A 108720-nucleotide genomic window follows, 5' to 3' on the forward strand; every position below is an offset into this window, starting at 1 on the left:
TACATCGTCTGCCAGTGGTCCTCGATCGGCATCGGGTCCTCGCCGAGGAGATACGAGTCGAGGAGCTCCTCGACGGCCGTTTCGACGGTCCGCGCCCGACCCTCGACGACGGGCTCGCCCCAGCCGACGGTCCCGTCGCTGGTTTCGAGTCGGAGGAACAGCCACCGCGGCGGTACACGGAACAACTCGTAGTCGACGATTCGCATCCGTGTTACCTCCCGGGTACCATTCGCGACCGCCGTGCTGTCCCGCTCCGGTGCATGAACGTATGTGATCGTTTCACTACTGTGGCCTTCACCGTACCCACAGAAAACAGTTTCCCCGGATCGCCAATTTTCAGGCATTACAGGCCGCAACGCGTCTGTTTTCGGTTAGGAAACGAGTGGCGATCCCCGGGGTTCGTTCACTCATAGAGAACACGAACGCCGATCCGGTCTCGTCTCCCCACCCTGGGTTGCTCGCGGGCTAACTCGGCCGATAGCCGTGTTCCACGACACCGATTCACATGCGCCCGCGTCCGGTGTCCGTTCACTCATGAAGAACAATTAACCGCCCGGCGTGCGACCGTCACCACATGGGCGACTATCCGGTCGGCGCGACCGCGACGACGTTCCGCGTGATCGCGGCGCTCGACGAGGCGGGCACGGCCGGAGTCACGGAACTCGCCGACCGTCTCGACCTCTCGAAGAGCGCCGTCCACAACCACCTCGCCACCCTCGAACGCTTGGAGTACGCGATCAACGAGGACGGTCGCTATCGTCTCAGCCTGCGGTTTCTCGACCACGGCACGAGCGTCCGGGATTCGCTGCCGGTGGTGACCGCGGGGCGCGAGGAGGTCGACTCGCTCGCGAGCCAGTCCGGATGCACGGCGTTTCTGGCCGTTCCCGAGGGTGACGTAGCGGTGTACGCGTCTATCGCGGCCGGCGGCCGAGGCGACGACGTGACAGCGGGTATCCGTGCCGGCACTCGGATCCCATTACACGCCTGCGCGCCGGGGAAGGCCATCCTGGCTACCTGGACCGCCGAGGATGTCCAGGCGTATCTCGACCGCCAGCCGCGATCGGACCGGACGACCACGAGTCGCGACGAACTCCGGTCGGTCCGTGACCGCGGGATCGCCTTCGATCGTGGCGAGGCGATCGAGGGACTCAATTCCGTCGCGGCGCCGGTTACCGACGGCGAGTCGGCCGTCGCTGCTATGGGCGTCTCCGGCCCGGCCGCGCAGGTGACCGGGAAACGCTTACAAGAGGACCTTCCGGGCCTCGTCCTGAACCACGTGACTTCGCTGGAACTGGCCCTCCGTGGCTGACGGGCTCGCCTGATCCCGCCTTTCGTCGAGCCGCCGCCCGACTCTCGCACGCGAACCCGGTGTTCGGCGACGCTGCGTTCACGGTACCGCCCGCGTCGATACCGTCCGGCGCGGAACAGGACAGGTGTCGGACGACTTCTTTCCGACCACCGTCGGTCGGTAAGCCGGTGACGGCGGTCCGGCGATCGGGACCGCTGTTGGACTTGGAGTGGATCGCCGCATCGTATCGCTCCGCGCTACTCGGGCGACCACTCGCAGGCGTCGCCGTACGTCAGCTCGTTCTCGTCGATGTACGCCGACAGACACGCGTAGTTGCAGAAATACTCGGGGGAACCGCAGTCGGCGCTGCAGTCGCGGACGCAGATCGGGTCGTGGTCGAAGATGCGCGAGCCGCAGTACGCGCACGGTTCGGTCGCGTCGGGGGTGTCGACGGTCGTCGCCATACCCGCCGTTCGTGGCGGACCACACAAAGCGTTCCGGCACCGGCGACCGAGCGACGGCATCGCCAGGCGCGGTCGACGCTCCCCGAACCCGAGCCGTGTCGCTACCCCAGATCCCTCGCCGGGCAGGGCAATACACTTGTGATGGTCGCGTGAGGATCGGCCCGGACGATGCCCTCCACCTCCACTACGGGCCTGCGCTCCGACCTCGGCCTCGCGGCCGGAGCCGGGATCGCCGGCCTCGCTGGCTGTCGCGTCGGCGAGCACTCCGCTGCCTCGTCGACTCCCGAGAGAACGACGCCCGCGTACGCCCACGGATGGGTTCTCGCGCCCCTCGACACGTCCTTCGCCGGCTGTTCGAGGCTCCCCCTCGACGATACCGGTCCGACGCTCGCCGCCGCCGACCCCGAAGCGACCGTCTCGGAGTCGGCACCGTTGCTCCCCGACCGCCTCCCGATCGATCTCGCATGGTGAGCTTTCTGACCCGCCTCTCGGACGGATGGGATCGGGCGATGCGGGCGCCGCTTCTGGCGCTCGTCCCGATCGCCTTCGCGGTCATGAACACCGAGAAGATCCGCAGGGTTGCGACGTTCGACGGGGCTCACGTCGGCATGACGTTCGGATATCCCATGCCGGTGGTCACGACGTGGCAGTTCGTGAGCGTACCGAATACCGGCGTCAACGCCTACACCGGCGTCCCCATCGAAGCGCTCCCGTTCGCGCTCCTCACCGTCCCGCTGGTCGTGCTCGCGCAGACGCTGTTGACCGCCGGGTATTTCGGCAGCCTCCGTGACGTCCTGACCGGTAGCTCTCCGACCTTCTGGCGACACTGTCGGGCCTACTTCCTCCCGTTTCTCCTGTTGACCGTCGCTCCGCTCCTGGTGCTACTGCCGATCGGACTCGGGATGGTCGGGTCCGTCGCTGCCGGTAGCGGGGCGGGTGCCGCGGCGCTCTTTCTGGTACTCGTGCCCGTGTACCTCCTGCTGGGCTACCTGTTCTGGGCCACGCCGTACCTCGTCGTCCTGCGGGACAGCGGGCTACTGGAGGCCGCCCGGGCGTCGTACGACCTCGCGATGGACGTGGGGCCGTACGCCCGCTATACCGGCGGGTACGTCCTGTTCGTGGCCGGGCTCTCCGTCGTTGCCACCGCTCTCGTGGTCAACGTGCCGATAGTGGGGCTCGTGGCCGGCATCCTCGGTGGCGGACTGCTCGGCGTGACCGTGAACGTCGCGACGATGCGCTTCGTCGCCGAGATCGACCCGGAGACGAACCTCGGAGTCGACCGGGACACTGACGACTTGTCGTAGGCACCGATGAAAGACGGCGAGTACGGCTACGAATCTGGGAATCCACCCTCCTGTGTGACCGACGAGTTTCACGCATCGGACGACGCCGAACCGGGTTCCGGGGTGCCCGTCGCCGTCGCCCCTCTCTGAGAGCTCCCGTCGCCCGCATAGCTTTATGTCGGACAGGCGTCCGACATCGGGCATGAACGAGAAGCGCCTCGTCGTCGCCCTCTTCGGCCTGGTGGTCGCGGTCGTCATCGGCGCCCTCGCCTACCGCTTCATCGCCGCCTTCACCGTCTCCGTGTTCCTCTACTACTCGACGCGCCGGTACCACAAGTTCCTCAAGCGGTTCCACCTCCCCGCCCGCGTCCGCGCGGCCGTCGTGCTCGCGTCGCTCGCGATCCCGTTGGTCCTCCTCATCAGTTACGCGGCCGTCCTCCTGGTCATCGAGGCGCGTCGATTCGCCACCAACACCGCGCTCGTCAGCACCGCCGCCTCCGACATCGCGTGGTTCGAGGCGATCGAGCGCATCCCCGAGTTCACGATCGAGGGGCTCTACCAGGCGTACCAGTCGGGCGACCTGGAGCCGTTCATCGAGTTCGCGACCGAGAACGCCGCGTTCCTCACGACTGTCGTCTCGGAGTTCGCGCTCAACCTCTTCGTCGTCACCATCGTCACCTACTACCTGCTCGTGGACGGCCACCGGATCAGCGAGTGGCTGCTCCGCTTCGACGACGACGCGCTCATCCGGGAGTACCTCGAAGCGGTCGACGAGGAACTCGAGGCGGTTCTGTTCGGCAACCTCCTGAACGTCGTCGCTATCTCGCTGATCGCCATCGCGACGTTCAGCGCGTTCAACGCGCTCGTCCCGGCGCCGGTCCGGGTGCCGTACCCCGCGCTCGTGGGCGCGCTCACCGGGATCGCGAGCCTCGTCCCCGTCGTCGGCATGAAGATCGTCTACCTCCCGGTGACGGCGATCATGGCGATCCCCGTGCTGATGGGCGCCCCCCTGACGCAGTTCGTGTACGTCGCCGCCTTCCTCGCCGTCACGGTCGTCGTCGTCGACACCATCCCCGACGTCGTCCTCCGGCCCATCCTCAGCGGCGACGAGACCCACGTCGGCCTGCTCATGCTCGCGTACACGCTCGGGCCGGTCGTGCTCGGCTTCTACGGCCTGTTCTTCGCCCCGATCGTCCTCGTGATCGGCCTCACCTTCGCCAACACCGCCCTCCCGCGCCTGCTCGGCGCCGACGAGTCCCAGACGACGCTCGCCGAGTCCGAGCCCGAACCGGACGGCGTGAGCGACTCGGGCACCGCGAGCGACCCCGACCTACCGGGCGACCCCGACGGGACGCCCGAGTGATCCACCGCCTCGGCCGACGACGCCGTACACGATTCCGAACCCGCGCCCGCGAGGCGCTCGGCGCGGCCGAGTGAGGGGCGCCCGACTCGACACGCCCCCGAGTCAGAGGCGACGTCCGTTTCGACGTCGGCAGCGAACTCGGTCGGGAACGCGATCGACGCGGGGGGCCGAGAAACCCGACGGAGAGGGGGTTCCGCTGCGAGCGGCGGTCGATTTCCGGCCGCGGCGTCCTACATCCCGCCGTCGGTGTCCTGTGCGACGATCAGGTCGAAGGGCGTGTCGGCGGGTTCGTCGTCGGGCGTGAGATACCCGGCCGCGAAGGCCGTGTACACCTGTCCCCCCTCCAAACTCACGTCGAAGTCGGCGACCACGTCGCCGTCGTTGCTCCCGGTGTCGCCGCGGATCTCGACCGTGTAGTCGCCGCCGGGCACGGTCGTGTACCCCGAGTCGCCGTAGGCGACGCCGTCGAACAACGCGTCGCCGGTGGAGGCGACCGTCACGTCGACCGGGGGCGCGTCCGGCGACGCGTGGACGGCGCGGAGGCGCGCGGTGTCGTCGCCCGGATCGGAGTTGTCGTCGGTCAACACGAGCGGGGCGAACGGCTGGTCGGCGTCCTCGCCCACCTCGCCGGCGGCCGCGACCGTGTAGTCCGTCCCGGCCTCGACGGTCACCTCGCCCTCGAACACCGACGCGTCCGGGTCGCCGGCGGCGGTGATCTCGACGGTCCGTTCGCCCGCGGGGACCTCCAGATACTGGCTCACGGCGCCGAACGGGACGTCCTCGAGGACGGCCGGGCTGTCGACGTACACGTCGACGTTCGGCGCGTTCGGCGAGAGGTGGGCGACGCGAACGTTCGCCGTCTCCGTCTCGCCGCCGTCCATCCCGCCGGCGGTGTCCCGCGTGACGATCAGGTCGAAGGGCGTGTCGGCGGGCTCGTCGTCGGGCGTGAGGTACCCCGCGGCGAAGGCGGTGTACACCTGCCCGTCGGCGAGGCTCACGTCGAACTCGGCGACGACGTCGCCGTCGTTGCTCCCGGTGTCGCCGCGGATCTGGAGGGTGTACTCGCCCGCGGGGACGGACACGGAGCCGGACTCGCCGTAGGCGACCCCGTCGAAGACGGCGTCGCCGGAGGAGGCGAGCGTGATGTCGACCGGCGGCGCGTCCGGCGACGCGTGGACGGCACGCACGCGGGCCATCCCGTCGTCGGGGGTCGAGTTGTCGTCAGTGAGGACCAGCGGGGCGAACTCCCGGTCGGCGTCGTCGCCGAGTTCGCCCGTCGCCGCGACCGTGTAGTCCGTGTCGGCCTCGACGCCGAGGGGGCCCTCGAACACCGAGGTGTCCGGGTCGCCGGCGGCGGTGATCTCGACGGTTCGCTCGCCGGCGGGCACCGCGAGATACTCGCTGACCGCGCCGAAGGGCACGTCCTCCAGCACGGCCGAGCCGTCCACGTACACGTCGACGTTCGGGGCGTTCGGCGACAGGTGCGCCACCCGTACGTTCCCCTCCCCCTCGGGCGTCTCGGTCTCGGTGTCCGTCGGCGTGTCCATGCCCTCCGGGGTGGGGGAGTCGGTCTCCGTCTCCGACCCGCCACCGCCGCCGGCACACCCGGCGAGCCCGGCCGTCGTCCCGGCTCCTACCCCGACCAGTACGCGTCGGCGCGTCACGTCGGATCTGTCTGTCGTCATCCGTCCGGTGCAACGACGGAGACCGGAATAACTGGTTTCGTGGTTGTCACTAAACGCTCTCTAGAGTTCCCCGAAACTGTCTCCGAACTCCGTCCGAAATCCGTAGCAAGCGCCGCGATACGGTGGACGAAAGAGTTTTGCTGTCGATCCCCACACACCGACACGAGGACGACCGTGTCTCACGCTCCCTCCCTCGCTCTGTGTCCGTCGGCGCGGCGTGGACAGCCCCGCGGTCGCGTCGCAGGGCGTCCTCGGGTGCGTCCTGCCCGTGTCGGTGGATTCTTTTCGCGCCACCGAGACCGGACGGGTGATGGATTCGGTCCTCTGGCAGACGCTCGCCGGGACGCGCGGAGGGCCGAACCGGGCGCGGATCCTGCGGGCGCTGGACGACCGCCCCCGCAACGCCAACCGGCTCGCCGACGATCTGGACCTCGCGTACAACACCGTTCGCTACCACCTGGAGGTCCTCGAGGAGAACGGCGTGATCACGAAAAGCGAGGCCGACTACGGGACGGTGTACCTCCCCAGCGACCGGGCCCGGGCCAACTGGGACACCGTCGAGGAGATCGTCTCGCAGGTGGAGGAGTGACCATGCACGACACCCGACACAGACAGCGACGGCGCGTGGCCGAACCGGCAGGTGTGAACGAATGAGCCTCATGCTCGACGCCGCGCGGGTCGCCGCGGCCGCGAACGTCGTCCTGCTCGTCGGGCTGCTCGCCGTCTGGGGGCGCACCTACCGGGAGATCAAGGCCCCGATGACCCTCGGGTCGATCGCGTTCGCGGTGCTGCTGCTGGCGGAGAACCTCGTCGCGCTGTGGTTCTACTTCACCGCCCCGGCGATGCCCTCGATCGCGGTCCGGGTGATGATGCTCCTACAGATCCTCGAAACGGGCGCGCTCGCGATCCTCTTCTACTACACCTGGAAGTGACTGTAGGACCGGCGAGGTCCCACGACGGCGGTCAGTGCAGCGTTCCCTCGCGGTGGACGGCGTCGTACGCGAACAGCGCGTACCCGACCTCCGCGGGCGTGTGGCCTGTGTCGGCGGCGATCTCACGGATCGGTCCGACCATCGTCACGTAGTCGTCGGCGTCGAACGACTCCTTGCGGCCGTCGAGGTGGTCGAACCGCTCCAGCGTCGCCCACACCCGCGTGTCCACGACTGCGTGTCGGTCCGGGTCGAGCGCCGCGAGCACGCACGAGGCCGTCGGCGCCCGGAACCCGCTCAGTCCCGTGATCAGCCGGACCTTCGAGAAGTCGCCGTCGACCGCGCGGACGTTGCGCGTCACCTCGCGACACCGCTCCTCGGGGTTCGACTCGACGTGGTACGCGCTGCGCGTCGACGACAGGTACGCGATCTCGTGGAGCTGGTCGCGCGTGAGATACCCCTGCTCGCGGTACTGCTGGCCGAACGCTTCCAGTTTCTCGGGGAGGAGCCCCTGCGTCTCGTCGTAGCGATCGAGGTATTCGGCGACCGTCGACTCGTCCATGGGCGGCGGGTGGTCCGCCCGCGGGAAAGCGACTGTGTCCGATCACCGGGCCGGATTCTCCCGTTCGATTTCCCGACGACAAGATTCAAGTGGGTTCCCAGTTACTCACGAACTGAGTAACCATGACGGTCATCGTCACGGGCGCCGACGGCTACCTCGGCTGGCCCACGTCGCTGCGGATCGCCTCCCGAACGGACGAGCGCGTCGTGCTCGTCGACAACTTCGGTCGTCGAGAGTGGGTCTCGGAGGTCGGCTCCGTCTCCGCGACGCCCGTCGCGGACATGGAGACGCGCCTCGCGGCCGCCGAGGAGGTGCACGGCCTCACCAACCTCTCGTTCGTCGAGGGCGACCTGACGGACCGGTCGTTCGTCGACGAGCTGTTGCAGGTACACGAGCCGGACGCGGTCGTCCACACGGCGGCCCAGCCCTCGGCGCCGTACTCGCAGATCAACGGCGAGCGCGCCAACTTCACCCAGCACAACAACATGCAGGCCACGCGCAACCTCGCGTGGGGGCTCCACGAGAACGACCTCGCCGACACGCACCTCATCGAGACGACCACCACGGGCGTGTACGGCGCCCCCGAGTTCCCCATCCCCGAGGGCGGCGCCACGATGGAACACGGCGACGAGCGCGACGAGGTGCCGTTCCCCGCGATGGCCGGCAGCTGGTATCATCTCACGAAATCGCACGACGCGGCGAACCTCCGGCTCGCCCACTCGCAGTTCGACATCCCCGTCTCCGACGTCCGCACCGCGATCACCTACGGCGTCGAGACCGAGGAGACGGCCGCGGACGACCGTCTCGCCACGCGCTTCGACTTCGACTACTACTTCGGCGTCGTCGCGCACCGGTTCGTCGCGCAGGCCATCGCCGGCTACCCGATCACGGTGTACGGCAAGGGCGAGCAGCGCAAGCCGTTCGTCGCGCTCGAGGACGCCGTCGAGGGGCTGGCCCGCCTCGCCGTCGAGGACCCGGACGAGCGCCCCGACGACCACGTCGTCTACAACCAGGTCACCCGGCCCATCTCCATCGTCGAGATGGGGACGACCATCGCCGAGGTGGCCACGGAGTTCGGCTTCGACACCGACGTCGAGCACTTCGAGAACCCCCGCGACGAGGACGAGACCCACCAGATGGAGATCGACAACGACCGCTACGCCGACCTCATCGGCGGGCAGTCGGTCACCTTCGAGGAGGGGATCCGCGGCGTCTTCGAGGCGCTCTCGGAGCGCGCCGACCGCATCGGCGCCTACGAGGACCGCTTCCTCCCGGGCGTCCTCGAGGACCGCCTGGAGGGCGACGACGAGGCGTCCGCCGCGACGGCGGACGACTGACCCGCCGATACCTCGATCTCAGCCATGCACGTCCTCGTCACCGGCGGCTGCGGCTACATCGGCAGCGCGCTCGTCCCGATCCTTCGGGACGACGACCGCGTCGACGCCGTGACCGTCCTCGACGACCTCTCGATGTCCTCGCCGCGCAACCTCATGGGCAGCGGCCTCGCGGACGACCCGTCGGTCCGCTTCCGCCGCGGCGACATCACCGAGTACGGCGACGTGGAGTCGGCGATGCGCGGGTGCGACACGGTCGTCCACCTGGCGGCGATCACCGGCGCCGACAGCACCCACGACCGCCGCGAGGAGACGTTCCGCGTCAACTACGACGCCACCCAGAACGTCTTCCGCGCGGCGGGCAAGCTCGGCGTCTCGAACGTCGTGTTCGCCTCCTCGTGCAACATCTACGGCCGCGCGGCCGCCGAGGACATCGACGAGACGGTCGAGCCCGACCCGCTCAACCCCTACGCGGAGACGAAGTACGAGGCCGAGTCCCTGCTCGCGGACGCGACCGAGGACTACGGCTACGACGGCACCGCCCTCCGCATGAGCACGAACTACGGCTACTCGCCGGGCATGCGGTTCAACCTCGTCGTCAACCACTTCGTGTTCCGCGCGATCACCGACCGCCCGCTCACCGTCTACGGCGACGGCTCGAACTGGCGGCCGTTCGTCCACGTGCGCGACGCCGCCCGCGCGTACGCCGAGGCCGCGGTCGCGCCCGACGATTGGCCGGCTCTCGTGTACAACGTCGGCGACAACGACGCCAACTACCGGATCGAGGAGATCGCCGAGGCCGTCCGGGACGAGCTCGGCCGCGACCTCGACATCACGTACCTGGAGGACGAACACCCCGGCCCGTCCTACCACGTCAACTTCGACCGGGTCGCCGAGACCGGCTTCGAGACGCGCCACACGCTCCGGGAGGGGATCGCCGACCTCGCCGAGCGGTTCCGCACGGCCGACGTCGGGGGGTACCCGTGACGCGAGCGATCGGGGCGCCCGTGGCGACCGCCGCCGCACGCCGCCGCGAACCGAGGGGTATTTGCGCCGCCGCGGACGGTGACCGGGCATGAGTTCCGATCCCGACGCCGCGACCACCGACCCGTTCCACGTCGCCGTCACCGGCGCGGCGGGCTTCATCGGCAGCCGCGTCGTCACGCTGCTGAACGAGCACCACCCCGAGTGGGAGATCACAGCGATCGACAACTTCTACCTCGGGACCGTCCGACGGATCGGCGACGTCGAGGTCGAACACGTCGATGTCCGCGAGCGCGACCGGCTCGACTCGGCCCTCGACGGCGCCGACGCGGTGCTCCACCTCGCGGCGGTCAGCGGCGTCGACGACTGCGAGCAGAATCAGGATCTCGCGTACGACGTGAACGTCACGGGGACGAACAACGTCGCCTGGTTCTGTCGGCGGACCGGCGCGGGGCTGGTGTTCCCCTTCAGCATGGCCGTGCTCGGCGACCCCGAGTCGTTCCCCATCTCCGTCGACGACCCGCGCGACCCGATGAACTGGTACGGCCGCACGAAGGTGATCAACGAGCGGGCGATCGAGGACTTCGCCGCCGGCGCCTTCCCGGCGCACCTGTACCTCAAGTCGAACCTCTACGGCGAACACGTGGTCGGGGACACGCGCGTCTCGAAGGGCACCGTGATCAACTTCTTCGTGAACCGCGCGGTCGCGGGCGAGCCCCTCACCGTCTACGAGCCGGGGACGCAGGCCCGGAACTTCATCCACGTGAAGGACGTGGCCCGGGCGTACGTCCACAGCTGCGAGCGCCTGCGCGACCAGCTCGCGGCCGGCGAGACGGGCGTCGAGAAGTACGAGATCGCCTCCCGCGAGGACCCCGGCGTGATGGAGGTCGCCGAACTCGTCCGCGAGCACGCCGCCGACGTGCTCGGCGCGGCGGTGGACGTCGAACTGGTCGAGAACCCCCGCAGCGCCGAGACGATGGTCGACGCCTTCGCGGTCGACATCTCCGCCGCCGAGGAGACGCTCGGGTGGAGCCCCCGCGAGACGGTCGAGGGGTCGATCCGGAAGCTTCTGGAGGCGAAGGCGGACGAGCGGTAGGATCGCGGTCCGACACTGGCCGAGTGGGTACGGAAATCGAGGAGAAAGCCCCGCCTTTCAGGGTGGGGATGATGGCAGGAGATTGCAATATGTTTCTGACGTAGCGACGAACGCGTCTCGGCGAACGTGGAAGACGGCCTGCAATCCGGGGCGACGGAAGACTTTAGCTTGTAAGGATTGTAAATATTGTAAGCGAGGTAGGGCTCCCAGGTCCTATCGGACCGGATCATACCATCATGTCCAACGCCAACAAGCGGATTCCCGTAACCGAGGAGCGCTGGCAGGAACTCAACGAACTGAAAGACGCTGGGGAGACGTACGATGACCTATTAGCGGAACTGATCAAGGAGCACCAGCGTCACAAGCTCGCGGCGAAGGCGCGAGAGGTCAGGGAAGCCGACAGCGACGAACTGACTTCGCTGGATGAGCTATGAGGTACTCCTCGCGGATAGCGCCCGCGAGTACCTGGCCTCCCTCGACGAGAAGAGTACACGGATCGTGAAAGACAACCTCCGGAAGCTCGGGGACGACCCCCACCCTCGACCCGGTTCCGGATCCGGCGACAGGGAGAAGCTCGTCGTCGACGGCGAGGAGATCTATCGACTCCATATCGGGCGGACGCACACGGCCTTCTACGACATCATCGAGGGGAAGCAGGAAGTCCGTGTGATCGAGATCATGGATATCGACGAGGCACACAAGCGGTACGGGTACTGATCGTCCTACACCTCTCCCGATCGATCACTCGGTCCTCCCACTACTCACCCGCGTACGGGTCCTCGGCCAGCGTGTCGTGGTCCCAGGTCAACTCGAAGTAGCGGCCCAGCCCCGCGACGAACGAGTGGTTCTCCGTGACCGCGGCCTGCCGCTTGTGCAGGGGGACGTCCTCCTCCTCGACGAGCAGGACCGCCTCGCCGGAGTCGTAGTCCATGCTCGGGTCCGCGAGCGTCCCGCGCCACGGGAGCCGGGTCGCGCTGAACCGGAACTCCGCGTCGGGGTACTCCTCCCGGAGCCGCTCGACGGACTCGCGCTGGACCGGGCGGTTGCGCTCGGCCAGGAGCGTGGGATCCAGGAACAGCACCCGCAGGCGGCAGTCCCGGTCGTAGGCGTCCGCGAACGCCGGCTCGATCGCCTCGAAGTACTCGAAGCTCTTCGTGATGACGCGCACCTCGTCGGCGGCGTCGCTGTAGAGGCGGCGCGTCTCCCGCTCGCTGGGGTCGCCCACGTCGACCACGTGGAACAGCTCCTCGGTGGCGGAGATCTCCTCGCTCGCCTGCTCGTACAGCGGGCCGAACGCCGCGACGAACTCCTCGCGGACGGACTCGATCGCCGCCCGGTCGGTCTCGTACGCCTGCCGGCGGTTCTCGACGGCGCGGTCGAGGATCGCCTCCGGCGGCTTCGGCTGGTACTCCTTCGGGCGCCCGGGGATCACCTTCAGGTACCCCGCGTCGGCGAGCTCGTCGAGCACGCCGTAGATGCGGGCCTTGGGGATCCCGGTCGCCTCCGAGAGGTCCGGCGCCGTCGTCCGCCCCAGCTCGATGAGGCGTTCGAGCGCCCGCTCCTCGTACTCGGTGAGGTCGAGCGGGTCGAGGAGGTCGCCCGGGTCGTCGGTGGCCATGCCGGCCCGTAGACGCCCGGTCTGTTAAGCGCCGGCGGTCCGGGCCGGCGGCAGAACGGTCCCGATCGGCGACAGATTTATGATGCTGGCTTCTGCAGTTACTCGCAAGATGAGTAACCGAACGTCGGCCGACGATCACCTCCGCGACCTCGAGGACGGCGCCGGCTGCACCGAGATCTGGGAGAAGTTGAGCGAGCAGCGGGAGCCCGACGCGGCGGAGGCGGCCGACGGCGACGCGGCCGCCGAGGATCGGCCGACGACGGAGGCGCGGGCGGCCGACGCCGGCGAGTGATCCCGGACGTAGCCCGAGCGTAACAAACACCTAGTCCATCCCCAAGTCACAGCCATGTCTATCGACTCCGCCGTCGTCCTCGCCGCGGGCGAGGGCAAACGGCTCAGACCCCTCACGAAGTACCGCCCCAAGCCGATGCTCCCGGCGGCGAACCGCCCGATCCTCGAGTACGTCTTCGACGCGCTCATCGACGCCGGCATCGACGACCTCCACGTCGTCGTCGGCTACGAGGGCGAGCGCGTCCGGGACCACTTCGGCCCGACGTACCGCAACCGGACGATCACCTACCACACCCAGGAGAAGCAGCTCGGCAGCGGCCACGCGCTCCTCCAGGCCCGCGAGGCGCTCGACGGCGACTTCCTCGTCGTCAACGGCGACGAGGTCGTCGACGCGGGGCTGATCCGGGCGGTCGTCGACGACCACTCCGCCGGCGACGTCTGCACGCTCGCGGTCGTCGAGTCGACGGACGCGCCGATGTACGGCGCGGTCACCCTCGACGGGCGCACCGTCACCGCGCTCATCGAGAAGCCGGGGTCCGGCTCGTACCGCCTGCTCAACGCGGGGGTGTACGCGTTCGGGCCGTCGTTCTTCTCGGCGGTCGAGAACGTCGAGCGCGAGGACGGCGAGCTGGCGCTCACCCACGCCATCTCGGACGTGATCGACCGCGGCGGCCACGTCCGCGGGGTCAGGACCGAGGGGATGCACTCGGAGGTGACGTACCCCTGGGACCTCACCGAGCTCGCGGCGACGCTGCTCTCGGACGGCCGGGTGGACGAACCCGAGCGGGAGGCGGGCGTCCACGTCGCCGCCTCCGCGACGGTCGCCGACGGGGCGACGCTGTTCCCGCCGGTCGCCGTCGGCGGCGACGTCGTCGTCGAGCCCGGCGCGGTCGTCGGGCCGGACGCGGCCGTGGGGCGCAACTCGACGGTCGAGGCCGGCGCGGTCGTCCGCCGCTCGGTCCTCGACACGGACACGCGCGTCGGCGCGAACGCGACGGTCGTCGACTCGATCACCGGACAGGGCGTCGAGATCGGCGTCGGCGCGGCCGCGCCGGGCGGCCCCGCCGACGTCCGCGTCGGCGACCGCGTCCACGAGGACGAGCGCCTCGGCTGCGTGCTCGCCGACCGGGCGCGCCTCGGCGGCGGCGCCACGGCCTGTCCCGGCCTGCTCGTCGGCCCCGGCGCCGAGATCGCCGCGGGCGTCACGCTCCGTCGCAACGTCGGCGAGAACGCGGAGGTGCAGGGCTGATGTGCGGGATCATCGGCTGCGTCGGCCACGGGGACGGGACGCTGGACGTGATCCTCGACGGCCTGGAGACGCTGGAGTACCGCGGCTACGACTCCGCCGGCGTCGCGCTCGCGGGCGACGGGCTCGACGTGCGCAAGAAGGAGGGTCGCCTGGAGGTGCTGCGCGATCAGATCGAGGCGGACGGCGAGCGACCCAGCGGCGAGGTGGGGATCGGCCACACCCGCTGGAGCACGCACGGCCCGCCGACGGACGCGAACGCGCACCCCCACACCGACGAGGCGGGCCGGGTGGCGGTCGTCCACAACGGGATCATCGAGAACTACCAGACCCTCCGGGACGAACTGGAGGCCGACGGCGTCGACTTCTCCAGCGACACGGACACCGAGGTCGTCCCGCACCTCCTCGGGGCGTTCCTCGACGCCGGCATGGAGGTCGAGGAGGCGTTCCGCCGGACGCTCGACCGGATCGAGGGGAGCTTCGCCATCGCCGCGGTCGTCGCCGGCGAGGACCGCATCCTCGGGGCGCGCAACGACTCCCCGCTCGTGCTCGGCGTCGGCGAGGAGGGGCGCTACTACCTCGCGAGCGACGTGCCGGCGTTCCTCGAACAGACGCGAGACGTCGTGTACCTCGACGACGGCGAGACGGCGATCATCGACGCCGACGGCTGGCGCGTCACCGACCGCGACGGGGAACCCGTCGAGAAGGAGGTGTCCACGGTCACCTGGAGCGCCGAGCAGACCGGCAAGAGCGGCTACGACCACTACATGCTCAAGGAGATCCACGAGCAGCCCACCGCGCTCCGGCAGGGGCTCAGCGGCCGCCTCGACGAGCTCTCCGGCCGGGTCACCGTCGAGGAGTTGGACGACGTGGGTACCCCCGAGACGGTCCACTTCGTCGCCTGCGGCACCTCCTATCACGCCGCGCTGTACGGCGTCGAACTGTTCCGCGAGGCGGGGGTCCCGGCGCAGGCGTTCCTCGCCAGCGAGTACGCGACCGGCCCCGCGCCCGTCCCCGAGGACGGCCTCGTCGTCGGCGTCACCCAGAGCGGGGAGACGGCCGACACGCTCTCGGCCCTCCGGGAGGCGGAGGGGCGGGGCGCCGAGACGCTCGCGCTGACGAACGTCGTCGGCTCCACCGCCGCCCGCGAGTGCGACCACGCGCTGTACATCCGGTCGGGCCCGGAGATCGGCGTCGCCGCGACGAAGACGTTCTCCTCGCAGCTGACGGCGCTCAACCTCCTCGTCGAGTCGCTGGCGAACGGGTCGCCGGGCACGCGCGAGCTGATCGCGGCCCTGCGCGACCTTCCCGGCGACATCCAGCAGGTGCTCGACGAGACGGACGCAGAGGCGGTCGTCGACGAGTACGCCGACCGCGAGTCGTTCTTCTTCATCGGGCGGGGGCCGAGCTTCCCCGTCGCGCTGGAGGGGGCGCTGAAGTTCAAGGAGATCACCTACGAGCACGCCGAGGGGTTCGCCGCCGGCGAGCTGAAACACGGCCCGCTGGCGCTGGTCACCCGCGAGACGCCCGTGTTCGCGGTCGTCACCGGCGACGACGAGCGCGCCCGCAAGACCATCGGGAACGTGAAGGAGGTGGAGGCGCGCGACGCGCCGGTCGTCGCCGTCACGGACGGCCAGTCCGACGTGGAGCGGTACGCCGACCACGTGCTCGAGATCCCCGAGACGCACCCGCGGACGGCGCCGATGCTCGCGAACGTCCAGCTCCAGCTCGTCGCCTACCACATGGCCGACCGGCTGGGCCGGGCGATCGACAAGCCGCGCAACCTCGCGAAGAGCGTCACGGTCGAGTAATCCGGAACGCTTCCGTACGGCGGCCGCTCGCCGAAGCCGCAACCGCTTAGGAGCCCCCGACAGTCTCCCACTCCATGCAGACCGTCCTCCTCGCGGCCGGCCAGGGAACCCGGATGCGGCCGCTGACAGACCGACGCCCGAAGCCGATGCTGCCCGTCGCCGGCGAGCCGCTCGTCGGCCACACCGCCGCCGCGGCCGTCGCGGCCGGCGCCTCCCGGCTCGTCGTCGTCGTCGGCTACGAGTCCGCGGCCGTCCGCGAGTACTTCGGCGACGAGTTCGACGGCGTCCCCGTCGAGTTCGCCGACCAGCCCGAGCAGCGCGGCACCGCCGACGCCGTCCGGGCGGCCGCCCCGCACCTCGACGGCGGCCCGTTCGCTGTACTCAACGGCGACGCCCTGTACGACCACGACTCGCTGTCTACGCTGTACGATTCGGCTCCCGCCGTCGGGTCGTTCCGCGTCGACGACCCGAGCGCCTACGGCGTCCTCCACACCGAGGACTCGGACGACGGAACCGCACGCGCCACCGGTGTGACCGAGAAGCCCGCGGACCCGCCCTCGGACCTCATCAACGCCGGGGCGTACGTCTTCCCGGCGGACGCACAGGGCTGGCTCGACGTGGGCGAGAGCGAGCGCGGCGAGCTCGAACTGACGGACGTGCTGGAGCGGGCCTGCCGGGAGGCGACGGTCACGGTCGTCCCGTTCGACCGCTGGCTCGACGTGGGTCGGCCGTGGGAGCTGCTGGAGGCGAACGAGTGGAAGCTGGCGGACCTGGAGCGCCGGGTCGACGGCGACGTGCACGCGGACGCCGACCTCCGCGGCGCGGTCGTCGTCGAGGACGGCGCGGAGGTCGACGCGGGCGTCGTGATCGAGGGGCCCGCGCTGATCCGGTCGGGCGCGAGCGTCGGCCCGAACGCGTACGTGCGCGGGCGAACACTCATCGAAGCGGACGCGAAGGTGGGACACAGCGTCGAGGTGAAGAACAGCGTGCTGATGCGGGGCGCCACGGTCGGCCACCTCTCGTACGTCGGCGACAGCGTCCTCGGGCGGGACGTGAACTTCGGCGCGGGGACGACCGTCGCGAACCTCCGGCACGACGACGAGGCGATCACGACGCTCGTGAAGGGGGAGGTCGTCTCGACGGGGCGCCGGAAGTACGGCGTCGTCTGCGGCGACGGCGCCAAGACGGGCATCCAGACGAGCCTGAACGCCGGCGTGAAACTGGAGACGGACGCGCGGACGATCCCCGGCGAGCGGGTGTTGCGGGACCGGACGGAGGAGTAGGGCGGTCGGAACTGACCGATAAACTACCTGCTGCCAACGGCGTTAAGCGCGCTATTCAGTTCGAAGAGTTCCCGAACGACGTCACTGTCTGCGACCCGGTACCGGCGTGGAGACGTGTTCGGAACCTCCTCGATGAGGTCGACTTCGAGCAGGAGGTCGGTGTAGTTACCGACGGTCTGTCGCGTGACGCCGGCGTGCTCCGCGAGTTCGGTCTTGTTGAACTCACGACCGGGCGGGAGATCGAGAAGCGCATCGACGAGGATCGGAACGGCGTCGTGCCGGGTGAGGTAGAGCCATCCGCTGGGGTGCTCCAGTCGGAGTTCCTTCTTCTCCCCGCGGTCGGCCGCGTCCTCAATACTGCTCATACGGAGAACCATCGTCCGTATGTGTATAAGAGTTTCCACCACCGTTAATTCCCATTGACGGTATTTATATACTGGCGGTCGTATCTCTCCGACGATGGAGAAGCCGTCGGTGAAATGCGCCCTCTTGGCGACGATGATAGCGAAGCACAAGCGGGGAACGCCGATCGCGGAGGACGCCCTCCTGAATCTCTCAGCGATCGACGACGACTATCCCACTGCGCGTGAGGTCTACGCCGACCTCCGTAGTGAGCCCTACATCACGTATCGCGGAAACCGAGGTATCGAACTCGACGTGACCAACTTCGCCGAACTCGCCGACGTTCTCCACGACGAGTGTGGATGGGAAGCATGGGAGATCGACAGCCGGCTGAAACACTACGAGGGCATCGAAGACCACGACTGGGCGTAAATCTCCTCGGCGGTGTTCGTGCCAGACCGCTCGCTGACCGTTCTGACTCGTCGCAAACTCGCGGGTCGCCCGACACCGACGATCAGGCGTCGGCCAGTCGGTCGGGAACGCGGTCGAGTTCCCCCTTTCGGCGGGCGCGCCGTTCCTCGACTGCGTCTCGGAGGGCATTCGCCTCCTCGTCGCTCAGTATTCCGGCGAGCTCCGAGAGCGATCGCTCGCCCGCGAGCCTGAGAACGACGTCCGAGAACGTCTCGTCCTCACGTTTGTGGCTCACGAGCCGCTCGTAGGCGGCCTCGGAGAGGCGGATACTCTTCGACATGTGCATACAATTGTATGCACCGGAATAAAACGGTTCAGTCGACGGGACCAGGCGTCCCACGTCCGCGGGCCCGGTGTGAGCCCCACCACGTCACCGAGGTCGCGGTCAAACACGGACGTGACCCCGACTACACCAGCGCTGTCGGACCGCGCGCGAGCCGAGACGGGGTCGAGCACCCCGCAAGTAGTATAAGATTACCGACAAACTGTCCACAAAGTACTTATCCCCGATTCGGACGAGCGGGCCGCTACCCCCCGAATCCGGGTGTGTAACGCGTTGTCGCGCCCGCCGAATTACCACAAGACATTTATAAGGTCCGGTGTTGGCTTACACCGTACCCCTACCCATGGTGACAGCAGTAAGTATCCCTCGCCGAGTCCGCCTCGCGGGCGTTCTGAAGCAGGCGCGGGAGGACGGTGTTGTCGCCGATTGCAGTGCGACTCAGATCAAACCATGACAGACACAAACGACAAGATCCGCGCGCTGTTCCTGACAGCGCTGATGGTGTTCAGCGTCTTCGCTGGCACCGTCGCGTTCACAGGTGCGGCTGCTGCGGCCAATACCGAAGCCGGTGGGAGTTCTATCTCTCCGGACACGGTGCCGGAACAGTCCACGAACACACACACGGTGACACTCAACGCTACGGATGTTGACACCAGCGGTGACGGCAACCAGGTCTTCGCCGTCGATCTTCCTGACGCGCTGGGCACGTCCAGCACTCAGGTCACGAACATCGTGGTGAACGAGGGTGCAGTCACGGCCGGGTCGACGAATGTTGACTCGACCAACGACATCATCACGGTCACACTTGAGGACGCCACGAGCATGTCCGGCTCCTCCAGCAGTGACACGGTGAATGTCACGTTCGACATCACGAACGTTGTGGCCCCCGAAACGACTGGCAGTGACTTTACCGGTCAAGCTCAATTCGCTGTTGACGCGAATGCTGACGGCGACTACGCCGACAGTGATGATTCGAGCTTCGCGAACTTCCAGCAGCTGACTGTCAGTGAGACAACCACGAGCAGTGACGCCGACCGAACTTATCTCGGCGGCGACACCCTGTCCGACGGTGCAATCGTCTACCAGGGTCAGGAGATCATCTTCGACACTGGCAGTGACTCTGACGGAGACGGTCGGTACATCCTGTACTCGGGCAATCCGGGATCGGATGCTACGACTGAGACCGTCCTGACTGGAAGCAACCCGGCAGGCAACATTTCGGTCGACACGACGAACCTCGACTCGAGCACCGATTACTTCATCTCGAACAACGGCCGCTCGAGCGCGGACTTCAACTTCACCGTCATCGAGCAGTCGTTCTCCGTGAGCCTCGGTTCCGACACCGTCGGCAACCAGGGTACGGACGCCACGACGACGTTCGAGGTCTCCTCGGACAACCGTCCGAGCGAGAACTTCGACGTGTACGTGTCCGCTGACGGCATCTCGGACGAGGACCTCCGCGATGTCTTCGACGACTCCTACACCACGTCCGACGCGGACGTCGACGGTGACAGCGAGGACGACGACGACGGTATCCTCGTCTCCGGCGTTCAGGACGGCGACGAGGCGACGATCAACTTCACCGATGTCGAGGCCGGTTCCTACAACCTGACTGTCGACGTCGTCGACACGACGGCCGAGGACGAAGTCTCGGTGACGGTCGAAGACACGTCCGCGGGCGCCGCGGACCTGCCCCAGCGGACCGTTCAGGTCCAGCAGGGCGACATCGCGAGCATCAACGTCTCCGTCACGGGGGCGACTGACTCCGCCAAGCTCGTCGTCGGTAACTTCGACGACGACGGATACCAGGCCAACATCTCGGTGACGGACGGCGACGACGACGGCAACGTCGAAGTCGAGTTCAACACCTACACGGCCGGTATGACCGGTTCCTCGACGACGATCGTCTCCGCTGTCGACTCCGACGACAGCGCGACTCTCGAGAACAAGAACACTGGTGACTACCAGACCCTCGGCACGATCCTCGACACCGGTCAGTACCGGATGTTCGTCGGCACGTCGAGCCAGTTCTCGACTATCGTCGACACGCCGGATCAGGTCGGTACGCTCGTGATCAACGAGCGCTCCACCGACTCGATGCAGCTGTGGACCGCGCCGACCAACGCGGAATTCGATAGCGACGACAGCGGCACCACGATCGATGCGGACGAGGTCGCCTCCGCGGTCGAGTCCGGTACGGTCACTCAGGACTCCGACATCGCCCTGCAGGACTACGTCGTCCACCAGGTCAGTGCTTCGGGTCTGGAGGGTGCCCTCGCGTCCTACAAGACTTCGAGCAACAGCTGGTCCGACGCGCTTGCGAGCGCTATCGGTGCCGGCGTGGTCGACCTGACGGTCGTCCAGCAGAACCCCGGCGCCAACCGCGCGCCCAAGGTGCTCAACGTCTCCTCGTCCGGAACGAGCCTCACGGTCGTCCCGAACGCGAACGCTGACACCTACTACATCCTGGTCAAGGCGACGAACGATCAGGACTGGGAGCGCGCAGTCTCGCGCGACAACCTGACGGCCAGCGGGAATGACGTCGACGTTGCCGCCGACGAGTCCTACCAGGCCGAGCTGACGGTGACTGGTGCTCGCATCCTCGGTGGCGCTGAGGACACCGACGGTGACGGCGTCGCTGACGACAGCGACCTGTTCCAGTCGGTCAACGCGACCTTCGAGCTCAGCGAACGGACGCTCGAGTTCGATCAGGACGCATTCAGCGTGACTGCCGCGACGAACCAGTCCATCACTGGTACGTCCTCGGTCGCTCCCGGTACGGAGATCACTGTCCGCCTTAGCTCGGACAGCGGTGTGCAGCCTGCCTTCTTCAAGCAGTCCACCGTGACTGTGCAGGCAGACGGCAGCTTCACCGCGATGTTCGACATGACGTCGCCGGATGGTATCAGCGCCGGTGACACGTTCAGTGTCGACGCCTCCGGCCCCGGTGGCATCAGTGCCTCCGCCGACGGCAACGTCGTCGAGGCGACTCAGACGACTGAGCCGCCGGCGACGACGACGGCGCCTCCGGCGACGACGACGGCTCCGCCGGCGACGACGACGGCTCCGCCGGCGACGACGACGGCTCCGCCGACGACCATGGCCACGACCGAGCCGCCCGCGACCGAGACCGAGTCGCCGACCTCCACGTCGACGCCCGGCTTCGGCGCGGTCCTGGCAGTCATCGCCCTCATCGGCGCTGCGCTGCTGGCGGTCCGCCGCGACAACTAACTAACCACGACTGACCGGGCGTAACCCGGTCGCCACCCGCTTCACGCGGACCCATTCTTTCGACGCGCTCACGTCGGCCAGCGACGGCTCCGTCCCGCGGGCTCGCGTCGCGAGCACACGAGACGACAAGGGCTTTACCCGACAGCGCCGATCCACGAACGAATGGCGAGTCCCCTCACCGACCTGCTGGGCTGGGCGGTGATCGCGACGTTCCTCGCGAGCGCGGGGGTCGAGTACCTTCGTCGCCGTCGCGTCGGCGGCGACGCGGGCCCGCTCGCGTCGCTGCGCCGCCGGCTCGACGGCCTCGCGGTCGCGCCCGAGCGGGCGCTGTCGACCGCCGGCTGGGGGCTGTTCGCGGTCTTCTGGCTGGCGCTGTTCCCCCACTTCGCGTTCACGCAGAAGAGCTACGTCGAGGGCGTGCTCTCGCTGCTGGCCGTGCCGGCGTGTCTGTACGCCGGGTGGCTGCTGTGGAACGGCCGCGACTCGCTGCAGGTGCTCTCGCGGGCGGTCGCGGCGATGGGGATCGTCTACTTCCCGTTCGAGACGGTCGAGCCGCTCAAGCGCGGGCTGATCCTGATCGTCACCGACCAGACCGGCTGGGCGATGGCGCAGTTGGGCTACACGCCCGAGCGCGTCGCCGGCCCCATCCTCGGCTACTCCAACGCTTACCGGTTCGTCACGCCGGAGGGACACACCCTCCTGTTCGAGGTGGTGCTCGCGTGCACGGGGCTGGGGAGCATGGCCATCTTCGCGGGGCTCATCGCGGCGGTTCGGGCCCCCCTCGGACGCAAGCTCCGCGGGCTGGCCGTCTCGATCCCGCTCATCTGGGCGCTGAACATCGTCCGCACCACGTTCATCGGGATCACGTTCGGCAACCAGTACCTCCAGCTGTTCGTCGACGAGGTGCTGTTCCTGTTCGGCGCCTCGGACCCGTACATGGTGTCGTTCTTCCTGTCGGACCGGGTCATCTCCCAGGTGCTCGCGGTCGTCGCGCTCGTGGGGATCACCTACCTCGTCGTCCGGGAGCTCCCCGAGCTCGTCACCGTGATCGAGGACGTGCTGTACATGCTCACGAAGGAGGAGTACGACCTGCTGGAGTCGCTGGACCTGCCACGGGAGCCGATGAAGACCGACGGCGGGGTGCCGGACAGACGTGATGGGCCGGACGGGTAGCGGTCTCGACCGAACTCGACACTACGGTGGCCGGTCACCTCACCGGACGTACTGTTGCAACCTCTCCACGGCGTCGTCGACGAACGCCTCGGTGACGCGTCCCTGCCACGCAACGAGATCCTCGGTTCTGGGAGAGTGGACGGCCCACGGTGACACGTACGATTCCCGTGGAACGCCGCCCACCTCCCACACGTCCTCGGCGAGCGGGATCGAGTCCTCGTATCGCTTCGTCGAAACGGCGAGCGCGACGAACTGCTCGTCGTCGAACGGATGGGAGTCGTTGCTGACGATGATCCACGGTCGCTGGCGGTCGTCACCGAGCTTGAACGGATCGGAACTGCGGACGACGTCTCCGCGCTCGGGTTCCATCAGGTTCGTTCCTCCTCGCTGTCCGGTCCATCGGGATGATCCGGGTCGGGAGCGACGGCGTCCCACTCGTCCGGATCGATCCCGCCGTCGTCGGCGTCGAGTCGCTCGGTGACGGCATGGATGTCGTAGGCGGCCTCGATACGGCTCGTATCGTTCGTGATCGCCCAGTACTCCCCCTTGTGCCGAACCAGGTCGCGGTCCTTCAACCGGGACAAGGCCGTTCCGACCGTGTTCGGGTTCGCGTCGATCGCGGTGGCGATCTCGGCCCTCGTGAACGCGTGGTCGCGGTTCGAGAGGAGATATTGGACGACCCGCTCCGGAACGCTCGGTCCACTGGGGAGGTCCCCGGATTCGAACTCGTCGATGCTCACCGGCATGTCCCGTACTACGTGTACTCGTGTAATTAATGTACGGCAGTGCTCTTCACCGCCGGTACTCGCGAACTGTGGGGGCGAGTGGGACATTTCGTCACTGTGCTACACCCCCGCCGGCAACGCGTCCCGCGGACACCCGGCCAGCTCCGCCAGCGCCTCCGCCTCCAGGTGGTGCAACTCGCCGGGGATCACCAGCATGTGCAGCGGGTCGCCGAACTCCCGTTCGCCCAGCGCCGCGAGCGTGTCGGCGGCGACGACCGGCTCCGGGCTCCCCGCCCGGGCGACCGCCACCCCGACGGCCTCCCCGTCCCAGTCGCGCGCCAGCGCGGCGGCGGCGTGGTCGGCGGTCATGTACTCGTCGGGCTCGCCCTCGCTCGGGCCGGCGGGCGAGGAACCCGCGACCTTGATGTCGAGGTACACGAGCGTGTGGAGGCCGCGCTCGCGGTTCGCCTCGATCCCGTCGGTCACGCTCCCCGGGGTTCCGTCGGCGCCGTGGGCGTACTCGAACGGGAGCGTGACGGCCTTGCCGAAGCGGTAGTTCTGCAGCCCGGTCAGCGAGGAGGCGGCCGACTGGGCGGTGACGCCGTGGATCACGCGGGTGTCGATGCCGCGCTCGGACGCCCGCACCCGGAGGTCGACGTGCGTCGTCGAGATCATCGTATCGCCCGCGGTGCAGAAGGCGACGTCCCCCTCCTCGGCGGCATCCAGGATCGGCTCCGGGCGCTGCTCGACGCCCGCGCGGTCGCGGACCTCGACCTCGACGCCGTGGTGCGCCGCCAGGTCCTCGACGGTCGTCCCGGCGAGGCGGCTGGTGTAGAACTCGGCGAAGACCCGGTCGGCCGCCCGGAGCGCCTCCCGTCCCTCGACGGTGACCGAGCGCTCGTCCCACAGGCCGAGGCCGATGAAGGTGAGCATGGACGGACCGACGCCGGCGCGACCCTTCGCGGTTTCGCTCCGTCGGCGACGGCCCGGTCCCGCCCGTCGGCGGCCGCTCCCCGGCCGTTCAGCCGAGGATAACGCCGCGGGGACCCGGGATAGCCGTGTCATTACAAACTCGATATGCTCTCACTCCCGCGTATGTTCACGGTTCGACCGATCCAGCCCGGCTCCCCGGCCGCGGCGCGTCCGGCGGTCGTCCCGGGTCGGCGTCGCCGGTCCCGGCGCCCCGGCGGAGCCGCCGGAGCCCGCGGGGTGAGCTGACGTGGCGTCGGAACCGACACGGTCGACCCGCCTGCGGCGCCGCCTCGCGGTCGCCGTCCGTCACGAGCTGGCCGCGCCGGTCGCCGTGGTCGCGGTCGGGGCCGCGCTGCGCCTGTTCCAGTTGACCGACGAGAGCGTCTGGCTCGACGAGGGTATCGCCTACCACACGGCGACACGGCGGTCCGTCCCCGAGATCGTGTTCGGGCTGGCCGGGGGACCGAACCCGCCGTTGTACTTCCTGTTCCTCCACGGGTGGGTCGACCTCGCGGGCACCTCGCTGTTCGCCCTCCGCCTCCCGTCCGCGGTCGCCGGGGTCGCGTCGGTCGCGCTGACGTACCTGCTGGGGCGGCGGCTGTACGACCGGCGCGTCGGCCTGCTCGCGGCGGCGGTCCTCGCGCTCGCACAGTTCCACCTCGAGTACGCACAGATGGCGCGCATGTACGCGATACTGGTCGCGCTGACGCTCGGGTCGTTCCTGTGGTTCGTCCGCTACTGGGAGGACGGAACCCGACGCGCGGGGGCGGCCTACCTGCTCGTCACCGTCGCGATGGTGTACACGCACACGTTCGCGCTGTTCACTGTCATGGCCCAGGCGGCGTTCGTCGCCGCCGCGGCGCTGCGCGAGGGGACGGTCCGGTCGACCCTGCGGCGGTGGGCGCCGGTCGGGGTCGCCGGGACGCTCCTGACGGGGCCGTGGGTCGTCCATCTCGCCGCCCGGGTGCTCAGGCCCGTCATGCGTTCCGGAGGGGGACCCGACGGGGGCGGCGGCGTCGGCAGCGGCATCCACGTGACGCTGCCGCCGCCGCACTCGCTCGCGAGCGCGTACGTCGACTACCTGATGCCGCTGGAGCCGTTCGTGTCCGGGATGCGGCCGTGGGCGCTCCCGGCGCTGGCCGGGACGGTCGTCGCCCTCGGCGGCGCCGCGGCCGCGGGAGTGCGGCCGCTCGTGGCCGGGCGGCTCCTCGACCGGTCGGACGGACCCGCCCCGACGACCGACGGCGGGACGGCCGTCGCCGGTCACGCGACGGTCCCGCGGTCGCTCCGAGGCCGCCCGCGGACCCGGGCGCTCCTGCTCGGCTCGTGGGCGGTCGTCCCGGTCCCCGTCCCGTTCGTGCTGTCGTACCTCGTGACGCCGATCTTCCTGCACCGGTACACGATCGCCGCCTCCGTCGGCGTGTTCCTCCTCGCGGCCGCGGGACTCGCGAGGGTCCGGCGGCGCCACCTCCGGTACGCGCTGATCACGGTGCTGCTGGTCGGGCTCGCGGCGCCGCTCCCGTGGCACTACGGGGTCGACCAGAAGGAGCAGTGGCGGGAGGCGGCCGCGACCGTCGAGCACGGCGCCGACCCCGGCGACCTCGTCGTCGTCTCCGAGCGGACCGCCCGGTACTCGTTCGACTTCCACTTCGACGACGAGGGCGTGCGGGTCGTCGCCGTCGAGGAGGGCGCGCCCGCGTCGCGGCTGGCCGGGGCGACCGCGGGCCACGACGCCGTCTGGCACGTCACGTCGCACCTCTCGGAGGCACGGGAGCGGCGCCAGACCGCCGTCCTCTCGGACCTGTTCGAGCGCACGCGGACGGAGCGGTTCAACAACATCGTCGTCCGGCGGTACGAGCGGACCCCGAGCGACGCCGGGGCCGACCCCGATCCCGGCCTCGACCGCCGGCTGCGGCGGTGAGCCGGTCCACGATCGGCCGTCGGCGCCGTCGACCGTGACTCACTCCCCGGGGACGTCGACCGGGTCGCCGACCAGCCGGTCGAGGTCGATCCCCTCGACCAACTCCCCGGCGGCGACGTACGGCGACGTTCGGGTCTCGGCCGCGGCGGGGCGCGCGCGCCCCGCGCGGGCGAAGACGGCGTCGACGAACGCCTCGCGGACGGACTCGTTCTCGAAGGCGCCGTGGAGGTACGTCCCGAGCACGCGGTCGGTCGCGGCGCTCCCCGGCTCCAGCGGCGTGTCGAGGCCCGCGTCGTCGAGCCGCTCGGTCCGGCCCATGTGTATCTCGTAGCCCGAGACGGCCCCCGAGACGCCGGCGAGCGGGCCCGCGCCGTCGGCCTCGACGGTCACCTGCCGGACCCGCTTGTCCTCGGAGAAGCGCGTGGCGACCGGCAGGAGGCCGAGCCCCTCGACCGCGTCCGCGTCGCCGGTGCCCTCGATCGCGGCGTTCGTGATCCGCTCGCCGAGCTGCTGGTAGCCGCCGCAGATCCCGACGACCGGCCCGTCGAAGCCCGCGAGCGCGTCGTCGAAGCCCGCCTCCCGCAGCGCCAGCAGGTCGTCGACCGTGTTCTTCGTCCCCGGGAGCACGACCGCGTCGACGCCCGCGAGGTCCGTCGACAGCGGGAGGTACGCCACCCGGACGCCCGGCGTGCGCGCCAGCGGCTCGAGGTCCGTGAAGTTGGAGACGCGCGGGAGCCGGGGCACGCCGACGGTGACGGTCCGCTCGGGGGCGACGCCGTCGTCGTCGCCGAGGACGCCCCGCTCGCCTTCGGCGGGGAGGGAGACGCTGTCCTCCTCGGGGAGCCCGGGGTCGTCGTAGGGGAGGACGTCGAGCACCGGCACCCCGGTCCGCGCCTCGATGTCGTCGATGCCGGGCGCCAAGATCGCGGGGTCGCCGCGGAACTTCGTGATCGCCGCGCCGGCGACGCGCTCGCGGAGGTCAGCGGGCATCAGTTCGAGCGTGCCGTAGAGGCTGGCGAAGACGCCGCCGCGCTCGATGTCGCCCAGCAGGAGGATCGTCGCGTCCGCGAAGCGGGCGGTCTCGACGTTCGCGAGGTCGCGGTCGTGGAGGTTGATCTCGGCGATGCTGCCGGCGCCCTCGGCGACGATCACGTCGTACTCGGCGGCGAGCCGCCCGTGGGCGGCGACGGCGGCCTCGCGGGCGCGCTCGAAGTGCTCGTCGTAGTAGCGCCCGGGCTCGTAGTGGCCGACCGCCTCGCCGTCGATCACGAGCTGGCTCTCGCCGTCGCCGCGGGGCTTCAGGAGGACGGGGTTCGTGTCCGTCGTGGGGGTGATCCCGGCGGCGCGCGCCTGCACGAACTGCGAGACGCCGATCTCGCCGTAGCCGCCGTCGGGCGTCACGACCGCGCGGGCGTTGTTGCTCATGTTCTGGGCCTTGAACGGCGCGACCGACACGCCCGCGTCGGCGAGGCGCCGGCACAGCCCCGCGACGACCGTGCTCTTGCCGACGTGGCTCGCCGTGCCCGCGACGAGGAGGGTGCGCGCGCCGGCGCCGGCGTCCGCGTTCCCGGCGCCGGCGTCGACGGCGTCGCCGACGCGGTCCCCGTTCCCGTCGCCGGCCTCCCCGCCGTTCTCCTCCATCAGTACTCGGTGCCCTTCCGGGCGCGGTGGCCGTCGTCGAACGGGTGCTTCTCCTTGCGGACGTTCGTGACCAGGTCCGAGGCGTCCGTCAGGTACTCGGGGCGCTCGTGGCCGCCCGTGAGGACGAGTTCGAGGTCGTCGGGCTTCGACTCGATCAACTCGAGGAGGTCGTCGGGGTCGACGAGGTCGCGGTTGGCGGCGTACACGATCTCGTCGAGGACGAGCATGTGCGCGCCGTCCTCGGGGTCGCCCTCCAGCGGGAGCGGGGCTGTCAGGTCGACCGACTCCCACGCCGCCAGCAGGTCGCGTGCGCGGCGGATCCCCCCCTTCGCCCGCGCCTCGTGGTCGACTTCGTCGGTGCCGTCGGCCATGCCGTGCCAGCCGTAGTGGCCGGAGTTCTCGTAGGAGACCCCCGGCATCGCCGCGATGGCGTTGTACTCGCCGCGGACGTCCTCGACGCTGGCGGCGCCGCCCTTCATGAACTGGAGGACGTGCACGCGGTAGCCGTGGCCGGCCGCCCGGAACGCCATCCCCAGCGCGGCGGTCGTCTTCCCCTTGCCGTCGCCCCACCACGTCTGCACGAGGCCGAACTCCTCGGGCGCCGCGGGCGCGATGTCGCGGGCGGCGGGCGTGACGCCCCCGCCCGGCGTGCGGGCGTGGGGGTCCCCCTCGGCGGGCTCCTCCTCCTCGTCGGCTCCGCCGTCGGTCCGTCCGTCGCTCAGTGCTCCCCCCTCGCGTCCGTCAGTTTCGTCGGTGTGGTCGTCGGTCATGGTCGTGTGGTACGCGGTCGGTCGGCCAAACTGTGTCGCCGCCGCGGTCGGCATCGCCGCCGCGGTTCGGGGCGGCCGGCGGTCCCGCGGAGCCCTCGCGGGTCGGTCACGGCGCGAACACCTCCGTCTCGCGGTCGGTGACGACGCCGTACTCCGCGTCGGCGACGGAGTCGGGAACGGTCGCGTCGCCGGCGCCGTACCGCGCGTTCAGGCTCGCGCGGACGGCGTCGCGGACGCACGCCCGCGCGGCGCTCCCGACGGGCGTCGCGCTCCCGGAGAACGCCGCGGGCTCGCCGTCGGGCGCGCACCCGGCGACGACGGCGTCGGTGGTCGTCCCCGGGAACCCCGTCGCGGACAGCAGCGTCGCCGCCTTCGCCTCCGCGGCGACCGCCACGAGGTTCGCCAGCGCGCCGTCCGCGAGGCTCCGGGTCGTCGCGACGAGGACGTTCACCGTGCCGCGGCCGACGGGGTCGCGGTCCCGCTCCCGCTTGGCGTTCCGGTCCGGGTCCGGCGCGCTGGCGTCCTCCGCGCCCGCCCCCATCGGGAGCGCCGCGGGGTTCGAGACGCCGGCGGTCGCCGCGACCGTCACCGTCCCCGCCCGCGCGACGCGGGCGTGGCGCATGTCGACGCCGGTCAGCAGGGCCGGCCCGGCCTCCCTCCCCGATTCCTCCGACCCGAATCCGGCGCCTGCGAGCCGCTCGGTCACGTACTCCCCGAGGTCGGTGCGCTCCCACCCCTCCGGGACGGAGACGTTGTACGCGGCGTCCGCCTCCGAGAGGCCGCCGTCCCAGCCCGTCGAGAGCCAGCGCGTCCCCGGGCGACGGAGCCGGAGCACGCCGTCGGCGACGCGTGGCTCAAACGGCACGCAGCACCTCCAGCAGGCGGTCGTTCTCGGCGGGCGTGCGGACCGCGACCCGGACGTGGGTGTCGAGCCCGCGGAACGTCGTCGCGTCGCGGACGGCGATCCCCGCGTCGGCGGCGTCCCCGACGACCGCGTCGACCTCGCGGTCGCCCACGTCGAGCAGGAGGAACGGCGCGTCGGAGGGGTGGACGCCGTAGCCGGCGTCGGCGAGGGCCTCGCGCATCCGCTCGCGCTCGGCGGCGACGCGCTCGCGCGTGCGCTCGACGAACCTCCGCTGGCGCATGCAGTGGGCGCCGACGGCGAGCGCGGGCGCTCCGAGGTTCCAGGTGCGGCGGGCGTTCGACAGGGCCTCGCCCCATTCGCCGGTCGCGACGGCGAAGCCCGCGCGGACGCCGGGCAGGCCGAACAGCTTCGTCAGCGACCGCGCGACGACGACGCCCGCCTCGCCCGCGAGCGAGGGGCGGTCGGTGAACCCGAGGAACGCCTCGTCGACCAGCAGCGGCGTCCCCGCCTCCCGACACCGGGCCGCGAACGCCCGGAGTTCCGCGTCGTCGTAGGCGTTCCCGGTCGGGTTGTTCGGGTTGCAGACGACCGCGAGCGCGTGGTCCGCGGGGTCGGTCTCCAGTATCTCGGCCTGCGGGACGAACGCCGGCTCGCCGCCCTGCAGGCGCACCTCGCGGGCGTACTCTCCGAAGCTCGGGGAGGGGACCGCGACCGAGTCGCCCGGCTCCACGGCGAGGTCGACCGCCAGGCGGATCGCCGCCAGCCCGCCGGGCGTCGGGATCACGTCCTCGGGGTCGCAGTCGACGTACCCGGCGGCGGCCTCGCGGTACTCCACGGGCGGCTCCCGCGGGTAGGTGCGCGCCGCGTCGAAGGCGTCGCGGTAGGCGTCCGCGGCCCCGTCGGGGACGTGCGGGTTGGTGTTCGCGCTGAAGTCGAGCACGTCGGGGTCGTCGCTGCTGCCGTGCGGGGTCCGTGGGGTGTCGCGTGCGGTGTCGAAGTTCATTGGTGGTCTCCGTGGTCGGGCACCTGGTCGGTTCTCTCGCGCCGCCGCCGCCGCAGCAGCGCCTCCGCGACGCGCAGGTCGCGCGGGCGGTTCACGTTCACCGCGAGGCGCTCGTCCGCGACGACGAGGGCGTTCTCGTCGCCGTGGTCTCCGTCGCGATCGCCGGTTCCGTCGTCGGCGCCGACGACGTTCAGTCCGGTCGGCGCCACCGCCCGGCCGTCGCGCGTCGTCGTCGTCTCCGGGTCGACGCTGACGCCCAACTCGCGCTTCAACTCGACGGGAACGTACACCGACAGCGACGCGTCGCCGGCGGCGTCGATCGCGCGGTCGACGACCCCGGCCGACAGCAGCGGGAGGTCCGCGGCGACCGTGAGCACCGGGCGCTCGACCCGCTCCAGCGCGTAGCCCAGATCGGCGACGTAGCCCTCGCCGGGGGCCTCGACGACCGAGACGCCCGCCGTCGCGGCGTCGTCGCCGTCGCCGGAGTCGTCCGCTCCGCGGAGGGACGCCGCGGTCTCGGGCGCGTCCGGGGAGACGACCGCGTGGACGCGGTCGACGCGACTGGCCGAAAGCGCCGCGAGCACCCGGTCGATCATGGGTTCGCCGCCGACCCCGACAAGCGGCTTCTCCGCGTCGGCGCCGACCGCCCCGAGGCGGGTGCCCCGCCCCCCGCACATCACGAGAGCGTCCACGCGATCACCCCCACGTGGAGCCCGACGACGCGGGCCAGTTCGTTCGTCGCGCCGAGCACGTCGCCGCTGACGCCGCCGAGGTGGGCCCTCGCCCACCACAGCGCCGCGGCGGCGACGACGCCGGCGGCGACGAGGACGGCGAGGCCGGGCGCGAGCGCGGGCCATCCGACGAGCGCGACGGGCGCGGCGACGACGCCGATCCCGGGCAGCGAGCGCGGGCCGGACTCGCCGGTCAGCGCGGAGCCGAGTCCCTCGTGGGGCGCGTCGCCGAGACACACCGCCGACGCCGTCGCTGCCTTCGCAGCCACCTCGGCGGCGACCACGAGGCCGACGGCGGCGGCGGGGGCGAACCGCGCGAGGTCGACCAGCGGCAGGGTCGCCGCGGCGAGTCCGAGGACGACCAGTCCCAGCGCCAGCGCGCCGCCGACGCCGAGAGAGCTGTCCTTCAGCACCTCGCGACGGCGGTCGGCGTCGCCGTGGACGACCGCCGCGTCGCCCAGGTCCGCCACCCCGTCGAGGTGGGTTATCCCGGTGACCGTGTACAGCCACGCGACGAACACCACCGCGACCGTCTCTGTCGGAAGGGCGGCGCCGCGGGCGGGGGCGACGGCGACCGCCGCGATCGGCAGCGCGACGAGCGCGCCGATCGGGTACCCCGCCGCCGGGATCGCCGCGGGCGTGCGCCGGAACGCCTCCCAGCCGTCGTCGGTGTGGCCGACCGGGACGCGAGAGAGGAAGCCGAGCGCGCCGCGCAGGGCCGACAGCGGGGCCGGGGTCACGTCCCCACCCCCGCCCACACGCCCGTCCCCGGGGTCGCCGCCGCGGCGGCCCCCGCGAGCAGGAACGCCAGCGCCCCCGCCAGCGCGACCGTGCGGACGCCCCGCCGCGCGTCCGCGGCCGTCGGGAGGTCGGCGTCGGGGTTGAGGACGTACGCGCCGGGCTTCGCCAGCCGCACGTCGAGGGCGGCCGCGAGCGTCGCCATCGGCCACCCGGAGTTGGGCGAGGCGGGGACCCCGGCGGACTCGCGGGCCGCGAGGAGGGCGCGCGGCGACCCGGCGGCGACTGCGAGCAGCACGGCCGAGACGCGGGCGGGCACCCACATAACCGCGTCGTCGAGGCGGGCGCTCGCGGTCCCGACGGGCTTGTCGGGGTAGCCGAGCATCGAGTCGAGCGTGTTCACCGCCTTCACCCAGGCGGCGCAGGCGACGCCGACCCCGAGCGAGACCTGCACCCCGACGGCGAACGCCAGCAGCGGCGCCACGAGGCCGTCCGCGATGTTCTCGGCGGCGCTCTCGACGGCGGCGCTCCTGATCTCCGCCGCCGACAGCGACGAGGTGTCCCGCCCCACGAGCGCGACCGCGGCCTCCCGGGCGGCGTCGGCGTCCTCGTCGACCGACCCGACCACCTCCCGCGCGACCGACACCAACATCCGCAGGCTCGTGGTCGCGAACAGGCCGACCCCGGCGACGACCGCGCCCGCGACGGCCGGCACGAGGGGGGCGCCGGACGGTCCCGTCCCGGCGACCGTGGCGACATCTGTGGTAACGCCGGCGACCCCCGCGACGGCGCCGGAGACGACCCCCCACGCGACCACTGCCGCCGCCAGCGGGAGGACGACCGCGACCGCGGCGCCGACGACCCCGGGCGCGGCCCACTCGCGGTCGAACGGCTCGACGACGCGCCCGAACAGCGCGACGGGGTGGACTCGACCGGGGATCTCCTCGAACGCGCCGTCGAGGACGGCCGCGAGCCCCACGGCGGCGGCGGCGGTCAGCCCCATCGCTCCTCGACGACCGACGGCAGTTCCGCGAGCGGCACCTCCCCGACGGAGACGAACCGGGCGCCGGCCTCCGTCGCCCCGCCGTCGGTCGCGGGGTCGTCGCCGACGTGGACCAGCCCCGAGAGCGGGGCGTCGAGCGCGTCGGCGACGGCATCGAACGCCCGGCGGTCGGGCTTGCGCCACCCGCACTCGACGCTCGCGACCGCGGCGTCGAACGCGTCCGCGTCGACCGACGACCGGTCGAGCGTCCGCCCGACGAGGCCGGGGACGCTGCAGTTCGAGAGGACGGCGACGGGGTACCGCCCCGCCAGCGTCGCGACGGCGTCGGGGGCGCCGGGGCGCGTCCCGACCGGCCGGTCGAACGCCGCGCGGACGGCCGCCGCGGCGTCGTCGACGAAGGCACGCGGCTCGCGCTCGGGGTCGCGGCTCGCCAGCGCGGCGGCGACGTGGTGGTGGAGCGGGCGCTCGACCCCCTCGGCGTAGTCGAGGTGCGCTTCGGCGTACGCCTCCGACCAGTCGTCGGGGACGGCCACGCCGCGCTCGCGGAGTTCGGCCGCGACGGCCTCGGCCGGGTCGTCGGGCGCGTCCGCGTCGACGAGGGTGCCGAACAGGTCGAACGAGACGGCGGCGATCGGGGCGGCGTCCGCGTCGGCGCCGTCGGGCCCGCCGGCCGCCGCGTCGGGGGCGGACGCCGGCCCGTCCTCCCCCGCCACCTCAGATCGCCTCCAGGAACGAGTCGAACGCGCCGCTCTCGGGGTGGACGTGCGCGTACGTCCCCAGGGTCCGGTGCTCGGTGAGGCCGTCCCGCCCGTCGGCGATGCCGTCGCCGCGCACCACCTCGAAGGCGAAGCGGGCGTCGTCGGCCACGTCCGCCGACGAGTAGTGGAACTCGTGGCCGCGGCGCGTCTCGCCGGCGGCGGCGGTGAGGGTGTCACGCTCGGCCCGCAGTTCGACGTGGTCGAGCGCCTGGTAGCGGTCGTGCATCCGCACGTCCGCGGGGAGCACGCCGGCCAGCTCGTGCGTGTCCCCGTCGGCGGTCGTCAGCGTCTCCGCGAGCGCCATCAGCCCCCCGCACTCGCCCAGGACGGGGAGGCCGTCGGCCGCGCGGTCGGCGAGGTCGCTCAGCGCGTCGCTGTCCGCGAGTTCGGGCGCGTGGAGCTCGGGGTAGCCGCCGGGGAGGTAGACGGCGTCGCAGTCGGGGAGCGCGTCGCCGCGCGTCGGGGCGAACGTGACCACCTCGGCGCGCTCGCGCAGGCGCTCCAGCGTCGCCGGGTAGCGGAACGCGAAGGCGGCGTCGTCGGCGACCGCGACCCGCGTTCCGGTCGGCGGCCCCGGCTCCGAAGCCGGGGGTCGCGGCGGCTCGCGCGCCAGCTCCGCCAGCGCCTCGGCGTCGACGTGCTCGGCCGCGGCGGCGAGGGCGTCCCCGGGCAGGGGCGACTCCTCGCCCATGTGGAGGCCGAGGTGGCGGTCCGGTATCTCCAGATCCGGGTTCGGCGGGACCCGCCCGAGGTAGGCCATGTCGTCCGGGAGCGCCTCGCGGATGCCCTCCTCGTGGCGCCCGCCGTGGGCGCGCTGGGCGAGGATCCCGGCGACCTCGACGTCGCGGCCGGCGTGGGCGGCGTACTCGCGGAAGCCGTACGCGGTCGCTGCGACGCTCTCCATCCCCGCCTTCGCGTCGACGACGAGCACGACCGGCAGGTCCAGCGCCTCCGCGACCATCGCGGTGCTGGAGCCGTCGCCGTCGTACAGCCCCATCACGCCCTCGACGACGCACACGTCGCCCTCGCCGCGGTAGTAGTTGCGCCGGACCCCGTCCTCGCCCTGGAGCCAGACGTCGAGGGTCCGCGAGGGCGTCCCGGCGACGTGCCCGTGGTGGCTCGGGTCGATGAAGTCCGGGCCGGCCTTCGCCGGCTGGACGGTGTACCCCGCCTCCCGAAGCGCGGTGATCGTCGCCAGCGTCGCGACGGTCTTGCCGACGCCGGAGGCGGTGCCGCCGAGGACGACGCCCCTCATCGGGCCGATCCCACGCTCACGGCCCCGCCTCCGGCGCCGCCGCGAGCAGGCGGTCGTACACGTCGACGATCCTGGCGCGGAGGGCCGCCATCGACACGTCCGCTCCCGACTCCTCGACGAGGTGCAGCGCCCCGCCCATGCCGGCGCCCTCCTTCGCCTCGCCCGCGAGGTAGGCGTCCGTCGCGGGGTGGTCCTCGGCCTCGAACTCGGGGTCCGTCACGGTCAGGTCCACGTCGAGCGACCGCGTCAACCCGGCGATCCCGGCGGTCTCGTCGTCCGCGACGAACGAGGTGGTCGCGAGCGTCAGCGGCGCGTCCACGCCGGCGTGTCGCGCCAGCGCGGCGGCGGCGGCGAGCTGCGTCCCGCCGGCGAGCGTCACCCGGGTGTCGGACTCCGCGGCGCCGGCGAGGAGGCCCGCGACCGCCGCGAGCACGGGGTCCCCGACGGCCTCCAGCGCCCCCAGCGGATCGCCGGCGGCGTCGCCGGGGGCGACCCCGCTCGCGTCCAGCCCCTCGGCGACGACCCGCCGCTTCAGGTCCAGCGGGTTCTCAGGGAGCGACGACGACACCGCCGGCTCCTCGCCCAGCGCGGTCAGCACGCCCAGCGCGGTGGTCGTTCCCCCGGGGATCGTCTCGCCGACCACGAGGCGGTCGTCGGGGAGCGACTCCGCGAACGCACGCGCGGCTCGGTACGTCTCCTCGGCGTGCGGGACGGCCGTCCCCTCGCGGACGTCACGCCCCGGCCCGTGGCCCACGTCGACGGTCGGCGAGCCGGTCCGGCCGGCGATGCCGGCGTCGACGCCGACCACGTCGAAGCCCAGCAGCTCCCGGGCCGCGCGGGTGACGACCGCGGGCGTGGGACAGCCGGTCGGGCTCACCGGCACGACCGGCGCGAGCGCCGGCGCGCCGTGGACGATCACGTCCAGGTCGGCGCCCGGGGTGTGTCGCATGAGGTCGGGGTCGGCGCCGGCGGCGCTGATCCCGTCGATACGCGCGGTCTCGGTCGAGCCGGCGACGAGGAGGAACGTCACCGCGGTCGCCCCGCCCGTGCCTCCGAAGTCGCCCACGCGGCCGCCACGTCGTCGGGTTCCCCCGTCGATACCGGATACATACCGGGAGAAGGCCGACCGGCGCACATAACAATTTTGTCTGGCCTAGGACAATCTCGATTGATCGCCGGCGCCGTCACCGCACGTCGGAACTCGACGCGCGGGACAGCAGGACGACGGCGACGGCGCCCAGCAGGAGGTCGAGGCCGACCAGGACGGCCACGCCCGGGACGACGCCGTCGAGCGTGCCGCCGAACCACGACACCTCGATGACCGTCATCACGTCGCGGTCGACCATGAGCGAGCGCGCGGCGTCGACGCCGTACGTTACGGGGTTGAACCGGGCGAACGTCCGGATCCAGTCGGGCAGCGCCGCCAGCGGAAGGAACGCGCTCGACAGGAACAGCAGCGGGAACTGCAGCAGGTTCGCGCCGATGATCGTCGACTCCTGGTCGCGCGTGAGGATCGCCAGCGCGTTCGAGAACGCCACGAACCACAGCGAGAAGCAGATCCCGACCGCGACGATCCCGACCGCGGCGACGGCGCCGCCGCCGACGTCCGCGCCGAGGAGCAGCCCCAGGCCGAGGATGATCGCGATCTGGACGGCGATCCGGAACACCTCGGCGGCGGTCTTGCCGAGGAAGACGGCCGTGCGGTTCATCGGCGTGACGAGCGTCTTCTCGAACATCCCGTTCTCGATGTCGTTGACCAGGCCGACGCCCGAGGTGATGGCCGCCGCGAGCGCGACCTGGATGGCGATCGCCGGGACCAGGTACGTCTCGTAGCTGACGCCCGGGAGCCCCTGGTCGACGGCGCCCCCGGCGACGGTCCCGAACACCTCCGTGAACAACACGAGGAAGATGACCGGCTGGACGAGCGAGACGACCAGCACGAACGGGTTCCGCACGGCCTTGCGGTTCCACCGCTTGAAGTTCACCCACGCGTCCCCGACGAACGTGTTGCCGGAGCGTGCCCGCGGCCGTGCCGAGGTCGCGGCCCGACCGTCGTCGGCGCCGGGCGTGCTCATGGCGCGCCCCCGGTGTCGTCGGCGTCGAGTTCCTCCCCGGTGATCGCCAGGAACACGTCGTCGAGCGTCGGCGCGCGGATGTTGAACCCGGTCACCGTCACGTCGGCGTCCCGGAGCGCGACCAGCAGGTCCGTGCCGTGCTGGCGGGCCGTCTCGGCGGTGACGCCGATCCCCTCGTCCGTCTCGGTCACGGACGCGTCGGCGAACGCCTCGAACTCCCGCGCGATCCGCGCGGCCCGCTCCCGGACGGCTGGACCGCCCTCCAGTTCCACGTCGAGGACCTCGCCGCCGACCTCGCGCTTCAGGTCCGCCGGGCTCCCCTCGGCGACGATCTCCCCGTCGAGAATGACCGCCAGCCGGTCGCAGAGCTGGTCGGCCTCCTCGAGGTACTGCGTGGTCAGGAAGATGGTCGTCCCCTGGTCGTTGATGCGCCGGAAGTACTCCCACAGGCGGTTGCGCGCCTTCGGGTCGAGCCCCGTCGTCGGCTCGTCCAGGAACACCAGCGGCGGCCGGTGGACGAGCGCGGTCGCGGCGTCCAGCCGCTTCTTCATCCCGCCGGAGAACTCCTCGGCCCGCTTGTCGGCCACGTCCGCGAGGTCGACCAGGTCGAGCAGTTCGGCGATCCGCTCGGACCGTTCCCCCCGCGGTACCCCGTAGGCCTCGCAGGCGAACCGGACGTTCTCCTCGGCGGTGAGCTCCGGGTCGATGCTCGTCTCCTGGGCCATGTACCCGATCGACTCCCGGACCTTCCGGGGCTCCGAGCGGACGTCGAAGCCGTTGACCCGCACCTCGCCGGCCGTCGGGGACAACAGGGTGGCGAACACCTTGATCGTCGTCGTCTTGCCCGCCCCGTTCGGCCCGAGGAAGCCGAAGAACTCCCCCTCCGGAACGGCCATATCGACGCCTCGGACCGCGGCGGTCCCGTCGGCGTAGACGAGTTCGAGCCCGTCGACGTCGATGGCCGCGGCGGACCCGGAGTCGCGGGTCCGTTCCGCCTCCGCGGACCCGGCCTCCCGGGACCGCGCTGCCGCTTCCTTCGATTCCGGTTGAGACACACCTGTAGTACTGGATCGAACGCAATATACACCCGACTTCGAGGTCCCGACGTTACTACAGAAGTCGAAGTCAGAGGTCGTGCTCGATCGCCCAGTGGTGGAGGTGCGCGAACACGGGGAACAGCGACTCGGCCTTCCCGGTCGGCGTGTACTCCACGCGGGGCGGCACCTCGTCGTAGGCCTCGCGGTCGAGCAGCCCCGCCTCCGTCAGTTCCCGGAGCCGCGTCGACAGCGTGTTCGGCGCGATGTCGAGGTCGGCCTCGATGTCGCTGAACCGGAGCGGCCCCTCCGCGAACGCGAACGCGCTCAGCACCGCCATCGTGTGGGTCTTCCCGAGGAGGTCGAGCAGCTCCGCGACCGTCCGGCGGATCCGTTCCTGCTCCTCGGGGGCGAACGATTCGCGGAGCGCGACGGCCTCCTCGCGGGACAACCCCGCGCTCAGGTCGGGCACCGCCGGCGGGTCGCTCGGGTCGGTCATACCTCATGGATCGACGCTTTCGGATTTGTATCTTTGGCCGAGACCGGTTCGAGTGTCCAGTACTTCCAAACTTCGAAGTCGCAAGTATAACTCCCCGGAGCACCTACCGCGGGTATGCGAATCGCAGTGTTCGGCGCGACCGGGCGAACCGGCCGCCCGCTCGTCGACCAGGCGCTCGACCGCGGCCACGAGGTGGTCGCCTTCGTCCGGGACCCCACGGACCTCCCGGCCGCGATACGGGACGACGACCGGGTCACCGTCGTCGAGGGCGACGCCTACCGCGGCGAGGGCGTCGACCGCGCGGTCGGCGGCGACGAGCCGGTGGACGCCGTCGTCAGCGTCCTCGGCCAGAGCTCGGAGGGACCGGACGACCTCCTGACCGAGGCGGGCCGGCACGTGCTCGCCGCGATGGACGACCACGGCGTCGAGCGGTTCGTGACGCTCGTCGGCGCGGGCGTCCGCGAGGAGGGCGAGTCGGTGAGCCTCGGCGGGAAAGTCATGGGGGCGCTGTTGAAACTCGTGGCGCGGTCGGTGCTCGAGGACGCCCGCGACCACGTCGAACTGGTGCGGGCCAGCGACACCCGGTGGACGGTCGTCCGCGGCCCGCGGCTCACCGAGGGGCCGCACACCGGGGAGTTCCGCCACGGGACGGATCTCACGCTCGGCATGCGCGACGTCGCCGCGCGGGCGAACGTCGCCGAGTTCGTCCTCGACTGCATCGAGGACGACCTGTACGTCCGCGAGCTGCCGAAGATCGCGGACGCGTGACCGTTCTCGCACCCCGGAGTCCCGGGCCCTCCGCGATCCCGGCGTGCGGCGGGCCCGCCGTCGTGACCGTTCCCCGGAGGGCCGGCCGATGACGGAGACGATTCTCGTCACCGGGGCGACCGGGACGGTCGGCCGGCACGTCGTGACCGCGCTCGCGGACCGCGACGCCGCCGTCAGGGCCGGCGTCCGCGACCCCGAGGGCGTCCCGGCGGAGATCGCGGCCGCCGGCGAGGCGGTCGCGTTCGACTTCACGAAGCCCGAGACGTGGGGACCCGCGCTGGCTGACGTCGACGGCGTCTTCCTCGTCCGCCCCCCGGGCGTGGACGGCGACGACGTCGGCGCCGTCGCCGAGGCCGCGGGCCGCGTCGGCGTCGACCGCGTCGCTTACCTCTCGGCGCTGGGCGCCGGGAGGAACCCACTCGTCCCCCACCACCGGATCGAGCAGCGCGTCGTCGCCGCGGACGTCGAGCACACGCTGCTGCGGGCGTCGTTCTTCATGCAGAACCTCCTGGAGGTCCACAGGCGGGACATCGTCGAGCGCGACGAGGTGTTCGTGCCCGCCGGCAGGGGGCGGACCAGCCTCGTGGACGCGCGCGACGTCGGCGAGGCCGCGGCGGTCGCGCTGACCGAGTCCGGGCACGCGAACCGGGCGTACGATCTCACGGGGCCCGCGGCGCTGGAGTACGCCGAGGTCGCGGAGGTCCTCAGCGACGTCCTGGATCGCCCCGTCACGTATCCCGAGCCGTCCCTGGCGGCGTTCGCGTCGCGGATGTACCGGCGCGGGAACTCCGCCGGGTTCGTCGCCCTCATGTGTGGCATCTACACCGTCGCACGGCTGGGGCTGGCCGCCCGTGTCACCGAGGACAGCCGGCGGGTCCTCGGTCGGCCGCCGCGGACCGTGCGGACGTTCGTCGAGGACTACGCGGACGAGTTCCGGCGCGACGCGGGGTCCTGATCCCTTCGGCGCCGTCCGTCCGGGCGAGCACCGCGCGGCGGACGACGCTCCGGGCGACTGACGGCGACGGAGCGGGGCCCCGGTCCGGAGGCCGCGGCGAGCTTCCCGACGGCGTGATCGTCGAAGCGATCGCCAGCGAGAGCGTTTCCTCGCTCGGGCGACACCGTCGTCCCGCGCGGCGACCACGTGACCGTGTTCGCCGACGTCGGTTCGCTCGCGGCGGCCACCGGTCGACTGTGACCCCCGTCTCCCCCTACCCACACCGCTCTATCCCCACCGCCGGCGACGTGTTCGACGGGAACGAGTGCTTTTTCACGGCTCGGCGGGCAGGCAGTACTCAATGGACGGGAGTCGGTGATGTCGGTTCGAGTCAACTGGCGCCAGAGCGTCGCGTTCACCGGGACCGTCATCAAGTACCTCGCCGTCGCCATGCTCGTTCCCCTGGCGATCGGGCTCCTCTACCGGGAGGACGTCGTCGTCTTCCTGCTCTCCATCGGGATCGCCGTCGTCGTGGGGCTCCTGCTGGAGCGGCTCGACGAGGACCCTCAGCTCGGCGCCCGGGAGGCGCTGTTGTTCGTGGCGATCGCCTGGGGCGCCGTCGCGGTCATCGGGGCGATCCCGTACGTCCTCGCGGGCTACGGGACCGACTCCGCGCTGCGGCACCCGGTCAACGCGCTGTTCGAGTCGATGTCCGGGTTCACCACGACCGGCGCGACCGTCACCGCCGAGATCTCCTTCCGGCAGCACTCGCACGCGCTCCTGATGTGGCGCCAGCTCACCCAGTGGCTCGGCGGCATGGGGATCATCGTGCTGATGGTCGCGATCCTCCCGGAGGCCGCGGTCAACGGCGCGCAACTGATCGAGTCGGAGGCGCCCGGGCCGGAACTCCAGAAGCTAACCCCGAAGATCGCCGAGACCGCGCGACTGCTGTGGCTGTTCTACCTGGGGTTCACCGTCCTGTACGTGTGCATCCTCGTGGGCCTCCACTACGCGGGGATGGCCCCGAACATGAACGTGTACAACGCCGTCGCCCACGGCTTCACGACGCTCCCGACGGGCGGGTTCTCGCCGCAGGCCGACAGCATCGCGGCGTTCTCGCCGGCCGTCCAGTGGGTCGTCGTCCCGTTCATGCTGGTCGCGGGGATGAACTTCGCGCTGTTCTACCTGCTGCTTCAGGACGAGTACGCGGAGTTCCTCCGCGATCGGGAGCTCCAGGCGTACCTGGGCGCGAACGCCGGGGTCGCCGTGATCCTGTGGGGGCTGCTGTTCACGGGGTCGGCGCCGCCGCTGGAGCTGGGCGGGGTGACGCAGGGCGCGCTGGAGAACTCGCTCCGGCAGGCCACGTTCCAGGTCGCATCGCTGTTGAACTCGACGGGATACGCGACCAGCGACTTCGCACAGTGGGGGACGACCGCGCAGGGGGTGTTGCTGTTCGCCATGTTCGTCGGCGGGTCCGCGGGATCGACCGGGGGCGGCGTGAAGGTGATCCGGTGGGTGGTGGTCATCAAGGGGATCCGACGGCAGCTGTTCACGACGTCGCACCCGGACGCGGTCAAGCCGGTCCGGCTCGGCGGGCAGGTCATCGACGAGGAGGTCATACAGGCGATCTACGGGTTCACGCTGTTGTACCTGCTCACCTTCGGCGTGGCGACGGTGCTGCTCCTGCTGGACGCGGGGCGCGTGGGCCTGGAGATGACGACGCTGGAGGCGACCAGCGCGAGCCTGGCGACGCTCGGGAACATCGGGCCGGGGTTCGGGTTCCTGGGCCCGTTCGGCAGTTATCTGCCGTTCCCGGCGACGAGTAAACTGCTGCTGATCTTCCTGATGTGGATCGGCCGCCTGGAGATCATCCCCGTGTTCGTGGTGTTCACCGGCGCCTTCTGGAACAGGTAGCCGGATCCGGCCGATCCCCCGCACCGAACCGGCGCGGGCCGTGGGGTGGACCCGTCCGATCCCGCCGGAGCGTACCGTGCCCGTGCGCCCGCTCCGACACGGGAACGACTCCGCCGGAGCGGATACCCGGACCGGGCGGTGCCGGACTGAACGACCGAAAAGCCGGAAGCCGGTGGAGGGGATTGTGAACCACGGTCGGAGTTCGTTCCGACCTACCTCAAATCCCTCCACGCGAGGCTCTCCACCCTCACTTCGTTCGGCAGGAGAGCCGGTGGAGGGATTTGAACCCTCGGCCTATTCCTTACGAAGGAATCGCTCTGCCAGCTGAGCTACACCGGCGCGTGCGTTCCCTCGTACTGCCATGACGGAAATAAGGATTCCGAATGCGCGACGCCGTGCCCCGCGCTCACACGGCGGTCACGCCCGCCGGATCCGCACGTCGAGACAGACGTTCACCTCGTGGGGCGCGTACGAGCGTACCTCCCGGCGCGTCAGCACCTCGACCTCGTAGCCCTCGGGCTCGGCGGCCGCGCGGATCGCGCGCTCGCCGGGGCCGAAGGGGTCGTCCTCGTGCTGGATGTCGTAGAGGTGGAGCACGCAGTCGTCGCCCGCGAGCCGGACCGCGGTGTCGAGGAACTCCTCTGCGCTGTGCGGGAGGTTCATCACCACCCGGTCGGCCCAGTCGGCGTACTCGGCGGTCGTCTCGCGCACGTCGCCCTCCAGGGCGGTGACCCGGTCGGCGACGCCGTTGCGCTCGGCGTTCTCCCGGAGGTAGCGGATCGCGGCGGGGTTCACGTCGCAGGCGAGCACCTCCGCCCCGCGGGCGGCCATCGGCACCGCGAAGGGGCCGACGCCCGCGAACATGTCGACGACGCGCTCGCCGGCCGCCACCTGCTCGACCACGCGGTGGCGCTCGGTGGCGAGGCGCGGCGAGAAGTACACCTCCGCGATGTCGAGGCGGAACTCGTGACCGTACTCGCGGTGGACGGTCTCGGTGTCGGTGCCGTGGAGGACGTCCCACTCGCGGACGCGGTACTCGCCGGCGACCTTCGAGGCGCGGTTCACCACCGTCCCGCAGGGCACGTCCGACTCGACGACCGCGTCGGCGATCGCCCGTGCGCGCTCGGGGTCGTCCTCGTCGAGGATCACCACGTCGCCGAGGCGCTCGTAGGAGGGCTCGAACCCGAGCACCTCCGCCGGCGGGGTGTGGCCCTCGCGCTCGGCGGCCTCGCGCTCGACCACGTCGTAGCCGGCCGCTCGGGCGGCGTCGCCGTCGACCACTGGGACGAAGATCTCGCCGTCCTCGACGTCGATCTCGCGGTCGCCGTCGAGCAGGCCGCGCTCGGCCAGCGCCTGTCTCGTCTCCTCGCCCTCGACGACGGGGGCGCGGACGCACGGCGTGGGCATACCCGGCCTCGGCCGGCCGCGCGAAAAGGGCTACCGGTCCGGACCGGCGTCCCGGCCGGAGTCCGGGGCCGGGTCCGCGCCCGGACCGTCGCCGCCGGCGGAGTCGGTGGCCGTTTCACCGTCGCCTCCGCGGTTGCGGCCGGCACCGTCGCCTCCGCCGTCGCGGCCGGCACCGTCGCCGTCGCGCAGCGCCGTCACCATCGGCGACCCGACCGCGGGGTCGTCGTTGACCGCGGTGGCGACGCCGAACGCGTCCGCGAGGGCGTCGTCCCCGAGCACCTCGCGGGGCGTCCCCCGCGCCCGGACCGTGCCGCCGGCGAGCAACACGAGGCGGTCGCACACCCGCGCGGCGAGGTTGAGGTCGTGGATCGCCGCCAGGGCCGCCTTCCCCTCGTCGGCGATCTCCCGCACCAGTTCGAGCGTGCGAAGTTGGTGGTTGATGTCGAGGCTGGCGGTCGGCTCGTCCAGCAGGAGCGCCGGCGTCTCGGCCGCCAGCGCCCGCGCGAACAGGACCCGCTGGCGCTGTCCCCCGGAGAGCGTCGTCACCGAGCGGTCCGCGAACTCAGCGACGCCCGCCCGGTCCATCGCCCGGCGGACCGCCTCGCGGTCGGCCTCGGTCGTCGTGCCGAACCGGGAGACGTACGGCGTGCGGCCCATCTCGACGACCGTCTCCACGTCGAACTCGAAGGCCGTGTTCGTCTCCTGCGGGACCGTGGCGACGAGCCGGGCGACCTCCCGTTGCGAGAGGGTGGTCCGGTCCGTGCCGTCGAGCTCGATCCTTCCCGAACCGGGCGCGAGCGTCCCGTTGACCGTCGCCACGAGCGTCGTCTTGCCCGCGCCGTTCGGACCGACGAGCCCGACGAGCTCGCCGCGGTCCACCGAGAGGGAGACGCCGTCGAGGACGCGCTCGCCGCCCCGGGAGACGACGAGGTCGCGGACGGCGATCATGGGGGTGTCGGAGCCGTCGCCGCCCGTCGCATCGCCGGCGACACGGTCGGCGTCGCCCGCGGCGTCGCCGGCGACGGCCCTCCCGTCGCGGTCGTCGCCTCCCGTCGCTCCCCCGCTCACAGCTCGTACACCTCCCTGGTCCGCAGCAGGTACAGGAAGAAGGGCGCGCCCGCGGCGGCGGTGACGATGCCCACCGGCAGTTCGGCGACGCCGGCGCGGGCGAACGTGTCGGCGGCGACGAGGAAGCTCCCGCCCGCGAGCGCGCTCGTCGGCAGGAGGACCCGGTGGTCCGGGCCGACGAGCAGGCGGACGCCGTGGGGGACGATGAGGCCGACGAAGCCGATGACCCCCGAGACGGCGACGGCCGCGCCCGTCAGTACGGAGGACACCGCGAGCAGGGCGCGCTTGCTCCGCTCGGCGTCGACCCCGAGGGCGGCGGCGTCGGTCTCCCCGAGCAGGAGGACGTTCAGGTCGCGGGCGTACGCGAACAGCACGAGCACCAGCGTCGGGACGACGACGGCCGCGGCGGTCACCTCCGCCCACGTCGCGCCGCTGAGGTGGCCCATCAGCCAGTAGGTCACCCGGCGGATCGACTCCCCCGAGTGGAGCAGGAGGTACGAGACCACGGCCCCGAGGAACGTCTGGACGGCCACGCCCGCGAGCAACAGCGTCGCGACCGGCGTGCGGCCGTCGCGGCTGGCGATGAGGTAGACGCCGAACCCCGCCGCCAGCGCGCCGCAGAAGGCGGCGATCTGGAGGCCCGCGCCGTCGTTCAACAGCGGTCGGAGCGGACCCAGGAACGCCAACACCGCCGAGGGGGCGACGATCCACGACACCGCCCCGACGGCCGCGCCCGTGGAGACGCCGATGACGCCCGGGTCGGCCATCGGGTTGCGGAAGAACCCCTGCATGACCGTACCGGCGGCCGCCAGCGCGACGCCGACGAACGCCGCGAGCAGGATCCGCGGGAGCCGCACGCGCAACACGATCGCCTCGTGGGTCTCCGACACCGGGAACGCGAACGGGTGCGCGAAGCCGACCCGGAGGGGGAGGCCGGCCGTCAGCGGCCCGCCCGCGGCGCCCCCCGCGGCCCATTCGACGCTCGCGGGGACGACGACGGCGTTGGCGACGACCGCGAGGACCGTCCGCGCCGGCACCGGAACCGGCCCGATGCCGGCGCTAACGGTGACGACGCCCGCGAGGAGCGCCGACAGGGCCAGCGAGTAGGCGGCGGCGCGGCGCCAGACGCGTGTCACGAACGCAAGGCCGCTTTGGTTAGATAAATATTTATTGTAATGACGGGTTCCTCGCGGTGTGCACGGACGACGGACACGGACACTCGTGGTAGCGCTGCTCGTCGTGCTCGCGGGCGCGGTCCCGGCGGTCGGGGCCGCGGCCGCGAGCGCGGGTCCGGCGGGGGGAGCCCCGCCGGCGGCGAGCGACGCGGCTGGCGCGCACGGCACCGACGGCGCGCCCGCGGCGACACAGACCGACTGCGGCTTCCCGTACACCGCGACGGACGCGACCGGGACCGAGGTGACCCTCGACGAGCGGCCCGAGCGGGTCACGACGCTGAACCCCAGCGCCGCACAGACGATGTGGGAGATCGGCGGGAAGGACCAGGTCGTCGGCGTGACGAAGTTCGCGCTGTACCTGGAGGGCGCCGACACCCGTGCCAACGTCTCCGCGGCCGGCTTCGGCGTCAGCGTCGAGAAGGTCGTCGGCACGAACCCCGACCTCGTGCTCGCGCCGAACGCGACCTCCGTGGAGACGGTGCGGGCCCTCCGCGAGGCGGGGCTGACGGTGTATCACTTCCCGGCGGCGACCGACATCGCTGACGTCCGCGAGAAGACGACGCGGATCGGCCGGCTCACCGGCAACTGCGAGGGCGCGGCCGAGGCGAACGCCTGGATGGACGCGAACGTCGAGACGGCGGCGGAGGCGACCGCCGACGTCGAGGACGTGCGGGTGCTGTACCCGCTCGGCGGCGGCTACATCGCCGGCACGGAGACGTTCATCGACGCGATGCTGTCGACCGCCGGCGGCGCGAACGTCGCCGCCGAGCGCAACCTCACGGGCTACCCGCAGATCAACGACGAGGTCGTCCTCGAACTCGCGCCCGAGTACCTCGTGGTCACGGGCTACTCGTCGTACCTCCTCGGGCAGGAGCCGTACGCGAGCACGCCCGCGGTGGAGAACAACAACACCGTGCGCGTGAACCGCAACTGGATGAACCAGCCGGCCCCGCGATCGGTCGTGATGGGCGTGCGGACGCTGACGCGCGGGTTCCACCCCGACGCGGCCGCCGAGGTCGAGTTCGAGACGCGCGCGGAGGCGGTCGCCGCGATGGAGACGGAGACCCCGACCGCGACGACCGCCGCGGACACGCCGACCGAGGAGACGCCCGTCACCCGGACGACGAGCGCCGGCGCGACCGAGACGTCCGGTCCCGGCTTCGGCGTCGCGCTCGCGGTGCTTGCGGTGCTCGGGTCCGCCCTGCTCGCGCGGCGCGAGCGGTAGTCCCTCCGCGAGTTTTATTTTCCCCTGCCGGGACCGCATCCACATGAGCGAGAGCCCCGCCGAGCGCCTCCGCGAGAACCTCACCGGCGTCGTGAGCACGGTCGTCACCGGCGTCTGGCTCGCGGCGATGGTCACCGGGCAGGACTGGTGGCTCGCCGCCCTCCTCGTCGGCTACGTCGTGGTCGTGCCGCTGACGGCGATCCTGTTCGGGGACGAGGAGGACGTCGAGGAGTGGTGGGACGACGACCACGTGCCCGGCGTGGACGCCGTCGGCGACGAGGCCGACGAGCCGACGGCCGCGACGGCCCCGGACTCCCCTGCCGCCGACGAGGGAGACCGCCGCGAGGCCCTCGACACGCTCCGCGACCGCTACGCGCGGGGCGAACTCACCGACGAGCAGTTCGAGCGGAAACTGGAGCGCCTGCTGGAGACGGAGTCGATCGAGGACCTGGAGGACCGCGTCCGGCGGGAACGCGAGCACGCACGGGGGGCGGGGCGCGGGTCGGAGCGGGAGCGGTGAGGTCGCGGTCCGTCCGGCGATAGCACCCTTTTTCAGCGCGGGCGCCGCCCCTCCGGTATGGTCGAGAACGTCCTCTGGCCCGCGTACTTCGACGCGGCCCTGACCCGCGCCGAGGGGCGACGCGTCCCCGAGGACCTCGCGGTCCCCGAGCCGACGGTCGACGAGATCGCGCAGGCCGTCCAGCAGGTCGGCTACGACGCGAAGATCGAACGCGAGGTGACGTACAGCCGGGAGTTCGAGCCCCGCGGGCGCGTGCTCGTCACGGGCACCGAGGACACCGCCAAGAACGACCTCGTGCAGGCGGTCGCCGCCTACCTGGGCGTCATCCGCGGGGACTGAGCCGATGGAGCGCGTCGGCGAGGTGGTCCGCACCGCCCAGGGGCTCGCGATCGTCCGCGCCCCCGAGGGCGCCGACCCCGCCCGGCTCGGCAGCGAGGTGGTCGACGAGTCGTTGACCGCTGTCGGGCGCGTCGTCGACGTGTTCGGGCCGGTCGAGCGCCCCTACGTCGCGGTGTCGCCGACCGACCGCTCGCGGCTGACGGGGCTGCTGGGCGCGAAGCTGTACGCGCGGTAACGTGCGGTCGGTCGGCCCCGATCAGAAAACGTATGCTCCGTTCGCCGCTACCGCGGGGCGATGCCCTCCGATCGCTCCGTCATCAGAGTCCTCCCCGGATCGCTCGTCCCGTTGGCCGTGCGGACCCGCGAGTCGGCCGAGCGCCTCCTACCGGACGGGCCCCTCCCGCTGGCACGGATCGCCCGGTACGCCGCGCTCGCGCTCGTCGTGTACGCCGTCGGGGTGGTATCCGCGGCCGCCGCGTTCGCCGTGCTCGACGTGTTCTCCGTGGTCTTCTACTCGCTCCCGGGGGATCTCCTCGCCGACGCGTGGGTCGACCTCGCGGCGCTCGTCCGGGACGCCGTCGAAGCGTTCGCGCTGCTCGTCGCGCTCGGCGTGTTCCTGACGCAGTTCGAGTCCGGCGCCCCCGACGGGCCCGACGAGTGAGGCGACGGGCTCGGACACCCGGGCGCCGTCCCGTCAGGCTTTACCTCCGGCGACGCGAACGCCGGTTCAACGATGGCACGAGCAGCCGAGCGGGCCGAGCTGGTGCCCGTCATCGGGCTGGAGGTCCACGTCCAGCTCGAGACGGACACCAAGATCTTCTGCGGGTGTTCGACCGACCCCGCCGAGGACGAGGAGCCCAACACGCGCGTCTGTCCCACCTGTCTCGGGCTCCCCGGAGCCCTCCCGGTTCTCAACGAGGCGGCCGTCGAGGCCGCCGTCAAGGTGGGGAAGGCGCTCGACGCCGACATCCCCGAGGAGACCCGCTTCCACCGGAAGAACTACTACTACCCCGACCTCCCGAAGAACTTCCAGATCACCCAGTACGACGCCCCGCTGTGTGCCGACGGGGAACTGGAGTTCTCCCACGAGGGCGAGCGCCGGACGGTGAACGTCCGCCGCGCCCACCTGGAGGAGGACCCCGGCAGCCTGCGCCACGTCCGCGAGGGGCCGGCGGACCTCGACGTGCGGACCACGTCGGTCGACCGCGCGGACTACTCGCTGGTCGACTACAACCGCGCGGGCACGCCGCTGATGGAGGTCGTCACAGAGCCCGACTTCCGCGACCCCGAGGAGGTGCGGGCCTTCCTGGAGAAGCTGGAGGAGGTGCTGGAGTACCTCGGCGTGTTCGACGCGAGCCGCGACGGCAGCCTCCGCATCGACGCGAACCTCTCGATGGTCGAGGCGAGCGAGGTCGGCGACGACGGCCACATCGACGACGAGGTGCTGGAGTCGGCGAACCGCACGGAGGTGAAGAACATCTCCAGCCACAAGGGGGCCGAGCAGGCGCTGAGCTACGAGCGCAACCGCCAGGAGAACCTCATCCAGCGCGGGAAGGCCGTCGCCCAGGAGACGCGCCACTTCAACGAGACGCACGGCAACACCGTCTCGATGCGCTCGAAGGAGGAGGAGAAGGACTACCGCTACTTCCGGGAGGCGGACCTGCCCGCGCTGCGGGTGTCCGACTGGAAGGAGCGCATCGCCATCCCGGAACTGCCGGACGCCCGTCGCGAGCGCTTCCGCGCGGAGTACGGCCTCGACGCCGAGGCCGCCTCGAAGCTCACCTCCCGCAAGGCGGTCGCCGACTTCTACGAGCAGGTGGCCGAGGAGTTCGACCCCGACCTCGCGGCCGCGTGGGTCGCCGACACCCTCCTCGGGGAGCTGAACTACCGCGACATGGCCGTCGAGGACGTGACCGACCGTCTCGACGAGTTTACCCGACTGATCGAGCTCGTCGCCACCGAGGAGGTCACCACGAAGAACGCCGAGGAGGTCGTCCTCCGGACGATGCTCGACGAGGGGCTGACCCCCGACGAGGTCATCGAGCGGGAGGGACTGGGCACCGCCGACGACGACGAGGTCGCCGCCGCCGTCGAGGCGGCCATCGACGAGAACCCCGACGCGGTCGAGGACTACCACGCCGGCGAGGGCGGCGCGATCAACTTCCTCGTCGGGCAGGTGATGCAGAAGACGGGCGGCTCCGCGGACCCCGGCGACGTGAACGGGATGCTGCGCGAGCGGCTGGACGGGTAGACGACGACGCTCGGCGGGCCCCCGCACTTTTCATCGTTCGGCCGACGGATCGCGTATGGTCCGCCGTACCGCGGTTGCCGCCCTCTCGATCGCCCTCCTGCTCGTGCTCGCCGGCTGCGGGGGGTCGCAGGTCACGACGGCCCGGTGGGATCACAGCCCCGACGGGGACGGGGCGACGTCGCCGTCGAGCGACCCGGACGGCATCGAGGTGTCGGGCGGGAACCTCTCGGTCGACCCCGACGCGGTGTGGGAGCGCGTGCTCGCGCTCCGCGGCCTCGACGCCGACCCGCCGAGCCTCCTGTTCCTCGACGACTCCGGGGAGGGCCCGGACGGGTCGCTGTCGGCGGGGGCGCCGGCGCCCGGCTTCAGGCGCGCCCTCGGCGTCGACGCCGCCGCGGGGAACGGGACGCTGCTCGGGTACGTCGAGAGCCCCTACATCGTCCACCTCACGCCCGCAGCGACGGCGGCCGGCCCGTCCACCGTCGAGTACGTCCTCGCCCACGAGTTCGTCCACGTCACGCAGTTCCGGGTCGGCGCGTACGGCTCGGTGTACGAGGTCGTCCCCGAGTCCCACGACGGCGAGACGGCCGGCGGGGCGGTCACCGAGGGCGCCGCCGAGTACGTCGCGATCCGGTACGTCGACCGGCACCTCCCCGCGAACAGCTCGGCCGCGCGGCGGGCGAACGCGACCGCCTGGCGGCGCTCGTACCTGAACGCCTCCGGGGAGCGGCGCCTCTCGCTGATGACGTACTACTTCGGGCTCCGGCACGTCGACCGGCGGGTCACCGGTCCCGCCGACCTCGACGCCGTGTACCGGACGCCGCCGCGCACGACCGAGGCGCTGATCCACGGGGACGCGCCCGGGAGCCGGTACCCGCCGAGCCTGACGGTCGACCGCCGCGGCGACGGGGAGTGGGAGTCGGTCGCCGAGCCCACCCGGATGGGCGAGCTGTTCGTCCGGGGCGTGCTCGGCACGGAACTGCCCGAGGAGCGCGCGGCCGCCGGCGCCGACGGCTGGGGCAACGACCGCCGCCTCGCGCTGGCCGACGGCGACGCCCGCGGCTACGTCTGGGCGCTCCGGTTCGACGACGGGGCCAACGCGACGGAGTTCGCCGCCGCGTTCGGGGCGTACCTGAACGCGACCGACGGCGGCCCCCGCGAGGCCAACGGCGTCCGATTCCGGGTCGAGCGGCCCCGCCCGGGGCTCGTCGTGCTCGTGTTCGGCGACGGGTCGTTCCGCTCGACCGTCAGCGTCGACGCGCCCCGCGAGCGGTACGTCGTCGTCGAGACGTAGCCCGTCGGCCGCGGGCGTACACTCAAGCCGCCGGGCCGTGACGGTCCGTCCGTGTCCGAACACACGGTGTTCTCGATGGACGAGCGGATGGAGCGGGCGACCGCCGCGGCGCTCCTGCGGGGGATCGCCGCCGACCTCGCCGCCGGCGACGACCTCCGGCTCGGCGAGGGCGACGACGCCGCGAGCGTCCCGCTCCCCGACTCGATGGACGTCGAGGTCGACCTGGAGGTCGACGGGGAGGACGACGGGACCGAACTGGAGGTCGAACTCGAGTGGGAGGAACGCGACGTGACGGCCGCGGAGCGGGCCGGTACGGACGAGGGTGACGAGGCGGGCGGAGGCGACGCCGAACCCACGGACGCCCCGGAGTCGACCGACGACGGGGAGGCGCTCGGGATCGCCGCGACGGACCCGGAGGACCTCCCGGCGAAGGCGGTCCCGGCGCCGGGCGCCGCCCCGCCGACGTCGCTCGCCCGGTTCGAGCTGTACCGCGACCGGGCCGACGAGTGGCGCTGGCGGCTCGTCCACCGCAACGGCAACATCGTCGCCACCAGCGGCGAGGGGTACAGCTCCGACCGCGCCGCCAGACGGGGAATGCGGAGCGTGATGCGGAACGCGCCCGACGCGGCGGTCCTCCGCGAGGAGTAGTCGCCCGCTCAGTCGTCGTCGTCGGGCGTCGGGGCGCTCCCGTCGCCGTCGACCGATCCCGGCCCGCCGTCGACCGATCCTGGCCCGCCGTCGACTGATCCGGCGGCGCTTCCGGCGTCGGCCCCGCGCTCGTCCTCGATCACGCCCTCCGTCCAGGTCCCCCGGAGGAACCACAGCGCGCCGACGACGAGCGAGCCGACGGCGCCGAACGTCCACGCCCACCACAGCCCGTCGGGGCCGAGTCCGAGGCCGGACACCGGGCCGACGACGGGCACGACGACGGTGAACGAGTACGCGAGGACGACCGCCGCCGGGATGCGGAACGCCCACCGCGACAGCAGCGACAGCCCCATCGCGGTGCGGGTGTCGCCGGCGCCGCGGAACGCGCCCTGCAGCACCATCAGCCCGCCGAAGGCGGCCCACGCGGGGGCGGTGATCCGCAGGAAGGAGACCCCCTCCTCGACGACGGCGGCGTCGTTCACGAACACCCGGATCGCCAGCGCCGGGAACACCCAGACGACGGCGCCCGCGAGCGCGAGGACGGCCATCGTCCCCCCGGTGCCGGTCCAGGCGACCCGGCCCGCCCGGTCGGGCGTGTCGGCGCCGAGGTTCTGGCCGACGCCCGTCGCCGTCGCCTGCCCGACCGCGCCGGCGACGGTCCAGGAGACGGACATCAGCCGGACGCCGACGCCGTAGGCGGCGGTCGCGGCGGGGCCGAACCGCGCGACCAGCGCCGCCATCGCCACCGCGGCGAACGAGCGCGCCCAGCCGTCGAGCGTCCCGGGGTAGCCGACGTCCACCAGCTTCCGGAGCACCGCGGGGTTCGGGCGGAGGTCCGCGAGGTGCAGCTGGATGCCCCAGTCGCCCCGCACGAGGACGTACACGCCGGCGGCGGCCGCCAGTCCGCGCGAGAGGAACGTCGCCCAGGCTGCCCCGCGCGTCCCCATTGCGGGGACCGGTCCCCACCCGAGGATGAACACCGGGTCGATGACGATGTTGACGCCGGCGGAGGCGGCGACGAGCCACATCGCGGTCTTGGTGTCGCCGGCGCCCTGCAGGGAGGCGCGGAACGCGAAGAACAGGAACGTGAGCGGCAGGGTGAGGAAGATGACCTCGATGTAGGCGAGCGCCTCGGCGAACACGACGCCCTCGGCGCCGATCGCCCGCAGGAGCGGTCGGCGCGCGAGGAAGCCGGCGGTCGCCAGCGCGACCGACACCGCGACCGCGAGGAGGGTCGTCTGGGCGACCACCTCGTCGGCCTTCCGGTCCGCGCCGGCGCCGACGTGCTGGGAGACGAGCGCGATGGTCGCGGCCGTGAGCCCCATCGCCGTCGAGACGAACATCCACGAGAGCGGGAACATGAGCGACACCGCGGCGACGGCCTCGGGGCTCACGCGGCCGACCCAGAACACGTCCGCGAGGTTGTAGAGGGTCTGGAGGAGGTTGCCGAGGACGAGCGGCCACGCCAGCGCGAACAGCCGGGGCGTCACCGCGCCCTCGGTCATGTCCACGCGCGCGTCGGTGTTCGCCATGGGGGGAGCCTCTACGGGTATCGGTGTGTCCGGCGCCTAACAGTTGCGGAGGCGGTCGGGGCGGCCGGCTTCGGCTGTGGCTCCCGGCGGTTCCCCGTCCCGCGCTTCCGCGCCCGCACCGCGCCGGGCTACTCGGCCCCGCCGTCGTCGCCCCCGTCGGCGACCGCACCCTCGTCCGCCCCCGCGTCACCGGCCGCCCCCGCACCCGCGGCGGCGGGGCGCCGACGCGCCGCGAGGTCGCCCCGGACGCGCGACCCGAGGGGGACGGCGGCGTACACGCCGATCGCGGCGAGCACGACCGTCCCGCCGGCGGCCACGTCGTACAGGTACGACAGCGTGACGCCGGCGAGCGTGGCGACCTGCCCGGCGGCGACGGCGGCGACGATCGACCGTTTGAACCCGGAGACGGGCGCGGCCGCGGCGACGGGGATCACCAGCATCGCGGCGACGAGGATGACGCCCATGATCTGCATCGCGCCCACGACGACCACCGCGGTGAGCACCGCGAGCAGGCGGTTGTACCGGGTCACGTCGACGCCGGCCGCGCGGGCGCCCACCTCGTCGAAGGTGACGTACACCAGCGGGCGGTAGGCGGCCCCGACCGCGAGGCCGACGACGACCGTCATGAGCAGCAGGGTCCCCGCGCTCGCCCGCGAGACGGTCGCCAGCGACCCGAACAGGTAGGCGTCGATGCCGACGGCGATCCCCCCGTCGGTCGCCGTCACGAGGACGCTCCCGACGGCGAACGACCCGGTGAGGACGATGGCGAGGGAGGTGTCGCGGTAGGCGCCCGCGCGGTCGACGAGCGCCTGGACGACCAGCGCGGCGAGGGCGGCGACGACCAGAGCCGTCGCGAGCGGCGGCATCGCGACCGCGAACGTCGCGTTGACGAACAGCCCGGCGGCGACGCCGGCGAAGGCGGCGTGCGCCAGCGTGTCGCCGATCATCGCCATCTCGCGGTGGACCAGGAAGCTCCCGACCAGCGGCCCGACGAGCGCGACGCACACGGCCGCGAGGTACGCCCGCTGCATGAACGGGTACGCGAGCATCTCGACGCCGGTCGCCCCCGCGAGCGCGTCGAGCAGGCCGCCCCAGAGGTCGCGCAGGAGCGCCTCCAGCACCCGGTCGACGGCGTCCCCGTCGGCCGCCGTGAGCGGTGTCGTCCCCCTCATCGGTGGTCGTGGGCCACGACGTGCTGTGCGTTCCCGTACGCCGCCGCGAGCGCGTCCGTCTCGACGAACGCCTCGGGGTCGCCGTGGAAGAACAGCTCACGGTTCAGACACGCGATCTCGGTCGCGTGAGCGGTGACGACGCCGATGTCGTGCTCGATGAGGACCACGGTCATCCCCTCGCCGTTCAGTTCGTGCAGGAGGTCGTAGAACGCCTCCCGGGACTCGGCGTCGACGCCGACGGTCGGCTCGTCCAGCGCGAGCAGGTCCGCCTCGGCGGCGAGCGCCCGCGCAATGAACGCCCGCTGGCGCTGCCCGCCCGAGAGGCGGCCGACCCGCCGGTCCGCGAGGTCGGCGATGCCGACGCGCTCCAGCGCGGCCACGACCGCCCGGCGGTCGCCGTCGCCGAAGCGGCCGAAAAGGTTCCCGTGGTACCGGCTCATCCGGACGACCTCCCGGACGGTGACGGGCATCCCGCCGGCGGCGTCGCCCACGTCCTGCGGGACGTAGCCGACGCGGTCGGCCTCGGCGAACTCGTGCGGCGGCGCGCCGAACAGCGAGACAGAGCCGCTGTCGGGGCGGCGGAGGCCGATCATCAGTTCGAGGAGGGTCGTCTTGCCGGAGCCGTTCGGGCCGACGAGGCCGAGGAACTCCCCCGACTCGACCGACAGCGAGACGTCCTCGACGACCGGCCGGTCGCCGTAGGCGAACGTCACGTCACGGAGGTCGACGGCGGCGGTCATCGCGCCAGCGCCCGCTCCAGCGTCGGGAGGTTCACCTCGCGCATCACGTCGAGGTAGCCCCAGTCGTCCTCGGCCCACTCGTCGGTCAGCCCGGGCATCGCCGTCAGCGGCAGCACCGCCTCGGCGTCCGTCTCGGCGACGAGCTGGTCGGCCGCCCGCCCGGACTCGATCGGGTCCGCACAGACGTACCGGAGGTCGTGCTCGGCGATGACTTCCCGTGCCCGCTCGATGTCGCGGGTCGTCGGGCGGTCGTCCGGCGCCACCCCGGTCAGCGCCTCCACGTGCAGGCCGTACCGCTCGCCCAGGTAGCGGAAGGAGTTGTGCCCCGCGACGAGGAGCACGTCGCGGTCGGCCTCGGCGACCGTCGCCTCGATGTCCCCGTGGAGGGCCTCCAGGTCCGCCCGGAACGCCGCGGCGTTCGCCTCGTGGGCGTCCGCGGCCCCGGGGTCGACCGACGAGAGCGCCTCCCGGACGGTCCCCGCCGCGGTTCGGACGCGCAGCGGGTCCATCCAGAAGTGCGGGTCCGCGCCGCCGCCGTGCTCGTCGTCCTCGTCGGCGTGCGTCCCGTTCTCCTCGTGGTGGTCGTCCTCGTGATGCTCCTCCTCGCCGCCGTGATCGTGTCCGTCACCCTCACCGGGCGCCAGCAGGTCCACGTCGACGCTGATATCGACCGTGGCGACGCCCTCGCCGTCGGCGTCGAGGTCGGTCAGGACGTCGTCGACCCACGGCTGGAACCCGGGCATCCCGTGGACGAGCAGGTCCGCGTTCCGGATGTCCTCGCGGACGCGCGGCCCCGGCTCCCAGCCGTGGCCGTGCTGGCCGACCGGCACGAGCAGGCCCGTCGCCGTCGCGTCGCCGGCGACCCGCGCGGTCACGTCCCCGAACACGAAGAACGAGGACTGCGCGGTCGCTCCCCCCTCGGATCCCCCGGCCGCTTCCGTCCCCGACGGATCCGAGGCGGACCCCGTACAGCCCGCGAGCGTCCCGATACCCGCGCCTCCGGCCGCGGCGGCGACGAACCGCCGTCTGGTGACCTCCATCTCTGATTAACAATTTAGCGGTTCAGTATAATAACTTTGGCGTTCGGAGTGCGTTTCGGATAATAACGAGTGCCGGCACGTCGCGCCGGCGGCCCAAGAGCGAAGCCGCCGGCGGGGGTCGTCGTGGTATGAGCGATCCTGCCGACGGCGACGCGGAGGCACCGCCCGCGAGCGCGGCCGACGCCGTGATCGACGGGAGCCTCGACGGGTACCGGGAGTCGCTGTTCGACCTCCTGCGCCTGCCGACGGTGAGCGCCACGGGCGAGGGGATGGACGCCGGCGCCGACGCCGTCCGCGACCTGCTGGCCGACCACGGCCTCGACGCCCGGCGCATCGAGACGGACCGCTACCCGCTGGTGTACGGCGAACGCGTCGCCGCCGACCCCGACGCGTCGACCGTCCTCTTCTACGGACATTACGACGTCCAACCGGCCGAGCACCCCGAGCAGTGGGACTCGCCGCCGTTCGAGCCGACGGTGCGCGACGGGAGCATCTACTGCCGCGGCGCCGGCGACAACAAGGGGCAGTTCCTCGCCCACGCGTTCGCGCTCGACGCGCTCGCGCGGGCCGACGCGGTGCCCGAAGTAACTGTCAAGCTCCTCGTCGAGGGCGGCGAGGAGAGCGGGAGCCTCGGGCTGAAGACGTATCTGGATGGAGAGGCCGGGATCGAGGACCCCGGCGTCGACTCCGCCGCCCCCGCCGCCGCGATCCGTGACGCGGACCTGGTCTACGTCGCCGACGGCCCGCAACACCGCTCGGGCCGCCCGACGCTCATCTACGGGAACAGGGGGATCCTGACGTTCCAGTTGGACCTCACGACGGCGAACGCGGACCTCCACTCGGGCAACTTCGGCGGCCCCGTGCCGAACGCCGCCACCGAACTCGCCGAGGTGGTCGCGTCGCTGACCGAGTACGGGGACGGCACCGACCCCGACCGCGGCTACCCCAGCGGCGGCGACCGCGTCGCCGTCGACGGCTTCCACGAGGGCGTCGCGGTGACGGAGGCGGACCGCGAGCTGGTCGATCGGCTCCCGGACGACGCCGACGAGGTGCGCGAGGAACTGGGACTCACACACTTCGCGACCGACCGCGACTACTACGAGCGCCTGCTGCTGGAGCCGACGGTAACCGTGAACGGCCTCGACGCGGGATACCAGGGCGAGGGGAGCAAGACCGTCGTCCCACGCGAGGCGACCGCGAAGCTCGACTCCCGGCTCGTCCCGGGGCAGGATCCCGACACGGTCTTCGAGCGGATCCGCGAGCACGTCGCCGGCGTCCACCCGGACGTGGAGGTCCGCAAGGGCACCGGCTTCCCGCCGATGAAGACCCCAGTGGACACGCCGGCCGCGCCCCCGGTCCTGGAGGCGCTGTCGGCGGTGTGGGGCGCGGATCCCGTGGAGCTCCCGGTGCTGGGCGGGTCGCTCCCGGCGGCGTTCTTCCGCCGCGTCGACGCGCTGGCGGACGTGCCGGTGCTCGTGGTGCCGTACGCGAACCCCGACCAGGGGAACCACTCGCCGAACGAGCACCTCGACCTGGACTGCTTCGAGAACGGGATCCGGACGACCGCGGCGTTCCTGGAGCGGGTGGCCGACGCCGAACTGTGACCCGGCCCGGGTCGGCCGAGCCGCGCCGCGTCGCCGACTCCGCTTCCCGCCTCGCCGCCTGCCGAACCCTTTAGCCCCGGCCCGCCCGCGGTGGGCACATGACCGGCCCAGCCGACGACGGCTACGCCGTCGCCCGCTTCCTCGCCGTCGAGCACGTCGACTCCCCGTCGTTCACGCCCGGAGGACGCCTCCTGTTCCTCGCGGACACCTCCGGCACGCCGCAGGTGTGGACCGCAGACGAGCCCGCCGGGTGGCCGACGCGGCTCACCCCGCACGAGGAGCGCGTCTCCGGGCTCGCGGCCTCGCCCGCCGACGAGTCGTTCGTGTACGCGATGGACCGCGGGAGCGACGAGCGCGATCAACTCCTGCACTACGACCTCGCTACGGGCGTCGAGCGTCCCCTCACGGACGACCCGGAGTCGAAGCACGCGTGGGGCGCGTGGGGCCCCGACGGCGACCGGGTCGCGTACGCGGCCAACCGCGAGGAGGACGGCCGCTTCGACGTGTACCTGCAGGCGGTCGGGACCCCGGACGCGCCGGCGGGCGACCCCGAGCGCGTGTACGAGGGCCCGGGCGGCTGGCTCGACGTCGCCGCGTTCGGCCCCGACGGCGACCGCCTGGCGCTCTCGAAGGCCCGCTCCAGCTACGACGAGGACCTGCTCGTCCTCGACCTCGACTCCGGGGAGACCCGGACGCTCTCGGACGGCTCGGAGGCGACCTACTCGCACGTGCACTTCGACGGCGAGGGCGGCCTGCTGTGCGTCACGAACCGCGACAGCGACACGGCCTACGTCGGCCGGATATCGCTCGACTCGGGAGCGGTGACGCCCGTCGCCGGGCACGACGAGGCGGCCGGCGAGCCCGGGACGGACGCGTGGGACGTCGACGCGCTCGCGTTCGACCGGGAGACGCGACGGATCGCCTACACGGTCAACGAGGGGGGCTACTCCCGCCTGCACGCCGGGACGCTCGCGGGCGAGCCGGCCGACCCGGCGGTCCGGTCGGTCGAGACGCCCGCCGTGGACGGCGTCGTCCGGGAGCTCACGTTCGGCCCCGACGCGGAGCGGCTCGCGTACACGCACACGTCGCCGACGGAGCCCTACGGCGTCCGCGCCTGCGAGTTCGGCGACCGCGACGAGGTGAACTGGACGCCGGTCGGCCGCAACGGCCTCCCGGAGGCGGCGTTTCACGCGCCCGAGACGGTCCGCTACGGGACGTTCGACGGGCGGGAGATCCCCGCGTACTGGACGCTCCCGCCGGGCGTCGACGGCGACGACCCCGACGCGTCGGTGCCGGCCATCGTCGACGTCCACGGCGGCCCCGAGCACCAGCGCCGGCCGTGGTTCTACCCGACGAAGCAGTTCTTCCTGAACCGGGGGTACGCGGTGCTGGAGCCGAACGTCCGCGGTTCCTCGGGGTACGGGAAGGCGTACGCCCACCTCGACGACGTGGAGAAGCGCATGGACTCGGTGGCGGACGTCGCCGCCGGCGTCGAGTGGCTCCACGATCAGCCCGCCGTCGACGACGACCGGATCGTCGCGTACGGCCGCTCCTACGGCGGGTTCATGGTGCTCGCTGCGATCACGGAGTACCCCGACCTGTGGGCCGCGGCCGTCGACTTCGTCGGCATCGCCGACTTCACGACCTTCCTGGAGAACACCGGCGAGTGGCGCCGGAGCCACCGCGAGGCCGAGTACGGCAGTCTGGAGGACGACTACGAGTTCCTGAAAGAGATCTCGCCCCTCTCCAGCATCGAGGCGGTCAGGTGTCCGCTGTTCGTCCAGCACGGCGCGAACGACCCCCGAGTGCCCGTCGGCGAGGCCGAGCAGGTGGTCGAGGCGGTCCGCGAGCGGGGCGTGCCCGTGGAGTCACTGATCTTCGAGGACGAGGGCCACCACACGACGAGCCGCGAGAACCTGATCACGGAGTTCGAGGCCATCTCCGACTTCCTCGACGAACACGTGTGAGCCGCGGGCCGGCGGGTCACCCGTCGCCCGCCCGCTCCAGCGTCCACACCTGCGTCGCGGCGTCCTCCGCGATGGCGTCGCCGTCGAAGCCGCCGGCGACCGACCCCGCGGCGAACGGCGAGGCGTCGACCACCGCCTCGACGAGGCGCTTCGGGAGCATCGCGAGCTCGGAGGCGTCGGCGAGGACGACGTCCCCCTCCGGCGTCAGCAGCTCCCGCTCGACGCGGAACAGCTGTTCGACGGGGTCGGTCACGGTCGTCCGCGACCGGACGGTGTACGTCTCCCCTGCCCGCTCGACGGTCGTCTCCTCCCACTCGCCGTACGTCTCACAGATCACGTCGAAGTCGGGGACGAACACGTCGAACACGAACCGGCCGCCGGGACCGAGCGCGTCGTGGACGTTCGAGAGCGTCGCCCGCAGGTCCGGCAGCGTCCGCGCGAACTGGAGCGAGTTGTACGGGCAGATCGCGAGGTCGTAGGCGCGGTCGGCCTCGAGGGCGGTCATGTCGGCCTCGCGTACCGCGGGGTCGAGGTCCTCGGCGCGGGCCTTCCCCCGCAGCCGGTCGAGCCGCTCGGCGCTCAGGTCGACGCCGTCGGCGTCGACGCCGGCCCGGAGGAGCGGGAGGTGGACCCGGCCGGTGCCGCAGGCGAGTTCCAGCACCGGGCCGTCCGCCTCGCGCGCCCGGTCGACGTAGAACTCGACGTCCTCGCGCTCGGCGTCCCGGTGGCGGAGGTCGTACAGCTCCGCCTCGGTGATCGCGGGGTCGTCGGGCATACCGGTCGGTCCGGGGCTGTCGGATTAACGCCTCGGTGGGCGTGTGACCGACCGACGTGGCGACGCGGCGCACGGCCGCCGCCTCACCAGCCGTTCCCGATGTCGCCCGCCAGCGCCTCCAGGATCCGGTCGGTCGTGTTCTCCACGACCTCCGCCATGAACTCCGGGTCCGAGTTCGTCGGATCGCCCAGGCCGCCCTGCTCGGTCACGTCCGAGAAGTACGTGTACGAGCGCGTCTCGGGCATGTCCGTTGTCTCCTGGGGCTCCTTCCGGTCGGCCTTCACGAGGTCCTCGCGGACCAGTTCGACGAAACTCGTCTCGTGGTCGCCGGCGTGGCCCCACCCCTCGCCGAAGTGATCCTCCAACTCGTCGCGGCCGAAGTCCGTCCAGTGGACGAAGTGGGCGCCGGTGTCGTGGTCCCGGTTGATCCGGTCGGTCGCCAGCGAGAGCGCCTCCCTGTTGCCGCCGTGGCAGTTGAGGAAGAGCACGCGCTCGGCGCCGTGCTCCGCGAGGGAGGCGCCGACGTCGACCAGCGCGGACTTGTACGTGTCCTGCGAGAGGGTGACGGTCCCCGGGAACGGCATGTGGTGCTCGGAGTACCCGTACGGGAGGGTCGGCGCTCGCAGCAAGTCGAGGTCGTGGTCGGGCGCCGTCTCGACCAGCTCGGCCGAGAGGTGGTCGGCCCGGAGGGTGTCCGTCGACAGCGGGAGGTGGACCGAGTGCTGTTCGGTGCTGCCGGTGGGAACGACGACGGCGTCGGCGCCCAGCAGGGCGTCGCCGGCGTCCTCCCACGTCATGCGCGCGAGGTCGTGGTCGGTCTCGGGCATACCGCCCCGCGCGGCGGCCGGGGGGATACCCCTTCGGGAAGCGGCACGCGGGACGGGGATGCGGCCCGCGCCGACGCCGCGTGCGCCTCCCGTCGCGGCCGCCTCCTCCGCGTCGGAGGACGCGGCTTGAAGTCGCGCCGGGCCGAGCACCGGGCATGGACGAGCACGCCCGCGCCGCGACGGCCGACCTGCTCCGGCGAACGATGCGACGCGACCGCCTCCCCGCCGTCAGCGTCGCCGTCGTCGACCGGGACGGCACCCTGTACGCGGACGGCTTCGGCTCGCGCGACCTGGCGGGCAACCGCCCCGCGACGCCGGGGACGCTGTACGGCGTCGGCTCGGTGACGAAGTCGGTGACGGCGCTCGCGCTCGCGCAACTGCGGGAGGCGGGGATGCTCGAGTTCGACGACCCCGTCGCCGCCCACCTCGACGTGGACCTGGGCGGCGCGGACGGCGAGCCGGTCCGGCTGCACCACCTGCTGTCGCACTCCTCGGGCCTCCCGTCGCTCGGGACGAGCGAGGCGCTCATCGGCCGCCGCCTGCGGCGCGACACCGACACGGTCCCGCTCGCGGACGCCGACGACTTCCGGGCGCACGTGGAGGGCGCGGTCGGGTCGGCCGGGCCCGGGGCGGGCGGGCCCGGCGCGGACGCGACGGGGTCGGGGCCGAGGGGCGGTCCGCGCGCCCCGGACCGCGACGAGCGGATCGCCGCCCCCGGCGAGCGGTTCGCCTACAGCAACGAGGAGTACGTCCTCCTCGGCGAGGTGATCGAGGAGAACACCGGCCGGCCGTACGGTCGCTACGTCGAGGAGCACGTGCTCGACCCGCTCGGGATGGATCGGGCCACCTTCGAGGACGCCGCCTACGCGATGGACGACGACCACGCGACGATGTACCTCCGGGAGCCGCGCGAGAACGGGACCGCGTCGGGGTCGGCGACCGGCGCGGGCGGGAGCCGGGAGGACCTCGTGGCGTCGTCGGTGCCGACGCGGGAGCTGTCGCGGCCGGCCGGCGGCCTGCTCGCGCCCGTCTCGGAGCTGGCGACCTACGTCCGGCTGTTCCTCGGCGACGGCGCGGTCGACGGCGACGAGGTCGTCTCCCCGGAGTCGGTCGCGGCGCTGACCGAGGGCCGCGTCGACACGCCCTCGGGCCCGTACGGCTTCGGTTGGCGGACCCGCGAGTCGTGCGGACACGACCTCGTGGGGCACTCCGGGTCGATCGCCGTCTCCTCGGCGTACGTCGGCTTCTCGCGGGAGGCCGGGCTCGGCGTCGCCGTCGCCGCGAACGCGTCCCCCGACTACCCGCTCGTCAGGCTCGGCGAGGGCGTGTTCGCGTGCGCGCTCGGGCGGGACCCGTACGAGGCGGCGCCGTTCTTCGAGCGCCGCCGCCGCTTCGACCGGCTCGCCGGCGAGTACGCCTCCTACCGTGGCGTGAAGCGGGCGTACGTCGCCCGCGCCGGGGGGAGCGGGAGCCTCCGGCTCGACCTCGCGGGCCCGCTCGGCGGGGAGTCGCTCCCGCTGGTCGAGACGGCCGACGACGACCCCTACGCGTTCCGGACGACGAACGCGGCGGGCGAGGCCGTCCCGGTCGAGTTCCGCGTCGGCGACGCGGGCGCCCCGGCGACCGCGGGCGGAGGCGGCGCGGCGGACGTGGACCTGCTGTACGACCGCTGGCACCTGCACAAGGTCGCCGACGAGGTCGTCGGGCGGGAGTAGCGGGGTCGGGAGTGGTCGCGACCCGGCGCCGTCGGCCGGTTCCCCGCGTCACGCCGTGCCGCGAAAGGTTTACCCGGAGTTTCGGCATACTCTCCGGCAACTGATGGAACTGATCGTCACCGAGAAGGACAACGCCGCGCGGCGCCTCTCGGAGATCCTCTCGAACGGGGACTTCGACACCGAGCGGCGCGCCGGCGTCAACGTCTACCGCTGGGGCGGCACCCGCTGCATCGGGCTGTCGGGCCACGTCGTCGCGGTGGACTTCCCGCCGGAGTACGACGACTGGCGCGACGTCGAGCCCGCGGAGCTGGTCGACGCCCCCGTCCGGAAACGACCCACGCAGGAGGGGATCGTCCGGGCGCTCCGCCTGCTGTCGCGGGAGGCCGACCGGGTCGTCATCGCCACCGACTACGACCGCGAGGGGGAGCTCATCGGCAAGGAGGCCTACGAGCTGATCCGCGAGGTGAACGAGGACGTCCCCGTCGACCGCGTGCGCTTCTCGTCGATCACCGAGAACGAGGTGCGCCAGGCGTTCGACGACCGCGACGAGATCGACTTCGACCTCGCGGCCGCGGGGGAGGCCCGCCAGATCATCGACCTGATCTGGGGGGCGTCGCTGACGCGGTTCCTCTCGCTGTCGGCCCGGCAACTGGGCGACGACTTCATCTCCGTCGGCCGGGTGCAGGGGCCGACCCTGAAGCTGATCGTCGACCGCGAGCGCGAGATCGAGGCGTTCGACCCCGAGGACTACTGGGAGCTGTTCGCCGACCTGCTGAAGCGCGAGGGCTCCGAGACCGACCCGGAGGCGGACGCCTCCGACGGCCGCGACGCGCCGTCGGAATCCGCGGCCTTCGAGGCGCAGTACTTCTACGAGGACGACGACGGCACCGAGGCCGAGCGCGTCTGGGACGAGGCGACCGCGGAGGCGGTGTACGAACGCCTCGCGGGCGCCGAGGCGGCGGAGGTGTCGTCGGTGCGTCGCCGCCGGCGGACCGACGAGCCGCCCGCGCCGTTCAACACGACGCAGTTCATCCGCGCGGCCTCCTCGCAGGGGTACTCGGCCCAGCGGGCGATGAGCATCGCCGAGGACCTCTACACGGCGGGGTTCATCACCTACCCGCGGACGGACAACACGGTGTACCCCGACGACCTCGACGAGCGCGAGCTGCTGGAGGAGCTCTCGTCGGGCCGCGAGTTCGGCGACGACGCGGAGTCGCTGCTGGAGCTGGACGACATCGAGCCGACCGAGGGCGACGAGGAGACGACCGACCACCCGCCGATCCACCCGACCGGCGAGCTTCCGGCGCCCTCCGACCTCTCCGAGGACGAGTGGGAGGTGTACGAGCTGGTGGTGCGGCGGTTCCTCGCCACGTGCGCGCCCGACGCCGAGTGGGAGCACCTGCGCGTCGTCTCGGAGATCTCCGCGGGCGACGCCGCCGTCGGCGCCGACGACGGCCCGCTGCGGCTGAAGTCCAACGGCAAGCGGCTCGTCGAGGAGGGGTACCACGCGGTGTACCCGTACCTCTCGACCAACGAGAGCTACGTCCCCGACGTGACAGAGGGGGAGCGGCTCTCGGTCGTGGAGACGCGCTCGGAGGCCAAGCAGACCCAGCCCCCGCGGCGGTACGGCCAGTCGCGGCTCATCGAGACGATGGAGGATCTCGGGATCGGAACGAAAAGCACGCGCCACAACACCATCCAGAAGCTGTACGACCGCGGCTACATCGAGAGCGACCCGCCGCGGCCGACCGGGCTGGCGAAGGCGGTCGTCGAGGCCGCCGAGGAGTTCGCCGACCGGATCGTGAGCGACGAGATGACCGCCCAGCTGGAGGCGGACATGCAGGCCATCGCCGCCGGGGAGAAGGACCTCGACGAGGTGGCCGACGAGTCCCGCGAGATGCTGGAGCGGGTGTTCGAGGAGCTGACCGACTCGCGCGAGGAGGTCGGCGACCACCTCCAGACGTCGCTGAAGGCGGACAAACAGCTCGGGCCGTGTCCCGAGTGCGGCGACACCCTCCTCGTGCGGAAGTCGCGGGCGGGGTCGTACTTCGTCGGCTGCGACGGCTACCCCGACTGCGAGTACACGCTGCCGCTGCCGTCGACGGGCAAGCCACTCATCCTCGATGAGACGTGCGAGGACCACGGGCTCAACCACGTGAAGATGCTCGCCGGGCGCAAGACGTTCGTCCACGGCTGCCCGCAGTGTCAGGCCGACGAGGCCGACGAGGAGGACGACGAGGTGATCGGCGCGTGTCCCGAGTGTGGGGAGGAGCACGGGGGCGAACTCGCGATCAAGCGCCTCCGCTCGGGCTCGCGCCTCGTCGGCTGTACCCGCTACCCGGACTGCGACTACTCGCTGCCGCTCCCGCGGCGGGGGGAGATCGAGGTGACCGACGAGACCTGCGAGGAACACGACCTCCCGCACCTGGTCGTCCACTCGGGCGACGAACCGTGGGAACTGGGCTGTCCGATCTGCAACTACCGCGAGTACCAGTCGCGCCAGGCGGGCTCGGAGCTGGAGACGATCGACGGGATCGGCGAGAAGACCGCCGAGAAGCTGAAGGACGCCGGCGTCGAGGACGTGCCCTCGCTCAAGGAGATGGAGCCGGACGCGCTCGCCGAGAAGGTCGACGGCGTCGGCCCGGACACGGTCCGCGACTGGCAGGCGAAGGCGGACTAGAACCCACCTGTCACGCTGTGGGTCGGCTTCGACGGCCCTCGGCGAAACGTGGATCGAAGCCACTCCTCCCTCGCTTCGGCGGCTTCGGCGCCGCTCGGTCTCGGCCCGCTCGTTCGCCTCGCCCACTCGCGGAAGCGTTCTCTCGCGCGCGTTCCGCCTCTCGAACGGATGAAGCGACGATCCGGCCAACGCTTATCCCCTCGGTCACACTCGGTCTAACGGACCGATGGGCTTCTTCGAACGGGTGGGACGGCAGGTCGAACAGTTCAAGCGGACCGCGAAGGCGGAGGCCGAGCGGAGCGCGGACTACCGGTGTCGCACCTGCGAGGAACGGTTCCGAACCGACCACGAGGAGTGCCCGGAGTGCGGGGGCGGGCCGGTCGTTTCGACCGCGGACGGGGAGTGAACGCCCGAGGCGCTCCGTCCCGAACGCCGGCGGGAGGACGCACGTCCCCTCCCGCCGCCGAACAGTCAGTACTTTTATGAGTGGCTGAACGAATGTTCAGCCGTGGCCCTCCAGACGGCCCTCCGGCGGACGCCGTCGGCGCTCGCCCGCAACCCCGTCGTGTTCGTCCCCGCGTTCGCGCTGTCGGCGCTGCAGGTGCCGCAGTTGCTCCTCCAGTCGAGCGCCCCGCTGGTCGCCGCCGGGGTCTCGATACTCGGGTCGCTGCTGTCGGTCGTCCTCGCCCCGTTCGTCCAGGGCGGCCTGTTCGGCATGGCCGACGAGGCGCTCGACGGGCGCACGTCGCTGTCGACGTTCCTCCGCGAGGGGCGGGACAACTACGTGACGCTGTTCGTGGTGTACCTCCTGCTGATCGGTCTCAACCTCGCGCTGGGCGTGCTGGTCTTCATCGGCGCCGTCGTCGGCGTCTTCGGGGTCGCGGCCGGCGACGGCGGCGGGCCGGGCGCCGTCCTCCTCGCGGTCGCCGCGCTGGTCGGCGGGGGCGTCCTGCTCGCGTACCTGCTCGTGGTCTTCCTGATCCAGTTCTACGGGCAGGCGGTCGTCCTCGACGGCCTCGGCGCGGTCGACTCGCTGCGACACAGCGCGGGGCTCGTCCGCCGGAACCTCGCGAGCGTCCTCGGGTACACGCTGGTCGTGGGCGCCCTCAGCGCCGCGTTCGGGATCGCGGTCGCGCTCGCCTCCGCCGCGGGGGCGACGCCGCCGGCCGCCGACCCGTTCGCCGTCGGCCTCCCCTCGCCCGCCGACGCCGCGGTCGCGGCGCTCGTGCTCGCGGGGAGCACGCTGTTCGGCGGCGCCTTCGGCGTGCTCTCGGTGGCGTTCTACCGGGAACTCGACGCGTGAGCGAAGCGTAGCGATGTGACAGGCGGTGCCGGTCGCGTCGGGAGCCGCCCGGCGTACCCGCCGCCGGCACCGGCCGAGTGCGGGTCATTCGTCTCGACGGGTCCGTTCGTGTCCCTCCGCGAACGTCCGCCACCGCTCCTCGACGAACTCGACGGCGTCCCAGAAGTTCAGGTCGAGTTCGTCCTTCGGTCGTCCACGGCGGTACAGTCGGTCGATATGCACGTGTCCGTGGGCGGTATCGACCCGCGCGACCTGTACCGACTCGTCGGTCGTCGGGTCGTTGTAGTGGACGACAACCGCGAACTCCTCGGGATCCTCGAACCCCGGTCGTGCACGGGCGCTGAGGAAGTACTCCCGGTCGGCGTACCGTCCGAGTCGGTACTCGAACGTCGATCCGCCCATCTACGCGACGGGTTCGACGAACACGCGGTCGTGTTTCAGCCGGGGGGCTTTCCGGCCGTCGGACTCCTCGTACTCGACGATGCTGTACTCGAACAGCACGTCCAGGTCTCGGTGGACCGCGGCCACGTCGCGGTCGACGGCGTTCGCGAGCGCGGTGATCGACGCGGGCGACTCGGCGCGGATCGCGTCGATCAGTTCCTCCCGTCGCTCGGTGAGGACCCTCGTCGCGGCCTCGCGGTCGAGGATCAGGAAGTCGTCGTAGCCCGCGCTCGCGAGCCGTCGGGCGAACTCGGCCTTGCTCTCGCGGGTGTCGACGGCCATAGACGTACTTTGATGTGGAATGTCAAAACTGTTTCTCCGCCGTGTCGCCATCGCGGGTCGGGCGCAGTTCGGCGGCGCCTTCGGCGTGCTCTCGGTGGCGTTCTACCGGGAACTCGCCGCGTGAGGTGGCCCTCCGCGCCGCCGGCGCTCGACTCCCCGCATCCGCGCCCTTTTTACCCCTCCTCACACCACCCACACCAACATGACCGCGCCGTGGGCCGAGTGGGATCACGTCCTGAAGATCGACCCCGACAAGGAACTGTACGGCGACGAGACGTTCGCGGACGCCTGCCGCACCGGCACGGACGCCATCGAGATCGGCGGCACGCTCGACGTGACCTCCGAGAAGGCGACCCGCGTCATCGAGGCGTGCAAGGAACACGACGTGCCGCTGTACCAGGAGCCGTCGAACCCGGGCGTCGTCGTCGAGGACGACGCGCTCGACGGCTACCTCATCCCGACGGTGTTCAACGCAGGCGAGCCGTTCTGGATCACCGGCGCCCACAAGGAGTGGGTGCGCATCGCAGACCACCTCGACTGGGACCGCACCCACACCGAGGCGTACATCGTGCTCAACCCGGAGGCCTCGGCCGCACAGCTCACCGGCGCCGACTGCGACCTCTCGCCCGACGAGGTGGGCGCGTACGCCCGCGTCGCCGAGAAGATGTTCGGCCAGGACATCGTCTACGTGGAGTACTCGGGCACCCTCGGCGACCGCGAGACGGTGAAGGCCGCCCACGACGCGCTCGACGACTCCACGCTCTTCTACGGCGGCGGGATCCACGACTACGACGACGCCTACGGGATGGGGCGGGTGGCCGACACCGTCGTCGTCGGCGACCTCCTCCACGACGAGGGCGCCGACGCCGTCCGCGAGACCGTCGAGGGCGTCAAGGACGCCCACGCCGAGGTCGCCGACGCCTGAGCCGACCGACCCCCGGCCGACCTGCCGCTCCCCGTCCCGCACCGCCGACCTCGGCCGACCGGCGCCTCCCCCGTTCGTCCGCGCTCCCGTTTCCCTCCCCCGCTCCGCTCCGCTCCGCTCGACTCCTTCACTCCCCGTCGCCGTCGCGCTCGACCCGCGGGAACCGGAGCGTGACGACGCTGCCGCCCCCTTCCCGGTCGTCGACGACGGCGACGCCGCCGACGGCGTCGACGATCCAGTGGACCACCCACAGCCCCATGCCGGAACTGGATTCGAGGGCGTCCTCGCCGCCCTCCTCCAGGACGGTCCGCTCGCGGTCGGGGAACCCCGGCCCGTCGTCCCGAACCTCCACCTCGACGACCCTGCCGCCGTCGGCGACGGACGGGGGCGTCGACCCGTCCCCGGCCGCGCCGGCCGGGCGCACCCGCACGACCACGTCGACGGTCGGGTCGTCGCGGCCGGCGTGCTCGACGGCGTTCTCGACGACGTTGTGGAGCGCCGACTCCAGCAGGTCGTGGCCGGGGACGAGCGCGTCCCGCTCGTCGGCGTCGACGCGGACCGACACCGCCGCGTCGGGGTAGTCGCGGTCCACCGTCGAGACGACGCGGCGGGCCACGTCCGCGAGGTCGGTCGTCCCCTCGACGCCGTCGTCGTCGAGGACGGCGTCCTCGGCGAGGCGGGCGTGGTCGGTCAGACGCTCGATCCGCTCGGCCCGGGCCTCGATGCCGTCGAGGTACTCGTGGATCGCCGGGTCGCCCTCGCGTCTCGCGTGGTCGAGGTAGCCGGCGATGACGGTGAGGTCGTTGCGCACGTCGTGGCGCAGTACCCGGTTGAGCACCGTGAGCACCTCCACGAGGCGCTCGTAGCGGGCGTTGGCCTCCTCGGCCTCGGCGGTGCGCATGCGGACGCGCACGTCGCCGATGCCGACGGCGGCGCCGAAGACGACGCCGCCACAGGCCCACCCGCCGGCGGCCGCCGGCGAGAACGACGACAGCGCGCCGACCGCGGCGCTGTACGCCTGCATCACCACCGCGCCCACGACCAGCGGGATCACGCCGACGACCAGCCAGCCGGCGAGGCGCGTGTGGTGGCGCCGGGGCGGCCGGACCCGGGCGACCCACGCGAGCACGACGCCGTAGGCCGCCACGGCACACAGCGGTCCCACGAGCCCCAACACGATCGACCCCGGGCTCCGACCGGCCGAGGTGAACGCCAGCGCGGCCGTGCCGACGACGAGCGCGCCGGTGAACGCCCCGCTCGCGGCCAGGGCTCCGGAGAACCACCCCGGCCCGCCGGTGTCGACCGCGCCGTCGGCGCCGTCGCTGCGACCGCGCTCCCCCCCGGTTCGGTCCACATCCGTCACTGCACGTCGATTCGAGTCCTGCGGAATAAGCGTACCTTCCCGAGTATCACCGCGTGGAACTCCTCCCGGTCCGCGCCGCGGCCCGATCCTCCGTGTTATGCCTTCCCGAGGTGTGACAGCGGGGATCGACCGAGTTTAAAGCCTCGCGCCGGAACCGGGAGGTATGCACGGCCGAACCTACACGGCGGACGCGACCCCCGGCGAGGCGGTCACCGTCGCCGGCTGGGTCCACGAGACCCGCGACCTCGGCGGTATCGCCTTCCTGATCCTCCGCGACAAGAGCGGGAAGATACAGGTGAAGCTGGAGAAGGACGAGATGGACGAGGGGATGGTCGAGACGGGGCTCGACGCCCACCGCGAGTCCGTCCTGAAGGTCGAGGGCGACGTGAAGGAGGAACCCCGCGCGCCCACCGGCGTCGAGGTCGTCCCGACCGACATCGAGGTCGTCGCCCCCGCCGACCCGGAACTCCCGCTCGACCCCTCGGGGAAGGTCGACGCGGAGCTCCCCACCCGGCTGGACAACCGCACCCTCGACCTCCGCAAGGACGCGGTCCAGGCGGTCTTCGAGATCCGCGCGGAGGTGCTCCGGGCGGTCCGGGAGGCGTTCCGCGAGCACGACGCCACCGAGATCAACACCCCGAAGATCGTCGCCACGGGCACCGAGGGCGGCACCGAGCTGTTCCCCATCTCCTACTTCGGCGAGGAGGCGTTCATGAACCAGAGCCCGCAGCTGTTCAAGCAGCTCATGGCCGGCTCCAACCTCGAACGCGTCTTCGAGATCGGCCCGATCTTCCGCGCCGAGGAGCACAACACCCCCCGCCACCTCAACGAGGCCACCTCCATCGACTTCGAGGGCGCCTTCTGTGACCACACCGAGGCGATGGACGTCGCCGAGGCGGTCACGACGGCCGCCTACGAGGCCGTCGCCGAGAACTGCGCCGACGAGCTCGAGGTGCTCGGCATCGCCGACGACTTCGCGGTTCCCTCCGGCGACTTCCCGCGCCTGAGCTACCGGGACGCGCTCGACCGCGTCAACGCGACCGGCGAGCTCGACGAGCACCTGACGTGGGGCGACGACCTCTCGACGGAGGCCGAGCACGTCCTGGGTGAGGAGGTCGGCGAGCACTACTTCGTCACCGACTGGCCCTCGGAGGTGAAGCCGTTCTACATCAAGGACCACGACGACGACCCCGAGACGTCCACCGGCTTCGACATGATGCACCCGCGCATGGAACTGGTGTCGGGCGGCCAGCGCGAGCACCGCCACGAGCACCTCATCGAGGGGTTCCGCCAGCAGGGGCTCGACCCCGAGGAGTTCGAGTACTACACGAAGATGTTCCGGTACGGTATGCCGCCCCACGCCGGCTGGGGGATGGGCTGTGAGCGCCTCCTCATGACGATGCTCGACCTCGACAACATCCGCGAGGCCGTGCTGTTCCCGCGCGACCGCCAGCGCCTCTCGCCCTGATCGGTCGCCGCCGGAGTCGTCTCGGTCCGACGTTCGCCGTCCCCGTCGCGGTCACGCACCGGGGTCGGGTCACGCCGACGGACGGCGCCGATCGCGCCCGTCCCGGACGTGGTACCGACACACATAGATTCCGCACGCCCGTAGCGCGGGCATGGCGAGCGGGTACTACGACGAGGACCGCGCGGGCGACCTGCGCGCGCTCCTCGACCGGACGACGGAGCACTGGCCGGGCGTCGCCCGCACGACGATGTTCGGGTGTCCCTCCTACACCGCCGACGGGACGCTGTTCGCCGTAGTGTCGAGCCAGGGGGTCGCGCTCACGCGGCTCCCCGACGACGAGCGCGAGCGACTCGCGGCCGATCACCCGGTCGAGCCGTTCGAGGCCGGCCCGCGCACGGTCGACGGCTGGGTCGTCCTTCCGCCCGCGGCGGCGACGGACTGCGACCTCGGTCGGTACGTCCGCGCGAGCTACGAGACGGCCCGCGGCGGCTGAGCGGACGACACCTCCGCCACACGCTCACCTGACGCGGACGTTCCCGCCGATCCGCGGCGTCATTCCCGGTCGCGTGCGGCGTCGCGGACCAGCCGTTCCGCCCGCGTACGGAGGCTCGCGGTCGTGTGCAGTCCTCGTTCCTCCAGCCTGTCGAGCAGCGACAACGCCTCCTCCTCGTCGAGGCGGCCGTCCGCGACCCCCCGGACGACGACGCCGATCGTTCCGGTGACGGCGGCGCCCAGACCCTCCGCGACGCGCCGGACCCGCCGGTCGTCCGAGACGACCGCGACGTCGGAGTCGGACCCCCGCCGGAGGACCCCCGCGACCAGCGCGACGTCGCCGTTCACCTCGTCGTCGCCGAGGAGCTCTCTCGCGTCGTCGAGCATCGGGTCCGGCCCGTCCTCCGGTCGGTCCGTCGGGACCTCGACGGCCCCCGAGTCGACGGCGCGTTCGAGCGCCGTGCTCGCCGGGTCGGTCGTCACCTCGGCGGCGACCGGTCGAGGGACCACGATCTGTCGGTCGAACGTCGACAGCAGCGAGAGCGCGCCGGCGTTCCCGAGGGCGATGAGCGTCGTCGCGTCGACGAGGATCGCCGTCACAGGTCGAGCGCGGTCTCGGCGTCCCGCTCGATCTCCTCGGGCGTCAACTGCGTCGTGAGGTTCCGCTCGTGGGCGATCTCCAGCCACTCACCGAGGCTGACCCCGGCGATCCGGGCAGCCTCGTTGACCGACGCCTCGCCGGACTGGTACCGCTCGACGGCGGTCTCGATCCGGAGCTCGCGGAGCCCCTCCCGGAGCGCCTTTCGGATGGTCGTGCTCCGGTCCAGCGAGAGCAGTTCGGCGACCTCCTCCAACTCGTCCCGCTCGTCGTCCGGCACACGCGCGCTGATCGACCCCATGTATACGATCTAGTACGATGTATACATATATGACTCTTCGGTCGCCTCCCACGTGGTCACTCGGGAAGGACGTGTCGACCGCCCCGTCGCCGGTCCTACCGGACGCGGACGTTCTCGCCGTCCTCGCCCCGCTCCCAGCGGGCGACCTCGGCGCCGCAGTCGCCGCAGACGGTGACGAGCGCGGCGTCGTCGTCGTGGGCGCGTTCGATGCTCACCGGTCGCTCCCGGTCGCAGGCGGGACACTCGTCGCGCTTCAGTTGCTCCCCGTACGCCAGCGGCGCGCCGAGCGCGAGCGCCGTCACGCGTTCCTCGCCGCGATTCCACCCGCGCTGGAACTGCCCGGGCGGGACCCGGATCGCCTCCATCGGCCCGACCTCGACCTCCCGCCGGGCGTCGGGGGCGTCGGGGTCGCCGGGGTCGGCCGAGCCGACGGGGTCGTCCGGGTCCTCCGGTTCGGGCCCGACGACCCACGTCGCCGTCCCCGAGAGCACGACGAACACCTCCTCTTGCACCTCGTGGTTGTGGTACGCGAACGCGAACGAGTCACCCGGTGCGAGTTCGTAGTAGTTGATCGCCATGTCCTCGCAGCCGAGCGGGTCGGTGAGGTGGCGCATCACCGCCGCCGGCTGCAGCGAGTTGTCGAGGTCGTCGACGACGACGTGGTCCATGCGTGGACGGGTCGCACCGACGGGCAAAAGTCCGCGGGTCCCGGCCGCCGGGGGCGGCGAACACGCACGACCGCGGCCCCGCCGGTCGGCCGGAACCGAAACCCATACTCGCGCCCCGCCGGTTGCGCGGGTATGGACGAGGCGACCGCGTTCGCGCCGGGGCACGTCACCGCCTTCTTCGCGCCGTACCCCGACGACGACCCCGTCCGGGCCGGGTCGCGCGGGGCGGGGCTGGCGCTCTCGGACGGCGTCGAGGTGACCGTCCGCGCGACGGACGCGACGCCCGCGGCCGGGGACGACGCGGACTCCCACGCCCCGGACGCCGCCGACCCCGCGGCCCTCGAACTCGACGGCGTGCCCGCCGAGATGGAGCCGGTGAGCCGCGTGCTCGCGGACCTGAACGTCGTCGCCGAGGTGGAGGTGGAAAGCGCCGTCCCCGTCGGCGCCGGCTTCGGGGTGAGCGGCGCGGCCGCGCTCGCGACCGCGCTGGCGGCGAACGCCGTCTTCGACCTGGAGCGGTCGGAGAACGACCTCGTGCGCGTCGCCCACGCCGCGGAGGCGGCCGCGGGCACCGGCCTCGGCGACGTGGTCGGGCAGTTCCGCGGCGGCCTCCCCGTCCGGCTGGAGCCCGGCGCTCCCGGGTACGGCCGGCTGGACGGCGTTCCCGCCCGGCCGCGCGTCGAGTACGTCTCCTTCGGCGAGCTCTCGACCGAGCGCGTGCTCGACGGCGCCCTCGACCCGGTCCGGGAGGCCGGCGAGGCGGCGCTGACGCGGCTGATGCGGCGGCCGACCGCGACGGAGCTGTTCGCGGCGGGCCGAGAGTTCGCGGGGGAGGCGGGCCTGCTCGTCCCCGAGGTCGCCGAGGCGGTCGAGGCCGTCGAGGCGGAGGGCGGCCTCGCGTCGATGGCGATGCTCGGGCGGACGGTGTACGCGCTCGGCACCGGCCTCTCGGACGCCGGGTACGACGCCGAGGCGTGTCCGGTCCACCCGACGGGGGCGACGCTGCACCCGGGGGAGTAGCCCGCGTCGAGTACACGCGTTTTTCCTCCCCCGACGACGAGTCGGAGGTATGACCGACGACGACGACGGCGTCGACGCCGACGCCGGGACGCACCCGACCGACGAGCGCGCCGGCGACCCCGAGGTCCCCGCCGACCCCGAGCACGAGTCGGAGATCCCCGAGGACCACCCGCGGTACCAGTCGCTGCTCACCCGCCACCGCATCGAGCGCGGCGTCGACCTCGGGATCACCTCGAAACAGGGGCTCATCGCCGAGGGTCGCGGCGAGGCGTTCGACTACCTGCTGGGCGAGGAGACGATCCCCTCGGCGGACGCGGCCGCCCGCGCCGCCGCCGCACACCTCCTGCTCGCCGACCACGCCGTCCTCTCGGTGAACGGCAACGTCGCGGCGCTCGTCCCCGGCGAGATCGTCGACCTCGCTGCGGCGACGGGCGCGGACATCGAGGTGAACCTGTTCAACCGCACCGAGGAACGGATGGAGGCGATCGCCGAGCACCTCCGCGAGCACGGCGCGAGCGAGGTGAAGGGGCTGACGGCCGACGGCCGCATCCCCGGCCTGAGCCACGAGCGCGCGAAGGTGGACGCCGACGGCATCGGCGACGCTGACGTGGTGGTCGTCCCGCTGGAGGACGGCGACCGCGCGGAGGCGCTGGGCGCGATGGGCAAGACGGAGATCGTGATCGACCTCAACCCGATGAGCCGGTCGGCGCAGGTCGCCGCCGTCCCCGTCGTGGACAACATCATCCGCGCCGTCCCCAACGTCACCCGTCACGCGGAGGAGCTGGCCGACGCAGGCGACGAGGAACTGCGGGAGGTCGTCGAGGGGTTCGACGCCGAGGCCGCCCTGGCGGACGCCGAGCGCGCGATCCGCGAGGGCGACCTCGACTGACCCCGGAGCCCCCGGCGCGCTCCGACCGGCGGCCGTCCGCAGTCGACCGTGCCGGCCGCGGGAACGAGCAGGACCGGTTCGGAGTCGGCTCCCGGCCGTGAACATGGCACCTATATAAAACACTATATACCGGTCGGGGCAACGTCAGCTACACTCCCGGGTGGTGATCTCCCATTCTCCGAATCGAGTTCCGCACCGTGGCGTCCGGGGTCGTGAGGGATCTCATGGAACGGATACCGACCGGGGAGCGAATCGAGTTCGAGAACGCGTTCTACGCGGACGAGGGAAACTGGATCGAGTCGCTCCTCGTCACGGCCCGGTCCCCGTTCGACCCGGAGTCGGCGGTGGCGGAACTCTCGCGGGTCGAACTGTTCCACCACGAACGGGTGTCCGACCGCTCGGTCGACCACGCGACGTACCGACTGACCGTCGTCGCTCACGAGCCGTATCCGTTTCTCCTCGGGGTGATCCTCCGCGGAACGGCGATCCCCAACCGGCTCCAGCTCCACGACAGCTCCTTCGAGGGGGTCGTCACCGTGAAGGAGTGGGAGACGTTTCGGGCGCTCGCAGAGCGGATCGAGGAACAGTTCGGACGGTTCGAGCTGTTGAGCGTCAACCAGGTCGAGACCACGGGCGAACCGTTCGGGAGCGGGCAACTCGGGCGCGTCCTGCGGAACGAGCTCTCGCAGGAACAGCTTACCGTGCTCCGAACCGCTCACAGGCTCGGATACTTCGACGTTCCGCGACGGGCGTCCGCGGAGGACATCGCCGCCGAACTCGACATCGCGCAGTCGACGCTCAGCGAACGGCTCCGGCTCGCCGAGAAACGGCTGTTCGACCTCGTGTTCTCCGCCTCGGAGGGCGAACCGGCCGGGAACGACGGCGAGTAACCACGGCCTAGTTCGGGCCGTCCGTCCCGCCGAATTCGCACCGCCGACTCCGGACAACCGGATGAGAGCCACTACTGCCGGCTGCTGGACAGGTTCCGGGTCGGTCGGTCGCCCCGCTTCGGGGATACCTAATAAAGGATGATGTGTATTGGACGCTATCGGGAACAGGTTGAGGCCGATACCGTCGAAAGGCGCGGGTGGAATGTCGCAGGACAACCCAGCGATCGAGACGGGAACGACAGGGAAGACATCACGGCGACGGTTCGTGCGGATCGCCGGCGTGGCGGGAGCAGCCGGGCTGGCGGGGTGCGGAGGTAACGGCGGCGGCGGCGGTGATGGTGGCGGCGGCGGTGACGGCGGCGGTGGCGGCGGCGGCGGCGGCACCGGCGGCGGCGAGTCCATCGAGACGCGGTTCTGGGAGGAGTGGCCGGTCGAAACGAAGGGTGTCGACGTCAACGACGAGGCGATCCAGTTCGAGTACACCGCCGTCGAGGGCCAGTCGGTCCCGGAGGTCGACACCCACTTCGCGCAGGCGGAGACCCCGTGGATGCGCGAGTTCGCGCTGCAGGTCCAGCAGTCGATGAACGACGTTGGCGTCCCGGTCAACCTGATCAACGTCCAGCCGAGCACCCGCTACGGGGAGTTCTGGCGGGCCGACATCGGCCACCCGGTGCCGGTGACGATGAACCTCCACGGGCCGGACCCCCAGCGCGGGCTCGACCCGAACCCGTTCCTCATGCGTGCGCACCCGGAGACGGGCGGGAACTACTACAACTACAAGAACGACGAGATCACGGAGCTCCTCGACGAGCAGGCGCAGACCATCGGCGACGTGGAGGCACGGGCCGAGATCTGCCAGGAGATCCAGCGCAAGCTCAGCCAGGACGCCTACCTCATCGCGGCGAACTTCCCGGAGGTCATCACGGTGGCCAACACCGAGAACTGGGAGGGGTACGTCCCGACGCCCGGCAACGGGACGACCCGGGACTCGTTCATCTGGACGCAGGTGAACCTCCAGCCGCAGGGGGACTCGACCACCTGGGTCAAGGGCGTCACCTCGGGGATGCAGGGGACGAACCTCCCGTTCTCCAGCGGCGGCCAGGAGGAGAAGCGCCTCCTCAACGTCTACGACGGGCTGTTCGACGCCTCGCCGCAGCTCGAGATCGTCCCGGCGCTAGCGACGAACGCCGAGGTCGTCGACGACACGACCGTCGAGATGGACCTCCGCGAGGGGGTCGAGTGGCACGACGGGGAGTCGTTCGGCCCGGACGACGTCAAGTTCAGCGTCGAGATGTACAAGGAGAACAACGCGCCCCAGCAGGGGGCGTTCGTCCGGACGGTCGAGGGCGTCGAGATCCTCTCGGAGACCGGCGGCGGCCGCGTGCGGTTCAACCTCACCGAGCCCGACGCGGCGTTCCTCACCCAGCGGGTGGTCCGCAGCGCGATCATCCCGAAACACCGCTGGGAGGACGTCGACAGTCCGGCCGAGTACAACCCCGACAACCCCGTCGGAACCGGTCCGTTCTCGTTCGTCAACTGGGAACAGGGTTCGGAACTGCGCCTGGAGAAGCACGAGAACAACTGGATGTGGGACGACGAGATCCGCCGGGAACTGGTCGGCGACGAGTACTTCGTCCCCGGCGACGGGATCGACGAGATGGTCCACGCCAACGTCGGGAACGTCTCGACGCTCATCGGCGCTATGCAGTCGGGCGACATCGACGCCATCGGGACGACCGTCTCGAACCAGCAGGCCGAGCGCGCGGCAAGCGCGAGCGGCGTCGAGAAGCAGACCGCACGGAACTACGTCCCCACGGACGTCCACCTCAGCCATCTCGTCCCGCTGTTCCGTGACAAGACGTTCCGCGTCGCGCTGAGCCACGCCTTCGACAAGGAGGGGTTCGTTCAGAACACCCTCGGCGGGCGCGGCGAGGCGATCCAGGGACAGAACCTGATCACGCCGCTGCTGACGCCGTTCTACGGCGAGGCCGAGCCGTACGAGTACGATGTCGAGCGGGCCCGGCAGCTGCTCCGCCAGGCGGGGTACACCTTCGACAGCAACGACATGCTGGTCTGGCCCGAGGGCGACGCCTGGGACGCGTTCGCCGAGCGCGTCGAGAACGGCCACGCCACCCGCTCCGAACTCGACCAATCGGACTTCTCGTAAGATCGACACAACGATTCCCCATGAGCTTCCGACGCTTCCTGATAAAGCGTACCGTGATCGCGGCGGTACTGACGCTGATAGCCGTCAGTGTCATCTTCGTCACGCTGCGAATGTTACCCTCCGACCCGTTCAGCGGCCTCGTCGCGTCCGGGTCGCTCACACCCGAGCAAGTGGAGGAGGTGCGCGCGATGTACGGGCTGGACGAACCGATCTACGTCCAGTACCTGAAGTACATCCAGAACCTGTTCACGTTCCAGTTCGGGATCTCGCTCACCCAGCAGCGGCCGGTCGGCGAGATCATCATTCCCGCGCTGGTGAACACCATGATCCTGCTGTTGCCCGCGCTCGTCGTGACGGCGATCGTCAGCTCGCTCGCCGGCATGTACGCGGGGTGGAACCGCGGGTCGTGGTTCGAGCAGTCGAGCATCGTCGCGACCACGGTGTTCCGCGCCGTCCCGATCTTCGTGACGGGGATCTTCCTGCTCATCATCTTCTCGTACGGGCTGGGCTGGCTCCCGGCGTTCGGGATGCGCAGCCCGCTGGCGAACCCGGACGGGTATCTGGAGACGTACCTCTCGGTGGACTTCCTGAAACACTACACGCTCCCGTTCACGGCGACGGTGCTGTTCTACAGCGGCGACTTCCTGATGCTCGCCCGCAACTCCGTCGTCGAGCGGAAGGGGTCGGAGTTCCTCATGCTCCACCGCGCGAAGGGACTCTCCGACATGGAGCAGCTGGGTCGCGCCGGGCGGAACTCGCTGCTGCCGCTCGTGACCTACTTCGCGCTCCGGACGGGGATGCTCTTCCAGGGGGTCATCACGCTGGAGGTCGTCTTCGCGTGGCCGGGCATCGGCCGCGCGCTCGTCCAGGCGATCCTCAACCAGGACTACCCGACGGTGCAGGCGGCCGTGTTCATCATGGCGCTGGCGGTCATCGTGATGAACCTCACCGCCGACGTGGCGTACGCGAAACTGGACCCGACTGTCGAGGCAGGTGACGTCTGATGTCGGGGTACAGCTTCGACACCGACACCGCGAAGGACCGACTGCGCTCGGAGCTCAGTCGGGCCAAGCGGACGCTCGCGTACGTCCTGGAGGACAACGCGGCGAAGGTCGGGTTCGCGACCATCCTCGCGTTCGGGTTCCTCGGAATCTTCGGGCCGTACATCGCCCCGTACCACCCCATCGAGGACACGCTCCGACAGGGCGGGTCGATGATGCGACTGCAGGAACCCGGCGAGAAGGCGGTGCTGGGGACGACCTCCTTCGGGAAGGACGTGTTGAGCCAGTTCCTCGCCGGCGCCCGGCCGACGCTCATCGTCGGCCTGTTCGGCGGCGTCGGGACCGGCGTGCTGGGGTTCCTCGTCGGCCTCACGAGCGGCTACTTCGGCGGCCGGGTCGACGAGCTGCTGATGCGGCTGACCGACCTGACGTTCGCGCTCCCGTTCCTGCCGATGGCGCTCGTGATCCTCTCGTTCGTGACGCCGAGCGTCTGGCTGATCACCGCCGTCCTGGTGGTCTTCCTCTGGAAGATGCCCGCGCGGGTCATCCGCTCGGAGGTGATGACCGTCAAGGAGCGGACGTTCGTCAAGTCCGCCCGGGCCCGGGGGGCCGGCCACATGCGGACGATGTTCCTGCACGTCGCCCCGAACGTGCTGGGGATCGGGTTCCTCTACACCGCCTACGCCGTCGGCTGGTCAATCGTCGCCGGGGCGTCGCTGGCGTTCCTCGGCTTCGGCGACCCGACGACCACCTCCTGGGGTCGGATGCTCCAGCAGGTGTTCCGCTCGGGCGCCATCCGCGTCGCGTGGTGGTGGGTGCTCCCGCCCGCGATCGGCATCGGCGCCGTCACGACGTCCGTCTTCCTGGTCGGCCGGGCGTTCGAGGAGATAGTCAACCCCGACCTACAAACGGAGCAAGAATGAGTCTGCTCGAAGTCGACGACGTGAAGATCACGTATCGGATGCCGAACAGGGACGTCCACGCGGTCAACAACGTGTCCTTCTCGATCGACGAGGGGGACAACTACGGGCTCGTCGGCGAGTCCGGCTCCGGCAAATCGACCGTCGCCAAGGCCATCCTCGGACTGCTCGACGACAACGGCGAGATCCGCTCGGGGAGCATCCGGTTCGACGGCCGGGAGATGATCGACCTCTCGGAGCGGGACTGGCGGTCGGTGCGCTGGGAGGAGATCTCGTACATCCCCCAGAGCGCGATGGACTCGCTCGACCCGGTGATGACCGTCGGCGCGCAGATCCGGCAGGCCATCCGCAAACACAGGAACGTCTCGAAGGCGACCGCGAACGAGCGCGTCGCCGAGGTGTTCGAGATGGTCGGGCTCGACCCCGCGCGGACGGGCGACTACCCGCACCAGTTCTCGGGGGGGATGCGCCAGCGCGTCACGATCGCGATGGCGCTCGCGCTGGATCCCGACCTCATCATCGCCGACGAGCCGACGACGGGCCTGGACGTGATCGTCCAGGACAAGATCATCGACAAGCTGCTGGAGATCCAGGAGGAGACGGGCAGTTCGCTCCTGCTCATCACCCACGACGTGGGCGTCGTCGCCGAGACGTGCGACGAGGTGTCGGTCCTGTACGGCGGGAAGGTAATGGAACAGGGGAACACCGACCGGGTGTTCAGGGCACCGACCAACCCATACACGATGGGGCTGAAGAACGCCTTCCCGGAGGTCGACGAGTTCGACGAGCAGGCCATCTCGATCCCCGGGTCGCTCCCGGACCTCACCCGCGAACCGACCGGCTGTGTGTTCCGCAACCGGTGTCCGTTCGCCGCGGAGGAGTGCGGGCAGAGCCACCCGCCGCTGGTCGAGACCGACGGGCAGCTGTCGGCCTGTCACTTCACGGACCGGGCCGACGAGATGCGGGCGGACGCCGGCGATCCCTCGACGTGGGGGATAGAGCCGCGGGACGAGACCACGAGGGGTGACGGGACCGGCGACGTCATCCTCGAGACCCGCGGGCTCGAGAAGTGGTTCAAGCATCCGCAGGGGATCCTCGACGACCTGCGCGGGAGCGACCCCGACTACGTCAAGGCGGTCAACGACGTCGATCTCACGGTTCGCGAGGGCGAGATCCTCGGCGTCGCCGGCGAGTCGGGCTGCGGGAAGTCGACCCTCGCGGAGGTGATCGCCGCGCTCCAGGAGCGAACCGGCGGGGAGATCCTCGTCGACGGCACGTCGGTCGACGACCTGCTGGAGGAGAGTACCAAGAAGTTCCGCTCGAAGGTGCAGTTCATCTTCCAGGACCCGTTCGACTCGCTCAACCCGCGCCAGCGGGTTCGGGCGGCCGTGTCCGAACCCCTGAAGATCCAGGGCGTCGACCGCGAGACCATCGACCAGCGGGTCAGACAGACCGTCGAGGACGTCGGCCTCGAACCGGCCGACAAGTACCTCGACAAGCTGCCGGCGCAGCTCTCGGGCGGGGAGCGCCAGCGCGTCGCCATCGCGCAGGCGCTGGTCCTCGAACCGCGGCTGCTCATCTGCGACGAGCCGGCGTCGATGCTCGACGTCTCGCTGAAGGCCAACATCCTCAACATCCTGCGGGAGATGGCCGACGAACGCGACATCGGCGTCTTCTACATCTCCCACGACCTCGCGAGCCTCACGCAGATCGCCGACCGCCTCGCGGTGATGTACCTCGGTCGGATCGCCGAGGTCGGGGACACCGAGGACGTCGTCCGGGCGCCCAAACACCCGTACACGGCGTCGCTCCTGTCCGCCTCGCCCCGGACCGACCCCGACGTGGACCGCCAGCGGGTGCTGTTGCCCGGCGAGCCGCCGAACCCGGTCGACCTGCCGAACGGGTGCAACTTCGCGCCCCGCTGCCCGAAGGCGACCGACGAGTGCCGCGGCGAGGAACCGGCGCGGTCCGCGTTCGCCGACGACGGCCACGAGGCGGCCTGCTACTTCCCGGTCGAGGACATCGAGACGGAACTGCTGGAACGGTACGCCGAGGAACACGAGGACGAGATCTCGCGGGCGATCGGCGACGAGGTGACGCTCTAGCCGGTTGCGGCGTCCACGGGGGTCGCCGTCCGCCCGCGTTCGGCCCGTTTTCCAGACCCGCTCGACGGTAACTGTCTCGCGCGGGCGGGACAGGACGGGACGGCTCCGTCGAAATTCGATCGATCAGACATTCTCGTCGGTGAACTAGCCGTCGAGTAGGCCTGCGAACCTCTCGAAGGCCCGGTTCCCGGAAACGAAGTCCCTTGACTGACACTCGAGAGTCGCCCGTTCGAGAAACGAACCAGAATGCAGTACCTCCGGCTTAGTGATATGGTACCATGGCCCATCAAATGAGCGGCCTAGTACTCCAGTTCACGATACAGCACAGTCGAATAGCCGTTTTGCTGGCGGTCATCGCCCTGTTCCTCCTCATCGGAGCGGCCGGTGAGGCCGCCGCACACGGGCCGTGTCACGCAAATCCTGGGAATGTCCCGGACGGAGTCTGTTCGGACCTTCCGTCCGGTGAGGCACCCCGAGGATAACACTACTGCTCGGTAAGATAGGTTCCCTCTTTTGACCGCAACCGGGGCAGGATGTGTCGACTTCTGAGGATCGCACCGAGGCCGACGAGACGGGACTTCGCCGCCGGATCGAGAGCGACCCACGGACGAGTGGCCGGAGCGACTCGCGGACGAGCCGGCGGCGGTCAGTCGCGCGTCCGGACGAGGACGTCGACGGCCACCGGCCCCTCCTCCGTGACGACGACCGGGTTGAGATCGAGTTCGGCGACGGCGTCCACCGACGCCGCCAGGTCCCCGACGTTCACGAGGAGGTCGGCGACGGCGTCGACGGACAGCGCGTCGCCGCCGCGCCGGTCGGTCAGCAGGTCCGCGAGCGCGGTCCCCTCGACGGCGCGCCGGGCGTCCCCCCGCGAGAACGGCGGGACGAGCGTCGCGCTCTCGTCCAGCGCCTCCACGAGGACGCCGCCGGGACCGACGGTGACGACCGAGTCGAACACGTCGCCGGGTGCGACCCCCAGGATCGCCTCGACGCCGTCGTCGACCATCGGCTGCACCAGCACGCCGGCCACCTCCGCCTCGTCGACGCGCGCCAGCGCCGCCTCCCGCACGTCGCGGTACGCCTCGCGGACCGCCTCCGGCGAGTCGAGCCCGAGTTCGACGGCGCCGGCGTCCGTCCGGTGGGGGAGCGCCGGCGAGTCCACCTTCAGGACGACCGGGTAGCCGACGGCCTCGGCGGCCGCGACCGCCTCCTCGGGGTCGGTCGCGACGCGCGTCTCCGCGACGGGGACGTCGAAGGCGTCCAGGAGCGGCTCGGCCTCCTCCCACGTGAGGACCCGGTCCCGGGGGAGGTCGACGTCGGGCGCGTCGAGGGCGTCCGCGAGCTCGCGTCTGGACGGCCACGCGGCCACGCGGTCGCAGTCCGCGACGTACCGGGTCGTCGACGCGACCGCGTCCAGACACCGACCGGGGTCCTCGTACACCGGCACGGACTCCCGGAGGCGCGCGTACGGCGGCGTCACGGTCGGGTCGTCCGGCTCCTTGCGCCCGGTCCAGAGCACGTACACCGGGTCGTCGGCCCCCTCGACGATCCCCTCCAGGTCGGCGGCGACGGTCTCGGCGCGCTCGTCGACACCCGGGAGGCCGATCGCGAAGACGTAGGCGTCGAAGGCGTCGTCGGCCAGCACCGCGTCGGCGATCTCCGGGAGCACCTCGGCCCCGTACCCGCGGATGTCGGCGGGGTTGTTGAACCCGCCGTAGGTCAGCAGCTCGTCGATGTCGAGCAGCGCCCGTTCGGTCTCCCCGTCGAGGTCGGGGAGCGCGAGGTCCCGCTCGGCGGCCATGTCCGCCAGGAGGCTCGCGAGCCCGCCGCTGGTCGAGGCGATACAGACCCGGTCGCCGTCGACCGGGTCGTAGGCGGTGTGCGCGTTCGCCCGTGAGAGCAGGTCCGGGATGTCCGGGACCCGCTGGATCCCCGTCTGGTCGAACGCCGCCCGCCACGCGTCGTCGCTCCCGGTGAGCGAGCCGGTGTGGGAGAGCGTCGCCGCCTCGGCGAGGTCGGACTGGCCGATCTTGACCGTCAGGACGGGGGTGCCCTCGCGGGTCGCCCGCTCGGCGACGCGCATGAACCGCTCGGGCTCGTCGATCCCCTCGACGTAGGTGCAGATCACGTCGACGGTGTCCCGCTCGGCGAGGTAGGCGACGTAGTCGGTCAACGTCAGGTCGGCCTCGTTGCCCGTCGAGACGATGTGGCTGAAGTGGAGGTCCCTGTCCGCCGCCCGCTCGAAGAAGGTGGTGAACGCCAGCGCGCCGGACTGGCTGACGAGGCCGATGCGGCCTGGCTCCGGCTCTCGCGAGCAGGTCGAGGTGAGCGTCGCGCCCCGGGCAGACATCACGCCGATGCAGTTCGGCCCGACGACGCGGATGCCCGTGTCGGCGGCCGTCTCGGCGAGCCGCGCCTCCAGGTCGCGCCCCTCCTCGTCGGCCTCGGAGAACCCGGCGGTGAGGACGAGTGCGGTCGGGACCCCCCGTTCGCCCGCCGCGGCCACGACGTCGACGACGTACTCCCGCGGGACGCTCACGACGGCCAGGTCGACGGTCTCGGGGACGTCGTCGACGTCGTCGTAACACTCGCGGCCCCAGACCTCGTCGCGGCCGGGGTTGACGGGGTAGAGCGTCCCGTCGAAGCCGTAGTCGAGGAGGTTGTCCACGAGGTTCCCCGAGTAGAACGAGTCGGGACTGGCGCCGACGACGGCGACCGAGTCCGGGTCGAACAGCGGACCGAGTTCTGGGACCGCGGGGTCGGCGCTCGAGAGCGACGGGTCAGTGTTTCCCATGGGGGCCGGTACTCCGGAGACCGGCCTGTACCTGCCCCCGAACCGACGCCATAGTAATCATCCTTTATCAGGGACGGCACCGACCGGCCGACAACGGGATGGATATCCGACACGTCGACGCGGTTCCGCTCCGTCGGGAACTCGACGAGCGGTTCGCGAACGCCCAGAAGTGGATCGACGCGCGCGAGTACTGTCTGGTCCGGATCGAGACCGCGGACGGCGCCGTCGGCTGGGGCGAGTGCTGGGGCCCGATAGCGGGCACGCGCGAGCTGATAGCGGACCGCGTCGCGCCGTTCCTGCGGGGACGGGCCGCCGAGGGCGTCGAGTCGATCCACGGGGACCTGGTGCACGCCCTCCGGTCGGCGTACCACTCGACGGTCCCGGCGGGCGCCGTCAGCGGCGTCGACCTGGCGCTGTGGGACCTCCGCGGCAAGGCGGCCGGGACACCGGCGGCGACGCTGCTCGGGGGGCGACGCCGCGACGCGGTCCGCGCCTACGCGACCGGGCACTTCTGGCCGCCGGCCGACGAGTTCGCGACGGTCAGGGAGGCGGTCGTCTCGGAGGCGGAGTCGCACGTCGACGCCGGGTTCGACGCGCTCAAGATGAAGATCGGCACGCGGCGGCACTTCGGCTGGGGGCCGGAGTACGACGTCGAACTGGTCCGGGCCGTCCGGGAGGCGGTCGACGACGACGTCGCGCTGATGGCGGACGCGAACCACGCCTACGACCTGCCGGCGGCCCGCCGCGTCGCCGACGGGCTCGCGGACCTGGACGTCGAGTTCTTCGAGGAGCCGCTCCCGCCCGACCGGCTCGACGCGTACGCGCGACTGACCGCGAGCAGCGACGTCCCGATCGCCGGCGGGGAGTGCTGGGCGTTCGCGCCCGAGTTCCGGCGCGTCGCGGACGCGGGCGCGGCCGACGTCCTCCAGCCGGATGTCACCAGCGCCGGCGGGCTCACCTCGGCGCGGCGGGCCGCGGAGATCGGCGACGCCGCCGGGCTGGCGACCTACCCGCACGTCTTCGGGAGCGCCGTCGCGCTCGCGGCGAGCCTGCAGCTGCTCGCGACGCTTCCGGGGTCGCCGCGGCTGGAGTTCGACCGGACGCCGAACCCGATCCGCGAGGAGCTCGCCGTCGACCCGATCCGGAACGAGGGGACGGAGGTGCCCGTCCCCGACGGGCCGGGCCTCGGCGTCGAGATCGACCCGGAGACGCTCGCGGAGTTCCGCGTCGACTGACCACGCCGGATCGTCCCCGAGAGCCCGACCGCCGCCCCGATCGATCGGTGCCGGCGTCGACCCCGTCGGCGATAGCCGCCGATGCTCGCCGGCGTTGAAGTGGGGGCCCGTGAACCGTCACCACGGCTTTTGTAGGCCCCCGCTTCTGGTGTGAACGCATGCCACGCGAGATCGTGCCCGGCGTCCACTGGATCTACGAGGCCGGGCCGGACAGAACCGAGTCGTGGGACCTGGCGGACCGCGACCCGGGGTGGTACGAGGAGGGACAGGAGGCGTACGTGCCCCAGTGTGCGTACCTCGTCGACGGCGGCGAGGAGACGCTGCTGTTGGACACGCTGTCGCCTGCGAGCACCGACGAGATACTCGCCGCGATCGACGACCTCGTCGGCGACCGGGGGCTCGACTACCTCGTCGTCTCCCACCCGGACGTCCCCCACGCGGGGAACGCGCTGGCGATCCTGAACGAGCACCCGGAGACGACGCTCGTCGCCCCCGGCTACGGGAACGACCACGAGCTCTACCGGCTCGACGACGGGATCCACGTCACCGAGGGCGACGAGATCGACCTCGGCGACCGCACCGTCGCGTTCCACGAGGCGACGTTCCTCGACGCGCCCGTCTCGGTGTGGATGACCGAGACGGAGACGGAGACGCTCTTCCCGATCGACTGGATGGGGTTCATCCACCTCGCGGACGAGCGGCTGGCCTTCGTCGACGAACTCGACGGGGAGTTCGACGCGAGCCGACTCGTCGAGTTCCACGGGCGGGTGCTGTTCTGGTACCAGTACGTCGACGTCGAGAAGACGAACGCGGAGATCGACAACCTGATCGAGACGTTCGACCCGGAGATCGTCGCGCCGGCCCACGGGCTCGTCATTCGAGAGGACGCCGCCGACTACATGGAACTGATGAAGGACGTGACGCGCACTATCGACGAACAGGGGCGGATCGGGACGCTGGGATGAGATGACGATGAGACACACCGATACGGAGGGACGAGCATGACGGTACAGGTCACACCCAGCGTCGAGTGGATCAACCAGTGTTACGAACACGAGGGGAGCCACGAGCACGTCTCGCTGTACCTCCTGCGCGCGCCGGAGGGGACGGTCCTCGTCGACTCGGGGTCGTTCTACCACCGCGAGGAGATCACCGCCGCCGTCGACGGGGCGACCGGCGGCGACGGCCCGGACGCCATCGTCCTCTCGCACTCGGATTACCCCCACGCGGCGAACGTCTCGCCGCTGGGCGGCGACACCGAGGACGTCGAACTCGTCGCCTCGTCGGCGTCGCCGGCCCAGCAGGGCCTCCCGGACGCCCGCAAGTGCGACATCGGCGGGTCGCTGACGGTCATGGGCAGGGAGCTCAGCTTCGTCGACCCGCCGCTGGCCGACCGGTCGCACACGACGTGGATCTACGACCACGGCGACGGGGTGCTGTTCACCGCCGACGGCTTCGGCAACTACCACGACCCCGGCCAGTGCGACTACCGCTCCGGCGACTTCCCGGACGTGACCCCGGCGGAGCGCATCTACGAGTACCACCGCGACAACCTCGTCTGGCTGCGTTACGTCGCCCCGGAGAAGGTCGACCGGACGCTCGACGACATCTTCGGGGCGTACGACGTGAACGCCGTCGCGCCGATCCACGGCAACCCGATCGAGGGGAGCGACGTCGACGCCTACCGCGACCGGCTCCGCGACGCGATGGAACGGATCGCGTCGGAGCACCCGGTCGCGTAACGCCTCGACTTCGGGGCCCGACCCCGGAGGCCGTCCACCGACGCGGCTACCGGAACCCGGCTCAAGACGCGGCTACCGGATCCCGGCGGCCTCCGCCCGTCGGACGATCGTCCGTGCGCGCTCGACCAGCGGCGGGTCGATCATCTGGCCGTCGACGGTGAACACGCCGGCATCCTCGTCGCTGGCCCGCTCCTGCCCGGCGAGCACCGCCTCGGCCCACTCCAGTTCGTCCTCGCCCGGCGTGAACGCCTCGTTGATGACGGCGATCTGGTCCGGGTGGATCGCGAGCTTCCCGTCGAAGCCGAGCTCGACGACGAACTCGGTCTGCTCGCGGAGTCCCTCCGTGTCGCCGATGTCGGTGTGGACGGTGTCGAGCGCGTCGACGCCGGCCGCGGCCGCGGCGACGACCGTCCGCTGGCGGGCGTACAGCGACTCGGTCTTGTCGTCGGTGACGGTCGCGCCGATGTCGGCGGTGAAGTCCTGGTCGCCGTACGCGACAGCGGTGACCCCCGGTGCGGCCGCGATCTCGGCGGCGGCGATGACGCCCGCGGCCGTCTCGATCAGCGGGACGATCCCGACGTCCGGCGCCCCGACCTCCGCGAGCTGGTCGTGCAGGGCCTCGACGGGGCCGGCGTCGTCCACCTTCGGGAGGAGGATGCTGTCGGGCGGGTGCTCCGCCCCGCCGACGACGGCGTCGACGTCCGCCCGTCCGGACAGGTCGTACGGGTTGACGCGGACGGCGACGTTCGGGGTCGGGTCCTCGAGGTCGCCGAGCGTCGACCGCACGGTTCGGCGCGCCTCCTCCTTCGCGGCGGGCGCGACCGCGTCCTCGAGGTCGAAGATGACCGTGTCGGCGTCCGTCCCGACGGCCGTCTCCAGCATGTCGCGGTCGTCCCCGGGCGTGTACAGCAGTGAGCGCTGGACCATGTCGGGGACTCGCACCGTCGGCGGAAAAGACCGGTGGGCGGCCCGAGCGGCGGTCGTTCGCGCGGTCAGTCGTCGGCCGATTCGCCGACCCGCACGGGCTCGTCGGGTTCCGGGCGTTCCGCCGGGTGGAGACACGCCGCCGAGTGGTCCGGTTCCGTCCACGCGTCGAGTTCGGGCTCCTCCTCCAGACACGCGTCGGTCGCCTTCGGACAGCGGGGGGCGAACCGGCACCCCGGGAGCGCTCCCTCCGGGTCGGCCGGCTTCCCGTCGAGCATGACGCGCTCGCGGCTCCCGCGCGGGTCCGTCTCTGGGACGGCCGAGAGCAGCGCCTCGGTGTAGGGGTGTTTCGGGTCGCTCACGACGCGCTCGGTCCGCCCCCGCTCGACGAACCGCCCGAGGTACATGATCGACAGCCGGTCGGCGATCCGCGTGAGGCTCGCGAGGTCGTGGGAGATGTACAGCACGCCGATCCCCCGGGTGTTCGCCAGCGAGCGGAGCAGGTTGAGCACCTCCGCCTGGAGCGAGACGTCGAGCATCGACGCCGGCTCGTCGCAGATGAGGAAGTCGGGGTCGATGACGAGCGCGCGGGCGATGGCGACGCGCTGGCGCTGGCCGCCCGACAGCTCGTTCGGGTACTTCTCCAGGTAGTGCTCGGCGGGCGCCATCCCGACCTGTTCGAGCGTCTCCCGGACGGCCTCGGCTCTCTCGTCGGTCCGGTATCCGTGGATCGTCAGCGGCTCCTTGACCAACTGCTCGACCGTCAGCCGCGGGTTCAGCGAGTCGTAGGGGTTCTGGAAGACGATCTGCAGCTTCTGCCGGAACGACTGGAGGTTGCCGTCCTGATAGTACTCGTGCGAGCGGCCATCGAACCTGAACCCGCCCTCGGTCGGGTCCTCCAGGAGCGCGAGCGTCTGCCCCAGCGTCGTCTTCCCGCAGCCGGACTCGCCGACGACGCCGACGATCTCCCCGCGTGCGACGGACAGCGAGACGCCGTCGACGGCGCGGACGTGCGACCCGTCGTCGCTGAGCACCTCGTTGAGAATCTCGCCGCGCTGTTCGTACCACTGGCGGAGGCTGTTCGAAATCCCGGTCACGGTCGGCGAGACGCCGCCGATGGGGAGGCGGCCCAGCAGCGACTCCGAGCGCTCGTACCACCTGCAGAGGTCCTCGACCTCCAGCAGCACCTCGCCGTCGTCGGACCGCGACCCGTCCGTGCTCCCGCCCCACGTGGAGGCGTCCTCGGCGTCGCGGCGGATCCGCGCCGCCCGGTCCGCGTTGTGACACGCGACCCGCTGGTTTCGATAGGGGAGCGCCTCCAGCTCCGGCTCGGTCGTCGCGCAGTCCTCGGTCGCGAACGGGCACCGCGGCTCGAAGACGCAGGCCGTCGGTTCCGAGTCGAGGCTCGGCGGTTCCCCCGGGACCGAGACCAGATCCCCGTCGTCGTCGTCGAGCGCCGCGAACGCGTTCTTCAGCCCCATCGTGTACGGGTTCGTGGGGTTGAGCAGGAGGTTCTCGACGCGCCCCTGCTCCATCACCTCCCCGCCGTACATCACCGACATCTCGTCGCAGGTCTCGGCGATGACGCTCAGGTCGTGGGTGATGAGCAGCAGCGAGCTGTCGGTCTCCTCCTGGATCTGGAGGATGTTGTCGATGATCTTGTCCTGGACGATCACGTCCAGCCCCGTCGTCGGCTCGTCGGCGATGATCAGCTTCGGATCCAGCGCGAGCGCCATCGCGATGACGACGCGCTGGCGCATCCCGCCCGAGAACTGGTGCGGGTAGTCGCCCGTCCGCGCGGGGTCGAGCCCGACCATCTCGAACAGCTCGCGGGCGCGCCGACGGGCGTTGCGCTCGGAGAGTTCCCGGTGGGTCTGGATCGCCTGCCTGATCTGTGCCCCGACCGTCATCACCGGGTCGAGGGCGTCGATGGCCGTCTGCGGGATGAACGCGATCTCCTCCCAGAGCAGGTCCTGTCGCTCCGACGGCGTCAGCGAGCGCAGGTCGCGTCCCTCGAACTCGATCTCGCCCGACACCACCTCCGCGTGGTCCGGAAGCAGGCCGAGGATCGCCTTCGCGGTCGTCGACTTCCCGGAGGCCGACTCGCCCGACAGCGCGTAGTTGACGCCGTCGTCGATGCCGAACGAGACGCCGTTCACGCTGTGGAGCGGCCCCTCCCGGGTGTCGTACCGAACCGCGAGGTCGTCGACGTCGAGAAGCGTCATCCCCGTACGCCGGCGGGCGACCGTCGAGCGGCGGTCGCGCCCGTGCGGGGGATGTCGTCGCTCGCCGCAGTACGAGCGGGATACTCGCTCACCGGAGACGGAACGCCGCGTCCACGTCGATCCATCCTGCTACGGGATATCATACAGCAAGTTAAGAACCCTCGGATCGCACTGGGAACCGACATGACGGGACGACGGCCCTCCGGGCGGGACGCTCGGTCGCTCACCTCGTTCGCTCCCTCGCGTCCCGCGTTTCGTCCGCGCTCGGGCGCCCGGTCGAACGGTCCTCGCTTCCCGCGGCGCCGACGGGGAGCCACGACGACCGGCGGACTCGACTGCCGAGAGCGCCCGTGGTGAGGGACGAACGCCGGTCGCTGCTCGGCCGGGTCGGCCGCTTCGACGCGATCGTGCTCACCTCCGCGCTGTGGTTCCTGGCCAAGTTCGTCCGCTTCGCGTTCCCGCCGCTGTTCGAGCGGCTCGCGGGCGTGTACGACGTCTCGGCGGCGGTCCTGGGGACGGCGTTCAGCGGGCTCCTCCTGGTCTACGCGGTCGTACAGTTCCCGTCGGGACTCCTCGCGGACAGGTTCAGCTCCGTGGGCGTCATCGGCGCGGGGACGGGGCTCGCGGCAGTCGGGGCGCTCGCGCTGGCCGTCGACAGCCCGCTGGCCGTCCTCGTCGGCGCCATGCTGACGATCGGCGCCGGCACCGGACCGGTCAAGACCGTCGGCATCCGGGTGCTCTCGCGGACGTACCCGGAGCGGACCGGGCGCGCGCTCGGCGTGTTCGACACCTTCGGGACGTTCGGCGGCGCGGCGGCGCCCGCCGCGGTGGTCCTCTTCGCGGCCGCGCCCGGGCTGGTCGGCGCCGGCTGGCGGACGACGTTCCTCGTCGCCGGGGCCGTCGGGATCGCCGTCACCGTCGCCTTCGTCGCCCGCGTCCCCCGGCGGCTTCCGGACGAGGGGACGGGCGCGACCGACGCCGGCACGGACGGCGCCGACGACGGGACGGCCGTCCCGATCCGCGAGTACGGCGCGCTGTTCCGCGAGTGGCGGTTCTCCACGTTCGTCCTCGTCACGACGCTGTTCTCGTTCGCCTACAACGCCACGCTCGCGTTCCTCCCGCTGTACTTCACGCGGGAGGCCGGGCTCGGGTCGACCACGGCGAGCCTGCTGTTCAGCGCGCTGTTCGCGGTGAGCCTCGTCCAGTTGCTCACCGGGGAGATCAGCGACCGGACGGGGGAGCTCCCCCTCGTCGCGCTCACGGTCGGGCTGGCGACGGCGGGGCTGGGGGCGATACTCCTCCTGTCCGGCGTCGCCGGCCCCCTCGTGCTGGGCGGGGCCGTCGTCTGTCTCGGGATCGGCGCACACGGCTACCGCCCGGTTCGTGGCGCGTACCTGATGTCGGTCATCCCCGCGTCGGTCGCCGGCGGGAGCCTCGGCGCGGTGCGGACGATACAGATGGTCGCCGGGGCGTCCTCCCCCGCCCTCGTCGGCGTGCTCTCGGAGACGGCCGGGCTCCGACCGGCCTTCGGGGTCCTCGTCGCGGCGTTGCTCGTCGCGACCGTCCTCTCCGTGCTCCTCTGGCTGTTCGACCCCTCGTGACGCGGCACTCGATCGCCCCCCGGGACGCGGCCCCCGATCGCTCGTCCGATCGGTACTTTACGATCGGGCCATCGACGACCCGTATGTACGGACGTCAGCGGTTGGCGGAGTCGGTCGCCGAGCCGGAGATCACGGTCGTCCCGGGGGTCTACGACGGCATCAGCGCGCGGCTCGTCGAGCGACAGGGGTTCGAGAGCGGGTTCCTCTCCGGCGCCGGCGTCTCCAACAGCCGGCTCGCACAGCCCGACGTCGGCTTCCTCACGCTGCCGGACGTCGCCGACCAGTCGCGCGAGATCACCGACGCGGTCGACGTTCCGATCTGGGTCGACGCCGACACCGGCTACGGCAACGCGGTCTCCGTCCATCGCACGGTCCGGAGGCTGGCGGACGCGGGCGCTGCGGCCGTCATGATCGAGGACCAGGAGTGGCCGAAGCGGTGCGGCCACATGGCGGGCAAGTCCGTCGTCCCGTTCGAGGAGGCCGTGGCGAAGATCGAGGCGGCGGCGGACGCGCGCGACGAGCACGCGCCGGAGCTACTCCTGAAGGCGCGGACCGACGCGACCGAGCCGCTCGGGCTCGACGAGGCGATCCGACGGCTGAACGCGTTCGCCGACGCCGGCGCCGACGTCGTCTTCGCGGACGCGCTGCGCTCGGCGGAGGACATCCGTCGCGTCGCGGCCGAGGTCGAGGCGCCGCTCTCCGTCAACATGGGGTTCGGCGTCCGGAGCCGCCCGACGACGCCGCTGATCCCGGCCCCGCGCCTCGAGGAGATGGGGGTCGACGTCGTCATCTACCCGCGGCTCATCACCGCCGCCGCGACCGCGGGGATGAAACGCGGGCTGGAGGAACTCGCGACGGCGGTCGAGACGTCCGAGGAGCACGAGGCGCCGGACGCCGTCGTCGACTGGGACTACTACACGGACCTGATCGGGAAGCCGGCGGTCGACGACCTCGAAGAGCGGTTCGCGACCGACGACGGCTGACACCCGCCGGATCGGCTCGGTTCACGAGCGACGTCGGGTCGCTCGCGGGACGGGCGCGACCGGGGCGGGGACCCGGGGAGGGGTCCCGCGGGATGTGAGACCCCGCTCCGACACAACACCTACCCCGGAGGGACACGAGCCCGACGGCATGGTGGACCAGTCGCTTCAAGGATACGTTCGGGGGACCCTGATCCGCGGCGGAACGAGCAGGGGACTGTACGTGACGCCCGACCGGTTGCCGCCGGCCGGCGAGCGGCGGGACGAGGTTCTCATCGACCTGTTCGGCACGCCCGACCCGCTCCAGATCGACGGCATCGGCGGGGGGAACTCCCACACGAGCAAGGCGATGATCGTCGACGAGTCCGACCGGCCGGACGCCGACGTCGCGTACACGTTCGGGCAGGTCGGGATCGAGAACGCGACCGTCGACTGGTCGGGCAACTGCGGGAACCTGACGAGCGGCGTCGGCGTCTTCGCGTTGCTGTCGGGCCTCGTCGACGCCGAGGGGCCCGAGACGGAGCTGGTCCTCCACAACACGAACACGGACACGTACGTCGACCAGGTCGTCCCCGTCGCCGACGGGGAGCCGGCGGTCCGCGGCGAGTACCGCGTCGACGGGGTCCCGGGAACGGGCGCCCGGATCGACTCGTACTTCCGCGACCCGGGCGGCTCCGTCACCGGCCGGCTGGTCCCGACCGGCGCGCGCCGCGAGACGCTGACGGTCGACGGCGACGACTACGACGTCTCGATCGTCGACGCCGCGAACCCCAACGTGTTCCTCAGGGCACGCGATCTCGGCCTCGGCGGCACGGAGCTCCCCGACGAGCTTGACGACCCGGACCTGCTGGACCGGCTCGAACTGATACGGGGCGCCGCGTGCGAGCGGCTGGGCCTCGTCGACGACCGACGCGACGCCGTCGACGAGCGGCCGGCGGTCCCGCAGATCGCGCTCGTCTCCGAGCCGCGGTCGTTCGATACCGTCTCCGGCGACCGCGTCGACGCCGACGACGTCGACGTCACGGCCCGCATCGTGACGACGGGGACCCCCCACCACTCGTACGCGACGACCGGCGCGATGTGTCTCGCCGCGGCGACCCGGCTCGACGGGACGATCCCGGCCGAGTTCGCGAGCGGGACCGGAGACACGGGAGGGGCCGCCGGCTCGGACGTGACCATCGGCCACCCGAAGGGGACGATCACGATCGGCGTCGAGACGGGGACGCGCGCGGGCGAGCCGACGGTCGAGCGCGTCCGCGTCGGTCGAACCGCCCGGCTGCTCGCCGACGGCAGGTTCTACCACCGCGACCCCGTCGAGTGACCGGACCGCCCGGCGGCACAGTCGCTCGCGGCCCGTCCCGGATCCGACCGACGCTCCGTGGTACCAACGTTCAAATGGGTGCCTCCCGAGTCCGTCGGCTGTGAACGCCTACGAGATCGCCGTCATCCCGGGCGACGGGATCGGGCCGGAGGTCGTGGACGCGACGCTCCCGTTCGTCGCGGACGCGGCCGAGGAACGGGGGGCGGCGTTCGAGACGACGCGGTTCGAGTGGGGAACCGAGTACTACCTCGATCACGGGGAGATGATGCCCGACGACGGGCTCGACCGGCTCGCCGAGTTCGACGCGATCTTCCTCGGCGCCGTCGGCCACCCGGAGGTCCCGGACCACGTGACGCTCCACGGGCTCCTGTTGCCGATCCGGAAGGGGCTCGACCAGTACGTCTGCGAGCGGCCGAACGTGCTCTTCGACGGCATCGAGAGCCCGCTCCGCGGCTACGGCGGCGGCGACGTCGACTTCGTGGTGTACCGGGAGAACACCGAGGGCGAGTACGCCGACATCGGCGGGAGGGAGCACCGGGGCTTCGACCACGAGACGGCGGTCCAGTCGGCGCTGTTCACCCGCCGCGGGACCGAGCGGATCATCCGCGCGGCGTTCGAGGCCGCGACCGAACGGGAGGGGCACCTGACCAGCGTCACGAAGTCGAACGCGCAGGCCCACAGCATGGTGTTCTGGGACGACATCGTCGAGGAGGTGGCCGCGGAGTTCCCGTCGGTCGAGGTCGAACGGCTGCTCGTGGACGCGGCGGCGATGGACCTGATCCGCCGCCCCCACGAGTTCGACGTGGTGGTCGCATCGAACCTCTTCGGCGACGTCCTCACGGACATCGGCGCCCAGATCACCGGGAGCATGGGACTGGCCCCGTCCGGGAACGTTCACCCGGGCCCGGAGTACCCGTCGATGTTCGAGCCGGTGCACGGGAGCGCCCCGGACATCGTCGGCGACGGCGTCGCGAACCCGCTCGCGACCGTCCTGTCGTGGTCGCTCCTGTTCGACGACCTGGGGGAGGGGGACGTCGCGGACGCGCTCTGGGACGGCGTCGCCGACCAGTTGGCCGACGGATCGGCGCCCCGGACGCCCGATCTGGGGGGGTCGGCGGGGACCGAGGCCGTCGTCTCCGACCTCAGGTCGCGGCTCTGATCCGGGCGAGGGGCGACGGTCCGCGGGCCGCCGGATCGGTCACGTCCCCGTCGGCGGACGTCGGTCGGACCCGGAAGCGTCGGTTCGGGAGTCCCGCGGCGTATCGCGCGACCCGCTCTCGAACCGGAACCGATACTTCGCAGCCACGAAACCGGCCGGACCCATGCCCGACATCCGCGGCGTCGCCCTCGGCGCCCTCCGTCGCCCCGACACCGGCGCGTATCTCGTCCAGCGGCTCCCCGGCACCGACGACACGCACTTCCACCGCTTCATCGGCGGGGGGATCGAACCCGGCGAACCCAGCGACGCGGCGCTCGAACGCGAGTTCCGCGAGGAACTCGGCGCCGCCGTCGACGCCGGTCCCGTCGTCTGCACCGTCGAGAACCTGTTCGAGTACGAGGGCGGGTCCCACCACGAGTTCGCGGTCGTGCGCGAGGCGACGTTCGCGGACGACTCGCTGTACGACCGCGACCGCTTCCGCGGCGTCGACGGCGAGGGTGACGACCGGTTCGAGTACGAGGCGTACTGGCGGACATTGGACGCGCTGCGGGCGGCCGACGCGCCGTTCTTTCCCGGAGGGGTCGCGGACGCGCTGGCGGCGGAGGGGCCCGTCCACGTGGTCAGTCCGCCGGAGACCGACGCCGCGGCCGGCGGCGGGACCGACGGAGACTGATCACCCGAACCCGGAGATCAGCGTCACCAGCCACTGCATCGGGTCGCCCCGCTCGCGTACCTCGACCGACTCGACCCACTTCACCCACTGGAACCCCCGCCGTCCCGGCGCCACCAGCCGCGCGGGGGCGCCGTGGCCGTGCGAGAGGGGGTCGCCGCGGACGTGCGTCGCCAGCAGGGCGTCGCGCGCCTCCGCGACCGGGAGCGACCACCGGTAGCCCGTGACCGAGGTGAAGCGGACGTACCGGGCGTCGTCGCTCGCGCCGGCCGAGTCGAGCAGGTCGCCGACGCGGACGCCGCCCCACTCCTGTACCGTGTACCACCCAGAGGTGCAGTCGAGCGTCGCCTCGACCTGGCGCTCGGGGCCGTCGCCGGCGAGGTCGTCGTACGGGAGGTCCAGTTCCGCCTCGACCAGCCCGTGCACGGAGAGCGTCCACTCGCCCCGGTCGACCGGGTCGGGGTCGTCGGCGACCCACGAGGTGACGGGGAAGCCGCCGCCCTCCGTCTCGGTGTCGTACAGGTCGCCCGTCGGCTTCGACCCGGTGAACCGCCGGCTCGCCCCGCCGAGCGCGCGGTCGGCCGCCTCGGTCGCGCGCCACGCGACGGTGCCCGCGACCAGGAGCGCCCCCGTGCGGAGGGCGGCCCGCCGGTCGAGGTCGACGTCGCGCGGGGAGTGGTACCGCCCGCGGAGGTGCCACAGCACCAGCGGAACGAGCAGCAGGCCGAGGCCGACGTGGAGGTTCAGGGTGGTCCACGCGAGGACCGGGACGTTGCCCCCGAGCACCCAGAACAGGCCCGTCCCGAGGGCCGCGAGCGTGACGGCCGCCTGGAGCACCGACAGCGGGGTGAAGCGGTCCCACGTCGCCGTCGACGCGACGCGCCGGCGGACCCGGTACAGTTTGAACCCCACGAGCGCCACGAGCGTCAGGCCGACCGTCGAGTGGAGCCAGAACACCCACGCGCCGCTCGGGGTCCCGCGCGTGAACGAGTAGAGCCCGGAGGCGACCTCGACGGCCACGGCGACCGCGATGGCCCAGTCCACGACGCGGGCCGGCGGCTCGACGCGGCGGAGGGCGCGGCCGGCGGCGGCGCGGACCCGAGTGAGGGAGTCCCGCACGGGGCGCTTCGACACGGAGGGCCGTACGCGCTCGACCGAAATAGGTCCGCGGGCGCGTCGCCCGCGACGGCAACGCCCAAGTCCCGCTCGGCCGTCGCCCCCGGTATGCCAGTCGCGCTCGTCACCGGCTCCTCCCGCGGCATCGGCGCCGCGGTCGCGGAGCGCTTCGCCGCCGACGGTTTCGACGTCGTCGTCAACTACCGCACCTCCGAGGACGCCGCCGCCGAGACCGCCGCGGCCGTCCGCGACCACGGACGGGGGGCGACGGTGGTACAGGCCGACGTGTCCGACCCCGACGACGCCGCGCGCCTCGTCGACGCCGGGGTCGAGGAGTTCGGCAGGCTCGACCACGTCGTCAACAACGCCGGCATCGACCAGCACGTCTACACCGAGGACCTCGACCCGGGGGATTTCGACCGCGTGATGGACGTGAACGTGAACTCGGCGTTCAACGTGACCAAGGCCGCGCTCCCGCACCTCCGCGCGAGCGACGCCGATCCCACGCCCTCGGTGACGAACGTCTCCTCGATCCTCGCGTACACCGGCGCGCCGATCGAGGTGCACTACGCCGGCTCGAAGGGGGCGCTGCTGTCGGTGACGAAGAGCCACGCGCGCGACTTCGCGCCGGACATCCGGGTGAACGCGGTCGCGCCGGGGCACGTCGAGACGGACATGACCGCCGACCGGTCTCCCGAGGAGAGGGAGGAGGAACTGGCGGGGATCCCGATGGGGTACTACGGCCGGCCGGAGGACATCGCGGAGGCGGTCGCGTACCTCCGGGACGCGCGGTTCGTCACCGGCGAGACGCTGAACGTGAACGGCGGGGAGCTGATGCGATAGCCGGGCGGACGGGGTGCTGTGAGCGGATCGACCGGCTAGTGTGATTTCACACTATATTTTTATCCGAACCGGCCGTACCGTCGCGTATGAGCGATACCGCCGCCGACGCCGAGAGTACCGTGTCGGGGAATCAGGCGAACATCCCGGCACGGATCCGACGCGAGTTGGACATCGACGACGGCGATCACCTTCGCTGGGAGATCCGCGACGACGGGACGCTTCGTGTCGAGGTCGTCCAGCAGCGCGAGGGGACGTTCGCCGAGTTCGACGGCTACGACGGCGCGGCGGACACCGACGCGGCGACGGATCACGACGACTGGGGAGTCGAGTAGTGCCGCGCGCGCTCGTCGACACGTCGGTCCTCTTCGCGGCAGCCTACCGCCGAGACGCCGCCCACGAGGAGGGGCTCGGCATCGTCCGAGGGATCGACTCCGGTTCTCTCCCCCAGGGAGTCGTGCTCGAATACGTTCTCGCGGAGACGCTCAACGGACTCACGACCCACGCCGGGCACGACGCGGCGGTCGATTTCCTCGACCGGGTCGAGGAGAACGCGAACGTCCATATCGAGTCCGTCACGGGATCCGTCCACGCCTCGGCGAAGTCCGCGTTCCGTCGACACCGGCGGCTCTCGTTCGTCGACGCCGCGATCGTCGCGTACATGCGGACCGCTGGGCTCGGCTACCTGTACGCCTTCGACGACGACTTCGACGGGATCGACGACGTGTATCGACTGGACTCCGACACGAACCCGTTCCGCCCCGACTGAATCGACGCTTACAGCGCCTCCTCCAGCCGGTCCAGCCCCTCCTCCAGGCGCTCCATCGAGTTGGCGAACGAGAGCCGCAACTGCCCGCGGCCGGCAGCGCCGAAGCCGTCGCCGGGCGCGAGCACGACGCCCGCCTCCTCGCACAGTCGCCTCGCCAGCGGGAGGCTCGCCTCGTCGGTGTCGGGGTTCAGGAACGCGTAGAAGGCGCCCTCCGGTTCGGGCGCGGTTACGCCGTCCATGTCCGAGAGCCGGTCGGCGACGTAGTCGCGGCGCTCGCGGAAGGCGTCGTACATCGCCTCGACGGGCTCCTGCGGCCCGGTGAGCGCCGCGATCGCGGCGTGCTGGGCGACGCTCCCGGTGCAGGCGGTCGTGGACTCCCTGACCTTCGTCGCCTCGTCGACGACCGTCGGGTCGCCGGCGAGCCAGCCGACGCGCCAGCCCGTCATCGCGTACGTCTTCGAGCAGGAGCCGACCGTGAGCACGTGGTCCGGGTGGCCCGTCAGCGCCGCGACGCCCGTGGGGTCGCGGTCGTAGGTGAGCTTCGCGTACACCTCGTCGGCGATCACGTAGGCGCCGTGGTCGGAGGCGGCGTCGACCACCGCCCGGACCTCGTCGGGGTCGGCGACGCGGCCGGTCGGGTTCGAGGGGGAACACAGCATCACGACCGAGGTCTCGTCGCTCATCTCCGCGATCACGGTGTCGGCGTCCAGGTCGTAGTCCGGCGCCGGCATCGGCACCTCGACGGGGACGGCGTCGGCGAGGCGCGCCTGCGTCCAGTAGTTCGGCCACGAGGGCGAGGGGAGCAGGACCTCGCCGCCGGGCTCGGCGGTCGCGAGCACGGCGAGGTGGAGCGCCTCCATTCCCCCGGTGGTCGTGAGGATCTCGTCGGCGGCGTGCTCCACGTCGTACTCGCGGACGAGCGTGTCGGAGATCGCCTCCCGGAGTTCGGGGAGGCCGGCGTTCGAGGTGTAGTGGGTGTGGCCCCCGCGGGCGGCCGCCGCGGCGGCGTCGACGACGTGCTCTGGGGTGTCGAAGTCCGGCTCGCCCACCTCCAGGCGGACGAGGTCGCGGCCCTCGCGTTCGAGTTCCTGCGCGAGGTCGAACATCACGCGGATCCGGGAGCGGTCGCAGTTCCTGACGCGGGCGGTGGGCTCGGGCATACCGGTGGGTGGGTACCGGGCGTGTTGAAGCTACGTGTGGCTGCAGAACGCGAGGCTTCGGGGTCGGGGGAACGGGCCCGGGACCGGAGACCGGGACCCGGGGGAGCGCGACCGGACGGCGGATCGGCGGCGGCGCCTCGGGCCGTGAGGGGGTTCCCGGCGGTTTCCGACCCCCCGCTCAGTCCGCCGTCGCGTCCGGCGCCAGCTCGGCGGGCGGGCCGCCCGGGAGCCGGTCGCGGTCGTGCGGCTCCGTGAAGTCGATGTCCGGCCCCGTCGGCACGAGCCGCTTGGGGTTGAGGCTCTCGTGGGAGCCGTAGTAGTGGCGGGTGATGTGGTCCATGTTCACGGTCTGCTCGACGCCGGGCGTCTGGTACACGTCCTTCGTGTACTCCCAGAGGTGGTCGTACTCGTGGATCCCGCGGCGGTTGCACCGGAAGTGGGTATGGTACACGTGGTCGAACCGCACCAGGGTGGCGAACATCGCCACGTCCGCCTCGGTGAGGCGGTCGCCCGCGAGGTACCGCCGGTCGGCGAGCAGGTCGTCGTACTCGTCGAGCGCGTCGAACAGCTCGTTCACCGCCTCGTCGTACGCCTCCTGCGTGCTCGCGAAGCCCGCGCGGTAGACCCCGTTGTTGATGCGCGGGTAGATGTCGGCGATGCGCTCGTCCACCTCCTCGCGGTACCCCTCGGGCCACAGGTCGACCCCGTTGCCGAGGTCGTCGAAGGCGGTGTCGAGCATCCGCATGATCTCCTCGCTCTCGTTGTTGACGATGGTCTCGCGCTCTTTGTCCCACAGCACGGGCACCGTCACGCGCCCGGTGTACTCGTCGTCCGCGCGCTGGTAGATCTCCCGCAGGTAGTCCGCCCCGTACAGCGGGTCGGGCTGCTCCTCGGAGAACTCCCACCCCTCGTCGTACCGTTCGGGCTGCGTCAGCGACAGCGAGATGACGTCCTCCAGCCCCTTCAGCGAGCGCGTCAGCGCGACGCGGTGGGCCCACGGGCACGCCCGGCAGATGTACACGTGGTAGCGGTCCGGCTCGGCGGGGAACCGGGGGTTCTCGACCGGGTCGGCCCCGGGCTCGGGGACCGAGCCGTCGATCCAGTCGCGGAAGCTCGTCTCGCTTCGCTCGAACTCGCCGGAGTCGCCGGTGTCGCGGCGGACGCCGACGCGCCACTCGCCGTCGACGAGCATGTTGGTCGCGTCGCTCATGTACCGATCCCTTCGGTCGGCAGCGGGTAAAGGCGTGCGCCGGTTCGGCGGGGCCGCGCACGAGCGATCCCGGGACTATAGTTTCCGGAACCGGCCCACAAAATTATATCCGATCGGACGGGAGGCGTACCCATGGGACGGAGGTGCCAGAACTGCGAGTCGATCGTGACCGAACAGTACGCGCGGGTGTTCGCGCCGGACGACGCGGCCGGGCCGCGGGTGTGCCCGCGGTGTGAGGACCTCGTGCGCGACGGCGCGGAGGTGCGCGAGGCGCGCGCCACCCGCGGATAGCGTCGTCCCGGCGCGGCCGCGGCGTCGCGTTCCCGCCGTCGGGTCTCCCGCTCCCCGCGACCCGCGCTACTCCACGGTCCCCGCCGAGACGCGCGCGAACCCCCCGAGGAGCGTCCGGTACGTCGCGTCCGCGCAGACGTCCCGCAGCGCGCGGTGGGCCGCCGCGACGCGCCCGTCCTGGACGGCCGCCGGCGACCGCTCCAGCGACCGCGCCGTCCCCGGCGGCGACCCCGCGCGGACGAACAGCCGGAAGGCGGGGTTCAGCGCGCGCCACCACGACCGCGTCGTCCGCGCGAGATCCAGCAGCGCGACCCGCCCGCCCGGGCCGACGAGGTCGGCCCAGGTCCGGACCGCCGCCGCCGGGTCGGGGAGCATTCCCGTCACGAACGCCCCGAAGCAGGCGTCGATCCGGTCGTCCCGCAGCGGCGGCCGGGTCGCGTCGCCGCGGACGAACGCGCCGGGGTCGTCGTCGCGGGCGCGCCCCCGCTCGCGGGCGACCCGGAGGACGCCGGGGGCGAAGTCGACGCCGACGTACGTCCCGCCGTCGCCGACGGCCGCCTCGACGTACGGTCGGTTCGCGCCCGTGCCGCAGCCGAACTCGACGACCGTCGCCCCCGGCCCCGGATCGAGCGCGTCCGCGAGCGCCTCCCGGAGCCCCCCGACGAACGGCCCGCGCCTGGCGAGCGCGTCGTACAGGCGGGCGACGCGGGTGTAGAACTCGGGCGCGGACATCGAGGCCGTCGGGGTCGGCGGGTCCGGGAGGGGAGCCACGGCTACAGCAGGTCCCGGACGACCCGCGCCACCGTCGGCGCGTCCGGGCCGATCACGTACAGCACCGGCTCGATCCCGACACCGCCGGTCTGGTAGACGGCGACTGTCCCGTCGGGGCCGACATCCCCGTCCCCGTCGCCGACACCCTCGCCGTCGTCGGCTTCCTCCAGCGCCGCGCGGACCGGGTCGTCGGGGGCGCCGGCGTCGGTCTCGTCGCCCTCGCGCGGCTGGAACTCCACGGCCGGGTGTCCGGCGTCGACGAGCGCCGCCACCAGGTCCGGGTCGTACCGGACGTTCACCGCCGCGCGGGCGTCGACGCCGGCGTCGCGCGCGGACAGCAGCACGCCGGCGACGTGCTCGCTGACGCCGAACTCCGGGTCGCTCGGGACGGTCGCCCGCCCCTTCACGTCGAAGATGCGGCCGGGGACCGCCGCCACGTCGTCGATGTCGACGGCGTCGGGGACGCACTCGACGAGGTTCGAGCCGACGTTCGGGATGAGCCCGGCGAACCCCGACGCCGAGGTGAGCGTGCGCAGGCCGCGCCGCAGCGACGACAGCGTCCGCTCGCGGTCGCGCAGGCCGCTGTCGGGGTCGTGGACCGCGAAGTCGTACTCCGCGTCCGCGAGCTCGGGCATCGCCGTCTCGTGGAGCTCCGCGAGCAGGTCGCCCGCCTCCAGCCGGCGGATCAGCACCTCCAGCTCGACCAGCGCGGCGACCCGGCTCACGTCGCCGGCGGCGAGCCCCTCGGCGACGCGCTCGACCGTCTCGCGCACCCGGGAGTCGGCGGCGACGCGGTCGTTCGTCGCCACCTCGCCGTGGGCGTACTTCGACACGGCCGACTGGCTGATGCCGAGCGCGTCGGCCACCTCGCGCTGGGTGAGGTCGCGGTCGCGGAGCTCCTCGGCGAGCATCGAGCGCACCGTGGGGAGGAACTCCTCGACGACGACCTCCTCGACGAACTTCACGGCTCCCCACCCCCGGCACCGCCGCCGCCCGGTGTGTCAGCGTCGCCGGCGCCGCCGAGCGTTCCGTCCCCCCCGCCCGCCGCGAACTCGGGGTCGTCGCCGATGCGGGACGCCTGCGGCCCGGACTGGCCCTGGTACTTCGAGCCGCGCTCGGCGCCGTACGGGCGGTCGGCGGGCGTCTTCAGCTCCGTGAAGATGAGCTGGGAGACGCGCATCCCCGGCGAGAGCGCCACCGGCGCGGCGCCGAGGTTCGACAGTTCGAGGGTTATCTGGCCGTCGTACCCGGGGTCCACGATCCCGGCGGTCGCGTGGATGACGACTGCGAGCCGACCCAACGAGGAGCGGCCCTGGACCGTCGCGAGCAGGTCCGCCGGGACCTCCACGCGCTCCTTCGTCGTCCCGAGCACGAAGTCGCCGGGGTGGAGGATGAAGTCCTCGCCCTCGGGCACGTGCGTCTCCTCGACGTACTCGTCGACCTCGCGGGCGTCGTTCGGGTGGATGCAGGGAATGTTCGTCCGGCGGAACTCGAGGAACTCCGACCCGAGCCGGAGGTCGACGCTGGCCGGCTGGACCTGCGTGTCCACGTCGTCGAGCGGGTCGACGACGAGGTCGCCGTCCCGGAGCCGCGCGAGGATGTCGGTGTCCGAGAGTATCATTACCGGAGGCGCGGCCGCCCGCGGCCTAAAGCTTCCCTCATCGGGGTCGGTCCCGGTGGCCGTCGCCGGACCCGTCGGTCGGCGTCCCGGGCGGCACGTCGGCCCCGCACGGAGCTTCGCTGCCGACCGGCGCCGCCCTGCGGACCGGCGCCGCCGCCCTCGGCGTTCGAGCTACCGTTCGCGCTCCTCGCGCTCGGTGAGGTCGCGGACGAGGGCGGTGAACCGCGGCTCGCCGTCGACGGTCGCCTCGCCGAAGGAGATCCCGAGCGGGACCTCGTGGCCGTCCCGGTGGAGCCCCGGAAGCTCGATCCAGTCCCAGTCGAGTCGCTTGTCGCCCTCCCGGAGGTACCGGGCGATCGCCTCGCGGTGCGGCTCGCGGAACCGCTCGGGGAGGATCGTCTCCAGCGACCCGCCGACGAGCTCCTCGGGGCCGTACCCTAGGACGTCCTCGACGGCGTCGTTGGCGTACCGGACCGTGCTGTCGTCGTCGATGGTCACGACCGCGTGGGTCGTGTTCTCCGTCAGCGCGCGGAACCGCGCCCGCGTCGTCTCGAGTTCGGCCCTGCGCTCGACGCGCTCGCGGTTCCGGTACGCCCTGTGGACGAGTTCGGCGACGTCGCTGGCGAACTCGGTCTCGTCGTCGGTCCACTCGCGGGGGCCGCCGACGTGTTCGTGACAGACCACCCCGAGGACCTCGCCCCCCGACCGGACCGTCGCGTCGAGCAGCGCGCCCACGTCGTGTTCGACGAGGTAGTCCCCGAGTTCGGCCGTCCGCGGGTCCTCGACGGCGTCCGCGGCGACGATCGACCGGTTGGACTCGAGCGCGTCGAGGTACGCGGGGTACTCCTCCGCGTCGAGGGTCATCCCGCTCCCGTGGGTGCCGGACGACCGATCGAAGTGCTCCACGCACCGGAGCGTGTCGCGCCCGTCGTCGAACAGCCAGACGTTGACGCGGGGGACCTCGAGGACCGCGGCCGCGGTCTCGGCGATCCGTTCGAGCGCCGCCTCGAAGTCCCCGCCGGTCACGGCGTCGTCCGTCGTCAGTTCGAGCAGGGCGTCCCCCTGTCGGTTCCGCCGTTCGCGGCGACGCCGTCGTTCGAGGCGGGTTCGGTACTGTTCGACGGCGTTCGTGAGTCGGTTCGCGAGGACCGTGTACTGGCTGGTCCCGGACGTCTTCCGGAGGTAGTCGGTCGCGCCGGCGGAGATAGCCTCGCTGGCGACCTCCTCGCTTCCCTTGCCCGTGAACAGGACGAACGGGAGGTCGGGATACTCCTCGCTGACGGCCTCGAGGAACTCGATGCCGTCCCGTCCCGGCATGTCGTAGTCGGAGACGACGCAGTCGACGTCGCCGTCGGCCAGCAGGTCGAGCCCCCCGTCGGCGTCCGTCGCGGTCTCGACGGCGATGCGGGGGTCGTCCCGTTCGAGGAACTCCGCGGCCAACTCGGCGAAGGCGGGGTCGTCGTCGACGTGCAGGACGGAGATTCCCCCTCGCTCGCTCATGTCTCCTCTCCCGGTTTCGAAGTCCCCTTCTTAAACTCGGCGTCCCGATTTACAGGACGGATAACGGACGCGGTCGCCTCCGGGGTCGGGACTCCCCTCGAACGCGGCGGCCGCGCGGGGCCGCCGGGAACCGGTCGGTCGTCGGCTCACGACAGTTCGAACACCAGCCCGACGAGGGTGAGCACGGCGACGATGCCCGCGGCGTCCCCGAGCGTGTGGTCGCGCGCCTCCGCCAGCCCGTACGTCCGGATCGCGCCGCCCCACAGCCCGACGACGAGCGCCGCAAGCAGGGCGACCGCCTCGACCCCCGCGACCGCCGCCTCCAGCGTCGCGAGCGCGCTCTCGGGGTCGCCGGACAGGGGCGTCGTCCGCAGGCGGTACACCAGCAGCGCGCCGACGCCGAGTATCCGCGCGAGGCCGGGGACCATCCCCCAGGCGACGACGACGAGCGTGTCGACGAACGGCCCCGACCCGTCGGCGAGCGCGCTCGCTGCGTGGAGGACGCCCGCCTGCACGACCCAGAACAGGGGCACGAGCGCGACGGCGGCCGGGGGGAGCCACGACAGCTCCTCGGCGACGAGCGCGCCCAGGTCGCGCTCGACCGTCTCGGGCTCGTCGCAGCCCGAGGGGGTGTCCTCGAAGGCCGAGTTCTCGCAGAACGCGTCGCCGGGGTAGGCGGGGTTATCGACGGTGACGGCGACGTCGAGCGCGGCGGCGAACTCGCCGAGGAAGACGGCGAGGCCGGCGGCGGTGGCGAGCGTGACGACGGCGACGGCGGCCGCGGCGTGCGCGAACGGCGGCGAGCCGTCGTGGGCGGCGAAGTAGCTGTCCGGCCGGAGGAGGGGCGTGCGGGGACCTGCCATCGACCGTGGGATGTCGGGGTACCGACAAGTGTCTTGTCGTTCGCCGCGGGACGCGGTCACGACCCGGAGGGTCGGGTCGGTACGGTTACGACGGGTCGTCGGCAACCACGGGCCGCTCGGCGCCGTGGTAGGCGTCGTGGAAGGCGTCCAGCCGGCGGTAGAAGCGCGGCAGCAGCTCCTCGCGCACGTCGAGTTCCTCGCCGCCGTCCTCCCTGCGGGTCCACGCGACTGCGTCCGCCAGCGCCGCCTCGACGTCGGCCGGCGGCTCCTCCCCGGCGGCGGCCGCGTACGACTCGCGGAAGGCGGCCGTCACGGTCGCCAGCGCCAGGTCGTCCACGCGGACCGTCTCGCCCCGGGGCGTGGCGATGCTCCGGGCCGCGCCCGCGAGGAGGACCCGCCCGTCGGGGATGCCGTGGCCGGCGAACGAGCCCGCGTCGGGCCGGTCGTCGCCGCCGTCGTCGCTCCTGATGCTCACACCGCCGGTACGCCCCTCGGCGTGTTGAACCCGCGCGGCCTGTGCGGCGGCGGCGCACTCGTGGGGGGCGCTTTTGTCCCCTCGGCCCGGGCCGTCCGCCTCGCTCCCGCCCCGTTCCCGCCGGCTCCCGATCGTGCCCCCCGTCCCGCCCTTGCGGTCTCGCCCCGCCCCGCTCCCGAAGCGCTTTCCGCCGCCCCCGCCGACGGCGACGTATGAGCCTAAAGCAGGCGGTCGTCGTCCGCACGGACCTGGGGATGGGGACCGGGAAGCTGGCCGCGCAGGTCGCGCACGCGTCGCT

Annotated in this window: 109 protein-coding genes and 1 tRNA gene (1 of these 110 cut by a window edge); 59 read left to right on the forward strand and 51 right to left on the reverse strand. The window is 71.8% G+C overall.

What is annotated here, in order from left to right:
• On the reverse strand, window positions 1-206 hold the beginning of the coding sequence (dgoD, locus tag ACQUQ1_RS14870) for a galactonate dehydratase (protein WP_435065096.1). Its footprint begins 943 nt before the window's first position; 206 of the gene's 1149 nt are visible here — the first part of the coding sequence; it begins with the start codon at window positions 204-206; its stop codon lies beyond the left edge, outside the window.
• A 368-nt stretch (window positions 207-574) separates the two neighbouring features.
• Here dgoD and ACQUQ1_RS14875 point away from each other — a divergent pair, with 368 nt between their 5' ends.
• Window positions 575-1309, forward strand: coding sequence for an IclR family transcriptional regulator (locus ACQUQ1_RS14875; RefSeq protein WP_435065097.1), 735 nt, complete (start codon window positions 575-577; stop codon window positions 1307-1309).
• A gap of 236 nt (window positions 1310-1545) precedes the next feature.
• Here ACQUQ1_RS14875 and ACQUQ1_RS14880 read toward each other — a convergent pair whose 3' ends face one another.
• Window positions 1546-1752 (reverse strand): hypothetical protein, encoded by a 207-nt coding sequence (locus ACQUQ1_RS14880; RefSeq protein ID WP_435065098.1) that lies wholly within the window; start codon window positions 1750-1752, stop codon window positions 1546-1548.
• A 168-nt stretch (window positions 1753-1920) separates the two neighbouring features.
• Between ACQUQ1_RS14880 and ACQUQ1_RS14885 the strand changes: the two genes are divergently transcribed.
• From ACQUQ1_RS14885 to ACQUQ1_RS14895, 3 genes are all read left to right on the forward strand, one after another.
• Window positions 1921-2223: a hypothetical protein gene (locus ACQUQ1_RS14885; protein WP_435065099.1), complete on the forward strand. Its 303-nt coding sequence runs from the start codon at window positions 1921-1923 to the stop codon at window positions 2221-2223.
• A complete protein-coding gene (locus ACQUQ1_RS14890) occupies window positions 2217-3056 on the forward strand; it encodes a hypothetical protein (RefSeq protein ID WP_435065100.1) in 840 nt (279 codons plus the stop codon). The genes ACQUQ1_RS14885 and ACQUQ1_RS14890 overlap by 7 nt, the downstream gene beginning before the upstream one ends.
• A gap of 181 nt (window positions 3057-3237) precedes the next feature.
• Complete coding sequence (locus ACQUQ1_RS14895) at window positions 3238-4398, forward strand: AI-2E family transporter (RefSeq protein ID WP_435065101.1); 1161 nt, start codon at window positions 3238-3240, stop codon at window positions 4396-4398.
• A gap of 230 nt (window positions 4399-4628) precedes the next feature.
• On the opposite strand, the gene ACQUQ1_RS14900 is transcribed toward ACQUQ1_RS14895, so the two are convergent.
• The gene (locus tag ACQUQ1_RS14900; protein WP_435065102.1) at window positions 4629-6083 is read right to left on the reverse strand and encodes a DUF4397 domain-containing protein; all 1455 of its coding nucleotides are present in this window, start codon (window positions 6081-6083) and stop codon (window positions 4629-4631) included.
• Window positions 6084-6393: 310 nt separating this feature from the next.
• Here ACQUQ1_RS14900 and ACQUQ1_RS14905 point away from each other — a divergent pair, with 310 nt between their 5' ends.
• Both ACQUQ1_RS14905 and ACQUQ1_RS14910 read left to right on the forward strand, forming a co-directional pair.
• Window positions 6394-6672 (forward strand): winged helix-turn-helix domain-containing protein, encoded by a 279-nt coding sequence (locus ACQUQ1_RS14905; RefSeq protein WP_435065103.1) that lies wholly within the window; start codon window positions 6394-6396, stop codon window positions 6670-6672.
• Window positions 6673-6733: 61 nt separating this feature from the next.
• Window positions 6734-7015, forward strand: a complete 282-nt coding sequence (locus tag ACQUQ1_RS14910) for a hypothetical protein (RefSeq protein ID WP_435065104.1) — start codon at window positions 6734-6736, stop codon at window positions 7013-7015.
• A 31-nt stretch (window positions 7016-7046) separates the two neighbouring features.
• Here ACQUQ1_RS14910 and ACQUQ1_RS14915 read toward each other — a convergent pair whose 3' ends face one another.
• The gene (locus ACQUQ1_RS14915; RefSeq protein ID WP_435065105.1) at window positions 7047-7574 is read right to left on the reverse strand and encodes a hypothetical protein; all 528 of its coding nucleotides are present in this window, start codon (window positions 7572-7574) and stop codon (window positions 7047-7049) included.
• A gap of 122 nt (window positions 7575-7696) precedes the next feature.
• Here ACQUQ1_RS14915 and ACQUQ1_RS14920 point away from each other — a divergent pair, with 122 nt between their 5' ends.
• The 5 genes from ACQUQ1_RS14920 to ACQUQ1_RS14940 all read left to right on the forward strand — a co-directional run bounded on the left by ACQUQ1_RS14920 (window position 7697) and on the right by ACQUQ1_RS14940 (window position 11705).
• Window positions 7697-8911 carry an NAD-dependent epimerase/dehydratase family protein gene (locus ACQUQ1_RS14920; RefSeq protein WP_435065106.1) on the forward strand — a complete coding sequence of 405 codons (1215 nt, stop codon included), beginning with the start codon at window positions 7697-7699 and terminating at the stop codon, window positions 8909-8911.
• Window positions 8912-8935: 24 nt separating this feature from the next.
• Window positions 8936-9895 (forward strand): NAD-dependent epimerase/dehydratase family protein, encoded by a 960-nt coding sequence (locus ACQUQ1_RS14925; RefSeq protein WP_435065107.1) that lies wholly within the window; start codon window positions 8936-8938, stop codon window positions 9893-9895.
• An 88-nt stretch (window positions 9896-9983) separates the two neighbouring features.
• Window positions 9984-10988 (forward strand): NAD-dependent epimerase/dehydratase family protein, encoded by a 1005-nt coding sequence (locus tag ACQUQ1_RS14930; RefSeq protein WP_435065108.1) that lies wholly within the window; start codon window positions 9984-9986, stop codon window positions 10986-10988.
• Between the two features lie 236 nt (window positions 10989-11224).
• Window positions 11225-11422, forward strand: a complete 198-nt coding sequence (locus ACQUQ1_RS14935) for a hypothetical protein (RefSeq protein ID WP_435065109.1) — start codon at window positions 11225-11227, stop codon at window positions 11420-11422.
• Window positions 11412-11705, forward strand: a complete 294-nt coding sequence (locus ACQUQ1_RS14940; RefSeq protein ID WP_435065110.1) for a type II toxin-antitoxin system RelE family toxin — start codon at window positions 11412-11414, stop codon at window positions 11703-11705. Before ACQUQ1_RS14935 ends, ACQUQ1_RS14940 begins: the two co-directional genes overlap by 11 nt.
• 40 nt (window positions 11706-11745) lie before the next feature.
• Here the strand turns inward: ACQUQ1_RS14940 and ACQUQ1_RS14945 are convergent, their stop codons facing one another.
• A complete protein-coding gene (locus ACQUQ1_RS14945) occupies window positions 11746-12606 on the reverse strand; it encodes a TrmB family transcriptional regulator (protein ID WP_435065111.1) in 861 nt (286 codons plus the stop codon).
• 109 nt (window positions 12607-12715) lie between these two features.
• On the opposite strand from ACQUQ1_RS14945, the gene ACQUQ1_RS14950 reads away from it, so the two are divergent.
• The 4 genes from ACQUQ1_RS14950 to glmU all read left to right on the forward strand — a co-directional run bounded on the left by ACQUQ1_RS14950 (window position 12716) and on the right by glmU (window position 17237).
• Complete coding sequence (locus ACQUQ1_RS14950) at window positions 12716-12898, forward strand: hypothetical protein (protein ID WP_435065112.1); 183 nt, start codon at window positions 12716-12718, stop codon at window positions 12896-12898.
• Between the two features lie 54 nt (window positions 12899-12952).
• Window positions 12953-14146: a sugar phosphate nucleotidyltransferase gene (locus ACQUQ1_RS14955; protein ID WP_435065113.1), complete on the forward strand. Its 1194-nt coding sequence runs from the start codon at window positions 12953-12955 to the stop codon at window positions 14144-14146.
• The gene (gene glmS / locus ACQUQ1_RS14960) at window positions 14146-15954 is read left to right on the forward strand and encodes a glutamine--fructose-6-phosphate transaminase (isomerizing) (RefSeq protein ID WP_435065114.1); all 1809 of its coding nucleotides are present in this window, start codon (window positions 14146-14148) and stop codon (window positions 15952-15954) included. Before ACQUQ1_RS14955 ends, glmS begins: the two co-directional genes overlap by 1 nt.
• A 74-nt stretch (window positions 15955-16028) precedes the next feature.
• Window positions 16029-17237 carry a bifunctional sugar-1-phosphate nucleotidylyltransferase/acetyltransferase gene (gene glmU, locus ACQUQ1_RS14965; RefSeq protein WP_435065115.1) on the forward strand — a complete coding sequence of 403 codons (1209 nt, stop codon included), beginning with the start codon at window positions 16029-16031 and terminating at the stop codon, window positions 17235-17237.
• A gap of 23 nt (window positions 17238-17260) precedes the next feature.
• Here glmU and ACQUQ1_RS14970 read toward each other — a convergent pair whose 3' ends face one another.
• Window positions 17261-17602, reverse strand: a complete 342-nt coding sequence (locus ACQUQ1_RS14970) for a hypothetical protein (RefSeq protein WP_435065116.1) — start codon at window positions 17600-17602, stop codon at window positions 17261-17263.
• 94 nt (window positions 17603-17696) lie between these two features.
• On the opposite strand from ACQUQ1_RS14970, the gene ACQUQ1_RS14975 reads away from it, so the two are divergent.
• The gene (locus tag ACQUQ1_RS14975; RefSeq protein ID WP_435065117.1) at window positions 17697-18011 is read left to right on the forward strand and encodes a hypothetical protein; all 315 of its coding nucleotides are present in this window, start codon (window positions 17697-17699) and stop codon (window positions 18009-18011) included.
• An 82-nt stretch (window positions 18012-18093) separates the two neighbouring features.
• Here the strand turns inward: ACQUQ1_RS14975 and ACQUQ1_RS14980 are convergent, their stop codons facing one another.
• Window positions 18094-18330, reverse strand: a complete 237-nt coding sequence (locus tag ACQUQ1_RS14980; protein ID WP_435065118.1) for an antitoxin VapB family protein — start codon at window positions 18328-18330, stop codon at window positions 18094-18096.
• A gap of 453 nt (window positions 18331-18783) precedes the next feature.
• Here ACQUQ1_RS14980 and ACQUQ1_RS14985 point away from each other — a divergent pair, with 453 nt between their 5' ends.
• Both ACQUQ1_RS14985 and artA read left to right on the forward strand, forming a co-directional pair.
• Window positions 18784-21564: a BGTF surface domain-containing protein gene (locus ACQUQ1_RS14985; RefSeq protein ID WP_435065119.1), complete on the forward strand. Its 2781-nt coding sequence runs from the start codon at window positions 18784-18786 to the stop codon at window positions 21562-21564.
• A 162-nt stretch (window positions 21565-21726) separates the two neighbouring features.
• Window positions 21727-22737 carry an archaeosortase A gene (gene artA, locus ACQUQ1_RS14990; protein ID WP_435065120.1) on the forward strand — a complete coding sequence of 337 codons (1011 nt, stop codon included), beginning with the start codon at window positions 21727-21729 and terminating at the stop codon, window positions 22735-22737.
• 39 nt (window positions 22738-22776) lie between these two features.
• Here artA and ACQUQ1_RS14995 read toward each other — a convergent pair whose 3' ends face one another.
• The 3 genes from ACQUQ1_RS14995 to dph5 form a co-directional block, all read right to left on the reverse strand.
• Window positions 22777-23106, reverse strand: coding sequence for a hypothetical protein (locus ACQUQ1_RS14995; protein ID WP_435065121.1), 330 nt, complete (start codon window positions 23104-23106; stop codon window positions 22777-22779).
• Complete coding sequence (locus ACQUQ1_RS15000) at window positions 23106-23483, reverse strand: hypothetical protein (protein ID WP_435065122.1); 378 nt, start codon at window positions 23481-23483, stop codon at window positions 23106-23108. The genes ACQUQ1_RS14995 and ACQUQ1_RS15000 overlap by 1 nt, the downstream gene beginning before the upstream one ends.
• A gap of 99 nt (window positions 23484-23582) precedes the next feature.
• Complete coding sequence (gene dph5 / locus ACQUQ1_RS15005) at window positions 23583-24395, reverse strand: diphthine synthase (RefSeq protein WP_435065123.1); 813 nt, start codon at window positions 24393-24395, stop codon at window positions 23583-23585.
• Between the two features lie 286 nt (window positions 24396-24681).
• Between dph5 and ACQUQ1_RS15010 the strand changes: the two genes are divergently transcribed.
• Window positions 24682-26355: a glycosyltransferase family 39 protein gene (locus ACQUQ1_RS15010; protein WP_435065124.1), complete on the forward strand. Its 1674-nt coding sequence runs from the start codon at window positions 24682-24684 to the stop codon at window positions 26353-26355.
• Window positions 26356-26394: 39 nt separating this feature from the next.
• Here the strand turns inward: ACQUQ1_RS15010 and ACQUQ1_RS15015 are convergent, their stop codons facing one another.
• The 13 genes from ACQUQ1_RS15015 to ACQUQ1_RS15075 all read right to left on the reverse strand — a co-directional run bounded on the left by ACQUQ1_RS15015 (window position 26395) and on the right by ACQUQ1_RS15075 (window position 38727).
• Entirely contained in the window at window positions 26395-27996 is a 1602-nt protein-coding gene (locus tag ACQUQ1_RS15015) for a cobyric acid synthase (RefSeq protein ID WP_435065125.1), read from the reverse strand.
• Window positions 27996-28766, reverse strand: a complete 771-nt coding sequence (locus ACQUQ1_RS15020; RefSeq protein WP_435065126.1) for a cob(I)yrinic acid a,c-diamide adenosyltransferase — start codon at window positions 28764-28766, stop codon at window positions 27996-27998. The genes ACQUQ1_RS15015 and ACQUQ1_RS15020 overlap by 1 nt, the downstream gene beginning before the upstream one ends.
• Before the next feature lie 106 nt (window positions 28767-28872).
• A complete protein-coding gene (locus ACQUQ1_RS15025; RefSeq protein ID WP_435065127.1) occupies window positions 28873-29631 on the reverse strand; it encodes an adenosylcobinamide amidohydrolase in 759 nt (252 codons plus the stop codon).
• Window positions 29621-30634 carry a threonine-phosphate decarboxylase CobD gene (cobD, locus tag ACQUQ1_RS15030; protein WP_435065128.1) on the reverse strand — a complete coding sequence of 338 codons (1014 nt, stop codon included), beginning with the start codon at window positions 30632-30634 and terminating at the stop codon, window positions 29621-29623. The genes ACQUQ1_RS15025 and cobD overlap by 11 nt, the downstream gene beginning before the upstream one ends.
• Window positions 30631-31326 (reverse strand): NTP transferase domain-containing protein, encoded by a 696-nt coding sequence (locus ACQUQ1_RS15035; protein WP_435065129.1) that lies wholly within the window; start codon window positions 31324-31326, stop codon window positions 30631-30633. Before ACQUQ1_RS15035 ends, cobD begins: the two co-directional genes overlap by 4 nt.
• On the reverse strand, window positions 31311-32105 hold the full coding sequence (gene cobS / locus ACQUQ1_RS15040) for an adenosylcobinamide-GDP ribazoletransferase (RefSeq protein WP_435065130.1): 795 nt from the start codon (window positions 32103-32105) through the stop codon (window positions 31311-31313). The genes ACQUQ1_RS15035 and cobS overlap by 16 nt, the downstream gene beginning before the upstream one ends.
• Window positions 32102-33106, reverse strand: a complete 1005-nt coding sequence (locus ACQUQ1_RS15045) for a CobD/CbiB family cobalamin biosynthesis protein (RefSeq protein ID WP_435065131.1) — start codon at window positions 33104-33106, stop codon at window positions 32102-32104. The genes cobS and ACQUQ1_RS15045 overlap by 4 nt, the downstream gene beginning before the upstream one ends.
• Window positions 33097-33738, reverse strand: a complete 642-nt coding sequence (locus ACQUQ1_RS15050; protein WP_435065204.1) for an HAD family hydrolase — start codon at window positions 33736-33738, stop codon at window positions 33097-33099. The genes ACQUQ1_RS15045 and ACQUQ1_RS15050 overlap by 10 nt, the downstream gene beginning before the upstream one ends.
• Before the next feature lie 82 nt (window positions 33739-33820).
• The gene (locus tag ACQUQ1_RS15055) at window positions 33821-35119 is read right to left on the reverse strand and encodes a cobyrinic acid a,c-diamide synthase (RefSeq protein WP_435065132.1); all 1299 of its coding nucleotides are present in this window, start codon (window positions 35117-35119) and stop codon (window positions 33821-33823) included.
• Window positions 35120-35135: 16 nt separating this feature from the next.
• The gene (gene cobT / locus ACQUQ1_RS15060) at window positions 35136-36149 is read right to left on the reverse strand and encodes a nicotinate mononucleotide-dependent phosphoribosyltransferase CobT (RefSeq protein ID WP_435065205.1); all 1014 of its coding nucleotides are present in this window, start codon (window positions 36147-36149) and stop codon (window positions 35136-35138) included.
• A gap of 154 nt (window positions 36150-36303) precedes the next feature.
• Window positions 36304-37194, reverse strand: coding sequence for an ABC transporter permease (locus ACQUQ1_RS15065; RefSeq protein ID WP_435065133.1), 891 nt, complete (start codon window positions 37192-37194; stop codon window positions 36304-36306).
• Window positions 37191-38249: an ATP-binding cassette domain-containing protein gene (locus ACQUQ1_RS15070; protein WP_435065134.1), complete on the reverse strand. Its 1059-nt coding sequence runs from the start codon at window positions 38247-38249 to the stop codon at window positions 37191-37193. The genes ACQUQ1_RS15065 and ACQUQ1_RS15070 overlap by 4 nt, the downstream gene beginning before the upstream one ends.
• A 70-nt stretch (window positions 38250-38319) precedes the next feature.
• On the reverse strand, window positions 38320-38727 hold the full coding sequence (locus ACQUQ1_RS15075; RefSeq protein WP_435065135.1) for a winged helix-turn-helix transcriptional regulator: 408 nt from the start codon (window positions 38725-38727) through the stop codon (window positions 38320-38322).
• 114 nt (window positions 38728-38841) lie between these two features.
• On the opposite strand from ACQUQ1_RS15075, the gene ACQUQ1_RS15080 reads away from it, so the two are divergent.
• The 3 genes from ACQUQ1_RS15080 to ACQUQ1_RS15090 all read left to right on the forward strand — a co-directional run bounded on the left by ACQUQ1_RS15080 (window position 38842) and on the right by ACQUQ1_RS15090 (window position 42343).
• On the forward strand, window positions 38842-39495 hold the full coding sequence (locus ACQUQ1_RS15080) for an NAD(P)-dependent oxidoreductase (RefSeq protein ID WP_435065136.1): 654 nt from the start codon (window positions 38842-38844) through the stop codon (window positions 39493-39495).
• 88 nt (window positions 39496-39583) lie between these two features.
• A complete protein-coding gene (locus ACQUQ1_RS15085) occupies window positions 39584-40450 on the forward strand; it encodes an SDR family oxidoreductase (protein WP_435065137.1) in 867 nt (288 codons plus the stop codon).
• 357 nt (window positions 40451-40807) lie between these two features.
• Window positions 40808-42343 (forward strand): TrkH family potassium uptake protein, encoded by a 1536-nt coding sequence (locus tag ACQUQ1_RS15090; RefSeq protein WP_435065138.1) that lies wholly within the window; start codon window positions 40808-40810, stop codon window positions 42341-42343.
• Between the two features lie 266 nt (window positions 42344-42609).
• Here the strand turns inward: ACQUQ1_RS15090 and ACQUQ1_RS15095 are convergent.
• The 4 genes from ACQUQ1_RS15095 to btuC all read right to left on the reverse strand — a co-directional run bounded on the left by ACQUQ1_RS15095 (window position 42610) and on the right by btuC (window position 45954).
• Window positions 42610-42682 (reverse strand) — tRNA-Thr (locus tag ACQUQ1_RS15095).
• Window positions 42683-42760: 78 nt separating this feature from the next.
• Window positions 42761-43750, reverse strand: coding sequence for a class I SAM-dependent methyltransferase (locus ACQUQ1_RS15100; RefSeq protein ID WP_435065139.1), 990 nt, complete (start codon window positions 43748-43750; stop codon window positions 42761-42763).
• 30 nt (window positions 43751-43780) lie between these two features.
• Window positions 43781-44818 (reverse strand): ABC transporter ATP-binding protein, encoded by a 1038-nt coding sequence (locus ACQUQ1_RS15105; RefSeq protein ID WP_435065140.1) that lies wholly within the window; start codon window positions 44816-44818, stop codon window positions 43781-43783.
• Window positions 44815-45954 carry a vitamin B12 ABC transporter permease BtuC gene (gene btuC, locus ACQUQ1_RS15110; protein WP_435065141.1) on the reverse strand — a complete coding sequence of 380 codons (1140 nt, stop codon included), beginning with the start codon at window positions 45952-45954 and terminating at the stop codon, window positions 44815-44817. Before btuC ends, ACQUQ1_RS15105 begins: the two co-directional genes overlap by 4 nt.
• Window positions 45955-46012: 58 nt before the next feature.
• Here btuC and ACQUQ1_RS15115 point away from each other — a divergent pair, with 58 nt between their 5' ends.
• From ACQUQ1_RS15115 to ACQUQ1_RS15150, 8 genes are all read left to right on the forward strand, one after another.
• Entirely contained in the window at window positions 46013-47218 is a 1206-nt protein-coding gene (locus ACQUQ1_RS15115; protein ID WP_435065142.1) for a PGF-CTERM-anchored ABC transporter substrate-binding protein, read from the forward strand.
• Window positions 47219-47261: 43 nt separating this feature from the next.
• Window positions 47262-47738, forward strand: coding sequence for an SHOCT domain-containing protein (locus tag ACQUQ1_RS15120; RefSeq protein ID WP_435065143.1), 477 nt, complete (start codon window positions 47262-47264; stop codon window positions 47736-47738).
• A gap of 57 nt (window positions 47739-47795) precedes the next feature.
• Window positions 47796-48077, forward strand: a complete 282-nt coding sequence (gene srp19 / locus ACQUQ1_RS15125) for a signal recognition particle subunit SRP19 (RefSeq protein WP_435065144.1) — start codon at window positions 47796-47798, stop codon at window positions 48075-48077.
• A 4-nt stretch (window positions 48078-48081) separates the two neighbouring features.
• Window positions 48082-48312, forward strand: coding sequence for an H/ACA ribonucleoprotein complex subunit GAR1 (locus tag ACQUQ1_RS15130; protein WP_435065145.1), 231 nt, complete (start codon window positions 48082-48084; stop codon window positions 48310-48312).
• A 60-nt stretch (window positions 48313-48372) separates the two neighbouring features.
• The gene (locus ACQUQ1_RS15135; RefSeq protein WP_435065146.1) at window positions 48373-48738 is read left to right on the forward strand and encodes a hypothetical protein; all 366 of its coding nucleotides are present in this window, start codon (window positions 48373-48375) and stop codon (window positions 48736-48738) included.
• Window positions 48739-48810: 72 nt separating this feature from the next.
• The gene (gatB, locus tag ACQUQ1_RS15140) at window positions 48811-50328 is read left to right on the forward strand and encodes an Asp-tRNA(Asn)/Glu-tRNA(Gln) amidotransferase subunit GatB (protein WP_435065147.1); all 1518 of its coding nucleotides are present in this window, start codon (window positions 48811-48813) and stop codon (window positions 50326-50328) included.
• A gap of 55 nt (window positions 50329-50383) precedes the next feature.
• Window positions 50384-51622 (forward strand): hypothetical protein, encoded by a 1239-nt coding sequence (locus tag ACQUQ1_RS15145; RefSeq protein ID WP_435065148.1) that lies wholly within the window; start codon window positions 50384-50386, stop codon window positions 51620-51622.
• A 51-nt stretch (window positions 51623-51673) separates the two neighbouring features.
• On the forward strand, window positions 51674-52270 hold the full coding sequence (locus tag ACQUQ1_RS15150; protein WP_435065149.1) for an HVO_2922 family protein: 597 nt from the start codon (window positions 51674-51676) through the stop codon (window positions 52268-52270).
• A gap of 8 nt (window positions 52271-52278) precedes the next feature.
• Here ACQUQ1_RS15150 and ACQUQ1_RS15155 read toward each other — a convergent pair whose 3' ends face one another.
• From ACQUQ1_RS15155 to ACQUQ1_RS15170, 4 genes are all read right to left on the reverse strand, one after another.
• Window positions 52279-53802, reverse strand: coding sequence for an MATE family efflux transporter (locus tag ACQUQ1_RS15155; protein ID WP_435065150.1), 1524 nt, complete (start codon window positions 53800-53802; stop codon window positions 52279-52281).
• Window positions 53803-53930: 128 nt separating this feature from the next.
• Window positions 53931-54974, reverse strand: coding sequence for a metal ABC transporter permease (locus ACQUQ1_RS15160; protein ID WP_435065151.1), 1044 nt, complete (start codon window positions 54972-54974; stop codon window positions 53931-53933).
• Window positions 54971-55714: a metal ABC transporter ATP-binding protein gene (locus ACQUQ1_RS15165; RefSeq protein WP_435065152.1), complete on the reverse strand. Its 744-nt coding sequence runs from the start codon at window positions 55712-55714 to the stop codon at window positions 54971-54973. Before ACQUQ1_RS15165 ends, ACQUQ1_RS15160 begins: the two co-directional genes overlap by 4 nt.
• Window positions 55711-56754 carry a metal ABC transporter substrate-binding protein gene (locus tag ACQUQ1_RS15170; protein ID WP_435065153.1) on the reverse strand — a complete coding sequence of 348 codons (1044 nt, stop codon included), beginning with the start codon at window positions 56752-56754 and terminating at the stop codon, window positions 55711-55713. Before ACQUQ1_RS15170 ends, ACQUQ1_RS15165 begins: the two co-directional genes overlap by 4 nt.
• A 128-nt stretch (window positions 56755-56882) precedes the next feature.
• Between ACQUQ1_RS15170 and ACQUQ1_RS15175 the strand changes: the two genes are divergently transcribed.
• Together ACQUQ1_RS15175 and ACQUQ1_RS15180 are read left to right on the forward strand one after the other, a co-directional pair.
• A complete protein-coding gene (locus ACQUQ1_RS15175) occupies window positions 56883-58358 on the forward strand; it encodes a M20/M25/M40 family metallo-hydrolase (RefSeq protein WP_435065154.1) in 1476 nt (491 codons plus the stop codon).
• A gap of 98 nt (window positions 58359-58456) precedes the next feature.
• A complete protein-coding gene (locus ACQUQ1_RS15180) occupies window positions 58457-60325 on the forward strand; it encodes a S9 family peptidase (protein ID WP_435065155.1) in 1869 nt (622 codons plus the stop codon).
• 16 nt (window positions 60326-60341) lie between these two features.
• Here the strand turns inward: ACQUQ1_RS15180 and ACQUQ1_RS15185 are convergent, their stop codons facing one another.
• Both ACQUQ1_RS15185 and ACQUQ1_RS15190 read right to left on the reverse strand, forming a co-directional pair.
• Window positions 60342-61100 carry a class I SAM-dependent methyltransferase gene (locus ACQUQ1_RS15185; RefSeq protein WP_435065156.1) on the reverse strand — a complete coding sequence of 253 codons (759 nt, stop codon included), beginning with the start codon at window positions 61098-61100 and terminating at the stop codon, window positions 60342-60344.
• Window positions 61101-61183: 83 nt separating this feature from the next.
• Window positions 61184-61927, reverse strand: coding sequence for a creatininase family protein (locus tag ACQUQ1_RS15190; protein WP_435065157.1), 744 nt, complete (start codon window positions 61925-61927; stop codon window positions 61184-61186).
• Between the two features lie 155 nt (window positions 61928-62082).
• Between ACQUQ1_RS15190 and ACQUQ1_RS15195 the strand changes: the two genes are divergently transcribed.
• The 4 genes from ACQUQ1_RS15195 (at window position 62083) to ACQUQ1_RS15210 (ending at window position 67625) form a co-directional block, all read left to right on the forward strand.
• Window positions 62083-63642: a serine hydrolase gene (locus tag ACQUQ1_RS15195; protein WP_435065158.1), complete on the forward strand. Its 1560-nt coding sequence runs from the start codon at window positions 62083-62085 to the stop codon at window positions 63640-63642.
• A gap of 103 nt (window positions 63643-63745) precedes the next feature.
• On the forward strand, window positions 63746-66322 hold the full coding sequence (locus ACQUQ1_RS15200) for a DNA topoisomerase I (protein WP_435065159.1): 2577 nt from the start codon (window positions 63746-63748) through the stop codon (window positions 66320-66322).
• Between the two features lie 226 nt (window positions 66323-66548).
• Window positions 66549-66728 carry a hypothetical protein gene (locus tag ACQUQ1_RS15205; protein ID WP_435065160.1) on the forward strand — a complete coding sequence of 60 codons (180 nt, stop codon included), beginning with the start codon at window positions 66549-66551 and terminating at the stop codon, window positions 66726-66728.
• Between the two features lie 102 nt (window positions 66729-66830).
• Entirely contained in the window at window positions 66831-67625 is a 795-nt protein-coding gene (locus ACQUQ1_RS15210) for a hypothetical protein (RefSeq protein WP_435065161.1), read from the forward strand.
• An 84-nt stretch (window positions 67626-67709) separates the two neighbouring features.
• Here ACQUQ1_RS15210 and ACQUQ1_RS15215 read toward each other — a convergent pair whose 3' ends face one another.
• Complete coding sequence (locus tag ACQUQ1_RS15215) at window positions 67710-68027, reverse strand: DUF7718 family protein (protein ID WP_435065162.1); 318 nt, start codon at window positions 68025-68027, stop codon at window positions 67710-67712.
• Window positions 68028-68348: a transcriptional regulator gene (locus tag ACQUQ1_RS15220; RefSeq protein ID WP_435065163.1), complete on the reverse strand. Its 321-nt coding sequence runs from the start codon at window positions 68346-68348 to the stop codon at window positions 68028-68030.
• A 202-nt stretch (window positions 68349-68550) separates the two neighbouring features.
• Between ACQUQ1_RS15220 and ACQUQ1_RS15225 the strand changes: the two genes are divergently transcribed.
• Complete coding sequence (locus ACQUQ1_RS15225; protein WP_435065164.1) at window positions 68551-69273, forward strand: phosphoglycerol geranylgeranyltransferase; 723 nt, start codon at window positions 68551-68553, stop codon at window positions 69271-69273.
• Window positions 69274-69400: 127 nt separating this feature from the next.
• On the opposite strand, the gene ACQUQ1_RS15230 is transcribed toward ACQUQ1_RS15225, so the two are convergent.
• The gene (locus ACQUQ1_RS15230; protein WP_435065165.1) at window positions 69401-70636 is read right to left on the reverse strand and encodes an ATP-binding protein; all 1236 of its coding nucleotides are present in this window, start codon (window positions 70634-70636) and stop codon (window positions 69401-69403) included.
• 163 nt (window positions 70637-70799) lie between these two features.
• Between ACQUQ1_RS15230 and aspS the strand changes: the two genes are divergently transcribed.
• Complete coding sequence (gene aspS, locus ACQUQ1_RS15235; protein WP_435065166.1) at window positions 70800-72104, forward strand: aspartate--tRNA(Asn) ligase; 1305 nt, start codon at window positions 70800-70802, stop codon at window positions 72102-72104.
• 151 nt (window positions 72105-72255) lie between these two features.
• Entirely contained in the window at window positions 72256-72597 is a 342-nt protein-coding gene (locus ACQUQ1_RS15240; RefSeq protein WP_435065167.1) for a TfoX/Sxy family protein, read from the forward strand.
• A gap of 59 nt (window positions 72598-72656) precedes the next feature.
• On the opposite strand, the gene ACQUQ1_RS15245 is transcribed toward ACQUQ1_RS15240, so the two are convergent.
• The 3 genes from ACQUQ1_RS15245 to ACQUQ1_RS15255 all read right to left on the reverse strand — a co-directional run bounded on the left by ACQUQ1_RS15245 (window position 72657) and on the right by ACQUQ1_RS15255 (window position 74163).
• Window positions 72657-73196, reverse strand: a complete 540-nt coding sequence (locus ACQUQ1_RS15245) for a hypothetical protein (RefSeq protein WP_435065168.1) — start codon at window positions 73194-73196, stop codon at window positions 72657-72659.
• The gene (locus ACQUQ1_RS15250) at window positions 73193-73495 is read right to left on the reverse strand and encodes a UPF0175 family protein (RefSeq protein ID WP_435065169.1); all 303 of its coding nucleotides are present in this window, start codon (window positions 73493-73495) and stop codon (window positions 73193-73195) included. The genes ACQUQ1_RS15245 and ACQUQ1_RS15250 overlap by 4 nt, the downstream gene beginning before the upstream one ends.
• Window positions 73496-73590: 95 nt before the next feature.
• On the reverse strand, window positions 73591-74163 hold the full coding sequence (locus ACQUQ1_RS15255) for a cupin domain-containing protein (RefSeq protein ID WP_435065170.1): 573 nt from the start codon (window positions 74161-74163) through the stop codon (window positions 73591-73593).
• 132 nt (window positions 74164-74295) lie between these two features.
• Between ACQUQ1_RS15255 and ACQUQ1_RS15260 the strand changes: the two genes are divergently transcribed.
• From ACQUQ1_RS15260 to ACQUQ1_RS15290, 7 genes are all read left to right on the forward strand, one after another.
• Entirely contained in the window at window positions 74296-75183 is an 888-nt protein-coding gene (locus ACQUQ1_RS15260) for a pantoate kinase (RefSeq protein WP_435065171.1), read from the forward strand.
• 49 nt (window positions 75184-75232) lie between these two features.
• The gene (locus ACQUQ1_RS15265) at window positions 75233-76072 is read left to right on the forward strand and encodes a 4-phosphopantoate--beta-alanine ligase (RefSeq protein WP_435065172.1); all 840 of its coding nucleotides are present in this window, start codon (window positions 75233-75235) and stop codon (window positions 76070-76072) included.
• Window positions 76073-76296: 224 nt separating this feature from the next.
• Window positions 76297-76962: a helix-turn-helix domain-containing protein gene (locus ACQUQ1_RS15270; protein WP_435065173.1), complete on the forward strand. Its 666-nt coding sequence runs from the start codon at window positions 76297-76299 to the stop codon at window positions 76960-76962.
• A gap of 202 nt (window positions 76963-77164) precedes the next feature.
• A complete protein-coding gene (locus ACQUQ1_RS15275; protein WP_435065174.1) occupies window positions 77165-79129 on the forward strand; it encodes an ABC transporter substrate-binding protein in 1965 nt (654 codons plus the stop codon).
• Between the two features lie 20 nt (window positions 79130-79149).
• Window positions 79150-80133: an ABC transporter permease gene (locus tag ACQUQ1_RS15280; protein WP_435065175.1), complete on the forward strand. Its 984-nt coding sequence runs from the start codon at window positions 79150-79152 to the stop codon at window positions 80131-80133.
• Window positions 80133-81053, forward strand: coding sequence for an ABC transporter permease (locus ACQUQ1_RS15285; RefSeq protein WP_435065176.1), 921 nt, complete (start codon window positions 80133-80135; stop codon window positions 81051-81053). The genes ACQUQ1_RS15280 and ACQUQ1_RS15285 overlap by 1 nt, the downstream gene beginning before the upstream one ends.
• Window positions 81050-83155 (forward strand): dipeptide ABC transporter ATP-binding protein, encoded by a 2106-nt coding sequence (locus tag ACQUQ1_RS15290; RefSeq protein WP_435065177.1) that lies wholly within the window; start codon window positions 81050-81052, stop codon window positions 83153-83155. Before ACQUQ1_RS15285 ends, ACQUQ1_RS15290 begins: the two co-directional genes overlap by 4 nt.
• A gap of 646 nt (window positions 83156-83801) precedes the next feature.
• Here the strand turns inward: ACQUQ1_RS15290 and ACQUQ1_RS15295 are convergent.
• Window positions 83802-85949 (reverse strand): acetate--CoA ligase family protein, encoded by a 2148-nt coding sequence (locus ACQUQ1_RS15295; RefSeq protein WP_435065178.1) that lies wholly within the window; start codon window positions 85947-85949, stop codon window positions 83802-83804.
• 98 nt (window positions 85950-86047) lie between these two features.
• Between ACQUQ1_RS15295 and ACQUQ1_RS15300 the strand changes: the two genes are divergently transcribed.
• The 3 genes from ACQUQ1_RS15300 (at window position 86048) to ACQUQ1_RS15310 (ending at window position 88926) form a co-directional block, all read left to right on the forward strand.
• Entirely contained in the window at window positions 86048-87184 is a 1137-nt protein-coding gene (locus ACQUQ1_RS15300) for a mandelate racemase/muconate lactonizing enzyme family protein (RefSeq protein ID WP_435065179.1), read from the forward strand.
• 158 nt (window positions 87185-87342) lie between these two features.
• Window positions 87343-88149, forward strand: coding sequence for an MBL fold metallo-hydrolase (locus ACQUQ1_RS15305; RefSeq protein WP_435065180.1), 807 nt, complete (start codon window positions 87343-87345; stop codon window positions 88147-88149).
• A gap of 36 nt (window positions 88150-88185) precedes the next feature.
• Complete coding sequence (locus ACQUQ1_RS15310) at window positions 88186-88926, forward strand: MBL fold metallo-hydrolase (protein WP_435065181.1); 741 nt, start codon at window positions 88186-88188, stop codon at window positions 88924-88926.
• 72 nt (window positions 88927-88998) lie between these two features.
• Here the strand turns inward: ACQUQ1_RS15310 and ACQUQ1_RS15315 are convergent, their stop codons facing one another.
• Window positions 88999-89853, reverse strand: a complete 855-nt coding sequence (locus ACQUQ1_RS15315; RefSeq protein ID WP_435065182.1) for an HpcH/HpaI aldolase/citrate lyase family protein — start codon at window positions 89851-89853, stop codon at window positions 88999-89001.
• A gap of 65 nt (window positions 89854-89918) precedes the next feature.
• A complete protein-coding gene (locus tag ACQUQ1_RS15320) occupies window positions 89919-92075 on the reverse strand; it encodes a dipeptide ABC transporter ATP-binding protein (RefSeq protein WP_435065183.1) in 2157 nt (718 codons plus the stop codon).
• 353 nt (window positions 92076-92428) lie between these two features.
• Here ACQUQ1_RS15320 and ACQUQ1_RS15325 point away from each other — a divergent pair, with 353 nt between their 5' ends.
• The 5 genes from ACQUQ1_RS15325 (at window position 92429) to ACQUQ1_RS15345 (ending at window position 97809) form a co-directional block, all read left to right on the forward strand.
• Window positions 92429-93676, forward strand: coding sequence for an MFS transporter (locus tag ACQUQ1_RS15325; RefSeq protein WP_435065184.1), 1248 nt, complete (start codon window positions 92429-92431; stop codon window positions 93674-93676).
• An 83-nt stretch (window positions 93677-93759) separates the two neighbouring features.
• Entirely contained in the window at window positions 93760-94659 is a 900-nt protein-coding gene (locus ACQUQ1_RS15330) for an isocitrate lyase/PEP mutase family protein (RefSeq protein ID WP_435065185.1), read from the forward strand.
• A gap of 148 nt (window positions 94660-94807) precedes the next feature.
• The gene (locus ACQUQ1_RS15335) at window positions 94808-95977 is read left to right on the forward strand and encodes a PrpF domain-containing protein (protein WP_435065186.1); all 1170 of its coding nucleotides are present in this window, start codon (window positions 94808-94810) and stop codon (window positions 95975-95977) included.
• Between the two features lie 100 nt (window positions 95978-96077).
• Window positions 96078-97136 (forward strand): isocitrate/isopropylmalate dehydrogenase family protein, encoded by a 1059-nt coding sequence (locus ACQUQ1_RS15340; protein WP_435065187.1) that lies wholly within the window; start codon window positions 96078-96080, stop codon window positions 97134-97136.
• 163 nt (window positions 97137-97299) lie between these two features.
• Window positions 97300-97809: an NUDIX domain-containing protein gene (locus ACQUQ1_RS15345; protein WP_435065188.1), complete on the forward strand. Its 510-nt coding sequence runs from the start codon at window positions 97300-97302 to the stop codon at window positions 97807-97809.
• Here ACQUQ1_RS15345 and ACQUQ1_RS15350 read toward each other — a convergent pair whose 3' ends face one another.
• Window positions 97810-98940 (reverse strand): molybdopterin-dependent oxidoreductase, encoded by a 1131-nt coding sequence (locus ACQUQ1_RS15350; protein WP_435065189.1) that lies wholly within the window; start codon window positions 98938-98940, stop codon window positions 97810-97812.
• A 90-nt stretch (window positions 98941-99030) separates the two neighbouring features.
• On the opposite strand from ACQUQ1_RS15350, the gene ACQUQ1_RS15355 reads away from it, so the two are divergent.
• The 3 genes from ACQUQ1_RS15355 to ACQUQ1_RS15365 all read left to right on the forward strand — a co-directional run bounded on the left by ACQUQ1_RS15355 (window position 99031) and on the right by ACQUQ1_RS15365 (window position 100531).
• A complete protein-coding gene (locus ACQUQ1_RS15355; RefSeq protein WP_435065190.1) occupies window positions 99031-99765 on the forward strand; it encodes a 3-oxoacyl-ACP reductase family protein in 735 nt (244 codons plus the stop codon).
• Window positions 99766-99851: 86 nt separating this feature from the next.
• Entirely contained in the window at window positions 99852-100097 is a 246-nt protein-coding gene (locus ACQUQ1_RS15360) for an AbrB/MazE/SpoVT family DNA-binding domain-containing protein (protein WP_435065191.1), read from the forward strand.
• Window positions 100097-100531 (forward strand): type II toxin-antitoxin system VapC family toxin, encoded by a 435-nt coding sequence (locus ACQUQ1_RS15365; protein WP_435065192.1) that lies wholly within the window; start codon window positions 100097-100099, stop codon window positions 100529-100531. The genes ACQUQ1_RS15360 and ACQUQ1_RS15365 overlap by 1 nt, the downstream gene beginning before the upstream one ends.
• A gap of 8 nt (window positions 100532-100539) precedes the next feature.
• On the opposite strand, the gene ACQUQ1_RS15370 is transcribed toward ACQUQ1_RS15365, so the two are convergent.
• The gene (locus ACQUQ1_RS15370; RefSeq protein ID WP_435065193.1) at window positions 100540-101691 is read right to left on the reverse strand and encodes a pyridoxal phosphate-dependent aminotransferase; all 1152 of its coding nucleotides are present in this window, start codon (window positions 101689-101691) and stop codon (window positions 100540-100542) included.
• 178 nt (window positions 101692-101869) lie between these two features.
• On the reverse strand, window positions 101870-102901 hold the full coding sequence (locus ACQUQ1_RS15375; protein ID WP_435065194.1) for a glutathione S-transferase family protein: 1032 nt from the start codon (window positions 102899-102901) through the stop codon (window positions 101870-101872).
• Window positions 102902-103033: 132 nt separating this feature from the next.
• On the opposite strand from ACQUQ1_RS15375, the gene ACQUQ1_RS15380 reads away from it, so the two are divergent.
• Window positions 103034-103192, forward strand: a complete 159-nt coding sequence (locus ACQUQ1_RS15380) for a DUF7563 family protein (protein WP_435065195.1) — start codon at window positions 103034-103036, stop codon at window positions 103190-103192.
• A gap of 66 nt (window positions 103193-103258) precedes the next feature.
• Here ACQUQ1_RS15380 and ACQUQ1_RS15385 read toward each other — a convergent pair whose 3' ends face one another.
• The 6 genes from ACQUQ1_RS15385 to ACQUQ1_RS15410 all read right to left on the reverse strand — a co-directional run bounded on the left by ACQUQ1_RS15385 (window position 103259) and on the right by ACQUQ1_RS15410 (window position 108422).
• Window positions 103259-103924, reverse strand: a complete 666-nt coding sequence (locus tag ACQUQ1_RS15385) for a class I SAM-dependent methyltransferase (protein ID WP_435065196.1) — start codon at window positions 103922-103924, stop codon at window positions 103259-103261.
• 41 nt (window positions 103925-103965) lie between these two features.
• Window positions 103966-104928, reverse strand: a complete 963-nt coding sequence (locus ACQUQ1_RS15390) for a thiamine-phosphate synthase family protein (RefSeq protein ID WP_435065197.1) — start codon at window positions 104926-104928, stop codon at window positions 103966-103968.
• Window positions 104925-105584 (reverse strand): dCTP deaminase, encoded by a 660-nt coding sequence (gene dcd / locus ACQUQ1_RS15395; protein WP_435065198.1) that lies wholly within the window; start codon window positions 105582-105584, stop codon window positions 104925-104927. The genes ACQUQ1_RS15390 and dcd overlap by 4 nt, the downstream gene beginning before the upstream one ends.
• A gap of 171 nt (window positions 105585-105755) precedes the next feature.
• Window positions 105756-107084, reverse strand: coding sequence for a PAS domain S-box protein (locus ACQUQ1_RS15400; protein WP_435065199.1), 1329 nt, complete (start codon window positions 107082-107084; stop codon window positions 105756-105758).
• A 146-nt stretch (window positions 107085-107230) separates the two neighbouring features.
• Window positions 107231-107947, reverse strand: coding sequence for a YIP1 family protein (locus ACQUQ1_RS15405; protein WP_435065200.1), 717 nt, complete (start codon window positions 107945-107947; stop codon window positions 107231-107233).
• Between the two features lie 85 nt (window positions 107948-108032).
• Complete coding sequence (locus ACQUQ1_RS15410) at window positions 108033-108422, reverse strand: hypothetical protein (protein WP_435065202.1); 390 nt, start codon at window positions 108420-108422, stop codon at window positions 108033-108035.
• A 212-nt stretch (window positions 108423-108634) separates the two neighbouring features.
• Here ACQUQ1_RS15410 and ACQUQ1_RS15415 point away from each other — a divergent pair.
• A partial coding sequence (locus ACQUQ1_RS15415; protein WP_435065206.1) for a peptidyl-tRNA hydrolase occupies window positions 108635-108720 on the forward strand: 86 nt, incomplete at its 3' end.

This window comes from Halobaculum sp. EA56 (assembly GCF_051195075.1).
Lineage (GTDB): Archaea > Halobacteriota > Halobacteria > Halobacteriales > Haloferacaceae > Halobaculum.

Bases quoted from the DNA above. Each gene is read 5' to 3' on its own strand.
- ACQUQ1_RS15000 (WP_435065122.1), bottom strand. From the start codon at position 23,483: ATGCCGGTGAGCATCGACGAGTTCGAATCCGGGGACCTCCCCAGTGGA.
- ACQUQ1_RS15240 (WP_435065167.1), top strand. From the start codon at position 72,256: ATGGCGAGCGGGTACTACGACGAGGACCGCGCGGGCGACCTGCGCGCG.
- ACQUQ1_RS14930 (WP_435065108.1), top strand. From the start codon at position 9,984: ATGAGTTCCGATCCCGACGCCGCGACCACCGACCCGTTCCACGTCGCC.
- ACQUQ1_RS15405 (WP_435065200.1), bottom strand. From the start codon at position 107,947: ATGGCAGGTCCCCGCACGCCCCTCCTCCGGCCGGACAGCTACTTCGCC.
- ACQUQ1_RS14885 (WP_435065099.1), top strand. From the start codon at position 1,921: ATGCCCTCCACCTCCACTACGGGCCTGCGCTCCGACCTCGGCCTCGCG.
- ACQUQ1_RS15020 (WP_435065126.1), bottom strand. From the start codon at position 28,766: ATGACCGACGACCACACCGACGAAACTGACGGACGCGAGGGGGGAGCA.
- ACQUQ1_RS14890 (WP_435065100.1), top strand. From the start codon at position 2,217: ATGGTGAGCTTTCTGACCCGCCTCTCGGACGGATGGGATCGGGCGATG.
- ACQUQ1_RS14945 (WP_435065111.1), bottom strand. From the start codon at position 12,606: ATGGCCACCGACGACCCGGGCGACCTCCTCGACCCGCTCGACCTCACC.
- ACQUQ1_RS14915 (WP_435065105.1), bottom strand. From the start codon at position 7,574: ATGGACGAGTCGACGGTCGCCGAATACCTCGATCGCTACGACGAGACG.
- ACQUQ1_RS14985 (WP_435065119.1), top strand. From the start codon at position 18,784: ATGACAGACACAAACGACAAGATCCGCGCGCTGTTCCTGACAGCGCTG.
- ACQUQ1_RS15225 (WP_435065164.1), top strand. From the start codon at position 68,551: ATGACCGCGCCGTGGGCCGAGTGGGATCACGTCCTGAAGATCGACCCC.
- dcd (WP_435065198.1), bottom strand. From the start codon at position 105,584: ATGATACTCTCGGACACCGACATCCTCGCGCGGCTCCGGGACGGCGAC.
- ACQUQ1_RS14950 (WP_435065112.1), top strand. From the start codon at position 12,716: ATGAGTAACCGAACGTCGGCCGACGATCACCTCCGCGACCTCGAGGAC.
- ACQUQ1_RS15160 (WP_435065151.1), bottom strand. From the start codon at position 54,974: ATGAGGGGGACGACACCGCTCACGGCGGCCGACGGGGACGCCGTCGAC.
- dph5 (WP_435065123.1), bottom strand. From the start codon at position 24,395: ATGCTCACCTTCATCGGCCTCGGCCTGTGGGACGAGCGCTCGGTCACC.
- ACQUQ1_RS15345 (WP_435065188.1), top strand. From the start codon at position 97,300: ATGCCCGACATCCGCGGCGTCGCCCTCGGCGCCCTCCGTCGCCCCGAC.
- ACQUQ1_RS15055 (WP_435065132.1), bottom strand. From the start codon at position 35,119: ATGAGGGGCGTCGTCCTCGGCGGCACCGCCTCCGGCGTCGGCAAGACC.
- ACQUQ1_RS15175 (WP_435065154.1), top strand. From the start codon at position 56,883: ATGAGCGATCCTGCCGACGGCGACGCGGAGGCACCGCCCGCGAGCGCG.
- ACQUQ1_RS15090 (WP_435065138.1), top strand. From the start codon at position 40,808: ATGTCGGTTCGAGTCAACTGGCGCCAGAGCGTCGCGTTCACCGGGACC.
- ACQUQ1_RS15330 (WP_435065185.1), top strand. From the start codon at position 93,760: ATGTACGGACGTCAGCGGTTGGCGGAGTCGGTCGCCGAGCCGGAGATC.
- ACQUQ1_RS15170 (WP_435065153.1), bottom strand. From the start codon at position 56,754: ATGGAGGTCACCAGACGGCGGTTCGTCGCCGCCGCGGCCGGAGGCGCG.
- ACQUQ1_RS15275 (WP_435065174.1), top strand. From the start codon at position 77,165: ATGTCGCAGGACAACCCAGCGATCGAGACGGGAACGACAGGGAAGACA.
- ACQUQ1_RS14935 (WP_435065109.1), top strand. From the start codon at position 11,225: ATGTCCAACGCCAACAAGCGGATTCCCGTAACCGAGGAGCGCTGGCAG.
- ACQUQ1_RS15190 (WP_435065157.1), bottom strand. From the start codon at position 61,927: ATGCCCGAGACCGACCACGACCTCGCGCGCATGACGTGGGAGGACGCC.
- ACQUQ1_RS15195 (WP_435065158.1), top strand. From the start codon at position 62,083: ATGGACGAGCACGCCCGCGCCGCGACGGCCGACCTGCTCCGGCGAACG.
- ACQUQ1_RS15215 (WP_435065162.1), bottom strand. From the start codon at position 68,027: ATGGGCGGATCGACGTTCGAGTACCGACTCGGACGGTACGCCGACCGG.
- ACQUQ1_RS14920 (WP_435065106.1), top strand. From the start codon at position 7,697: ATGACGGTCATCGTCACGGGCGCCGACGGCTACCTCGGCTGGCCCACG.
- ACQUQ1_RS15205 (WP_435065160.1), top strand. From the start codon at position 66,549: ATGGGCTTCTTCGAACGGGTGGGACGGCAGGTCGAACAGTTCAAGCGG.
- ACQUQ1_RS15120 (WP_435065143.1), top strand. From the start codon at position 47,262: ATGAGCGAGAGCCCCGCCGAGCGCCTCCGCGAGAACCTCACCGGCGTC.
- ACQUQ1_RS15065 (WP_435065133.1), bottom strand. From the start codon at position 37,194: ATGAGCACGCCCGGCGCCGACGACGGTCGGGCCGCGACCTCGGCACGG.
- ACQUQ1_RS15135 (WP_435065146.1), top strand. From the start codon at position 48,373: ATGCCCTCCGATCGCTCCGTCATCAGAGTCCTCCCCGGATCGCTCGTC.
- ACQUQ1_RS15250 (WP_435065169.1), bottom strand. From the start codon at position 73,495: ATGGGGTCGATCAGCGCGCGTGTGCCGGACGACGAGCGGGACGAGTTG.
- ACQUQ1_RS14895 (WP_435065101.1), top strand. From the start codon at position 3,238: ATGAACGAGAAGCGCCTCGTCGTCGCCCTCTTCGGCCTGGTGGTCGCG.
- ACQUQ1_RS14995 (WP_435065121.1), bottom strand. From the start codon at position 23,106: ATGGAACCCGAGCGCGGAGACGTCGTCCGCAGTTCCGATCCGTTCAAG.
- ACQUQ1_RS15375 (WP_435065194.1), bottom strand. From the start codon at position 102,901: ATGAGCGACGCGACCAACATGCTCGTCGACGGCGAGTGGCGCGTCGGC.
- ACQUQ1_RS15085 (WP_435065137.1), top strand. From the start codon at position 39,584: ATGACGGAGACGATTCTCGTCACCGGGGCGACCGGGACGGTCGGCCGG.
- ACQUQ1_RS15155 (WP_435065150.1), bottom strand. From the start codon at position 53,802: ATGGCGAACACCGACGCGCGCGTGGACATGACCGAGGGCGCGGTGACG.
- ACQUQ1_RS15355 (WP_435065190.1), top strand. From the start codon at position 99,031: ATGCCAGTCGCGCTCGTCACCGGCTCCTCCCGCGGCATCGGCGCCGCG.
- ACQUQ1_RS15310 (WP_435065181.1), top strand. From the start codon at position 88,186: ATGACGGTACAGGTCACACCCAGCGTCGAGTGGATCAACCAGTGTTAC.
- aspS (WP_435065166.1), top strand. From the start codon at position 70,800: ATGCACGGCCGAACCTACACGGCGGACGCGACCCCCGGCGAGGCGGTC.
- ACQUQ1_RS15290 (WP_435065177.1), top strand. From the start codon at position 81,050: ATGAGTCTGCTCGAAGTCGACGACGTGAAGATCACGTATCGGATGCCG.
- ACQUQ1_RS15130 (WP_435065145.1), top strand. From the start codon at position 48,082: ATGGAGCGCGTCGGCGAGGTGGTCCGCACCGCCCAGGGGCTCGCGATC.
- ACQUQ1_RS15220 (WP_435065163.1), bottom strand. From the start codon at position 68,348: ATGGCCGTCGACACCCGCGAGAGCAAGGCCGAGTTCGCCCGACGGCTC.
- cobD (WP_435065128.1), bottom strand. From the start codon at position 30,634: ATGAACTTCGACACCGCACGCGACACCCCACGGACCCCGCACGGCAGC.
- ACQUQ1_RS14875 (WP_435065097.1), top strand. From the start codon at position 575: ATGGGCGACTATCCGGTCGGCGCGACCGCGACGACGTTCCGCGTGATC.
- ACQUQ1_RS14955 (WP_435065113.1), top strand. From the start codon at position 12,953: ATGTCTATCGACTCCGCCGTCGTCCTCGCCGCGGGCGAGGGCAAACGG.
- ACQUQ1_RS15015 (WP_435065125.1), bottom strand. From the start codon at position 27,996: ATGGAGGAGAACGGCGGGGAGGCCGGCGACGGGAACGGGGACCGCGTC.
- ACQUQ1_RS15380 (WP_435065195.1), top strand. From the start codon at position 103,034: ATGGGACGGAGGTGCCAGAACTGCGAGTCGATCGTGACCGAACAGTAC.
- ACQUQ1_RS15385 (WP_435065196.1), bottom strand. From the start codon at position 103,924: ATGTCCGCGCCCGAGTTCTACACCCGCGTCGCCCGCCTGTACGACGCG.
- srp19 (WP_435065144.1), top strand. From the start codon at position 47,796: ATGGTCGAGAACGTCCTCTGGCCCGCGTACTTCGACGCGGCCCTGACC.
- ACQUQ1_RS15045 (WP_435065131.1), bottom strand. From the start codon at position 33,106: ATGGGGCTGACCGCCGCCGCCGCCGTGGGGCTCGCGGCCGTCCTCGAC.
- ACQUQ1_RS14880 (WP_435065098.1), bottom strand. From the start codon at position 1,752: ATGGCGACGACCGTCGACACCCCCGACGCGACCGAACCGTGCGCGTAC.
- ACQUQ1_RS15305 (WP_435065180.1), top strand. From the start codon at position 87,343: ATGCCACGCGAGATCGTGCCCGGCGTCCACTGGATCTACGAGGCCGGG.
- ACQUQ1_RS15270 (WP_435065173.1), top strand. From the start codon at position 76,297: ATGGAACGGATACCGACCGGGGAGCGAATCGAGTTCGAGAACGCGTTC.
- ACQUQ1_RS15100 (WP_435065139.1), bottom strand. From the start codon at position 43,750: ATGCCCACGCCGTGCGTCCGCGCCCCCGTCGTCGAGGGCGAGGAGACG.
- ACQUQ1_RS15370 (WP_435065193.1), bottom strand. From the start codon at position 101,691: ATGCCCGAGCCCACCGCCCGCGTCAGGAACTGCGACCGCTCCCGGATC.
- ACQUQ1_RS14900 (WP_435065102.1), bottom strand. From the start codon at position 6,083: ATGACGACAGACAGATCCGACGTGACGCGCCGACGCGTACTGGTCGGG.
- ACQUQ1_RS15315 (WP_435065182.1), bottom strand. From the start codon at position 89,853: ATGGTCCAGCGCTCACTGCTGTACACGCCCGGGGACGACCGCGACATG.
- glmS (WP_435065114.1), top strand. From the start codon at position 14,146: ATGTGCGGGATCATCGGCTGCGTCGGCCACGGGGACGGGACGCTGGAC.
- ACQUQ1_RS14970 (WP_435065116.1), bottom strand. From the start codon at position 17,602: ATGAGCAGTATTGAGGACGCGGCCGACCGCGGGGAGAAGAAGGAACTC.
- ACQUQ1_RS15165 (WP_435065152.1), bottom strand. From the start codon at position 55,714: ATGACCGCCGCCGTCGACCTCCGTGACGTGACGTTCGCCTACGGCGAC.
- ACQUQ1_RS15265 (WP_435065172.1), top strand. From the start codon at position 75,233: ATGACCGACGACGACGACGGCGTCGACGCCGACGCCGGGACGCACCCG.
- ACQUQ1_RS15320 (WP_435065183.1), bottom strand. From the start codon at position 92,075: ATGACGCTTCTCGACGTCGACGACCTCGCGGTTCGGTACGACACCCGG.
- ACQUQ1_RS15295 (WP_435065178.1), bottom strand. From the start codon at position 85,949: ATGGGAAACACTGACCCGTCGCTCTCGAGCGCCGACCCCGCGGTCCCA.
- ACQUQ1_RS15260 (WP_435065171.1), top strand. From the start codon at position 74,296: ATGGACGAGGCGACCGCGTTCGCGCCGGGGCACGTCACCGCCTTCTTC.
- ACQUQ1_RS15180 (WP_435065155.1), top strand. From the start codon at position 58,457: ATGACCGGCCCAGCCGACGACGGCTACGCCGTCGCCCGCTTCCTCGCC.
- ACQUQ1_RS14940 (WP_435065110.1), top strand. From the start codon at position 11,412: ATGAGCTATGAGGTACTCCTCGCGGATAGCGCCCGCGAGTACCTGGCC.
- ACQUQ1_RS15255 (WP_435065170.1), bottom strand. From the start codon at position 74,163: ATGGACCACGTCGTCGTCGACGACCTCGACAACTCGCTGCAGCCGGCG.
- ACQUQ1_RS15300 (WP_435065179.1), top strand. From the start codon at position 86,048: ATGGATATCCGACACGTCGACGCGGTTCCGCTCCGTCGGGAACTCGAC.
- ACQUQ1_RS14980 (WP_435065118.1), bottom strand. From the start codon at position 18,330: ATGTCGAAGAGTATCCGCCTCTCCGAGGCCGCCTACGAGCGGCTCGTG.
- ACQUQ1_RS15335 (WP_435065186.1), top strand. From the start codon at position 94,808: ATGGTGGACCAGTCGCTTCAAGGATACGTTCGGGGGACCCTGATCCGC.
- ACQUQ1_RS15185 (WP_435065156.1), bottom strand. From the start codon at position 61,100: ATGCCCGACGACCCCGCGATCACCGAGGCGGAGCTGTACGACCTCCGC.
- ACQUQ1_RS15400 (WP_435065199.1), bottom strand. From the start codon at position 107,084: ATGAGCGAGCGAGGGGGAATCTCCGTCCTGCACGTCGACGACGACCCC.
- ACQUQ1_RS15145 (WP_435065148.1), top strand. From the start codon at position 50,384: ATGGTCCGCCGTACCGCGGTTGCCGCCCTCTCGATCGCCCTCCTGCTC.
- artA (WP_435065120.1), top strand. From the start codon at position 21,727: ATGGCGAGTCCCCTCACCGACCTGCTGGGCTGGGCGGTGATCGCGACG.
- ACQUQ1_RS14910 (WP_435065104.1), top strand. From the start codon at position 6,734: ATGAGCCTCATGCTCGACGCCGCGCGGGTCGCCGCGGCCGCGAACGTC.
- ACQUQ1_RS15075 (WP_435065135.1), bottom strand. From the start codon at position 38,727: ATGACCGACCCGAGCGACCCGCCGGCGGTGCCCGACCTGAGCGCGGGG.
- ACQUQ1_RS15360 (WP_435065191.1), top strand. From the start codon at position 99,852: ATGAGCGATACCGCCGCCGACGCCGAGAGTACCGTGTCGGGGAATCAG.
- ACQUQ1_RS14905 (WP_435065103.1), top strand. From the start codon at position 6,394: ATGGATTCGGTCCTCTGGCAGACGCTCGCCGGGACGCGCGGAGGGCCG.
- ACQUQ1_RS15200 (WP_435065159.1), top strand. From the start codon at position 63,746: ATGGAACTGATCGTCACCGAGAAGGACAACGCCGCGCGGCGCCTCTCG.
- ACQUQ1_RS15280 (WP_435065175.1), top strand. From the start codon at position 79,150: ATGAGCTTCCGACGCTTCCTGATAAAGCGTACCGTGATCGCGGCGGTA.
- ACQUQ1_RS14925 (WP_435065107.1), top strand. From the start codon at position 8,936: ATGCACGTCCTCGTCACCGGCGGCTGCGGCTACATCGGCAGCGCGCTC.
- ACQUQ1_RS14975 (WP_435065117.1), top strand. From the start codon at position 17,697: ATGGAGAAGCCGTCGGTGAAATGCGCCCTCTTGGCGACGATGATAGCG.
- ACQUQ1_RS15080 (WP_435065136.1), top strand. From the start codon at position 38,842: ATGCGAATCGCAGTGTTCGGCGCGACCGGGCGAACCGGCCGCCCGCTC.
- gatB (WP_435065147.1), top strand. From the start codon at position 48,811: ATGGCACGAGCAGCCGAGCGGGCCGAGCTGGTGCCCGTCATCGGGCTG.
- glmU (WP_435065115.1), top strand. From the start codon at position 16,029: ATGCAGACCGTCCTCCTCGCGGCCGGCCAGGGAACCCGGATGCGGCCG.
- ACQUQ1_RS15285 (WP_435065176.1), top strand. From the start codon at position 80,133: ATGTCGGGGTACAGCTTCGACACCGACACCGCGAAGGACCGACTGCGC.